Here is a 115,343-nt window from a genome sequence, read left to right as displayed (position 1 = left end):
GTGGTAAACCTCCCTACAGTAATTGTATATATTGTACGGAACTCATCCTTAATTTGCCACAAACTGCGACATACATTTATTCTCCCACACAAGCATACAGAAAAACCTTTCCTACTTTACATAGAGGAAAGGTTTAATTTGCTACTTGCATACTGCTTTTTGCCCTTCGCTCTTATCGTTCGAGACCTGTAGCCTCGCACAGGTTTTAGCACCTATTCACCTGCATTTATCAATACAAGTGAGGTTGCTGGGCTTCATCGGGCCTGTCCCTCCGCCAGCTCGGGATAAGAGAGTATCCGTCCCAACCTATACTAAAGAAATGATATTCATTTGTCAATTAATATTCACATTTTCCTGAAAGTTTTTCTCAATACGCCTGAAATGAAATATTAATAGGGAAATAATGCATTCACACAAACAAAAAGAAATAAATAGTATACATTATTTATATAATTGTGTTATACTCTTGTTGGGGATTACGAGAAATATTTCATTAAATGAAAAGGATGGTATATAAATATGAGTACTGTGAATGTCCAAATTGGTTTACACGAATTATTGAACGGAAGCAATGCACAGATTCAACTAAGTGTTCCGCAATTAGTGGAAAAAGTATTAATGCGAAATGAAGGGAAATTAACTTCTACTGGTGCCGTTTCTGCTTCAACTGGAAAATATACAGGACGTTCTCCTAAAGATAAATTTATTGTGAAAGAAGCATCGGTTGCTGACAAAATTGCTTGGGGAGCTGTGAACCAACCGATTTCTGAAGAACATTTTAATAAATTATATACTAAAGTTTTAGAATACTTAAAAGAAAAAGAAGAGTTATTCGTCTTCAAAGGATTTGCAGGCGCTGACCGCAATTACCGCCTACCAATTCAAGTTATTAATGAATATGCATGGCACAATTTATTTGTACATCAATTATTCATTCGTCCAACTGAAGAAGAATTAACAACTCATGAGTCAGGGTTCACAATTGTTTCTGCACCGAACTTCAAAGCTGATCCAGCTGTTGACGGTACAAACTCTGAAGCATTCATTATGGTTTCATTCGAAAAACGTATTGTACTAATTGGTGGTACAGAATACGCTGGAGAAATGAAAAAATCAATCTTCTCTATTATGAACTTCTTACTACCTGAACAAGATATTCTTTCTATGCATTGCTCTGCAAACGTAGGTGAAGAAGGCGACGTAGCACTATTCTTCGGTTTATCTGGAACAGGTAAAACAACATTATCTGCTGATCCAAACCGTAAATTAATCGGTGATGATGAGCACGGTTGGTCTGATAACGGTGTATTCAATATTGAAGGCGGTTGCTACGCGAAATGTGTAAACCTTTCTCACGAGAAAGAACCACAAATTTTCGATGCAATCACATTTGGATCTGTTTTAGAAAACGTTATCATTAATGACCAAACGCGTATCGCGGACTACAACGATACTACTTTAACAGAAAATACTCGTGCTGCATACCCTATGCATGCGATCGACAATATCGTACTGCCAAGTGTTGCTGGACACCCAAATACAATTATTTTCTTAACTGCTGATGCATCTGGCGTATTGCCTCCAATCAGTAAGTTATCAAAAGAGCAAGCTATGTATCATTTCTTAAGTGGTTACACTAGTAAACTAGCAGGAACAGAGCGCGGCGTTACTTCTCCGCAAGCTACATTCTCAACTTGCTTCGGTTCACCATTCTTACCACTTGATGCATCTCGCTACGCTGAAATGCTTGGTGAAAAAATCGAGAAACATGATGCGAAAGTATTCTTAGTAAACACTGGCTGGACTGGTGGCGAATACGGCGTTGGTAAACGTATGAACTTAGGTTACACTCGTGCAATGATTCAAGCTGCATTAAACGGTGAACTTGCGAAAACTGAAACAGCTAAACATGATATCTTCGGTCTTGAAGTTCCACTTCACGTACCAGGTGTACCTGACGAAGTGTTAATGCCTGAACAAACTTGGGCTGATAAAGCTGCTTACAAAGCAAAAGCAATCGAACTTGCAAATGAATTCAAAGCTAACTTCAAAAAATTCGACAGCGTATCTGAAGACATTATTAACTTAGGCGGTCCAATCGCTTAAATTAAAACTTTCTGTTGGAATAACCCTTTACTCATATGAATAAGTGTCGTGTAACCGTAAAGTTTCGCGTACTCACCGACAAAACCCAATGCGGCTTAACGGTTACACACACTTACATAAAAAAGAAGCTTACGTGAAAACGTAAGCTTCTTTCTATATCTTATATAAAGTGAAACGCTAATCTCTTCATCTGTGACCTAGATTATAAAATTACAGCTTCGAATATATACATTATATCCCTACTCACTACATCTCTCGGGTTTCACATCGTATGGGGCTAAAAAAGGCCCTGACCGCTTCTATTCGTGACTGGATCATCTATTCCATCTAAAAAGAAGTCTTTTATCTTTTTAGCTCTTTGTTAGTTCTTTCTCATCTTTCATGCTATAGTAACCTAAATTCACAACGATTAAGAAATACCCACCCATAATCCCTACTGCAAATGCCCACATAACCATGTGGTGCTCAATTTCGTACATAATAATAGCACCCAAAATGGCAGCTGCAAAACGGTTAAACATACCGAGTGTCGGTGCTTTCGTCTTCTTTACAATACTATCTCCAAGCTTCTCAATTCTTCTGCCTAAAAGCCAAACGCAATACATACTTACAATAAGCCCAATTCCAGCGCCTAAAAAGTGTGCTGAAAACGGTGTTAACATCCAACCTAGTAACAAAATACCTAGTATATAATACGATTGGATTTTAAATGATCTTAGTGACATACTAATCATGCTGTACCTCTCTTCATTCGTTCTTATCTATCCAACAAAAAATTTCTTTCAAATTCATATTCCTTACATTCATTTCATTCAAATTAAAAACAACATAAACAGTATGTTTATGTTGTTTAAATGTTTTTAGAAAATAATATTATACAAGATTTCAAACATCATATTCTCATATTTTGTGACGGTTTTTCAAACTTTTTTCGTCCATTTATGAAAAAAATGATATCAATCTATGAACATACGGATATGATGTAATAAGCACACAAATAAAGGGGGCGTCTAATGATTTATTTTTTAATGGCTCTCATTCACCTCATTATCCCTGCACTTATTGGACTTTCATTGTATTGGTACACGAAAAATCATAGCATTTTTTACGCTGTCCTCGGTGTTCTTCTTCCAGGTATTATTCTTATTACACTCTTCCGTATTCCATTTTTAAACTTAATTCCACTTATTACTGCTATCTTGTTTCTCATCTTCTTACCAAAAATAAAAAAATAGGAAAGCAGATCATAGGTGATCTGTTTTCCTATTTTGATATAGGTTCCTCTGCAATAGAATGAACTTTTACTTTCTCCGATTTCACAAACCATAGACCGACAAAAATGATAATTCCACCGATGATTTGTTGAAACGATACATATTCATTTGCCCAGACAGCTGCAAATAGAACCGCTACAAGCGGCGTTATATACATATATACCATCGTATGTGACGCCCCAATTTTTTGAACACCAACATACCACATTACTAGACCAAATACTGTTACAAAGAAAATAGAATATAGTAAAGCAAATAGTGTCATTCCGTGAGTAATGTGAAATGGCATGACAAACACATGTGGACCACTTAACAATAATAGCGGAATCGCACCCACTAATGCAGACCATGCAGTAACACGTAATGCTGAATATTTTTTAATTAATGGTCCTGCTAAAACAGGATAAAGCCCCCAGCATATTGATGTAATAAGTCCAATTCCATTGCCATAAAAAGAACTAGTAAGTGAATGTCCTGCTACTAAAACTAAGGCTGCACCAACAAAGGCAGTCATAGAACCGATTAACTTTCGAGAAGAAAACTTTTCTTGTTTCAAGAAAATCGCAAATGCAGTTGTAAAAATAGGTGAAATAGAAATGAGTAAAGAGGCATTTGTAGCGGATGTATATTTGACAGTTTCCATAAATAACGTTTGATACAGTACAATACCTACAACGCTAACGATAATTAATCTAGGTATATCCGTTCGCTCCATATAAACCGACTTTTCAATACAAAAGGTAAGGAGTAACAGAAGCGGTGCCGCCGCCATCATACGAAGTGCAGTAAACTCAATTGCTGTAAATTCTAAAAGTCCATACTTCGCAATTGTATAGTTAATCCCCCAAATAATAACAACACTTAAAATTAATAACTCAATTCCCCATCTTCTCATGCGTATCCCCTCCGCAAAGAAGATTATACAGAAAATTCAATCACATGTACATTTCATTATGTGAAAAGATCTTTTTATTATATGAAACGTTTTGGTAAATGAAATTATATCGGCGATTTTCTGAATATATCGGCGCAACTCCATTTATATCGGCGATTTTTTCAATATATCGACTTATCGACAATAATAGCGACTTATAAAATAAAAAAAGTGAGTCCAAAATACATTTTGGACTCATCCTTCCTTTACTATACTCGAACGTGTAATTTCATATTTGGATTATAAAACTGGCTTGGGCTCTTCAACTGAAAAGTTCCTCCACCTTCATGCCAATCAACCGTTAACTTATCGTCCATAAATACAAGCTTTGTACGATCAGCGATAAAGTTCATTGTGCTTGATTCAATATCCACATCGCGCTCATCTTTCTCTGCTACAGCTACTAAATCGATGATTCCGCTCATAACACAACCGCAACCTTCATTATCATAAAATAACTTTATATATTTCGCTTCACTTGGAATCGTATCCATAATCTTTTTATATGCTGCTTCTGTTACAGTAACGTACATATGTTAATCTTCATCCTCTCTTCTCTTATCATTCATATATTGTATCACCATTTTTCTTAAAAGTTATATACAGAAAATTAAGACTAATATACAATGTATGTGATAAAGTTTCAGCAATCGAGCTTTTATGAGTAGTTCATGCAGGAGAAAGGATGTTTACTATCTGTGTTCAAACTACAACGATATCCCATGTTATTAGGTGTATTTAGTAGTTTCTTCATTTCTAGCGGAATGCTATTACAGCATGTACTTCCCTATTCTCCTTCTATTAGCTGGATTCTAGGTTTTATTTGTTTCCTATCCGCTTCTTATTTTGCTACGAAGAATACAAACAACTCATAAAGCAAGAATCATCTTAAGGAGGATTATCAAACATGCCAGCCTTAAAAAAAATAGAGCAATCACTCGATCACTTATTCCAAATTGAAAAATACGGAAAAGATAGTGCCTTTAGTCGATTTATCCCAGCCGTATATGATCCTATCAAATTTCCTTGGCAACAATTTTTCGAAGCAAATTTTGTAGATTTATTTAACGGCCTTATGATGCACGGATCTGAAAATGTAAACAAAGTATTTTTAGCTGTATTCCCTACAGATGACGTTCTTGAAACATTCATTTCACAATCCACACCCGGTGATTTACTCTTTATGCATCATCCCCTTGTAATGGAGTGCGGTGATCCGCTTGGAAGATCAGGCCGCGGTTTCTTACCAATTCCTGAAAAATATTTGCAAGGAATAAAAGAAAAACAACTTTCTATATATACATGTCACGTACCAATGGATTTTCATCAAACACATGGAACGAGTATTTCAATTGCAAAAGCATTAAACGCTACTGTAGTGGACGACTTTGCATATGGAGGTCCAGAACAAGAACCAGTTGGCCTTATTTGTGAAATAGATGAAACATCAACAGAAGCACTCCAAAAACATCTAAAACAACTCTTCCAGATTCCTTACACAGACTTCGAAGGTAAACGACATGATTCCATCAAAAAAATCGCAATTATCGCTGGATGTGGCGATGTTGTATCTTTAATGAAGGAAGCAGAAGAAAAAGGTGCTGAAGCATATATTACAGGAGAAATCCATTGCCATATCGACAATGATTACGGCAGACATAAATACTCGCTCATTATGGATTATGTAAAAGAAACGAATATGTCTCTAATTGGTGTGTCACACTCTGCCTCTGAATATTTAGTGAAAGAGACATTGATGTATGATTGGTTTAAAGAGAATTTTGATGTGGATGTTATTTTACTTCCTCAGGAAAAATGGTGGTTATAAATTTTTAAAGAGATAGCTAATTTAGCTATCTCTTTTTACTAAACTTAAAATTTCATGAGGCGTTTGAAAAATATAATCAGCCTCCTCGAATCCTTTCCTTGTTTTCGCTCCCCACAGGGCTAAACCAAATTTTGCTCCCGCTTGTTTTGCGCATTGTAAGTCATATACTGAATCACCTATGTATATCGCTTCTTGTGCATCTATATTCAATCTTTTTAGACATGTCACAAGTGGCTCTGGATGTGGTTTATGTTTTATTGTATCTTCTACACAAATAGAGTGTTCAAAATATGAATGTAATCCAAATGGCTTGAAATCATTGATAAACTCTTGGCGTGTTTTTGAAGTAACAATACCTGTTCGAATCTTATATGAAGATACTATTTCAATCACTTCCGCAATTCCTTTAAATACTGTAATTTCATTCTTAAAATCTGCCATATTACGTATCCATTTCTCATGAACTGCTTTCATATTTTCCACACCAATTTCTTGTAATGCAGCCATACCAGGAATACCTAATGCAAAATGTAGCTTTTCTAATGAATAATTCATCCCTTCATCTCGCAACGTTCTCTGTAATGAATATAAAACTGCTTTTTCCGTATCTAACATTGTTCCGTCAATATCAAATATAATTCCCTTCATTTTTACGTCCCCCTTTACTTCACTCCAGTGATTAGCTCAATTCCATATTCTTTCACTACTCTTTCTAAATTGCCGGGAATAACACCATTCGTAATAATTGTATCTATTGATTCTAATGACAGCGCCTTAAAGTTTTGACGTTGATTCATTTTTGTCTCATCGGCAAGTAAAAACACTCCATTCGTTTGTTTAACAATTTGACGCTTAAAATGAATATCTTCCTCATACGCATAATAAACACCATCTTCTGTAAGACCGGGTGATCCAATAAAAACTTTATCAAAATGATAATCTTTTAGTTTCTCCATTGCAGAAAAACCCGCCATATAACGTGAGTGTTTATTTAATTCTCCACCCAAAATATGAATATTTACATTCTCCATATCCATTAAATGATTTACTGTATCAATTGAATTTGTAACAACCGTTATGTTACTTGCTGTCAAAAATGAAGCCATACAGTTAACAGTTGTTGAAACATCAAGATAAATAATTTCATTATCTCCTACAAAAGAAGCAGCTTGCTTTCCAATAGATATCTTATATTCAATTTCTTTTTTCTCACGATTTACATAATCCGATATTTTACGGTGGAAAGATGATAAAGCTACACCACCATGAGTTCGTATTATTGTTGTTTCATTTGTTAACTTTACAATATCTCTTCTTGCTGTATCTCTGGAAACTTGAAATAGCTCACACATCATCTTCAAACTCATCGTCCTATGTTCATTCAAATACTCCATTATTTTTATTAAACGTTCCTCTTGATTCATACTCTCACCCATTTTTATTTACTTTTAAGTGTTTTTAAGTTATTTTAAGTATATCACAACAAAATAACTTAAATAAACCTTAAAATAACTTAAAACGGAAGTGAGAAAATGCTACGTACAATTATTTTTGATTTTGATGGCACACTAGCTGATACTTTACCTTTATGTTATTACTCGTTTCAAAACGTTTTTTGGCAATTTGATAATAAAGAAATTACTGAAGCAGAGATTCTTTCTATGTTTGGTCCAAGTGAAGTTGGTATTATTCATGAGAACTTACTTTCTGAAGAAAAAGAAGTAGCAGTTGAAAGATACTATGAATGTTATGAAGAAAAGCATCATGATTACGTAAAGCGAAATCATGAAATAGTAGACCTTTTAATACATTTAAAAAAACAAGGGTTTCAGTTAGCTATCGTAACTGGAAAAGCAAGAAGAAGCCTGGACATTTCTCTAAAAGCATTAGGATTAGTTTCTTTCTTCGACTGTATAGTAGCTGGAGATGATGTAATGAAGCCAAAACCTGACCCTGAAGGTATTCTTTTTGTATTAAATACATTAAATGTAAATGCAAACGAAGCAATTTTTATTGGGGATAGTGATGCTGACATACTTGCTGGAAAACAAGCAGATGTACGAACGATTGGCGTACAATGGTTACCAAACTATCAATCTGCTACATTTACTGTGCAACCAGATGATTTTATTAAGAAAACAGATGATTTTCTCGTCTCATTAAATACTAGATTTTCAAAATAAGTAATAGATATTTTATAACTACTTATTATTCTGTATTTATAGAAAAAAATTCGATATACAATACACTCTCACCCTATTTTTGAAATCTAGACACAAAATACGATCTGCCATACAAAAATATAGAATTCATAATATATATTAGTTATATTTTAAAAACTAGATTTTCAAAATATAGAAAGGAGAACTTATATGTACCACTTAATTGCTTTAGTTGCGACGGCAGACGCAACAGCAGTTCTAACGGAAACACTGGAACTATGGTATTTTCCATTAAACCAACGGATAGCGGAGCAGGACAAATTCAAGTATTTAATCCTACTCCGGCAGTAGGTCCCGCTACTGTAACTTGGACTAGTATTACAACTGGAAACCCAGTTGCAAGAGGAGATGCTATATCCCTTTATATTACCCCTGGAATTACTGCAAGTGCTGTATATTCTATTTTTCTAATTACCGATATATAGCAATTCATTTCATAAAAAAAGACCCGAAATTCGGGTCAACAAATAGAAATATAAATGAACTACAACAAATAACAGACAAAGCCATTATATATTTTTCATAGTAAAACATCCATTATTTTCTTTTTACACTATCAATATATTATTTTTCGTTATCGTCCTCTTTGTTAGAACGTCTACCTAAGAAGAACACAAGAACTAATAATATAATTAACAGTAGTACTCCGCCGATAATGTAATATAGTGTGTAGTCTTTTTTCGCTTCTACCGCTGTATCATTTAACTTATCAGCTGTCTTGCCTTCAATTGTAAATTTTTTCGTCCATTCCCATTTTTGATCGCCATCAGTAGCTTTCACTTCTACTCGGTACGTTCCTGGATCAAATGCTTTGTTTTCCCAGCTAATAGCGTAATCAAAGTTTGAGTTTGGCGCCATTCTTAAATTTTCTTTTTTCGCTTCAAATAAAACGTCCGTACCTTTTTCTTTATATATCTTTGCATCAACACTTAAATTTTTTAACATTGCTGGCTTTACGTTTTGTAAATTTGCAGTAACGACGTTACGCCCGTTAATTTGTGTTGGCTTTACTTCGTTTAATTTCATGTCTGGTTTTACTTCAGCATCTGTTTCTTTTAAAACAACACCAATTGCGTATGCATATTTATTTTCAATTTGCACACCTTCATCTTTTTTCTTTGCATTCTCATCTTCTTTTTCTTTAAAGTATAAACCACCTAGAATAACACCATCAAACGACTCACTTGGCATTTCCAAGTTTATATCAGCTGTCACTATGCTGTTAGCTGGGACTTTCGTTTCTTTTGGCATTTTAGCAATTTTAGAAAACGGATATTTCAAAGTAGAATCCGTTTTCGGTTCTACTGTACTATAATCTGTAATACCATTGCTATTCGTAATTGCTGTATTAGCAAACGATTCTACCACAACTTCTTTATTCGTATCATTTTTCATTTGGACTTGAATTGTTTGCTTTTGTCCAGGTTGCATTTTCAAATCAAAATACGTTTGATTTTTATCAATTTGATTTTCTGGTATAACTGCTGTCACAGCAAATTTCATTTCAGCTGCATATACTGAAAAAGCGTTTATCATGAAGAATGTAATTAATAGTAAGCTAGTAAATAGTTTTTTTACCATCTCTTATGTAGTCCCCTTCATATCCATTTTATAGACAAGAAAGAGATAAGGTTAAAGCCATTCCCTTATCTCTTCTCATTTTCCTCTTTTATCTTAAAATTCCTCTTACCTACATAGGAGCGTCTGTTAGTTCCCAAGTTAGTGAAGTTGTGTATTGTGTTTGTTCTTTTTTCGTTTTACCTGGTACAGATAACTCTACGCTTTGTTTCGCTTCTGTTGCATCTTTACCGAACGTATTTACCCATGTACCCATACCTTGATTTTCTTTTGCATCGATTAAATCAGATGCTGTACCACTTGGATTTAATGTGATAGATTGTTCTGCTGTTGGTGCATCGCTACCTGCATTTGATTTCAAAGCTGAATTTTTTAATGTTAATGCTGCGCCATCCAACGCTTTATCATCTGCAGTTTTGAATTGACCATTTTGTTTTACTGTTAAATGCCATCCTGCATTTGTACCACGGTTATCTGTTACTTGAACGTAGTTTGGCACGTCAATTACAGAACCGTCTACTTTTTTCTTTACTTTATCTAATTCTGCAAAATAGATTTCGTTATTCCCTGATGCTTTTTGTGTTTTAAAGTTGAAGTTAGATACATAATCAATACTTAGTGGACCATCTGTACCTTTTTTATCTGGATCAACTGGATCTACAGTTTCATCTGGATTCTCTGGATTAACAACATCAATTTTATCTGTATTTTTCTCGAATTTAATGAATGCTTTTGAATCTAATTTCCCGCCATCTTTCTCAGCTGCAAATGCAGACGTCCCTACTGATACTGATGATAATGTTACCGCTCCAATTAATGCTAATTTTGCTAGTTTCATAGTTTTATACTCCTTTATTTTTTAAAATTCATTTATTCTTAATTTTCAATCTTATACAACCTTAGTTTGGTGTATCTTCTAAAGTCCAAGTTAGCTCAGCTGAATATTTCGCACCTTTTTCTTTTGCTGTCGTACCTGGCACGAATAAGCTCACACTCTGCTTACCTTGTTCTGCTCCTTTACCGAATGCAGTCGTCCAATCACCCATACCTTTATTCTTTGCGGCAGTAGCAATTTCCACCGCATCTCCACCTGGAGCTAGTGTTACTTTATCTTTAAATGTGGTAGGTGCATATTGTGCATCAGTTACAGAATTTACAGCTGGGTTACTTAAGCTTAAAGCTGCATTTGTTAACTCACTATTACCACTTTTAAATTGTGCATTTTGCTTTACTTTCAATTTCCATCCTGCATTTGTACCACGGTTATCTGTTACAGATACGAAATTAGGTACTTCCACTGTTTTGCTCCCTTGTTTCACTTTGTCCAATTTTGCAAAGTACGTTTGATCATTACCAGAGATAACTTGCTCGCCGAAGTGTAAGTTAGAAACGTAGTTAATACTTAATGGACCTTTTGTTCCTTTTTCATGGTCACCAGGGTTCTCTGGTGTAACTTTTTCATTTGGATTTTCTGGATTATTTGGATCTGTTATGCTTGTATCTTCAATAAACATTACATCTGTTTTAGATTTCATATTTGCTTTTTCTTCCGCAAATGCTGAAGTTCCTACTGCTGCAACTGATGTTAATGATACTGCACCAATTAATGCTAATTTTGCTAGTTTCATATGTACCTTCCCCTTTTCTCTGTTTTCATCTATTTTTTATTTTGAATACACTTGCTTTCCCCTAATTCTTTTGAATACATATAGAGATAAAACAATAGAAAACAATCCTATATATTGTTTGAAGTCCCGTGTCTGGCCTCCTGTTTTCGGTAAATATTTATCTCCATTTTTATTTTTATCAACTGTCTCTTTTTTTGGATTTATCTTTGTCGGATCAGTTGATGTATTTGGTGTATAGCTATTCGAAAATGTAATACCTGCTTTTGAATTCGCACTTGTAGCCGTTACTACATTTGCCATAAGAAACGGCACACATATAAATGTGGAAACGATAATACCAACTATTTTTTTCATTACTCTCTCCTTTCTAAAATTTATATATTTCATATATTTTTAGAGAGGAGCATCGGTTAATGTCCATTCTAGCTGTCCGGAATATTTTGTATTTGCTTTGACATTCGGCCCTGGTTTTACTTGTAAATGAATTCCCTCGTTTTCCTTCCAATTTAGTGAAACCTCCTCGTCGTTTTTAGAAGTATACGAGAATGCTTCTATACTAGAAGTACTTAAAGGTGTATCCTTTCCATTTCGTTTGTAAATCAATGCTCCTGTCAATGTGTCATTTTGTGCTGAAGTTAACGGTGTAATTTCCTTTACATATACACTCCATTTTTGCTTTTTAACACGATCATCGGTTACCTTTAAAGGGTTTGAGATCGCTTTCGGTGCGTATGTCGTTGTTTTCGATGGAATTGTTAAATCTCCAAAGGTAATTTCTTTTGGTACGTCTACTAACTTTAAAGTTCCATCAACAACAGTAACTGGAACTTGAATTTCCGCTTGTACACCTTGCTTCGTTTCAATTACAACCGTTACAGTATGATTCCCTATTATTTTGGTATCCGGAATATTAATTAACTTCACTACTGATATTGGTTTATCTACATCCAAATTCGTATCTACAGATAAATCTGTCACAAATTTAGAAATATCCATTTTTGTTAAATCTGTTCCTTGCACTACTTTTTGTGGGACTGATTTCCCAATTGGAATACCTTTATACCTTATTTTTGCGATTCCATCTCGATTACTATCTTGCCCATTCTTATCGCCATCTAAATAATTTTTAGCTGACACCGGTATTTCAAGATAACCACCTTTGTAATATTTCATTACATCGGCACCTTTTACAGGAGAACCTGTAATTGTCATCTCGTAAATTTTCCCGTTGAATTCTTCTGTTTTTAGCGCATTTTCTTTCGCAACTGCAGTGACTTTATTGTTTTTCCTATTAATATCAAAGAAGCTACTTACATCATCTCCACTCTCCACATCTTGAATGGAAACATCATTCACAGTAAAATCCTTATTCACTTCACTTTCTAATACAAAAGATTTCGCATAGTGAATATCTTTCGATTGAGCAGGCATATTTTGATATACCTTATAAGAAAGTTGACGGGAATTATCTTCCACAATATCTCCTATTACACTTGGAGCTGGAATTTCAATTTGTGCGATCGCTAATTGGTCGTATGCTACATTAACACCTGAAGCATTTAATCTAACTTCTAGCGGTAATTCTGTTAAATTATCAAATGTAATTGTCATATCTGCTTCTGGAGTAGCTACTGGGCCTGCTGTTCCAGAAAACTCTATTTTATTATTCCCTTTATCTTGATACCTAATTGAACTCGTATCATACACGTATAAATTCGTTAAATGACTACCATCATTACGCAACGTAACATTTTTATAACTATTTATCCTTTTAAAATTCCACATTGCCGTTAATGGTACTTTTTTACTTGTTCCGTGCTCATAAAATTCAAAGGAAGCATTATAAGTTTGTCCTGACCTTCCGTTCCCATATAATTGTAAAAAGTTTTTTGCATCACCTTTAGTTATTGGTGTTTTAACATCTACAGATGAAGCTGTCATAGAGTGAATATTAATACGGACATCAATCCATTTCCCTTGATATTCACCAGCTTTTTTTACTAATACGTACTGTTCTCTATTTGAATTTCTAAATGTATATTGACTTTGACCAGTTCTGTCATCGCTACTACCCTTTACCTCATATGTTACTTGTGGGCTCCAAACAAATCTAAAAGCATATTTACCCGAGATAGAAGGCCCTTCACCTGTTCTATTATTTATTACCTTTACATTTGGATATTTAAGAATACTTGTAACAGGACTAGCAGCTAGTAGAGATTGGCTCTTTAATACCTTCTCAGCTTGAATAGCAGGTAATTCCTGATTATTTTCGTTGACCTTATTGCTCTCTTTTAATTCATTTCCCTTTGATACGAGTTCTTCATTAACCTTTTCTTTCGCTAAAGTCTTCGTTTCTTTTGGAATTTCAGCATTAGTAGCATTTATTTCTTGTTTTTTATTTTCTTCCGATACTTTCACTGTTTCACTGATTTCTTTTTTCACAACTTCCTCTGAAACCTTTCGATTTTCATCAGAAATAGCTACATGTAAAGCCTCTTTTTTCTCTACAACATGTAGAGAAGGAGATTCAATTTTCTTTTCATTCCCTTCAAACTTCACTATCGGTTCAAATTTGTACTCTCCAGCTTTTTTCATTTGAATGACTACATATACGTCACCGATAGAATTACTTTGTTCATTCTTTTCAATTTTTACAATGTGATCTTCTGTTACTGAAATGTTTTGAATCGCTTTATTGTTTTCATTCATTTTTTTCGTTTCTGCTTCATTAAACAGCTGCTCATTAGATAATTTCAGCTCGATATTAGCATCTTGTTTATTTGTATTTGTAATCTTTAATACTACATTTTCATCAACTTTTATTTCTTGTTTATCCATATGAACGATAAAACGTCCTTGCTCGTCGTTTGTAACCGCATAAACTTTCGTTGCAGAGTAGTCTAGCACACCAACTTGTGTAAATAATATTCCTCCAGCGAGAAGTATACGCCCAAATTTCCCTATTTGTTTTTGCAATGTACTTCCCTCCCTCGCTTCCTATATACCGAATATTTCGAACATTGAATTTATTTTCCAGCTAAATTTACAATCATAGTGTATATTCCTAGAAAATAAAAAGCCTGGTTGCCTTTTGGATTTTCATACATCACAACATGTGTGAAAATCCAAACTGCAACCAGACTATCATAGTAATTTTCATTACCTTAGACTCTTAGCTTTGCGACCTATCCTTTCGAATAGTGTGCCCATTTATTTTTTCTTTTTGAGACAATAAAAAAATCCGGTTGCCTCTTCGATTTTCATACATACAACTATGTGTGAAAATCCAAACTGCAACCAGACTATCATAGTAATTTTCATTACTTTAGACTCTTAGCTTTGCGACCTATCCTTTCGAATAGTGTGCCAAATATAGGTATTTATTTATCGTGTTTTGAATATACCATTAAAACCCAAAAAAGAAAATAGTTTTTTTAGAAAAAAACTATTAATTTTTATAATCTAAATTTTTCTAGGAAATCCATATTGAAAACTTTCAAAAAACATTTTGATGTTAGAAACACATCATACATTCTTTATCGATAAAATGAGATTTTTACTATACACAAATAGCGAGATAAAATAAAAAACATCACTTCCAAATAAGTGATGTTTTTGTAGTTAATGCAGTGGTAACATAACCTCAACTGTCGTTCCAACCCCAACTTCACTTTCAAAACTCATTTTACCGTTGTGGTCTTTAATAATTTTTTCTGTAACTACTAAACCTAGACCAGTTCCTGTTTCTTTCGTTGTATAAAAGGCTTCATTTAACTTTGGAATTTTATCTTTCGGAATGCCGCATCCCTCATCTTTCACTTGAACGATGATTCCATCTTTTACAGTAACTTTAATCGTAATTGTTCCGCCAACTGACATTGCTTCAATTGCATTTTTGATTAAATTAAAAAAGACCTGTTTTAATCGTTTTTCATCACATATAATTGATGGTAAGTCTTTACTGTAAATACCTTGTATGTAGACTCCTTGTTTTAAAGCTGGCTTTTCCATAACTCGAATAACATAAGAGATAATTTCTTGTATGTTATGAGTTTCTGATTCTAGTGATTTAGATTTCTCAAATCCACTAAGTTCTGTAGCAATTATATGAATCCGATCTACTTCTTGTTTCATAATATCACTATAAATTTTATCCTCTGGATGCTTGTCTGCTTGTTTATTCACAAGTTTTTTTAAGTTTGCTAAAGGTCTTCTAATCTTATAACCAATAACCGTTGCCATCTTTCCAACAGCTGCTAGTTTTTCTGTCTGTTTTATTTCTTTGTCCATCATCTCAAGCGTACGAACGTAAGACTGAACCCTTAAAAATATAATCCAACATATGATAGTAAATACGCTATATAATGCCATTGGGATTAAAACGAGAGAAGATTGAATAATGATTCCTGTAAGAGCATACTTTCCGATAAGTATCGCTGGAACTAACCAGAAATATCTTTTATTCACAAAGATTGGTGCAAACAAAATAAAAAATCCTTCTACTATATTTCCACCGTCAAATTCTGCATCGCTACCATAATAAATCATAATGTTATGGATACAATCTAATACATTATAGCCAATTAGAATAATATACTTTACCGCAAAAGCATTCTTCCATTTCATAAAGTATATTCCAATGCAAAACAATACCACCATCAAAAAGTAAAGCCATAAACCTAAACCATCTTCAAACTCTCCTACACCTTCTTGCTCTCCACCGATTAACGGTACGATAAATTCATAGGCAAGATCATATACGAAAAATATAATAAAAAATAAACTTAAAAATGCTTTCAGCGCCTTTATTTCTTCATTTTTAAATATATAGCCTTTATTCATATGGTAACTCCTAGCTTTTCTTCCACTTGGATTTCAGTATTTCCACACTTCCTTGGGAGAATGATGTCTATTCTCGTTCCAATATCTTTTTCACTTGAAATATGCAACTCACCAAGGTGCTCGGCGACAATTCGATTCGCTACCGTCAGTCCCAGACCAATTTTATCTTGTTTCGTTGTATAAAAGGCCTCTGTAACACGGGGTAAGTTTTCTTGCTTAATACCATGACCATTATCGATCACACTGATCATTACATATTCTTTCCCTTTATTTTCTAATTGTAAATGTAATATGCCACCTTGTCCCATTGCCTCTAAAGCATTTTTTATCGTATATACAAAGACTCCTCTTATTTTTCGTTCATCACATTCAACTTCTATTGTTTTTTCTTCCACATTAGAAATAAACTGAATGTTTAATTCATCTATTTTTTCACGAAGACTTGTTATTACTTGTAATACAATTTTTCCTACATCATGTTTCTTATAAATAGAAGGTTTGCATGTAGCAACTTCCATTAACTCACTTATCATATTATTCATATTTTCTATTTCAAAAATCATACGTTTATAAATAGGATCCTCTTCATGCTTCTCTCGTTGTAATTGCGTAAATCCTTTTAATGAAGCAAGTGGATTTTTAATTTCATGTCCAACCGTCGCTGCCATTTTTCCGATTACTGCTAATTTCTGTGATTCACTAGCAATCGCAATACTTTCCTTTACAGCTGAAAGATATTGTAAAAATCTGTTTAAAATGATATATGCAGCTATTAACATAAGTGTATACATAATAAGGAACATAAATGCTTTTACTTCCTCTAATACAAATAAATAAATTAAATATTTTCCTACAATAGAGGAAAGTAAAAACACATAGAATTTTTTATTTAAAAATATAGGTACAAAGAAAATGAGAATAATTTCTATTATATTTGTCGCATCAAACGCCGCCTTATTATAAAAAACATACGAAAATATATTAGCGAGTTCTATCCCTATGTATGCAAATATCCATGCATATTTAACAAGGTTTGCCTTCTCTTTTTTCATTAAATATATATTCACGCACAGTATTGCTACTCCGCAAATAACTTGCCATATTATATTATATCCCTTATCCATTATTGATTTATCTTCTAATACGATTGCATAGAAAATTTGATATACAATAACAATGACATATAACACCCATAAAAGGATTTTTGCATTTCTTTCTTCTTCTTTATATGATAGAAAACTTTCTTTCACTTCAACACCCCTTCAAAATAATATCTCGAAGAATACCATTTATTATAATAAATGATTTTCATAGACAAACAAAGATAAATCGAACATTTGAGGAAAATCGTACCAAAAACGCAATATATTTAGACTGTATACAGAGCATAAAATCTATGATCATTAATACGTATATTATGGGAGGTGTTTTTTATGGATGGCAAAAAAAATAAAAAGACCGAACAACTCCAATCTTTTACGCGTGAAAACGAAGGAAAGGAAATGACAACAAATACAGGTGTTAAAATTTCAAACAATGAAAACTCTTTAACTGCCAGTGATCGTTTCCGAACGCTTAGGCATAGTGCAGGGAACGCCAAATGGACAGTGGGAAGTAAATGATATTTTCTTAACAAGCTCACCACTCCTTTATGATGGATGATCATTTTCTTAACAAAGTAAGTTCATTTGTCGTAAAATCATATAATCACTTTAAGCCGATTGGCTCCTTCCAAAAGGGCTCTTCTATTATTCAATCTTTAAATATCGAAGGAAAGCCTGGTATTTTAATAGAACAAGACCCTACAAGGCTAGCAAATGAATTTATTAAAGCTATGACAAAACAACGCTTTTGGGATAGAGCATATTCATAAAATAGGGGGAAATTTATGTTTGTTACTGTCGAGAAAGATGTGCATATTTTTGTGCAAGACATTAATCCTGGGCCAGGTAGTAAGACTGTTTTCTTCGTTCACGGATGGCCTTTAAATCATCAAATGTACCAATATCAACTCAATATTTTACCAGAGCATGGCTTTCGCTGTATCGCCATGGATATACGAGGGAATGGACAATCTGATAAGCCATGGACTGGTTACACGTATGATCGATTAGCGGATGATATCGCAATTGTTCTGGAAGCACTTCAAGTAGAGAACGCTACATTAGTCGGTTTCTCAGTTGGTGGTGCTCTTTCTATTCGCTATATGTCTCGCTATAATGGGCGCCGCATTTCTAAGCTCGCATTAATTGACGCTGTCTCCCCCTCTTTCGTTAAAAATCAAGAGTCCCCTTACGGTGTACCGAAAGAACAAGCAGATGCTCTCATTAATCAAATGTATGCTAATTTACCAAAATTTTTAAATGATGTATCTTTATCCTTTTTTAATAGAAACTTAGGGGCTGCAACCCTTGAATGGTTTTCTTATCTCGGTATGCAGTCCGCTTCTTATGCCCTTATAAAAATTTTACAAGCAGCTGCAAATGAAGATGTAACGAAAGATTTAAATAAAATTAACGTCCCAACAAAAATCTTCCACGGCGTTCACGACCAACTAATTCCTTACAAAAGTGCTGAGCTTACGCAACAACGAATTAAAAATTCTCAGTTACATGCTCTTACAAATAGTGGTCATGGTTCACCAATCGATCAAGCGGATGAATTAAATAAAGAACTGATAAAATTTTTACATGCATAACAACTGCAATACAAGAACGAAAGTTAATACAATCGATTTTTCACAAAACATAAAATTCACATATTTCTCACAAATACACAAATAAAACGATTACATTTTCATATATACTAAATGTACAAGTAATACTCCCTAAACCCAGCTTGTCTGGTTACCCCGTTAAATACTATGAAAAAAGAACTTGTATCGTTATACAAGTTCTTTTTGTTTCTTTTATTTAAAGAGGATATCTTTACTATATTGATTTCCAACGAGTAAATCATATTGAAGCATTTTATATTGCTCTAACATTTCTTTTTGTTTCTTTGTTAAATCATTGATTACTTCTCCATTTTTATCAACTTTTAATTCATCTCTAAGCACTGGTATTTCCTTGTAAAGTTCCGATAAAAATTGATAAAATAAGGATTTATTTAATCCTGCATAATCAAAAATAAGATTAGAAAAATGAATTGGGCTTACTAAACCTAAATTATCATTTGGCATATCAAAGTTTGCATACATTAATAGCGGTGTTTGCGCCATCGCTAAACGTTCATTCGGTGTTTTTTCATTCGTTATATACCCATTTTCTTTATAAAAAGATTTATTTGTTCCTAATGATGGAAGATGATCTCCAAAGAATACTAATAATGTAGGTCTATCAAAATTATCTAGTTGCTCTATTAAATATTGAAGAGCCTCATCTGAACGTCTTAATCCTTCTGTATACGTCTCTAATTCTCCCTTTGATTCTTCATTTTCTAGACCACTAATTTCGATTAGGTTTTCACCAAATCGGCCCTCTGTAAATGGAAAATGATTTTGCATCGTAACTGCATGAATAAATGTAGGTTGTTTTTGTTTCTCTAACTCAGCAATTATCTCTTTACTCATCGCTAAATCACTAATATAATCTCCATCAATATCCACATTTTCCATCGTGTCCTCTGCATTAAACTTATCAAACCCTAACACCTTATATACATCATCACGTTTAAAGAATGTGCGACCAAATGAATGAATTGCACTTGTATAATAACCTTCTTTTTTCAACGCTGTAGGAATTGATGGAATTTCTTTCTTATTTGTAATAACCTGCTGATATGGTATAGAACCTGGCTTTAACAAACTCATTGAATAACTTGTTAATGCCTCAAATTCAACGTTCGCCGTATTCCCCCCAAATGTAGGAGAAATAGTTTGTCCACCAGGAAAGTTTTCTATATAATGATGTAAATTTGGTACAGGATCTTCACTAAAAGAAAGGTTAGTTACTTTCGTCGGATCCCAAAACGATTCACTCATTACAAAAATAATATTCGGTTTCTCTTTTTTATTTTGGCTCCCTATATTTCCACTATATTGTTTTTTTATATCGTTTGCTATTTGAAGCATATTTTCTTTAGAATAATTTTTTGGTTTTTCCATAACTGTTGTATCTAAATTGCTAATAAACCCAAGTACAAAACCATTTGAAGCATAGTTCTCATTTTGATTCCACAAAACAAAATCTACACCTGATTTTTGAAATACTTTATTCATAAATGTATTCGCAAAATTACCATACGCATATAGAACAAAAATAGATCCTACTACTAATAAGGCTCTTATTCCTAGATGAATCTTTACATTTTGAATATACCTTCTCATATATATCCCTGCTACAATACAAGCTACGATACTTACGATAATGACAAAAATATAACTCCAACTAAAATAGTCCATCACCATCGGTATAACAGATTGCATATGCGTAATTTGTGTGAAATCAGAAGGATATAACGGATCACCTCTGAAAATAAGCTTCAAATAATTCACAATACATAAAATGACTAACGTACAGCTCGTTAAAACCATACTTAGAAAAACCTTACCTATTAAATTATATACAAGAATATATATTGCATAAATTACTACAAAACTTAATATAAACTGCATATTATAAAAGTAAATCCAATTCATTGCCTCTATGAAACTCATATTAACTTGCATGACAATATAAAATAACGCTACTGTATGAGCTAGCAAAAATAATATAAAATGCACTCGTAGGGATGCTCTAAGTATAGACATCTCTTTTTTATTGAAATGCGTAATATAAAACGTTATGCCCCATACGAAAATCATCATAACACTTAAAACAAGCTTTTGATTTAAATGATCTTTCATCATGTCTAAATTGAAAACCTTTAAAATCATAAACAGCATAGTTATTACTAATAAAGTCACCATACTACTTATAATGCTAGAAATTAATATATTTCTTTTTGGAAGATGAAAAAGTGTAGAACCATACTTCAATTCATTCCCTCGTTTCTATGTCTTAATTTCCCCCGCATCGAAAGAACTATTTCTATTAAAATAACATATATTACATATTTCGTCTGCATACTTGTTTCTATCATAAATGTATTGTCTTAATATTCCCTTAATCAACAGTTAAATTGTGGCATACAAATTACTCATTCTTGAAAAACTTAATTTCAGCATTCCACTTTATGATATAATAACTATGTTTTGGAAATCCTTAATACTATTAAAGATTTCACATAAAAATACGAAAGAATTAATAAAAAAGGAGTTGCTCATTTTTGCTTACTAAGTTTAAGAGTTTGCCTAAAGCGGTATATGTAATTTTGGCGCTTTCTTTCCTGTTGCACGTTTTTTGTTTAGTAAAACAGCCAGGATTAGATGGAGAGTTAGTCAAAGTAACATATGGTGCAAATGATGCCTTTAACTATTCGTTAACAGCTGAACAACTATTAAAACATGGTGTATTTGGTTATGTGTATTTAGAACCTAGTGAAGTTCCAGGAAAAAATGCATATATTACACCAGGTCAGCCATTACTATTAGCTGGCGCTATGATTATTTCTGATATTACATCAATTCCTTACTATTACGTAGCAACTGTTATTAACATGATCATGAACCTTTGCACAGTGCTATTAGTATTCTTAATAGGAAAAGAATTGTTCGAAAAAAACATTTATGGAATTGTTGCAAGTATTTTATATGCTATTTATCCAAGTAACTATACATACTTCCGTACATTGCTAACAGAAGTTCCATCCATATTCTTATTGGCGTTATGTGTATATGTATTTGTTCTCGCATGGAAATACAATAAAGTGAAATTCCATATATGGTTTGGAATTGTCGTTTCAATTTTACTTATGTTCCGTCCAAATCCAGCTCCAATGATGCTCATTCCTGTTCTTGTTGTGTTATTTACATATGGATTTAAAGACTCCATTCGAATCGGATTGTTATGGTTTATCGGACCTTTCTTTATTATTGGCGCATGGGTTGTTCGTAACTACTTAGCACTCAACCAATTTATTTTATTCTCAACCCAAGGTGCAGATCCACTAATTGCCGGTGCAGATCCATTTAATAAAATTGGATATGAAAATATAGTAAATGAAATGAGAGCTAAAGGCTTAGATGACAAAGGTGCATACGCAAAAGAATTAATCAAGAACGGATTTAAGACGGACTTCACTTATTGGTTCTCTTGGTTCACTGTCGGTAAAACAATTGAATTATTCAAAACAGCTCCTGCTGTAGACCAATACCGTATTCACAACTTTATGCAACTATGTCATAGAGTGTTTATCATCGGTACATTCTTGAGCAGCTTCTGCTTCATGCTAAATTCATTTAAACATAAACGCGTTATGATGCTAGTAGCAAGTTCTATTATTTACATTATCTTCTCAAACTTATTCTTAGCAATTAATCGCTATGGATTTTTCATTAATCCTCTTATGTGCTTAATTCTTGCATACGGATTAATTCACATTGTGCAGAAACTTCCATTCTTCCGCACTAACCAAGCATAATAAGAAAGAGGTCGTCCACCGTTGGACGACCTCTTTCTTATTCCCCACACTTTACACACGGCCAATTTGTCCATTCTGTAATTACACTTTAATTCCGTATGTATGTGTTTCTGTATTTGTCAAAATATCTTTCACAACACCACTCACTGTTTTATGTATAAATGCAAGTTTTTTACAACTATTACTATAACGAAAAGAACCCGCCACAAGACAGGTTCTTTTCGTTATTTTATGATAAAAGAGAAGATGATTAGCATGTGTATTATATAAAAGGAAGCAGCCATATTTTCCATACGATACATACGAGTACTGTAACTACAAAATCAAAAAAATCTAATCTCGGGCCTTTTTTTTCATATTCATATGTAGCCACATATGAAACCATTTTATTTTTGTATATTTATGGATGTTTTTCTTTACAAATCGGTAAATAAGCATTTGCATAATAAAAAATCCGGCCACAAAAATAAATAATAAGATGAGAAATCCAATCACAAAATTCCTCCTATTTTTGTAGCGTTTTTTCTACTATCCGATTTTTCAAAACCCACTCTTCAAACTGGGCACTTCCAAATTCCCAACTAAGGTCGCGAGCATGTACAGAAAAAACGTAATAACCGGCATATTCATCCATAAACCTACCTAACTCTACATCGTCTTTCTGAATACCGTATACTCCAAAATTAAAATACACATCCCATACGTCTTCATTCTTCCTCTTATAAGCAATCGATTCCATATCACATTCTGTCCCGAAATAATCAAGATGTAAATGTACGCTATCATCGTATTCGTACTCCATTTTATCACCCCTTATATTTGTACTTCTTTACCTCCAAAAAAATTCCTGCTATCTACACTCACATATGGGCACTTACCTACATATCATGCTTGTAGAGTGACTTCTGGGAGGTGTTATATAGTGAAAAAATTAATCGCGATTTTTTGCATCATATTACTAGCTGTTTTTACTTTTGCTGCTTGTAGTAGTAAAAAAGAAGGTACGAAAGAACAAACTCAAAACATTCGCGTCGGCGAAGTTACCCATTCTCTCTTCTATGCCCCATTATATGTTGGGATTGAAAAAGGATTTTTTAAAGATGAGGGACTAAATATTGACCTACAAACAACAGCTGGTGGCGATAAAACGATGACCGCCCTATTATCTGGCGGAATTGATATTGCTCTCGTCGGTTCTGAAACGTCTATTTACGTTCATCAACAAGGAGCGAAAGACCCTGTCATTAACTTTGCACAGCTTACACAAACAGATGGGACATTTTTAGTTTCACGTAAAAAACTAGACTCTTTTAATTGGAATGACGTAAAAGGTGTTACATTTTTAGGACAGCGTAAAGGCGGCATGCCGCAAATGGTTGGGGAATACGTTTTAAAGAAAAATGGCATTGATCCTCGTAAAGATACGAACTTAATTCAAAATATCGAATTTGCTAATATTGCAAATGCCTTTGCATCTGGTACAGGAGAGTTTGTCCAGCTCTTTGAACCGACTGCAAGCATATTCGAAAAAGAAGGTAAAGGTTATATCGTCGCTTCATTCGGAAATGAATCTGGTACTGTTCCTTATACAACATTCATGGCAAAAGAAAGTTTCTTAAAGAAAGATAAAGCTGCTGCTGAAAAGTTCACACGTGCGCTCTATAAAGCACAGCAATGGGTTGATACACATAGTCCAGAAGAGATTGCTGATGCTGTTTCCCCGCTATTTAAAGACACTTCAAAAGACATTACAGTAAAAGTAATTGAACGGTATAAAAAGCAACATTCTTATGCGACAAATCCACTACTAGATGCGGAAGAATGGAAACAGCTCCAAACGATTATGAAAGACGCTGGTGAATTACAAAAAGAAGTCCCACATGAAGCGCTCGTCAATACAAAAATTGCCGAAAGCGTTATTAAGAAATAGAGGCGAAGTGTATGAGTTTTTTACAAATACGTAACGTTTCTCACTGCTTTTTTGCAAAAGAGAATGCCAAACTTATTCTTGAAGATATGAGCTTACAAGTGGAAGAAGGCGAATTTATTTCTATACTCGGTCCAAGTGGTTGCGGTAAAACAACGCTCCTCTCAATCATTGCTGGACTACTTGATCCAATTGACGGTATCGTCTTTTTAGATGGTGAACCGATTACAACGAAAACATCATCTATGGGATATATGTTGCAACAAGATTACTTATTCCCTTGGAAAACGATTGAAGAAAATATTATGCTTGGACTTCATATTCGAAAGATTTATGATGAGCAGATGAAAGAACATACTTTAAATCTTTTAAAACAAGTCGGTCTTCATGGTGTAGAAGAACAATATCCTCGTGAACTATCCGGCGGTATGCGTCAACGTGCCGCTCTCGTTCGAACATTAGCGACTGATCCGAAAATTTTATTACTAGATGAACCATTCTCCGCACTCGATTATCAAACGAAGTTAAAACTAGAAGAACTCGTTTTCAACTTACTAAATAAATATAAGAAAACATCACTACTTGTTACTCACGATATTGAAGAAGCGATCGCGATGAGTGATCGTATTTATTTACTGCAAGCGAATCCCGGAAAAATCGCAAAAACCTTTATCGTCCCGGAAAGTATCCGTTCTTTATCACCGTTAGAAGCACGCCATCACTACGATTTCCCAGCCCTCTTTCAAGATATATGGAAGGAGCTGGAACGACTTGGATAATATAAAACAACTACATGAACAATTTCGAAAGAACGAACGCAGACGCGCTTGGATTGCTCGCTCGCTACAACTTTTACTACTTATTCTTTTCTTTGCACTATGGGAAATAGCTAGCAAAAAAGAATGGATTGATCCTTTACTCTTTAGCTCTCCTTCGAGTATTTGGGATCTCTTCTTAACGAAATGGATCGACGGTTCACTTTGGGTCCACATATGGACGACATTGCTGGAAACAGGAGTAGGCTTCATTCTCGGAACGGTACTCGGTGCTATTATTGCCACGTTCCTTTGGTGGATGCCACTTCTAGCCCGCGTACTTGATCCTTACCTCGTCGTCCTAAATGCAATGCCAAAAGTTGCACTCGGTCCAATCATCATCGTTATTTTCGGTCCAAACATTTCATCTTCTATCGCAATGGGAGTAATCATTTCCATCATCATTACCATTCTCGTTATTTACAGTGCATTTCAAGAAGTCGATTCTAACTATATAAAAGTGATGGACACATTTGGCGCAAATAAATGGCAATGTTATAAGCAAGTCGTTCTCCCTGCATCCTTTCCAGCAATTATCTCAACGTTAAAAGTAAATGTTGGTTTATCCTGGGTTGGTGTTATTTTCGGAGAACTTCTCGTTTCCAAACAAGGACTTGGCTACTTAATTAGCTACGGATTCCAAGTCTTTAACTTCACACTCGTCTTACTTAGCGTACTACTCACATGTGTTCTTGCAACTCTTATGTATGTATTTGTTGAGGCATTTGAAAAAATTCTAATTGGAAAAAGAAAAAGAAGCTGACTCAAAACAGTGCGCTATAGTCAGCTTCTTTCTTTTACCTTTTATCACACATTTTCGTTTCATTTGTAATGTTTCCATCCGCAACCGTAACTGTATGGAAACAGTCTTTCACACGTACTGTAACGACATTATCTTTTCGATCTATCACATGATAATCATTAAACTTTTCATTCAAAGCACTACGAATTTGCTCCCCTTCAAAAATCGGAAAACCGTGAGACATTACCCAAATGAGACCAGCAACAGCAAGAATCGTTTTCATACGTTTCATTACCTCCTCGAGAGTAAACTTATAGTCCCTACAACACGCGCATTATAATTGTGTCTAAATTGTGACATTTTTATACTAATTCTCTTTTGTGCCTCCAGTTCCTTCTTCTTTTTGATAAAAATACAGAATTTTCAATTTTATCAACATAAGAAAAAACGCAAAGAATTAAAAATTCTTCACGCTTTTCTTTAACGAAACTATATCGAAAGCATAACTCACATTAGTCTCCACTTTGTTGTTCTATCGTTTTCGAAACATCATATAATCCTGACAGCACTTCCGCTCTCATTTTTACAAGCTCAGGGAACTGATAGAAGAAAGCAATTTTCTTATATTTTAACTCTGTTCCTTCTTTCACTTTTTTTGAATCTTGTAAAATGAACGCTGTAAATGTATCTGCGATATCTTCCGTTACATTTGTTGTTCCATATAGCGATACAAAATCATCATGCTTTTCTTTATAAAATTCAATTTGTGCCTCTTCACTTTCTTCTACTTTCTTTTCTGTCCACTCTTGCTCAATTGGTTTCCAAAATTCATTATAAAATTGGTTAATATACGAAGTTTTTCTCGCACATCCATTTTTCAAGAACACCGTTTTACATTTATTTCGATATGATGAAATGTCTTTCTCTTCATCAAACGCCTCTAAATACTTTCTATCCACTGGTACTTGTTTATGTCCAATCGTTAATACGTGAGCCGTTTCATGAATTAATGTTTTCATCACTTCATCTATATTCACCCCAGAATCCAGCACGTCTAAACTAAGCACCCAATCTCTCGGGTCATCTATCCTTGGCATGACATGGGCAACAACGCCATCATAACCATCCGTTATTAGACCAAATCCTGTTATATTCTCACGATATTTCACTGGGACGAGAGTGCGATACATGTCCCATAAGGTTTCATGATACTCTCTATCTTGTCGCTGACTTAACAAATCATCTTTTGCTACTTCGTCATCTGCAAAAACTTTATTCAATCTCTTACGATCCAATTTCTCAAAATAAGGATCTACAATTTCATCATCATCGATATAATAAGAAGCTAAAAAGAAGTAATTGTCATCCTCTTCTTTTTTCTGTTCCGCCTCTTTCATATTCATACTTTCATACTCTTCTATGTCATAATCCTCTACTTTTTCAAGTTCTGAAAGTCCCTCTATCTTTTTATATACTTTTTGTAATGTTTTATCTCCTATTTGCGTGCACTCTTCTTCTGTTTTACAAATTTCTTTTTCTTTTGTAACCTCGATAGCACTATCGCATCCTGCAACTAAACCGCTTGCTATAATACAACACACTAACTTGCCATACAGTTTCTTCATACAATCCCCCATTATTCCATTCTACAAAATATCATAATCATTTTTTTGCGAATATGCGATAATTAATTATAAAAACTGCAAGGAGGCTTCCCATGATTCGTGCAATCCTATTCGACTTAGATGGAACACTATTAGATCGGCGCCAATCTTTAGAACAATTTATTTGTGAGCAATATAATCGCTTCGCCTCACATTTGAAGAGCATAGAGAAATCAGAGTATTGTTCTCGATTTCTTGAACTCGATAATAATGGCTATACGTGGAAGGATAAAGTATATGCTACTCTCCTTTCCGAATACAACATTACTACTTTAACGCAAGAGCAACTACTACACGACTATATTACAAACTTCCAACATCATTGTATTCCTTTCAAAAACACGCATGAACTACTTCAACAGTTAAAACAGCGAAACATTAAAATTGGTATTATCACAAATGGTTTTACTGAATTTCAGATGAGCAACCTTCGAGCACTACATATACATACGTATACAAACACCATTCTCGTTTCAGAAGCTGAAGGAATAAAAAAACCTCACCCTGAAATTTTCGAACGTGCTTTGCAAAGACTAGATGTTAAGGCAGAAGAATGTCTTTATGTTGGAGATCATCCAGAAAACGATGTGCTTGGTTCTGAACAAGTAGGGATTCTTGGTGTTTGGAAAAAAGATTCGTTTTGGGGTGATTTTAAGCATTCACGTATCGTAGATGATTTGTTGGAGGTGCTTTCGTTTTTAGAGGTGGAGGTATCAACACAATAATAACAAATAAATTATATCAGCGATTTTCACAATATATCAATTCACCAACCAAAAGTAACAATAATAAGAGGAGGCGTTTTTCAAAAACGCCTCCTCTTATTATTCATACACTGTAAACTGTGGTTTACTCGGATGATCTTTTACTAGCGCATCATCTGGAAACTTTGAAACTTTTTGATATACGGCAATGTCGCCGATACACCCTGCTGTTAGTAGAATTCCTAAAAATGAGAGTGGCTCCAGATTCATAGCTAATCCCAATACAATTGGCAAAATTCCAGTTGGTAAAAACGGAAGCATTAACACTTTCTTCATTTGCTTTACTGTAACCGCCTGTTTAGAATGAGCATATGCAACACCTAATTTCCAATTAACGCCCCATTTTAGTTCACTCCACGGAACACCTCCGATATAGCGAAAGCCAATTAAATGTATCGCTTCATGAATACAAACGAGAACAATCATTGCGATAATAAAAAGAAACATCGTTAATAATGTAACTTCGACTTGAACCCCACCTGAAAGAAATATATGCAAATAACCAATTCCAAACGACAAAGCAATTATTATAAAAAATAAAGAAAAGTTTAATTTAACCATCGAAACAGTAACAGTCGTTTCTTTTCTTTTATCCATCTTCCCCCTCCTAAAATGTAAATATATCTTTACAAAATTGTATAATATACCCAAAATAATGTAAAGATATATTTACATTTATTCTTACATACAAAAAAAGAAACCGGCTACTTTACTTCGTAAAACAGCCGATTTCTTCTATATGTTTCATCGTACGCGCTAATACGTCATCGCGCATTATAAAGCTAAATTTTCTATTCGTTTTAATGTTGTCAGGAATGTCTTTTAATAAAACAGACCCTTTCGTTTCTTCGTAATGCGTATGTTCTTCTACCGCACTAATTGTTGCAAAATAAATGTTTTTAATGATTATTTTGTCTTTTCCAGATACTTTGTATTGTCCTAAGTAAGTTAAATCAGAAACTATGCCGCCGGTTTCTTCATGAACCTCTCGAACTGCCGCTTCTTCCGGTGTTTCCCCTAGTTCTACTTTACCACCCGGAAATTCAAGACCGCGACGTAAATGATGCGTTAATAACCATTGATCCCCGTACCGGCATACAACCCAAACATGCTTTGGCTCAGGAGAAAATGGATAACGTTCAAACGATAATTGTACAGTGTTGTGGTAATAATCTTTAAATTTGTACATGCCATTACTCCCCTATTGATGGTTACAAGTTTTTCCTACCACAAATTGTAGCATATTCTCGCTTTTCTGCATAATATTATCCAATTACAATCCATTGATTATTCCCATTTGCGCGACTAATTCTTTCGTCTCATGATTTCCTAAATCGTAAATCATTTTATATGCTTTTTGTAGTTGTTCATCATATCGGTCATTATTTGAATCGTGATGATACTCAACAAATGGAACGTGGGAGCGTACAAATGACCCTAAATCTTCTACATATGCTTGATCAAAGTGCTCTCTTAATTCCGTAATTTCCTCATCATTTGCGGAAATCTCAAAATTATACGTATCCGCCGTCTTCACTTGTGAAATTTGACCATTTCCTATTGATATATAATATGTTTTTTTCGTCTCCATGTAACACCCTTCTTTCATCCTTTTAATTTCTATTGTTTTCATCAATTACAAAATTATGTAAAATAAAGAAAAGGAGGGATTTTATGTTCAAAATATTAATTATCGGTATTATCATCGTCCTAATCATCCTCGTACTCTCCATCATGACAATTAATAAAGGCTATGCTTATAAACATTCCGTCGATAAACTAGAAGACAATCCTTATACAAAAAAGAATAAGGAGAATTCCTAATATGCTTCGTATACTTCGCATCATAGTAGCACTCACTGTGATCATTATGTCGGCAATTGGATTATATACAGGTCAAAATAATTTTTTACCTCTTTCACAATTTCTATTAGGGGCTTTAATGTTTCTCATCGCATTTGAACAAATAAAGAAAAAGGAGGCAGCAACTGGATTTATTTGTATTATTGCCGGTGCTTTCATTTGGATTGTTCTCATCATTAGCTATATCAAATAAAAGGAGGTACATGCATGCTAAAAGGAGTACGGATTACTTTATCACTTATTGCTTTATGTATAGCAATCTATGGATTTTTTACTAGTAATAGAGAAATAATGCCGTATATGTTTATCTCTTTAGGAGTTATGGCCCTCACCATAAGTTTAGAGGAAATATTAAAACAGCAAACAGGAGGTAGTGCGCTCGCTCTACTAGCAGGAGCCGCTGCTTTATTTATTGGTTTCACAGAAATATTCCGATAAATGGTCTAAAGGAGGCTATACAATGCTAACTCTAACTATATTACGGAGTTTTTTAGCATTTCTCATGCTTCTCTTACTCATTCTAAGCACTTATATCCATGTTACCGATAATTTTTCACTTCTCCCATACGTACAATTTATTCTCAGTTGTTTCTTTATTCTTCTAGGAATTAATGAATTGAAATCCGGACGAAAATCAATGAGCATCCCGTATTTTTTCGTTTCCAGTCTCATATTCTTCTTTTTAATATCAAACTCTTTCGCTACATGTAGAATAAAATTTCGATCAATTTAGCATTTATAATTATTTTCTCTCAGTAACTATTTCTTTCTACTAGGGGGATTCCATGTAAAAAAACATTCAAATCATAATCGCCACTATCGCTCTTTCTCTCGCCCTATTTAGCTTCTTTGCAAACTTCACTATTCTTTTACCTTACGTGTTTATCCTTTTAAGTATTATGTTTATCCTTTTTGGAATTGATGAAATGAAGAAACGGGAAAAAGCAAAAGCATTTGTTTATTTTCTCGGTTCTGCCTTTGTTTTATATGTTGGAGTATCTAATATATTTTCATAAAAAAGAAGAGTATGTTCGCTCTTAGTACAATAAAAAAACTGCCCTTTCACAGGCAGTTTTCCTTTTTATCCAAACACTTTCTCAAGTTCATCTTTATCTTGGCTTAACCAGAAGTTCATTAAGCGTTGTGCTCCTTCTAAGTCGTGAAGCTTCGCTTGACCACATTGTGTTTCATTTGCAGCTGGAATTTCTGTAATTTGAACCGCATCTTTTAATGTTAGTTCTAATAAATCAATGATTTCTCGTACTGTCGGTGTTCCGCTTACTACAAGATAATATCCTGTTTGGCAGCCCATCGGTGAAATATCGATAATATCAAAATGCGGATAACGATCAATATATTTACGTAAATTAAATGCTAATAAATGCTCTAACGTATGAATAACATCTGGTTTCATTGCTTGTTTATTCGGTTGGCAGAAACGAATATCAAATTTATTTACAATACCGTCACTACCTACATTGTGAACTCCGCAATGTCTTACATAAGGTGCCTTTACAATCGTATGATCTAATTCAAAGCTTTCTACTGATGGCATACAACATCTCTCCCGCTTTTAATTTAATTCCGTTATATCCAATATGATATAACGGAAATTCACATTAGTAAAGTATTATGTACAGTCGTGCTATAATACTTTAAGAATATGCTGAAAAGGAGACCGTTATGAAACAGATTTTTATTGGGATTATACGCTTTTATCAAAAATTCATTTCTCCGATGACACCACCAACATGCCGTTTTTATCCGACTTGTTCTCATTACGGATTAGAGGCGTTTCAAAAACATGGTGCACTCAAAGGTTTTTGGCTTACTTGTAAGCGTATATTAAAATGTCACCCTTTCCACCCGGGAGGATTTGATCCTGTCCCAGATAAAAAGGATGACAAAGTAAATTCTTAATTGTCGTAACCATTCACAACTAAATCTAATTTTCCTGTTTCAGGATCGATAACAAGACCGTGAACAGGTACTTCTTCTGGAAGTAACGGATGGTTGCGAAGTATCGATACGCTATGTTCTACACTTTCTTCTACACTAGAGAACCCTTGTAGGAATCTTTCTAAATCGATTCCAGAATAACGGAGTGTATCTAATTTCTCATTTGTTATACCGCGCTCTTTCATCTTCTCAATTGTACTGCTTGCCTGAATTTTTGCCATACCGCAATCGTGGTGACCAACTACACAAACTTCATCAGCACCAAGTTCATATACAGCAACTAAAATACTACGCATAATACTTCCGAATGGATGTGAGATAACAGCTCCTGCTACCTTAATAATTTTCACATCACCGTTACGCATATTCATTGCTTTTGGTAATAATTCAACAAGTCGTGTATCCATACAAGAAATAATTACCATTTTTTTATTCGGGAATTTTCCTGTTTCATACTCTTCGTATTTTTTCTCTTCAACAAATTTCTCATTGTACTGCAAAATCTCTTCTAATGACTTCATAGTAAGGAACCCTCTTTTCTCTCGTTTACACTACATAAATAGTGTACCAAAATATGAAAAACTCAAAAAGGATATCGCTTTATAGTAAAAATAAGATATTTTCAGATAATCGACATAATTCTTTCAAAATATACACACAGCTTTGTAACAAGTCTCACATACTTTAAACGTATTTTCACTATAAACTGATTGTAGATAATGTAAAAAAGGAGTGAATATTTATTATGTCCGACGTTCTGTTACTGAGTCGTTTTCAATTTGCAATTACTATTTTTTATCACTTTTTATTTGTACCTTTGACAATCGGACTTGTCATTTTAGTAGCATGTATGGAAACTCAATACGCCCGCACATTGAATCCAACATACCGCAAAATGGCAAATTTCTGGGGTAAATTATTTACAATTAACTTCGTAATGGGGATTATAACCGGGATTACGATGGAATTCCAATTTGGAACAAACTGGTCTGAGTACTCCAAATATATGGGAGACATTTTCGGATCACCTCTCGCAATCGAAGCACTTGTTGCCTTCTTCTTAGAATCTACTTTCATGGGAATATGGTTATTCGGTAAAGACAAAATTTCACCAAAGTTCCGTGCCTTCTGCATGTGGATGGTTGCACTTGGAACAAACATTTCTGCCCTTTGGATTATTACAGCAAACGGCTTTATGCAAAACCCTGTTGGCTACGTAGTACGTAACGGCCGCGCTGAATTAAATGATTTCTGGGCACTCGTTACGAATCCATACGCTTGGAATATGTTCTTCCATACTGTAGTTGGTTGTTATATTGTTGGTGCTTTCTTCGTTATGGCAATTAGTGCCTATCACTTATTACGTAAAAATGAAGTTGAATTCTTCAAAAAATCATTTAAGTTCGGCTTAATGTTAGGCTTATTCGCCGCAACAATTACACCGTTTATGGGACATCAATCTGGTGTATCAGCGGCTAAATATCAACCTGCAAAAGGAGCTGCGATGGAAGCAGTTTGGGAAACCGGAAAAGGACAAGGCTTCTCAATTGTTCAAATTCCTGATGTGAAAAACGAGAAGAATTTTGAATTCCTTACGATTCCAAAACTCGGAAGCTTCTTCTATACAAACTCATTTGATGGCGAAATTGTTGGTTTAAAAGATATTCCGAAAGATGAACGTCCAAATGTTAACCTCGTGTATTATAGCTTCCGATTAATGGTTGCACTCGGTATGTTCTTTATGGCATTAACTTGGTATGGCTTCTATTTAAACCGAAAAGGAAAACTAGAAAACTCAAAACGTTATTTAAAAATTACAATATGGTCTGTCTTACTTCCTTATATCGCGATTAACGCAGGATGGATCGTCGCTGAAGTAGGTCGCCAACCATGGACAGTATATAAACTAATGCGTACAGCAGAATCTGTATCGCCTATATCTGTTCCACAAATTTGGTTCTCATTAATTAGTTTAATTTTATTCTACACTTTACTTTTAATCGCAGACGTATATTTAATGCTGAAGTTTGCGAAAAAAGGACCTGCCGCATTAGAAGAACCTGCTACTGAGGGAGGTGTGGCTCATGTCTCATGATATGCTTGCAATCATCTGGTTCGGTTTATGGGGCGTGATTTGGACAGTTTACTTCATTCTTGACGGGTATGCACTTGGTAACGGAATGATTTTTCCCTTCGTTACGAAAGATCGACAAGAACGAAATCAATTACAAGAAGCAATTGGCCCGTTCTGGGGCGGTAATGAAGTATGGTTAATTACAGCTGGTGGCGCAACATTTGCTGCCTTCCCAGTCACGTATGCTAATATGTTTAGTTATTTATATACACCGTTATTCTTAGTATTACTTGCACTATTTGCTCGTGCCGCTGGACTGGAATTCATGCATAAAGATGATTCACCAATTTGGCAAAAAACTTGTAAATGGGCATTTGCAATTGGCAGTTTCCTAATCGCCTTCTTATTCGGTGTTACATTCGCTAACTTGTATTACGGACTACAAATCGGAAAAAATGGCTATGAAGGAAATTTACTTAGCTTACTAAACCATTACGGTATATTAGGTGGTCTTTTCTTCACTGCTATATTTGTCGTATCCGGTGCCCTTTGGGTCATGATTAAAACGACTGGTGAAGTATCTGATCGTGCTTATAAAATCGCAAGACCATTTTCAATGGCAGCTGCTATCATTTTAGCTATTTTCTATGTAGCAACTGCTAATAGAACAAACTTATTCCAAAACTTTACAGAATATCCGGTACTATTCATTCTTCCAGTACTTGCAATGCTAATGAGTGTACTCGCACTAATTATGGTGTACAAACATAAAATCGGCCTTGCGTTCACATTCGTTTGCCTAACAATCGCAATGTTTATGACAACTGGCTTTGCAGGTATGTTCCCAAGAATGTTACCATCTCGTATTAACGATGCATACAGTACAACGTTATACAACGCAGCTGGTAGTCAATTAAACTTAAAAATTATGTTCTTCGTTGCAATGGTCATGGTACCAATCGTTATTGGATATCAGCTTTGGAGCTACAGTATTTTTAAAAATAAAATTCATAAAGACTCTGCTAAAGGATATCACTAAAATAAAAAAGACACTTCATTTGAAGTGTCTTTTTTGTACGTATGATTTTCGATAAGATGTTATATTTCTAATCTAACAACTATACTACAGAAGAATCATTAACAGCTCACAGCTAGATTGTAGCACAGGACAAGTTCATCATTTTATGCAATTTTACATACTGTACTATAAAGTAAACTGTATCCCCTGATCATTCGCATCATTATCCCACACATCAGCTGTACTAATCCCGCTAAACGTTTGTACTTTCATTCCTGTATTTGATGATCCCGATCCATTATAAGCCTTCGTCTTTTCAATCGGCTGTACGTTATATTTGTCACCTACATTAATTGTTCCATTGCAGTTTTCAATAATAACACCTTCCACAACTGCCGGCATTTTGTCACCCACTTTCATTTCTTTACTTTTATTTTATGAAAATCGCCTAGAAAAATAGCATGTTTCAATAAGAAAAAGCACTCAATTTGAGTGCTTTTTCTTTAAGCATAAAGACAAGTTTGGAGACAGTTGACTTCTTCAAAATTTTATTAGGGGTAATATTTTGAAAAAGAAAGCCTTTCATATGTAGGTTAACACCACTGGAATATATAGTAAATTGATAATATTTATACGGAAGATTGCTAATGTTTAGTATAGATAGTTTACACTATGCTAACAGTGAAAACTATCTATACTAACAAAAAAAGATGCCTTCAAAAAAGACACCTTTCAAAAACAGACACTATAAAACAGAATTATTTATTGTTATACGATTGTTAGATACAAAAAGTAGAGGGAAATGTTTGTATTAAATTCTGCTTTATAAAGTCTGTCTACAACTTATATTGTAATCCTCTTCATTTGAAAAAAAATATAATATGCACAATTGCATACAAAAAGAAAAAGCACTCTACTGAGTGCCTTTTCAACCATTTTACTTTTAATATATCGCTTTGAATATATTGTAACATATGTATCCATATATTTTATTGAGAAAATTCAAAATCCTTTTTCTTTCATTTTCACTTATAAAATCATGTAATATAAAAGGTATGTCAAATTCTTATACAAGTTGAGGTGTACTATATTTATGCTGTATTTTGGAATTATTCCTCTTATATTGTTTATTATTTTTCTTATCTCATATTTAAAAGATCCGCGGAAAATAATAAACGGCTTTTTATTTAATTCCTTTGTCTGTTTTTTCCTTCTTTTTTGTGTGATTATATCTGTGAATTCAAGTAGTGATGTCCTACGCTATATTATAATTTTACCTATTTTAGCACTTCTTATTATGCTTCCTTTCGGTATTGTTGCTTTAATGTTTGGGCTATTTCTTAATGCTAGAATTTTAATGAAGCGAGAAGGAAGACGGTTCACTAACTGTTTAACACTCCTTGCTGCTTTAGGGATGTTATTCTTTATGTTACTCCCTATCATAAATCCAGCAAGTTTGGTCTCATCGCATTTAGAGCCTATTTTCGCAGCTATTTCTCTTATAAGCTTCTATTTCTTTATACACTTATCTAACTTCTTAAGCGCTTATTTTTTATACCAATTTAACAGACCAAGACGTAATCAAGATTTCATTATCGTTCTTGGTAGTGGCTTAATTAATGATAAAGTACCACCCTTACTTGCAAGCCGCATTAATAAAGCTATCGACTTCTATTGGAAACAAGCAGCTGTAAATACACCACCGACAATTATTTTCTCTGGTGGTCAAGGTCCAGATGAAGGTCTTCCAGAAGCAGAGGCAATGCAAAATTATGCTGTTGAAAAAGGAATTCCTCTTGAACATACAGTCCAGGAAAATCGCTCTGTAAACACATATCAAAATATGTTGTTCTCTAAAGAAATTATGGATTCTTTAAAACCTGAAGGTAAATATAAAAGTATTTTTACAACAAATAATTTCCACCTTTTCCGCGCTGGTATATACGCTAGACAAGCTGGTCTTAATAGCCAAGGAATCGGGTCAAAAACTGCATTTTATTACTGGCCTAACGCAATGATTCGTGAATATGTTGCGATTGTCGTAATGGGACGTAAGCGTCATATGAAAATATGTGGAACTATTTTAGGTTTCGCTTTATTCATATCAGTACTTAGTTTTATATTTTCTTAATAGCATCCCATCCTTTGAAAGGATGGGATTTCTTATACTGATTTCAAAAATATTTTAAACATAATATGGTGATAATATTCCCTGCATACATCCATTAAAGGAGAATTTTTTCAAATTAAATGTTAAAATGGAATTTAGGTGTGAATGACGTAACAAATAAGAAACTAGTTTGAAACGAGGAAATTATATGGAGAAAATTATCAAAAACAAGCCCAATAAGCTAAAAATTGCTTCAAAAGCTTTGATGATTATTATTGGGGCATTTATCACAGCGTACGGATTAGAAGCGGTATTAATTCCAAATAACGTATCAGACGGTGGTGTGACTGGTTTAAGTATCGTTAGTTCAAGATTATTTGGATTACCATTAGGAGCTCTAATCGCAGTTATTAACATTCCTTTCGTTTGGTTAGGATATAAGCAAATCGGTAAAAGCTTTGCGATTTATTCCATTATCGGGATTGCTTCATTAGCAATAGGTACCGTTGTCATGCACGGAATACCAGCTATTATTGAAGGCGATACATTATTAGTTACAGTTGTTGGTGGTATTATCATCGGTTTTGGTATGGGACTAGCATTACGTAACGGTGGGGCATTAGATGGAATCGATATGCTTGCTGTATTACTTTCTCGTAAGTTACCATTTGGAACGAGTGACCTTATTTTATTCTTAAACATGTTCGTATTTATTTTCGTATCAACGGTATTCGGCCTGCAAGGAGCTATCCTTTCGGCAATTGCTTACTTTATCGCTTCGAAAGTGATTCATATCGTTGAAGTTGGTTTAAGTGGTTCAAAAGCATTTAAAATTATTACAAAAGAGCCTGAATTAATGGTAGAAACAATTCGCGATCGTTTAGGCCGAAGTGCAACATATAACGAAGTATACGGTGGTTATTCAAGAGAGAAGTTTAAAGAAATTTCATGTGTAATTAACCGTTTAGAAGAAAGTAAAATGAAAGAACTTATTAATGAAATCGATCCACATGCCTTTATTACAGTTTATGACGTAGCAGAAGTAAAAGGCGGTAACTTTAAGAAACGTGATATTCATTAATCGTTATGAAAAAGAGGGTGTGCCAAAATTTTGGCACACCCTCTTTTTATTATTAAGTTGCTATCGTTGTCAGTTTTTGTCGGTAAGTCGATATATTTCAATAATCGCTGATATATTTTTACTTCCTCCCTTATGCCTAAATCGTACCACCTGAGAGGAATTAATTCCCATAACAAAAAAGACCAAAAAGCAAATTCCACTTTTCGGTCTCTACACTATCTTCTCTTCGTAATTTTTCCTGAACCACCGACCCTCGTTTTCGGAGGAGATGTATTCCTTGGCGGCGTTTTAATAGATGATTTTGGCTTCACATCTGATCCGCTTGAACCGCCTGGTGTTTTTGTAATTTTACCCTTGCTTCCAGTAGAAGGTGGGGGCGTCGTATTACTTCCTTTTTCAGTAATACTTCCCTTATCACCTACTGATGGTTTCGAATCTACATTATCGCCTCGCTTAATGATAGACCCTTTCCCTTCCTTCGTAATTGGAGGTGGGGTTTTCTTTTCTTCTTTCGTAGGTGGTCTCTCTGGAATAACTGGTTTATGATTTTGTCTGTCATTATATCCTCGATAATCACCGTATGATGATTTTCGTGAACCGAATATATCGTTTAATATGCTACCCATAATATATCCTTGCAAGAAGGACGGTTGGTAATTTTGACGGACAAATTCTTTATTACTTATTTCAATTAACGTATCAGATGGTTTCTCTTTATCCTTTTGCAGGTTATAAATCTTATCAGAATAAACGAGGAACATTTGATTTTCGTCTTCTTTAGATGCTTGCTTCGGTTCTCTTTCGTTAATGAGTTCCTTCGCTACTTCAGGAACTGACCGATTGGCGGCCCTATACACGTAAGATTCTTGTTTACCTTCCTTGGCAACAGATTCAAGTGGATAACGGTCTTGAATCGACTTTGTCTGCCCGCCTTGACAACCTGATAAGGCATAACCAGCAACAACAAGTAATATAACGATAGCAAGTATAGGGATCACAAACGATTTAATCATGGTAAACAATCGGTTTGACATGATTACGCCCCCTTACGTTGCTCTTATAATTTGTACATCAGCAGGAATGATTGCTTCTCCCTCATACATCATTGTGCGACCATTTTGCCATTCAATACGCAATAATTTTCGATTATCTGATTGGAATTCCCATATATACTGTTCTTCTGAAGCTGAGAATGGAGTTTTTCCCATCACAACAACACGTCCGTTATATTGTTCTTCCATATGGTACTCGATATCATCCATTTCAATTGTCGTCGGAATTTCATCAATTGAATCTAAGCGACCATCAATTGGTGTATATAATTTGTAATACGTATTTTCACGATCTTCAATTTTTAAATAACGAATGTCTTTCCCGTCTTGCAGTGTCAAAACAATTTCCTTGCGAGAATGCATACTCGTTTTCCCAGTTAATTCGTACATGACTAATGAAACTTCAATCATATCACCAGGAGCTAACGTTAAAAGACTCTTTTCCGGCTTCGGTGGCTCTGGGCTTTTCATTATATTTTTAATTCGTTTAAATAAACTCATGATCTACCCCTCCTTTTCTCTTTATAAACAAGCACCTAAAATAAGTGCACCAACAATATGTAATGATCCAGCTAACATCGCATGTGCAACGCTGCCTTCTTTCGTACCTTCTTCTAAATCTAAGCCAGACATTTTCTTTAACACAAATTCGATAAACATTTCTACCACTAATAAAATAACGAAAGAAACTGCTGATGCAAGTAGCGCTTGCCATAAATCATTTGCTTTCGTTATCGATTGAGATAAAATGTACCCTTGTGCAAATAATTTCATAATAAAACGAGTTGTTACAGCTGTATTTCCATTTTTGATTTCTTTTAAATCATTGTATTTTGTAAAAATTGAATCAACCCACATAATTGCAAATAAAAGTACTGCACTCGCTCCAGTCCATACAAGCATGGCAACTACATTCATCCATGTCATTGCAAAACCTCCTCTAAAATATAATAGAAAACCGACATGAATATATTTAGACATGTCGGTTCATTTGTCTTTATTCTATATTATTTCTCATACTGCTTCATAATACGAGCTAATTCATCGTCAACAGCAGAATTTTTGCTTAAGCTTGCGAATTCATCATCTAATGACTTTTCTTTCTTATAAACTTCACCGCTTGCTTCCGCTTCAGCCTCTAATTGAAGAGCTTTCTCTTCCATACGGCTTAAACCAGCTTTTGCTGAATTTGAATCAAATCCAGACATCGCCTGATTAATATTCTTTTGTGCTTTCGCCGCATTTACACGCGCTACAAGTGTTTCACGTTTATTTTTCAGCTCATTTAATTGCTTACGCATTTCTTCTAGCTTTAGGCGCAGGTTATCAGCAGCAGCTTTATTTTGCTCGTAGCTTGCTTTATACTCATTCATTTTTTGCTCTGCATTTTGTTTTTCTTCTAATGCACGACGCGCAAGATCTAAGTTATTAGCTTGAACAGCCGTATGAGCCTGCTCTTCACGTTTTTTCACAAGTGCTTCTTGCTCTTCAAATAATATTTTGAATTTCTTCTCAAGTGCGATTTGAGCTGCTACACTTTTCTCAGCCTCTTGTACATCGGCTTGCATATCGCGTAAATATTGATCAGTCATCTTAACTGGATCTTCCGCTTTTTCAATTAACGAATACACATTTGACATTGTTAAATCTCTTAATCGTTTAAATACAGACATCTAAATTCCTCCTATGATATACCTCATATTTCAAATTCACTACTTGGAAAACTGAAAAATCTCCCTTTACAGTAAAGAATATTCATTTTACAGCCTATGTGTTTATTATAACAAAACTAATATGTCCTTACATGTTATTTCCAAAATACATCCATTATAATATGACATTCTATATACAATATTGTATTTCTAATATATTCTCATTATCCCTCTTTGGAATTAACTTACTTTTGTGCATTTTCACTAAATTACATAAGTGTAATGTTACTGTAAGCTAACTCGATAGTTGCATTCCGATATTTCTTATACACTAATACCAGAAGCAACAAACAAGCTTCTTCACATGTAAGCACTAATACAAAAATTGTATTTACTATAAAACATATAAAAGGAGAAATCATCATGAAAAAATTAGTAGGAATCGGATTAGCAGCAGCAATTTCACTTGGAGCATTATCAGGTTGTTCTTTATTAGGAGAGAAAGCGAACGGCTTTGTACTGTACGGATCAGAAGAACAAGTTCAGCAAATTACAGATAAAAACAAAAAAGAAGTGAAAGAAAAAGACTTCTATAAAATGAAAATGACAACATTAGATGGTAAAAAAGTTCTTGTAATGGATAAGAAAACTGGTGAAGAACTAGTGAAAAAAGAGTTACTTAGCAAAGTTGATGAAAAAGACAACACGAAACCACTTGATAAATTACCAGCTGTAACAACAGAACAAGGTGTATTATTTGCAAAAGAAAAAGTAGAAAATGCTGCACTTGATGGGGCAAAATTAAAATATGAAGGCAACACAATTATCGGAAGTGGTCGTGCATATACAGATATGTATGCGATTGTCGATGACGCAACTTACAGCAATGTAAAAGGTGATGAAAAATCTGTAGGTGTATTAAAATTTGATAAAGACCCAAGTAAAGAATTCCCTGGTTACAAAGGCGTAGAAGCTTCTCAACTTGTAAAAATTAAAAAGTAAAACAAAAAAGCTTTGCGAAATTCGCAAAGCTTTTTTCTATTTATTATGAGCAATTTGCTCCATATCCGGGCTACAAGTTTGCGACTGACATGACTTATTTAAAGAACATGCTGCGCATTTTCCTTTTTTACTTCTCTTTACAAAATTAACTAACGTATATGCTGCATAACCAAAAATGATAGCTCCAATTATAATATTGACCATCATCACAATACATCTCCTTCTAGAATCCGAGTAAGGATCCAACTTGGTATATAATGAGCGTTAATACATAAGCAACTACGAGTGGATAAACGACTGAGAAAATCGTCCACTTCGCTGATCCTGTTTCACGTTTAATAACAGCTACCGTCGCTAAACACGGAACATATAATAAAATAAAGAACATAAATGCATAAGCTGATAATGCTGTATAATGTGCTCCCATTACATTTCCAAGCACATCTTCTTTAACTGCATAAATAATTGCCATTGTAGAAACGACAACTTCCTTCGCTAAAAACCCTGTTAAAAGGGATGCTGCAGCTTGCCATGTTCCGAAGCCGAGCGGTGCGAATAGTGGTGCGATAAATCCACCAATCATCGCTAAGTAACTGTCTCCCATATCAACACCAAATCCTGATGGACCTGCATAGTTTAATAACCAAATGACAACCGAACCACCAAAGATGAATGTACCAGCTTTACGAACAAATCCTTTCCCTTTCTCCCATGTGCTTAGCCATAATGTTTTTGCTTGTGGCACACGGTAAGGCGGTAATTCAATTACGAAAATAGACTTTTCCGCTTTCAAAATCGTAAGAGACATAATTTTTGTAACTAATAACGCAAGAACAATCCCTGCAACATATAAAGAAAATACAACAGTCGCCTGACTATGCGGGAAAAATACGCCCGCAAATAATGCATATACAGGTAATCGTGCTGAACAAGACATAAATGGTGTTACTAAAATGGTAAGTAAACGTTCTTTTTCCTGTTCAATCGTTCTCGCAGCCATGATACCTGGAACGTTACATCCAAAACCGATAATCATCGGAATAAAAGCTTTTCCGTTTAAGCCGAAAAACTCCATAATTCTATCCATAACAACTGCAATTCGCGCCATATACCCTGAGTCTTCTAATAATGAAATAAAAAAGAATAGTGCAAAGATTTGTGGTACGAATACTAATACAGCACCAACACCGGCAATAATACCTTCTGTAACGAGCGCTTGAATAAAATCAGAAGCTCCAATACTTGTAAGTCCAGCCGTCACCCAATCCGTAAGCTGGCCACCAAAAAACTCATCTAACATATCCGATAAAGGTGTACCAATCCACGTAAACGTAACCTGAAAAATAAAAAACATAACTGCTAAAAAGATTGGAAGTCCTAAAATTTTATGTGTAATTAATCTATCAATTTTTTCTGAAAAAGGAATTTTTCCTTCTTTCTCATGCTTCATAACATTTGTTTTTAACTTTTCAATATACGCTTCACGAGTTTTGTAAATGTGCTCTTCTAACGTACAATCAAGTTTTCCTTCTAAGCGAGATCGAATGGCTATGAGTTCCTTATAAATTGGTAATGCTTTCATTTCTTTTTCTACTACTTCGTTATTGCTTAAAAATTGAAGTGCTAACCATCTCGGATGCTCGTAATTCGCTGTCTCTAAAAGAGCAATTACTTCTCCAATTCCTTCATCCATTTGTACACCATATGAAATAAGGAATGGCTTTTTCTCTTGTTTGTTATTTTCTTTAAGAGTCGTAAGCAGTTCTTCACAGCCTTTTCCACTTCTTGCAACAACAGGAACGACTGTTACACCTAATAGCTCTGATAATCGTTTTACATCAATGACAATTCCTCTTTGCTTCGCCACATCAACCATGTTTAAACCAATTGAGACTGGCTTACCAAATTCAAGTAACTGCAACGTTAAATGCATATTTCTTTCAAACTGCGAGGAATCTACGATATTTAACATATGATTAAATTCTTCTGTTAATAGAAAGTTTGTTACAACACCTTCATCACGTGAAACTGGATTTAAATCATAAACACCTGGTAAATCAATTAATGTTCCTTGTCTATCTTTTAATTTACCAACCTTCTTTTCTACTGTTACACCGCTCCAGTTTCCTACATACTCATAAGAACCAGTAAGTGCATTAAATAATGATGTCTTCCCTGTATTCGGATTCCCTAGCAAAGCTACCTTATTCACGCTAATTCCACCTTTATCATTTTCGCGTCACAATGACGAATACTAATTAACTGTCCACGACACTCCAATGTACAAGGACCTTTGAACATCGCTTTCTGTTTCAGGCGAAGTTCGCTTCCTTCAGCAAGACCGAAAGCAGCTAGTCTACGCTTTAATAGCTGATCTAAAGACTGAATACTTTTTACTAACACTTTCTCTCCAATTTTAATATCTACTAAGCTCATAACCTTCCCCCTCAGAAGAGAATGATAATTATTTTCAAAAAAATTATACCACACCCAATTTCTCTTGTACTATACCCTTTTGCTTCATATTTATTAACATTTCGCTACAATTCTATTTCAATTATTGTCATACTGTATTCGTTTGCCATTCTCATCCATTTCGCTTACAATAAACAATAGCAAATAAAGAATTTCGTTATCACTGGGGGAGCCATGCCGCTGAGAGGGAACACTTCGTTCCGACCCTTCGAACCTGTTAGTTAATGCTAACGCAGGGATTGTGCAAACGTCCGAAATACATACCTCATTTTTATTTACGTATTTCGTATCCTCCTATGATATCTATTCTTTTTTGTATAACTTGGATTTAGGGGGAAACAACATGCGTAACACCAATTTACAAGCGATGATCGAATCTGCTATTCTTGCAGCCTTCGCCATGATTATCGATATTTTACCATTATCACTTAAACTTCCAACAGGCGGTTCTATCTCATTCGCTATGATTCCTATTTTTATTATTGCTTACCGCTGGGGCTTTAAATCAGCTTTCTTAGGCGGTTTAGTTTGGGGACTATTACAAATTGTCGTGGGAGATGCTTATATTTTAACACCTGTTCAAGCATTCATTGAGTACTTCATTGCCTTTGCTTTTATCGGATTTGCTGGCTTATTCTATCGTCCAATTCAAAAAGCACTTTTAACATCCAATGAAAATAGCTTAGAACAATCAAATTTAGGTAACCGTAAAGACAAACCTTCATCAAAACAAAATCAGGGTAAGAAAGTCCTTGCTTATATTATCCTTGCTACATTTATCGGTAGCTTTGCTCGCTATTTCTGCCACTTTATTGCCGGCATTATTTTCTGGGGACAATATGCACCGAAAGGTCAATCAGCTGTGTTATATTCATTAATCGTAAATGGAAGTACAATGCTTGGTTCTTTTATTTTATGTACCGTTTTACTTATATTTTTATTTATCACTTCACCACGATTATTCAAAAGCATCAGTGCTTATCAAATGAATACACAAAAAAAGGGCGCTTAATGAGCGCTCTTTTTTCATATCGTAATATCAATTAAAAATACAATAAATGCGCAAAAGAAAATAAATACCATTATACTTAGCCAATTGCTATGCACGGTTCATCGACTCCTTACATAACCTCATATTCTAAACAAATTATACTGATTAAAAATAAAGATTAGGTAAAGATAATATGAAAATAAATTAAAAAAGCGTAAATCATATTATTTACGCTTTTTTCGGTAAATAGAAGTAAAATAACACACCATCTTCTGTATTTCCTGCCCCATATTCAGTATCATGTAGTTCTAAAATATTCTTTGAAATGGCAAGCCCAAGTCCCGTCCCACCTTGTGAACGCTGACGAGCTGTATCCACTCGATAAAAACGATCCCAAATTTTATCTAATTGTTCTTCTTCAATGTGAGTACCTTTATTTTCAATGCACACTTTTATACGATCCTTCTCATCTATTGTAGAAATAATAATATCTTCTTTATTTGGTGTATAACGTATGGCATTCGTAATGAAATTCACGATGACTTGTTCAATCCGGCCTTGATTTGCAATCACTTCAAATGAACATATATTTTTATGAACACGAAGCTCTTTTTTCTCTATTTCCACAGATAGATGTTCACATATGTCTTCAATTACTGTATCAATATAAAACGAATCCTTTTTCATTTTATATGTACCAGATTCAAATTTAGCTAACTCAAGCATATCCAAAATTAACGTATCCATTTTGTCTACTTCTCTCTCCATTGCCTGAAAATAATACTCTTTTTTATGTTCAGCTACCCCGTCTTTTAAAATAGAAATACAGCTTTTCATAATACTTAGCGGTGTTTTTAATTCATGTGAAACACCAGAAATGAATTCTTTTCGCGTCTTTTCTAACTTTCTTTCCTTTTCAATATCTTCTTCTAACTGCCCAATATGCGAATGGAGTTTATTTGATAGAACATTAATATTTTTCGATAAATCTCCAATTTCATCTTTTGAAGTAATCGGTATTTTTTCTGTAAAATCTAATTGTGCTATTTTCTTCGTCGTATCATTTATTTTTAGTAATGGTTTTGCAATTTGTTTTGAATAATAAAACGAAGCTAAAAAAATAAGAACGACTACAAATGCAATGATATAGATGTAATAATCTTGCACCATTTGTACAGCTTCATCTACAGGCTGTAAAGAAGCCATCGCATAAATATATGTTACTGATCCATCTTTTTCTTTTATTGGTTTCATTAATAATTTATATTTTATATCATTCTTTTCATAGTCCATTGTCTTTGTTGAATACTCTATTTGATTACTCTCTTTTAGTAATACATCCGTTTGAAATTCTTTTATACTATCCAAAAACAAAGTATTTTTATAAATTGGATTTACGAGGCCTTTTACATCTGGAAACTGTACTTTTGTAACAAACCCACCTATATAAGCATCTGGTTCTTGGGCAGCTTGCTCCTGAACAGCCGGCTTCTTTTCCTTACTTACTTGTTCCTCAGCTGCTTTCTTTTTCTCCTCATCTAATTTACTCATTTTCTCCTTAAATGCTTTTTCTAACGGTTTATTAGATCCACTTAAATTCTGCTTAGATAACGAGAAAGAGAATGGAATAAAACTATCTCCTTTTTTCACTCCAGAAAAATAAATTCCTTGGCCTAGAAACTGATCTGATGATTTATTCTCAATCTCTTCTATATTGACGAGATTGCCTAAAGGAATTTTGAATATTTGTTGTCCAAAGCTCTTTTGTTGCCTACGATCTATCGTTACTTCAAAATAAAAATCATCTGCATGTTTTAAATTCCCGTTCTTATCTAATGTCGTAATCCACGTATTATTTTCTCTTAAAAAGTCTTGCTCTAGTTTTTGAATTTCTTCTGCATTTCCTGCATAATTTAAATAATTCTTCTCAAAGGAATTTAAATTTACTTTAATATCTTCCACTTTTCGATTCGCATAATATTGTTTAAAAAATATCGTTTGTCCAATAAATATCGTCGCTAAAATCAACATACATAATGCTGTTGTAAGAGTAAATAATTTTAGTACAATTCCTTTTCTCATATATTCCCCTCAAATTTATAACCAGTTCGTACTACAGTTGTAATGTACTTTGCTTTCTCTCCTAATTTATTTCTTAAATTACGAATATGACTATTCACCGTTCGATCATCACCAGCAAATTCATATCCCCAAATTCTTGAAATGAGTTGCTCTCGCGTTAAAACGATTCCTTGATTTTTCATGAAATACGCTAATATTTCAAATTCTGTATGCGTTAAATTAATATCGGTTCTATCTACCGTAACAGTGCGAGACGGAAAATGAACGTGAATGCCGTGGATTGATAATGTATCATCTTCATTCTCTAAAAGTTGCTTTGTCACTTTTCTGCTTTCTAACAACCTTTTCGCTCTTGCTAATAAAATTGGCGGACTATACGGCTTCGTCACATAATCATCTGCCCCAAGTTCAAAACCAAGTAACGTATCGTCTTCATCTACACGCGCCGTCAGCATAATAATAGGCACCTCGGACGTCTTTCGAATCCTTCGGCAAACAGACCATCCATCGAGTTCTGGCAACATAATATCTAAAATAACTAAATCAACCTCTTCTTCTTCAAATACAACTAAAGCCTCTTTCCCGTCCCTCGCTTCAAACACTACATATTGCTCACTTAAAAAATAATCTTTTAATATTTCACGTAATATGTCTTCATCTTCAACAATTAAAATGTTTTTTGACATAACTTATTTATCCCCCTCTCGCTTTCAGAAACTATAATTTCACTTTGAATAACTAGCAGTTAACTTCGCCTCGATAATATATCTATCTGGTGCATCCCCTATATAATTAAATGGGTAACAAGTTGTCAGTGTTAATATCGGTTCTTCTTTTTTTATAATAACAGTGCGATCATCCGCATGGGTAATCCACGTCTTTTGAATTTCGTATGTGTACGTTTTATTATCATACTCTAAAATAAGAGTATCCTTTTCTTTCAACTCTCCTAAATCTGTAAATACAGTATCTCGATGTCCACTCAGTACAGTATGTCCCCCTCCAGATGGAGTTGTCGTTAAATCGCTAACGAACATACCCACTCCTTTTTTCAAAGTCGTATCATCTGCTCCCCAATATATAGAAAACTTCTTCTTTATTTTCGGTATGTTTAACATCGCTACCTTTTCTCCTTCTTTATGTTCTGTTTGAGAAGAAGGCACTTGAGAAGTTACAGGTGTTTCATGAGAAAGTTGAGTATCTTGTATATTTTTAAGGCTCTTTATTTCTTCTGCAGTTAATTGCCCGGCAGAGCTTCTTCCTTTATACCATTCCACAGCATAATAGGATCCCATGAATAGCCCTATAGCCATCAATATGATACCGATATAATTGAGTAACTTCATTCTTCATTCCTCCATGCCAAAAATGGTAGGAGTAACCTACCATTTTTAATATATGAAATTATCCCATTCTTTATAGGAAAATATTTTATTTACGCTTTAATCTTATTGCGACGATTCAAACCAAATAATGTACCTACCGCTACAAGACATGCACTTAATCCCATCATTACTACATTATTCGATGCTGTATTTGGTAATTTTTCACCTTGTATAACTGGCTTTGCTACTTCTTTTTTAGCTACTTCATTCTTTTGCTCGGCTTTTATCGCTGCTTCTTTTTTGGCCATATCGTTTTTTAACTGTTCTTGCGCTATTCTCTTTTTCTCTTCTTCACTTTTTTTCTCAGCTTTTATTGCTTCTTCTTTTTTAGCCATATCATTTTTTTCTTGTACTTGTGCCGCTTGCTTTTTCTCTACTTCACTTTTTTGCTGTTCCTTAATTGCTTCTTCTTTTTTAGCTTTATCTTGTTGCACTTGCGCTTCTTCCTTTGTTACTGTTCCAGTATCTGCACTCGCTACTGAAGAATATCCTACTGTTAAAAGTGCCATTGCACAAATTGGTAATAGTCTCTTTTTCATCTTAATTCTCTCCTTATATTTTATTCACATCAACTCGCACCGGATGTATTACTAGAATAAGCAAGAGATATAAATATAAGATGCAGATGAAATATATTTCATTTAAAGATTTCATTGTAGAAAAAGAAAAAAACATCGCAATATGTACGATGTTTTTTCGGGTGTGTGTCTCAATTATTTACATGTTACTTTCGCGTGATTTGGAAGTAGAACGGGCCGGAGCGATAACTAATTGTCTCGGCTCAGTTTTCTTGAAGTGATTTTTGACGTTACACTTACGACGTTGAACAACCCACGCTTTAATAGGGTTTGTTAAAATAATCTTTTGCTCTTCGTTAGGGGCCTCTTCTTCAAACCTACAACTCTCGCTCCATTTATTCCATTTCATTGTAAATTTAGAAGAAGAATGATCATCTTCACGATCAAACAAGTGCAAAAAATCCATTTTTCCATCTAGCATTACGGTGTTACTAGTCGCTAAAAAAGAAAAGGTCGTCCAACGTTTCTCCATGCCCTCCTACTCCTTTTTCACATATAGAGTGCCTAAAACTTAATTTACCTAAAATATGCTTGCCTTTTACCTTACACCCATAGTTTATCCAAAATGCTATTATGCAACTATCGATTTGCCTTACAACTACCTTACATTTTTGTAAGAAACAAAAAAACCTTCACTCGATATAATGAAGGTTTCTTACTTTTTATCTATATGATCTCTCATATCATCAAGTCCAGCTTCTTTTAGCTGCGACATCATACCGTGCGAAATTGCTCCTAACACTAAAGTCATTCCAATTAATGAAATACGAATCGCAGGTACATCAATTACGTAAGCCAACAGGCCAAGAACAATTGTTAAAAGTAATGCTTTTATAAATGTTACACTTGTGTACTGTTTCTTCTTCATCATATTCACCCTTTATGGAAGCGTTTTCTTAATACACTTAGTATATCATATCATCAGATGATTTTGGCGTTATCTTTGTAAAAAATTACTATCTCCTTTGACTTTTTCTATTCTATCCTTTACAGTCGAAATGTTCGCAAGTTTTACACTGTAGGAGGATTACAATGAATATTGAAATAAAAGACACTTTAATTTCTGAAGAACAATTACAAGCAAAAGTGAAAGAATTAGCACTTCAAATCGAACGTGACTTTGAAGGAGAAGAAATCGTAGTTATCGCAGTATTAAAAGGTTCATTCGTATTTGCTGCTGATTTAATTCGTCACATCAAAAATGATGTAACAATTGACTTTATTTCTGCATCTAGCTACGGAAATCAAACAGAAACAACAGGAAAAGTGAAACTACTAAAAGATATCGACGTAAACATTACTGGAAAAAACGTAATTGTTGTAGAAGATATTATCGATTCTGGTTTAACACTTCATTTCCTAAAAGACCACTTCTTTATGCATAAACCAAAAGCACTCAAGTTCTGTACATTACTTGATAAGCCAGAACGCCGTAAAGTGGACTTAAAAGCTGAATATGTTGGCTTCCAAATTCCAGACGAATTTATCGTTGGCTACGGTATCGACTGTGCTGAGAAATATCGTAACTTACCATTTATCGCTTCAGTTGTAACGGAGTAATCGTATAACTTAAAAAATTGATAGTACATAAAATGTATATCGGCGATTTTTTTAATATATCGACTTACCGACAATAACTGACAATGTTAGCATCCAATTAATAGGGAGAAGCTGTTCTAAAATACATGGGAACAGCTCCTTTCTTTCCATTACAAACTACAGGGAGAGATGAAATATGACAAAGACAAAATTTGAAAAAGTACTCCTCATCGTAAATCCGAAAGCTGGTCAAGGTGACTTACATACAAATTTAACAAAAATCGTACCACCTCTTGCCGCAGCTTTTCCTGATCTACATATCCTTCATACGAAAAAACAAGGTGATGCAACAAAATATTGCCAAGAGTTTGCTAGTAAAGTAGATTTAATTATCGTCTTTGGTGGTGATGGAACAGTATTTGAATGCACAAATGGCTTAGCACCTCTCGAAACTAGACCTACACTTGCAATCATTCCAGGTGGAACTTGCAATGACTTCTCTCGCACACTTGGTGTTCCGCAAAACATTGCAGAAGCAGCAAAACTTATCACAAAGGAACACGTAAAACCAGTTGACGTTGCAAAAGCAAATGAACAACATTTCTTAAACTTCTGGGGCATTGGACTCGTATCTGAAGTATCAAACAATATCGATGCAGAAGAAAAAGCAAAGCTTGGTAAAATCGGTTACTATTTAAGCACAATTCGAACTGTAAAAAATGCTGAAACATTCCCGGTAAAAATTACTTATGACGGACAAGTATATGAAGACGAAGCTGTCCTTGTCATGGTTGGAAATGGTGAATATCTTGGTGGTATTCCATCCTTTATTCCGAACGTAAAATGTGATGATGGAACACTTGATATTTTCGTAGTCAAATCAACAGGTATTCAAGCATTTAAAGATTACATCGGAAAGAAACTATTTGAAGACTCAAATGAAAATGACATCTTCCACGTAAAAGCGAAATCCATTCATATTGAAACGAAAGAAGAAAAAGAAGTAGATACAGATGGAGAAAGCTCGCTTCATACACCTTGTCACATTGAATTATTACCAGGACACTTTACGATGATTTATAATCCTGCGGTTGTGTAAAGAAAAAAACGAGTGCTAGCACTCGTTTTTTTCTCTTCTAATCTAGCTATGTCGTTGAATCATTTCTTGTATTTCTTTAACTCTCTCTAAAGTAATTCCATTTCTTTGTTCGATTGCTAAAGGATGCTCGGTTGGCTCTAATTCAACATACGGTGCCGTTCCAACTTCTCTTATATGTACATTTGTTTTTAAATTTAATGTTTCTGGATAAAATGGTATTTCTACAGATAACCAACCAAAATAAGGATCACTATTTTCTCGGCCTCTCTCATCCCACTTTTCTAATACTTCATCATAACTTTCTTTACTAAGTGATACCCAAACAGTCCATATGAAATTTTCGTGGTAGTCAATGATAGGAATCTCTAAACATCCTCTAATAAAATAATGTTCATCATCCATTACACAAAGATCCGATGTTAAATGGATGCGTCCCTCTCTTTCATGGGGCGCTACCTCGTAATAATAATATGGCGCTTCACTTCCGTAGCATAGAGGTAGTGCAAAACGATGCATTTGTACTTTTTCTCCGGATTTTCTTCTTCTTTTCATTTGTTATTCTTTCTCCTATCCTTTTCAGTCACAATCAAACTCTACCCAATTTCTCCAATGCGTATTAGCATTTTCATTCACAATAACACTTGGATCTTTCTTCTCTATTGCAGAGGCTACTGATTGGAAGAATTCATTTTCACTTACTTTTTCGTCTTCAACATGTTTCCATTCTTCCGTTTCATACGCTACTTTCCAGTCGCCTTCTAAACCGAACTCTTCTAAAATTTCTCCTTTATCCCACCACAATAATTTTTGAGCTTCCTCATTAGTAGCAAGCATACGCATGAAGTATGTTGGATAATGCTCTGTCGTTTGTACTTCTATTCCATTATTTATATAATCTTCTTCTGTAAATTCATATTCAAAATGATGCTCGCGAATTTTTAAACTGCCGTTATAAATATTCGGTATAAATTCACCTTCATCATCAAACAACTCATAATCGCCATTATTTAATTGTAAAATGCAATCATCACCCATTGAATGAGTAATTCTATCGCCATATACTTGAATATCATTACATACACCTAATGAACCTACACCAACAATTTGAAACACCATTAGCCAATCCTTAGTATCTTTAAAGAAAAGAGAGAATTTCACTTGTGAAATATCAATATATTCATTATCAAAGGCAGGAAATTCATACTTACTTTGCTTTTTATCTAATAGTTTTAAAATATCTTTTTGCATATGTAGCATCTTCACCCCGATATAAACAAAAATATTTTTTTAATTTCACTAGAGTATAACATAACCATACTTACCTGTGACATTCTAATAACACTACTAAAAAATAGAAGAATGGCTTGTTTGCATACTCTAGTTCTTTTTATGTACAATGAAGGAAAGAAGCACCTTCATATAAGGGAGAGGACAAACTTTTTTCAACCAACAGTTAGTTAATTTACGCATTGATTTTGCATTTAAACAATTGTTTGGTACGAATGGTAGCGAAGATATTCTAATTGCATTTTTAAATGCTATGTTACAAGAGTCTTTAGAGTCGCCCATTGCTTCTCTACAACTAGAAGATCCACATTTACACAGGGAATATGAAGAGGATAAGTTATCTATTTTAGACATTTCAGCAACATTAGACACAGGAACAAAAGTCAATGTAGAAATACAACTCAATAATAATCACGATATGGTTAAACGCAGTTTATATTATTGGGGAAGACTATACACATCTCAACTACAAAAAGGGATGCCCTACAGTGCACTTCACAAAACCATCACCATAAACTTACTAAACTTCGTAATGTTTTCGGAACACCCAGCCTTCCATACAACAAGCATATTATGGAATACACAACAACAAAAACTCCTGAGTGACGACATTGAAATCCACATTATAGAAATTCCAAAGTTAACTGAACAATGGCATGAAGAAAAAGTAAATCCGTGGAAAGATCCATTTGTTCGTTGGCTTTTATTGCTTTCAGCAAATGAGGATGAGCACTTAACTAAACTATTGGAGGATATTGCTATGAACCAAGACCCTATTTTACAAAAAGCAATAAATAAATGGGAACGTATGAGTCAGGATTCTTCTTTCCGACAAGCCTATGACGCAAGGGAGAAAGTTTTAATGGATGAAGCAGCAAAATTCGCCCATGCAGAGACAGAAGGAATAAAAAGAGGAATGGAACAAGGAATTAAAAAAGGGCTTGAAAAAGGCATTGAAAAAGGGCTTGAAAAAGGCATTCAACAGGGGAAAATTCAAATGATTAAAAATATGTATGATCTTGGTATACCACTTGAAACGATTGCTAAGGCAAGTAAATTAAGTTTGCATGAGATTGAGCATATTTTAGGACATAAATAGTGATAAAAAAAGAGCTTGAATAGTTTCAAGCTCTTTTTTTATCAAATTTCCTCAATACTATCCAATTGAGTCTTATAACACTCATCACACTCTGACCTAGTAGGAAGAATCCCTCTTTCATCAGGTAATAAAACCCTCAAAACTTCTCGATCCATCTCTACGAAAGACTTCATAATAATGGGATATCCTTCAATAATATCCGTATACTCAATCCCTTGTTCAAACTTTTTTCCGCTCTTTATTTCTTCTATTATGGTACAAAAAACACTATGCGCGACTTCAGGATCCATATTTAATGCTATTTGTAAATCTTGATGATTAAAGTTATCTCTTAGACCATGCGTATGATAATTAGCATGGATGCCATCAATATCTTCTGCTAATATGCTATGCATGTACCATCCATACTCTTGTAGCATATTTTCTTCCCATTCATCTGTATCCTCTTCTAAATCTTCATCAAACAAATTCGGATCATACCACACGTCCTCGTAATCTCCAGCAATTAAAAATCTCCAACCAGGTGGTAACCCTAAATACTTCTTTATTTCAGGTGCCCATTCATCAATATGTTGAACATGTAAAGGAAGAAAGAAATCTTCTTCTGTCCCCATTTCTTCACCAGCCCAAATGTACCAACCTGTCGTTCCGTTTTCTATAGGCATTCGTAACCCATTAATCGGAACAATACCATCTTTCACATTTTGCGCTATTCCTAATTTCAAGTCATTCGGAGATTCTACATACTCCGCTTTATATTTATCACATATACTCCTCTGTTCTTTTATGTATTTTTCCATCCTTTTAGCACACTCCCCAATTTTTGAAAGATAGATTTCTTTGCCGAAGCACTCTCTAACTTCCATACCCCACACGGATTATAAAATGGATCCTCTTGTTCATAACGATTATCTATATAATGAGATAAGAGATACACTGGAGCATCTTCTGTGAAACTAATTGTATCTCCATCTTTCAAATTAGGTTTTTCCAATATATTATGTAGGTTAAAATCATTCAATAAATCTACAGCTACTTCCGGATCTATCCCTCCGTCTAAAACAACGTCTGGTAGATTAAATGCTTGCATTCCACATGAATAATAACCGTCCTCTTCATCTCCAACTAAAGTTACAAGGTGCGAATACATCGGGAAGATTTCCTTATCCTCTGCAAGCTCTTGCCATTCTTCTTTCAAATAAGCCACACCTGCTGTTTCAACTTTTAAAGCAAGTCCACCTGCATTTAAAAGTTCCATTCCTACATCAATTACTTCTTGTAATCTCTCTGTATCGTCAACTTTTGCAATAATATACACTGTATAAGTATGCTTCTCCAACTCCTGAAGCAATTCTTCATTAAAACGCTCACCACCTGCATAGAAGAAAGCCTCTCTCAAAGAAGGGTCTTGTTCATATATATCAATTTCAAAGCCAATCTCTTTCTCCTTATGGTGCATCACATTTCCCGCTAATATATAGTTACTTTTACTCACAACTTCTTGTATTAATTCTGTTCTATCTTTCCATAAACCAGGTACTCCAATAACGATTTGTGTCTCCATCATATGCACTCCACTTCTCATCTATTTTCAATCTATTCTTTCAATCTTCCAAACTAAATTAGCTGGGATATCTTTCTCTAAAAAGGTTAACATCCATACAGTTTTTCCTTTATCATTCATCAGTAGCACTTTATGATTTAACTTCCAAGCCACTTCACTAACATGATGAAACATCTTATACATATCTTCTTCTCTAATAAGCTTTTCCTTTTTGATTAACCGCCTCGTTCTATACTCTCTTATTTCTAAGTACACGTCAGCATAAGCCACTTCATGCTGACATGTTATATTACATACGTATTTTTTATTCGGACTACTCTTTTTTATATATACGAACTCGTTTCTATAATTCAATTCTAGTATCTTATTCTTCACTTTTTCTAACTCTTCTATATCCCAATCATATTTCACAGCTAAACGCTTCATTTCCGCATGAACGATTTGAAGGGCTAATTCTTTTTTCTCTCTATCTGATAAATATGGAAAATCCTTCACACTCTCATACTCCACAAAAACATTCATATATTCAGGAAAAATTCTATATTTCTTCTCCCACTCATCGAGTAATGAAATATCATCCACACAATGAATCAAAATACCTTTCTCATACTCCATTCTTAACTTTGGCATATGTCGACAATATAAAGAAGTAATACAGCTCGTCTCTTTACCAAAAGAGATATCTTCATCGTAGTTGCTTGTAGATGCTAACTGTAATGTCTCAGTGCTTCTAGTATGCTCTTTTACTTTTAGAAAACTCAATTGTATATCTCTTATAACCGGCATTTGCTCTCTCCTCTTCGCAATACAACTATGAAACATCTTTGTTAATACGCCTTAATCAATTTCAAGCCATCCCATTCCCATAGAAAGAAATAACAGCCCGATTACAAAAAAGAGACCCCCAGTTAAAAAATAGAACGGTGCTCCGTGCAATGGATCACTAAATAACTCTATCAAATTTCCAGCTACTACTTTCCATTTCTCTTTCTTTGAATTTTTTTCTTTTATTTCTTTAACAAATCGATAGATACTTATACTAATCAAAATAATTCCTATTAATAGGCATCCTACTATGATTAAAATCTCCAAATATAACACTCCATGTGTACATTTATATTTATTTTCGTTTACATACTATTGTTATTCATAATCCATTTTAGCTAATAAACAAACGAAAGAGAACTAGGTGGATTAATGTTTACTTAAAAATAAAAAGTCCGAAACTATATAAAGTGATTTCGGACTTTTTATTTTTAAAATATTAAATTACATTTCGAACAAAAAGGAGCTGAATTTCCTCTTCTAATTTTTGTATCACATTTTGGACAATATACATATCGTTCCTCTACCTTTTGTCGTTCTATCATGTGTAAAGATACTATTTTCATACTGCACATAATTCCAATTAAGATAAGGCTAAAAATGAGTAGCACAACGCTCTTCCTCCCTTAACTACTTACCTATATTTTACCATTAAATAAAGATAATTTTATACTTATAATCCTATCTTGTCCTTCATACTGGAAGAAACTTTCTTTACTTCTATTTACTCATCAGTGTGATTCTTTTTTGTCTATATAAATAAAGAATACCTGTAACAATAAAAACAATCACGCCAAAATACAAGCCATACTCTATCGCAACTGCTACAATTCTTTCAATATGTTGTCCAAATAAAGAACCTAGCACAAAGTAAACGAGTGTCCAAAGAAATCCTGTCGTATAAGAATACAAAGCATACGTCTTAAATGACATGTTATTCATTCCAACTAAATACGGTACAACATGTCTTACAACTGGTATGAAGTAACTTGTAACTAATGCATAATGACCATACTTCTCTACCATCTCTTGCGATTTCACAACATACTTTGCTTTTTTCTTTTTCATTAGCTTATCAAGTACTTTTGTACCAAATATTTTCCCTAATATATAGCCTAAAGAAAGTCCGGACACAACGCCTAAATACGTTAATAAAAACGCAGGAATAACATTTAATATACCTAATGAAGATACAAATCCTCCGCTCATAACAATCATTTCATCTGGAATTGGCATACCGATAATACCTAACCATAAACAGAAAAATAATGCCCAATAACCGTACTGCTCAATATAGGATAATAATTCATGTAATTCCATTATGCATACGCTCTCCTTAGCTCTTTTTTACAGCTAAAGACGTACGCTGGTGGGAAATTGAGCCACACTTTCTCTAGTGTAATTTCAGGGAAGAAATGCTGTATAAATCCTTTTTTCACAAGTGAATATTGAAATGTAATAAATTCACCATTCTCATGTATCGCTTCCATTACATTGTTTAAAATACGCTTTGAAACTTCTTCTGGTAAAGAAGTAAAAGGTAATCCCGATAAAACGTAATCCACGCATTCTATATGGAACTCTTCCATATACTTCTTTATATTTTCAGCTGAACCGTGCACAACAATGACGTTCTGCTCATCTTTAAATTTTCTCTTTAGCTCTTTGCAAAACACTTCATTAATTTCAATAAGAAGAAATATTGTTTCCTTCTTCTTTCTCTTCATAATTTCTTTCGTAAAGACTCCTGTACCAGGCCCTAATTCTACAATGCACTGCGCTTTATTAAAATCAATTACTCCTACCATTTTCTTTGCTAATATTTTTGAACTTGGCGCAATTGCACCAGTATGTTTCGGATGTTTCATAAATTCATGTAAGAATGTTATGAGTTGCATGTAAACCTCTCCTCATTCGTTCGATAGTTTTTAACTTGTGTCTAAGTATAACTATCGTTTCTTAATAAAAATTGAGGAAGTTTCTTAAGATTTTATGAAGAATAAAAAAAACAGCTATCGCGTGTAGCGATAGCTGCCCCTTATTACTTCGCACTCACGATCTTATAATAAGAACGAACCGTTAAGAAGTAATATCCAATATAAATCGCGCCGTATACTCCGATACTAATTAGAAGCGGAATCATAATTTCAAATGGTAGTATGTTCCCTAAACCTTTTAATGCAAACAAGCTGTGCAGTATTCCGATCACTAACGGGATTGCAAAGATAAAGCTTACTTGTTTTGCAATAGCTTTTTTCATTTCTTGTTTTGTGACCCCTATTTTGTGAAGTACAACATAACGCTCACGATCAGCATTTGCTTCTGTTAATTGTTTAAAGTAAATGATAGAACCTGTTGCTAGTAAGAATACAAGCCCTAAGAACATTCCAATAAACATCATTAATCCTGTTCCTTCAAGCCCCATATGGAAACCAGTGTAGAAATCTCTAAATGATAACACCATTTCTGATTCACCAGCTGGCATCACTTTTGTTAATTTTTCCGTTAACACTTTACTGTTTTTCTCATCTTTCACATCAATATTTTTTACAATACGTGTTCCAAATGCTTGTTTCGCTTGTTCATACATTTCATCTGAAACGACAACAACTAATTCACCTAAATTTGTAATCGCAACGTCATTTGCACCTTGGATTTTTAATTGCTTCGTTTCGTTCCCAATTTGGAATACTGCTTTGTTTCCTTTATATTGTGGACTAAACTCATGTCCTTCCATATACGAACTATCATATATAAATGCTTCATCAGCAGCTACATTCACTGTTTCTGCGTCGATTTTCTTAGCAAGCTTATTAAATTCAGATTGAGACATAAATTGATATTTCTCTGAGATACTGTAGTTCATATTAAAGATGAAATCAACTTTATCTCCTTCAAACTTCCCTTTTACAGGAACTGTCTCAATTTCAAATTGATCTTTAATCGGATGATCTTTCTTCTCTTCTGCAAAAATCGCATTTACTTTCTTATCAAGCGCTGCATCTTTTTTCTCATAAGAATAGCTATATGGTGCAACTGCTTTTGATTGCGTAAATGTGTTGTAATACATCGTAACAGACGTACCAACCGCTGTTAATGTTACCGCACTTAAAATAGAAATTGTCGCAAGTGATTTTGCATTTCCTTTAATACGATATAGTAGCTGCGACGTCGTTACCATATTCATACCGTTATAAAACGATGATTTATTATTTCTTGCACGTTTCAATACGAATACTGTAAAAAACATAAATAGTAAGTACGTACCTAATACTGTCGCCAATAAAATATAAAGTGCAACTGCCATAAAGTCTGCATATTTAACTGCTTTCATGAATATTAATGCTAAAAAATAACCTGAACCGATTAAGACAACTGAAATTAATGCCATAATAACTGATCCTTTTGGCATTGCTTCTCCTTCACGTTCGGCGCGGAAAAGTTCAATTAGCTTAAATCGATAAATTAAACGATATCCTTGAAGTGATGTATATAAAATAATCACAAAGAAAATAAGTGCTGTATCAATAATGGCAGCCATCGGTACTTCAAAATGAACATTTAAGTTTAATCCCATCATGCTTACTAGCAGTTCAAGGAATAATTTTGAAAGGACACTACCAATCGCAATACCGATAATTAAAGACATTAATCCCATTAACATATTTTCATAAAAGAGCATTTTACCAATTTGTCTTTTACGGATACCTAATAACGAATATAAGCCAACTTCTTTTTTACGTTTACGTGTAAAGAAACCGTTCGAATATATAATAAACACTGCTACGAAAATGATAAGCATGACACTTGAAACTTGGAACGCTCCGCTAATTTTTTTTGAAGCTTCTGCAGCTTTTTCCATTTGTGAATTGTATTGCAATGCTTTAAATGTAAAATAAATAACGATACTAAAAATCATAGATGCAAAATATACAAAGTAGTCTTTAAAGTTCCGCTGTATGTTGCGGAGGGCAATGCTAGATAAGGTCATCAGCCATACCCCCAGAAATAGAAGACATTACATCAACAATTTTTTGGAAGAACTGTTTACGCGTCGATTCACCGCGGTGCAATTCTTTATATAGTTCACCATCTTTAATGAAAATAACTCGTTTACAATAACTTGCTGCAAATGCATCATGCGTTACCATTAAAATTGTTGAGTTATCATATTCGTTTAACGACTTCATACTTTCAAGTAAATCTGTTGCAGATTTAGAATCAAGCGCTCCAGTTGGCTCGTCTCCGAAAATCATACTTGGATTCGTAACAATCGCACGTGATGCTGCGCAGCGCTGCTTCTGTCCTCCAGATACTTGATATGGGAACTGACTTAAAATATGATCAATACCGAATTTCTTTGAGATTTCAAGAACGCGGCGATCAATCTCACTCGCTTTCACCTTTGATAACGCAAGTGGTAAAGCGATATTCTCTTTCACCGTTAACGTATCTAATAAGTTATAATCTTGGAAAATGAAACCTAAATGATCGCGGCGGAATAACGCTAACTTATCGTCATTCATTTTTACGATATCTTTTCCATCAATTAAAATTTCACCGTTCGTCGCATTATCAATTGTAGAAAGAACATTTAGTAGAGTCGTCTTACCAGAACCTGAAGGTCCCATAATTCCAACGAACTCACCTTCTTTTACTTGTAAGTTAATACCTTTTAACGCTGCAAATTTATTACCACCCGTGTCATATACTTTTTCAATATTTTTTGCTTCTAGCACTGTTTTCATCTCGACATCCCTCATTTCATCTATTCTCTATTTTCAACTATATACACTCTCTACTCTTGCCACTATCGATGTTTCTTACACAAACATGACAGTTATGTAAGGCACATAAGTAAAGAAATCAAAAAGTTAACGTAATGAATTAAAGTACTTTGTTACTATAACATTGGGATATCATACCATCCATTCATTCTCCTTACAGGAACATTACAATTTTGTAAGGTAAAAAATGCACCTACAAAGTTGTGCACGAAATGTCGGATGGAGCTATTTCGTTCCTGCTATTCTATGTACAGAGGAGGTCATAATATGGATTCACTTAAAAATATGAATGCTGCAATGCGCTATATTGAAGATAACCTTACGAATGAAATTGATTTTAAAGAAGTTGCGAGGCTAGCTCTTTGTTCTGAGTATCACTTTAAAAGAATGTTTTCGTTTTTAGCAGGTATATCACTATCAGAATATATTCGCTGTAGACGTCTTACTCTCGCTGCCTTTGAACTAAAAAACAGCAATGTAAAAGTCATTGATATCGCTATAAAATATGGATACAACTCACCAGATTCATTCGCTCGTGCATTTCAAAACTTGCACGGTATAACACCTTCAGAAGCCCGAAATAGTAGCCATTCTTTGAAGGCTTATTCACCAATGACCTTCCAATTATCCATTCAAGGAGGAAATGAAATGAACTATCGAATTGAAGAAAAAGAGCCCTTTCGAATTATAGGTATTACAAAACGAGTACCAATCGTTTTTAACGGTGTAAATGAAGAAATTGCTTCTATGTGGAAAAGTTTAAACCCAGAGTCTATTCAAACATTAAAGTCCCTTTCAAACATTGAACCTAATGGAATTATTAGTGCTTCTACTAATTTTTCTGAAGGAAGAATGGAGGAAAAAGGAGAACTTGATCACTATATTGGAGTAGCCACAACAAAGGATTGTCCAGAGCAATTCGCGCAACTTGAAGTCGCAGCTTCAACATGGGCTATATTTGAAGCTGTCGGGCCGTTTCCTGATGCACTACAAAATGTATGGGGACGTATTTATTCTGAATGGTTCCCTTCTTCGAACTATGAACTAGCGGAAGGGCCGGAAATATTGTGGAATGAACAGAAAGACATATCTTCTCCAAACTTTAAAAGTGAAATTTGGATACCGGTTTTGAAGAAGTGATAAAAAAACAAAGCTGCTCTTCCCTAAAAGGAAAAGCAGCTTTATTTACATTTTCAACTCTTCTTTATAAATACTATATGACTTTATTGTTGATACGATAATACATATTAATATGATTCCAATCCCCATAAAAATATTAAATGGATCTGGAAGCAAAGCCCCGGCATATATACAAAGTGAACCTATTACAAATACCCTCGAAGCAAATCTATGTGTTTTTCTCCAAACTACAGGATTTTCTAATGTCCAGTCCATTCGAATGCCTACTAACCCGTTCGGCTTCGTTTGTTGCATGTAATTACCTAGTACAAGAAACAATGTTCCAAGTCCAAAATTAAATGCAATTGAGCCCGATGCAATATAATTAGACGCTGCTAATAGTGCAAATATGTTACATCCAAATCCGATAAAGAGAATGGCATAATTAATCGCTGAAAGAACTTTGGATTGCTGTGTAGACTTATCTTTTATGAATCCAAAAACTAGCCATATCATATAGAGCACTACCATACTACCTATCGAGAATGAACTTGCTTCTATTTTAGAAAAATATCCATCTACTACTCCTGCTGCATTATAATGGCGTGGAATTTGTTCTGGTAAATATGGCCATACAATATACCATCCAATTGCAATGCCACTAATTAAACTCCATGGTAATACGTGTCTTTTCATCCTCTCTCCCCCATAATTTTTTATTAGGCCCCTATTTCTTTTTTATAAGCAATATATGAATATCCCATCGTTAATCCTACTGCACCAATAATAATTCCAACCATTACGAAAGATTTCCACGCCACTGGTGCAAAAACACTTAAAATCATAATGATCCCCAATGCAACAAACACCTTTCCGCTAAAACGATGCGTTTTTCTCCACACTTCTTCGTTACTTAATGTCCACGGTGTTTTTATACCTACAAAGTAGTTTGGTTTACATTGTGGTAAATAGTTTCCGATGACTATAAATAAAATACCCACTAATAATTCCGGCACGCGATTAATGAATAAATTGTATCCTAATCCACTTGTAATAATATCTATATTCCCTACAAATAGTAGCAGTAGTATCCCGTTATTCATCATCATAAAAGCTTTAGAAAACTTCTCGTAGTTTGCTTTCTTTGGATCAATCTTTGGTAACACGTTTAGAAAAATATATAAAACAATCATAATTCCAACCATAGAAAGCATTCCATACAATTTAGAAGAATATCCATCTACTTTACCGCCGCTCCAATGCGTTGCAATTGTATCCGGTAAATGTGGCCAAGCAAACGCCCAAGCTAAACAAGTTATAACAATTAATAAGATTGCAAAAAGATGCTTTTTCATTTCCCCTCTTCCCCCTTATTCGTAAATGTAAACACCCAAGTCAATAAATCTTGAAAGACCGTTGTGTTTAAAGAGTACATAACGAATTGCCCTTTCTTTTCATCTTGAATAAGTTCAGCATTTTTAAGTGCATTTAAGTGGTGTGAAATACTTGGTTTTGTCATATTGAAATGTTCAGCAATCTCACCAGCGGTTAGATCGCCTTCTTTTAATAAGTCTAAAATTTTTCGCCTTGTTGGATCTGCTAATGCTTTGAATGCTTGATTCAATGTCTTTCTTCCTTTCGATAATTAGACATTTAGATATTTATCTAAATATTAAACCAATTACCGTTATTTGTCAATTTCATCCAGCGCCCTTTTTACTTTTCTCACTTTTAACCTATACTGTTTACTAGCTTATCTTTCAACATAATGAAAAGACTTGAAACACATGATACACTATAGCTACAATTGTTTTTTTGAGGAGGAATATACATATGTATAAAATTTTAATCGTTGAAGACGATCCAAATATTTCATCATTACTGCAATCTCACATTCAGAAGTACGGTTATGAGGCTGTGGTAGCGGAGAATTTCGATGATATTATGGAATCGTTTAACGCAGTGAAACCACATCTTGTTTTACTTGATGTAAACTTACCGAAATTCGATGGTTTCTACTGGTGCCGTCAAATTCGTCATGAATCTACTTGTCCAATTATTTTCATTTCAGCGCGTGCTGGTGAGATGGAACAAATTATGGCAATTGAAAGCGGTGCGGATGATTACATTACAAAACCATTCCACTACGACGTTGTAATGGCGAAAATTAAAGGACAATTACGCCGTATTTACGGTGATTATGCACCAAATATTTCTGAACGTATCGTTGAAGTAGAAGGATTAAAACTATTCCCAGAACGTCCAGAAATTCATTTTGGATCTGAACAAGTTCTTTTAACGAAGAAAGAGGCAATTTTAGCAGAAATGTTATTATCTAAATTCCCTCGTACAGCGAGCCGTGAAGATTTATTAGCTGCGCTTTGGGATGACGAAAGTTTCGTTGAGGAAAATACATTAAACGTAAACATTACACGTCTTCGTAAAAAGTTTAATGAGCTTGGCATTGAGAACTCTATTGAAACAGTACGTGGACTTGGATATCGCTTTAACGCAACTTGGAGTGAATAAGCATGAAGCTATTTTTACGTGATCATTTTGCATTTTTTCTACTGTACGTATTAAACTTCGGTATCATTTTCGTTCTTTATGATGCAGTAGACGGATTTCAAAATAATAAATTTTACTTCGTCGTTTTAAGCCTATACTTATTTATTTGTTTCCTCGCTTATCGTTACGTTCGCAATCGTAGAATGTACCATAGATTAAGTGAGCAACCAGAAAAAATGGAAGATGCGTTTATTGAAAGAGCAACTGCTCCGATGCCTCACGGTGTCAATGAACTCGTACGTACGCAGTACCGTCTATTCCAAAAAGAACTACAATCGTATGAAGTAAAACAACAAGAACATCAATTATTCATTAACCATTGGGTACATCAAATGAAGACACCTGTTTCTGTTATGCAGCTTATGGTGCTAGAAATGGAAGACGAGCATTTAATTCCAAAGTTTAAAAAAGAATTAGAGCGTCTAAACCAAGGACTTGATATGGCTTTATACATGGCTAGGTTAAATAACTTCCATGAAGATTTCCATGTCGAGACGATTTCATTAAAAGATACGGTAACAAAAAATATTAACGGATTAAAAGAACTATTCATTCGTAATGGTGTCTTCCCTGTTTTAGAAGTCCATTCTGATTTAAAAGTTGCTTCTGATGCGAAATGGCTAAAATTTATCATCTATCAGTTAATGACAAATGCTGTTCGTTACTCTGGGGAACGCGGAAAGAAAGTATTCTTATCTGCTTACCGAAACGGAAAAGATATTATTTTAGAAGTTCGCGATGAAGGTGTTGGTATTCCGCAAGAAGATATTCGAAGAGTATTTGAACCATTTTACACAGGGAAAAACGGTCGCGCATTCGGAGAATCTACTGGTATGGGACTTTATATTGTAAGTAAAATTTGTGATTATTTAGGTCACTCTGTCAAACTGGATTCTGAAGTTGGTAAAGGAACGACGATTAAAATCATCTTCCACAATGCTGCAAATAATCAAGCAGAACATACGGAGAAGGTGACCGAAGTATGATCGTAACATATGCAAGCAAAATGTATGAGAACTCACTCTCATACATTTTTTGCAATACAACTACTTCTATATCTTCTAGCCGGAGGTATAATCTATGACATTTTGGCAATTTGCATTTAAAAACGTCACGCGCAACTCAAGAGCTTATTTTGCTTACTTTGTAAGTAGCTCCTTTTCCATTGCTGTGTTCTTTTCGTTTGCTGTTTACTTATTCCATCCGAAATTACAAAACTTTGACATGACCTCTGAAATTTCAGGATTAATGATATTTTCAGAAGTAGTAATTGTATTTTTCTCTTTCTTCTTTTTACTATATTCCATTGGTACTTTTTTAAAAGTTAGAAAAAAACAATTTGGTATTTTGACCATTTTAGGAATATCGAGAAAACAATTACATCGTCTTATTTTTATGGAGAATATGTTAATCGGGATTTTATCTATCTTTTTCGGCATGCAGTTTGGAGTTGTTTTTTCTCAATTTTTCTTATTAGTAACAGCCAAACTTACCCATGTTCCAGGAATATATTTATACGGGCCTACTAACGCGTTTATTTTAACAACCATTGTTTTCCTTAGTCTTTTTATCATTGTATCTGCATTCACACCAATGCTTATTCGTACAAAAAAAGCAGTACACCTTTTAAAAACAAATGGTGGAAAACAAAAAGAAAGAAAACCATCCATACTTGTTTCATTATTTGGTGCGATTTGTTTATTTGGTGGTTATGCGTTAGCTGGAAATCCTAAATATTTCGTATCAGTAAGCCCGCAAATCGGTGTTATATATATGGTTTCAAGTATTTTCGTTATCCCAACGCTTGTTACAATTGGAACATATTTCTTCTTTTCACAAATTAGTTTCTTACTTATTTATATTTTAAAGAAAAGAAGGAAGTTTTATATGAAACGGATTAATATGCTTTGGATTTCGGATTTAGCGAGCCGTATTCGAACGAATATTAATATGCTGTTTATTGTAGCGATGCTATCTACAATTGCTTTCACAATGATTACGTTTCTATATGGATTCGGGAAATTTATTAAGCTAGAGGTGAATAGAACTTCTCCTTTTCCAATTTCTTATTTTTCTTATGATGCGAACCCTTTTGTTACAGAACATTTAAATTGGCTTGAGCAACAATTACAAAAAGAGCATTTCCCTTATCAAAAAATAAAAGCTGATATATATGAAACACCACTAAAAGAAGATAAAGATATAGCTATTTATAATGACGTATACGCAATTAAGCAAAGTGACTATAACAAACTTGCAGATTCTTTACGAATGAAACAACTATTTATGGATGATAACGAAGCATATGTGCTAACAGGGACATCTTATATCACCATATTCAACGAATTTGAGCAAAGCTACAAAAGAGATTACATTACACTCTCTAGTACAAATACGAAATTACGAGTAAAAGGTTATGAGCATGTAAACGCAATCCCATCTGACTTTTCATATCAAACGATAGTGTTGCCTGATATTATCGTAAATAACTTACCTAACACCGTAAAACATATATCAGCATACAATTACAAAATTCAAAACTGGGAACAGACATATGAAATTGCTGATAATTTTATAGAAAAAGTGCAAAAAGATCGAAATAAATCCCAGTATGAAGGACCTCTTATTCGTTCCTTTGAATCAGCAGGATCGTTATACAAAATAACATCAGGCAGTGCTGCATTTTTCCTAATTGGGACATTTTTAGGAGTTATTTTCTTCATTGGAGCTGGTAGCGTTCTTTACTTTAGAATGTATACGGATTTGACGAACGAACAAGAGAAATATATAACGATTTCTAAAATCGGTGTAACAGATACAGAGATGAAACGATCTGCAACCATTCAACTTAGTATTTTATTTTTCATTCCGTACATTATGGCATCCATTCATACAATGTTCGCAACAAAAATGCTACAAGATGTAATTGGTTTATCTCTGTTCAAAGAAGTTTCAGCCGTTCTTATTATTTTTGGATTCGTTGAAATCGTATTTTTCTTATTCATTCGTTCACTTTATATGCAAAAATTATCACATTACACGAGTGGACAAAATATTTAAAACAAACTTGATGAAAAGAGTATCTCTCATACTCTTTTCATCTTCACCCTATTAGGAGGTTTAGGTGAATGACATTTTGGCAGTTTGCATTTAAAAACGTGACGCGGAACGCCAGAGCTTATTTCGCCTATTTTGTAAGCAGTGCGTTCTCCATTGCAATCTTTTTCTCATTTGCAGTTTATTTATTTCATCCGAAATTGCATATGACAGACGTTAATTATTATCTGAACATATTAATGACAATTTCAGAGGTTGTCATTGTGTTCTTTTCATTTTTCTTTTTACTGTATTCAATCGGGACGTTTTTAAAAGTACGAAAAAAACAGTTCGGGATTTTAACAGTACTTGGCATATCTCAAAAACAATTAAAACGACTCATATTTATAGAAAATATGTTAATTGGTGTTCTTTCTATATTTTTTGGCATTCAACTTGGAGTTGTCTTTTCACAGTTCTTTTTGTTAGTTACCGCCAAAATTACACACGTACCTGGTTTATATTTATATGGGCCTACAAGTGCTATCGTTTTAACTATCATCATCTTTCTTGGGCTCTTCATTCTCGTATCATCTTTTACACCGATGCTCATTCGTACGAGAAAAGCCGTACGTCTTTTGAAAGAAGGAACACAACAAAAAGAAAGAAAAGCATCCGTGCTCATCTCTCTATTTGGTGCGACGTGTTTAATATGTGGATATGCGTTAGCCGCAAATCCGTTGTATTTTATGTCGCTAGGTGACATCATTGGGCTTTTATATGCCGTCTCTAGTATATTTGTCATCCCATCCCTTATTGCAGCTGGAACATACTATTTCTTTTCACAAATTAGTTTTTTACTTATTCGTATTTTAAAAACGCGAAGAACGTTTTATATGAAACGAATTAATATGCTTTGGATTTCTGATCTAGCATCACGTATTCGGACGAATATTAATATGCTCTTTATTGTAGCGATGCTATCGACGCTCGCTTTTACAATGATTACATTCTTATATGGATTCGGGAAGTTTACAAAGTTTGATGCGATTAGACAAAACCCTTTCCCGTTTACGTATTTATCGCATACTGAAAATACGTTAGCTGATGAACATTTAAACTGGTTAGAGCAGAAATTTAATGAAGAGCATTTTACTTATACGAAATTTAAAACGGATATATATGAAGTATCTTCAGCTGAAGATAACACGCAGCTCTATTACGCAATTAAACAAAGTGACTATAATGTACTTGCTAAGGCTTTAAATTGGGAAACGCTCACAGTAAATAAGAATGAATCTTATATTCTTATGAAAGACTTAGATGATCAAGTTATTGGAACGCTTCATAATAAAGAACAGAAAAATACTCTTACACTTACTCAAAACAATTTACAACTACAAGTGAAAGAATATAAAAGTTATAGCCCATTCCCAAATAGCTTAATATACAAATTACTCATACTATCTGATGAAAATGTAGAAGCCTTATCCACCGTTTCCAAACAAATGAGTGTATATAACTTCAAAGTTACGGATTGGGAAAAAGCACATAATATCGGTTCATCGTTTATAACAAAAATCGATAACGATAATGCAGCAATTCAAGCAGAGCACCCGCCTTTCCATGCAAGTGAAGCGAGCGATTCTCTATACAAAACAAAACTAAATGTCGCTTCATTCTTCTTAATTGGTACTTTCTTAGGTGTTATTTTCTTTATCGGTGCTGGTAGTGTTCTTTACTTCCGAATGTATACAGATTTAACAAATGAGCAAGAAAAATATATAACGATTACGAAAATTGGCTTAACTGAGACTGAAATGAAACGTTCAGCGACAATTCAGCTTGCGATTCTTTTCTTCGTGCCTTACATTATGGCATCAATCCATACGATGTTTGCGACAAAGATGTTACAAGAAATATTACATCTCTCGTTCTTCGCTGAAATTACAGTCGTACTTATGATTTTTGGAACAGTTGAAATTTTATTTTTCCTTTTAATTCGTTCCTTTTATATGCAAAAATTATCACAACACATTAAGTTTTAAAAAGTAGAAAGGTGATTACTATGGAAGAAGTATTACACATAAAAAACGTCTCAAAAGTATATGAGGGAAAAGTCCCTCATACTGCTTTAAAAAATATAAATTTACACGTGGATAAAGGTGAATTCGTTGCCATTATGGGACCATCTGGTAGCGGGAAATCTACATTTTTAAACGTTATCTCTACAATCGATTCTCCGACTTCTGGTGATGTCGTGATTAACGGAAAAAAACCGCACACATTTCGTAGAGAGAAGTTAGCTATTTTCCGCCGCCAAGAGTTAGGATTTGTTTTCCAAAACTTTAACCTACTAGATACACTAACAATCGGTGAAAATATCGTACTACCTTTAACATTAGATAATGTTCCATTAAAAGAAATGGATGAAAAGCTTGATAACATTTCAAAAAAGCTTGGAATTGATCATATTTTGGACAAGCGTATTTTTGAAGTTTCCGGGGGACAAGCACAGCGTACCGCAGTAGCACGTGCTGTCATTCATCATCCTTCACTTCTACTTGCCGATGAACCGACAGGAAACTTAGATTCAAAAGCGGCAATTGACGTAATGGAGCTATTTACGAAATTAAATAAAGAAGAAGATGCAACGATTTTAATGGTTACCCATGATCCGTTTGCAGCAAGTTATTGTAACCGTGTTATTTTCATTAAAGATGGAGAGCTTTACAATGAACTACACCGCGGATTGTACCGTGAGAAATTTTATCAAGAAATATTAGATGTTTTAGCATTATTAGGAGGAAGACGTGGATGACATTTTGGCAATTCGCATTTAAAAATGTCTCACGTAATTCGAAAGCATATTTCGCCTACTTTGTAAGTAGTGCGTTTTCTATCATGGTTTTCTTTTCATTTACTGTATACGCGTATCACCCGCGGTTACAAAGTGTACAAAGTTTCCAAGAACGTGATCCTCTAATGAACTTAGCTAGTACAGCACAGCTTGTGATTGTTATGTTCTCGTTCTTCTTTCTCTTATATTCAATTGGAACATTTTTAAATGTACGGAAGCAGCAATTCGGGATACTCACCATTCTCGGTATCTCACAGAGACAATTAAAGAGACTGTTATTTACTGAAAATATGATAATCGGGATATTGTCTATCTTTATCGGCATTCAAGGTGGACTTGTATTTTCTAACTTTTTCTTATTAGTCACTTCGAAATTAACAAACGCGAAAGGTCTCTATTTATATTGGCCAACAGAAGCGATTATCGTTACAACCGTAACGTTTATCATCTTATTTTTAATCGTTTCTACATTTACACCAATGTTTATTCGTACTCGAAAAACAACGAAGCTTATTAAGGGCGTTAACAAAGAGAAGAGCGAAAAAAAACCATCTATACTGATTTCACTATTTGCTTTAACTTGTTTAGGACTATGCTATTATATTGCTGGTTATCCGCAAGGCTACATAACGGAAAAAAATGCACAAAATGGATCTGTATTCTTAATTATGCTATCTATTTTACCGCTTGTAGTAGTTGGGACGTATTTATTTTTTTCACAAACATTTCTTCTCTTTATCTATATTTTAAAGAAACGAAGAAAGTTTTATTTAAAACAAATAAATATGTTATGGATTTCAGATTTAGTTTCTCGTACACGCAGTAATATTAATGTACTCTTTATTGTTTCTATGCTATCTGCACTTGCATTTACAATTATTATCGGGTTATTTGCTGCAAACAATAATACGAAAGCACCCATACTAGAACGATATCCAATACCATTCACCTATACATCAGAAGGTGTTAATGCATTTGAACAAAAGCATATTACTACGATTGAAACTGAACTTACAAATGCTAATTTTCAATATGATAAATATAAATTTACCGTTTTAAAAGATACAGCTTCAAAAGAATCAATTGCCATTATGAAAATGAGTGATTATAACGCAATAGCACAGCAATTAAACAGACCAAAAATCACTCTCGATTCTTCACAAGTTTATAATATTTCTCGCTATTCACCAGTGTTATTAAATCTCGTGTCTAACCCATTTGCGAAGCAGAACACGATTACACTTGGCTCTAATAAAAAGGAATTTCAAATTAAAGGTTTTATTAATAGAGGAATTGAGCCTCCCTTTGCATTACCTCACTTAATTGTGATGCAAGATGAAGTAATTGAAAATATGATTCCTCATATTGAAACAATTACAGTCTATAACTACTTCGTGGAAAATTGGGAAAATGCAATTGTCCCAACAAAAAATATATTAAAAAGCTTAAATCATGATGCAGAAACCTTGTATGAAGCACATAAAAATGAAGAAGATTTCATTAAACCATTTTATATTTATACAGCTACGGATGAACTCGTTCATAGTAAAGGAAATGCAGTCGCTCAATTCTTTATTTGGGCATTTCTCGGCTTTATTTTCTTTATCGGAGCAGCTAGTGTTTTATATTTCCGTATGTATAATGACTTAACAACTGAAAGACAAAAGTATATTACGATTACAAAGCTTGGCTTAACTGAATCAGAAATGTTTCGCTCTGCAACGATTCAATTAGGAATTTTATTTTTCGTTCCTTATATCGTTGCTGGTGTTCACACATTATTTGCGGTTAAGTTTTTACAAAGCATGTTTTCTTTCTCCTTATTAAAAGAGACATGTATCGTACTCAGCTTTTTCGGGATTATCGAGATCATTTTCTTCTTCTTAATCCGTTCTCTTTACATTAATAAATTATCACAGCATATAAAAATATGAATAAAATAGCCTTGTGCAATATGCACAAGGCTATTTTCAATAGTTTTTAATAATTAGCAGCAATATCCGCCGTAGCCGCCAGCATAACCGCCATAACCACCATAGCCACAACCGCCGCCTCCGCCGAAGCAGCTAGCACCGATGATAATTAATAAAATAAACAATACAATTAGAAGCGCAAAACCGCCTCCGCAACCATGTCTGCGGTTACAATCATCATGTCTGTGTTCACACTTTTCGCTCATTACCCTATTCCTCCTTTAGTATCATTCATAACAAGTTCACCTTGCTCTAAATGAGGGGATTCCATTTATATTATGTTTTCAGGGCGAATAAGAAGCTTGGCTTACCTAAAAACGGGCTTGTTTTAGGAATTGGGCTTTATTAAAAAGCGAATGAGCCTTATCCAGATGTAAGCATAAAACATTTGACATACTCTTAATTTCTTACTAATATTTAATTGAACGACCAATCAATTTTTTGATTATACATTCAAATCATATAAATTAGGAGTTGAATAGCGTGACTGATTCTTTTATTGCAGAGGCTAGGCGTGAACAAATTATTCTTGCATGTATTGATACATTAGAAGAGGTTGGATATAACAACTTAAGCTTAACGAAGGTAGCAAAAAAAGCTAAGATTAGCACCGGACTTATTTCTTATCATTTTAACGATAAGCTTTACCTTATGAATCGCACATTACAATTTTTAGTTACCAAACAACATGAATTTATTAGTAATCGAGTACTATTAGCTCAATCTGAAATAAATAAACTAGAGGCTTTTATTGAAGCACACTTGGCTTATCAAGAAACTCATTACAAAAATAATATTGCCTTAATTGAGATTGTCTTTAATGCAAGAAATGAAGAGAACGTTCCTTATTACAGAATCGAAGACGACGAAGAGGAGGATGCTCTTAGAACGATGTTATTAGATATTTTGAAGACTGGTCAACAAAATGGCGTGTTTTCCGATTCTTTCCAAACCGACACATTAGCTTCATTTATTTTAGGAGCAATCGAAGAAAGAATGCTGAAGGCAAATTCATCTATATCCATAGAAAATTACTCAGATGAGCTCATAAAAATGGTGAAGAAACTCACTGTTTAAATATGCCTTGATTAAAAAAATATATATGAAAGGATGAACTACACATGAAAAAGGCATCTGTCATTGGATTAGGTTTTTTAGAAAAATTACTTGCTATAGTAAGTCCAATCCTTTTAGGCGTTATTGGATATTTTTCACCTAAATTAATAGAGATTATAAAAAAGATTCCTCTCTTTTCTGATTCAAAAATTATAGAACTTTTAAATTTTATTAATCCCTTCTGGCTTCCTATTATCCTCATGCTAATTGGTGTTATTGCAGGAATTTTATTTTCTTTAATTATTTATAGTGAAGCTTTAAAAATGAACATTACTTCGGAAAGCATTCACGTGAATAAGGACGATCAAAAGAAACAAATCACCAGATTAAATGTAAAAGCCGTTTTTGTAGATAAGCGTCAAGTGGTTATCATTGATCAAGAAGACCGAGAATGGTTACGTGAAACATCTGACATTACCCCAAGCAAAATTAAAGATACTTTCTTAATGCACGGCTTCCCCTGGGTGGAACAAGATCCTTATAAACATGAGTATAGCTTATGGAAATTAGAGGATGAGCGATTTAATAAAAGCATAAATACTATTTTGTATGAAAGACGCAATGCCCTTCGAGAAGGAAACTCTAAAAAAAAGAAGCATTTACGCAAAGATTTGAATGAGCTAGGAGTCTTTGTCAAAGACGATGGAGAAGATCAGTATGTCCGTTCTATTAAATAATAGGACAATAGAAAAAAGATATAAAAAGCACCTTGCCCTGTATATTTGTAAGTAACTACGATCAAAAAATAGCAAAACCCACAGAGAAATTGAATTTCTCCTGTGGGTTTTATTAATTAAAATGGACTTTTCTCCCTAAAGAAACATATTCAACACAAGCGCAAAACCAAATGCAATAAATGATAACAATGTCTCGAGTACCGTCCACGTTTTAAACGTTTCCTTCACCGTCAAACCTAAATACTCTTTTACAAGCCAGAACCCTGCATCATTTACGTGAGAAAACATTAATGATCCTGCACCGGTTGCAATAACAAGCAACTCTAAATTCACACCAGACATGTGCTGAATAACTGGTGAAACAATCCCTGCTGCTGTCGTTAATGCTACTGTCGCTGAACCTGTTGCAATTCGAATTAATCCAGCTACCATGAAAGCTAATACAATTGGTGATAACGATATATGTTCTGCCATTTGCGCAATGGCCGTTCCAACGCCACTTTCAATTAATATTTGTTTAAATCCACCGCCTGCACCGATAATTAAAATAATGGAACCGACCGGTAATAAACTTTCGTCTGTTAATTTTTTAATCATCTTTTTATTAATTCCTTGTCTTATTCCAAGTAAATAAAATGCTGCGAAACATGAAATAAGTAAAGCAATTACTGGACTTCCAATAAATGCAAAAAATTCAGTCATCTTTTTCGGTAATGAAATATATGGTGCAACGACCGATAAAATCATCAATACAACTGGTAATAAAATAATAAAGAATGAAACTTTCCGACTCGGTAAATCGGTTGAGACAGTCGTAACTCGAATAAGCTCTGGTTCATTTTCAGGTATCACCCTTTTATGTACCCACTTTGCAAATATCGGTCCTGCGATAATGGCTGTTGGTAACGCGATAATTAATGAATATAAAAGTACCTTTCCTAAGTTCGCGTTATAAATACCGATTGCTGTCATCGCCCCTGGATGCGGAGGCACGAGCCCGTGAACAATAGATAATCCTGCAATGACAGGTAACGCAATTAATAATATATTTTGCTTCGTCGTTTTTCGAATGGAAATAACAAGTGGTAATAAAATGACGATCCCCACTTCAAAAAACACTGGAATCCCTATAACAAATCCTGCAAATAACATAGCCCAAGGTAGTTTCTTTACACCGAAAAATCGAATAAAGAAATCTGCCACTTGCATGCCGGCCCCTGAATCGGACATCATTTTCCCTAAAATTGTTCCGAGAGCTAAAATACCAACTAAATGCCCTAGTACACTACCAACACCAGTTTCATAGGCAGTCACTATTTTCGTTAAGTTCAGTCCAGACATGATAGCTAAAAACAAACTCGCAACTGATAAACTAATAAATGCATGCCATTTCCACCATGATACCCCTAAAATAACAATCGCAATTGCAAGTAACGTGACGATTAATAAGTATATATCCATCTCCCATTCTCCTTACTTTATAAAAAAAGAGGGAAAATCCCCTCTTTTTTATACGTCATAATTCACTACATAATGCTGCATTTCTGTATTGTAGTAGCCTTCGCTATATTCAATTATTTCGCCAACTTCATCGTAAGAATAACGCATGCGTTTTAATAGCGCTGTCCCCTCTTTTTCACCTAGCGCTTCTGCAACGAAAATAGGCGCGAGTCCAACAGCGAATTCATCTCTGAAGTTTTCTAAATGAATACCTCGGTCTTCAACTAAATCATAAAGCGATTGCAAGTCAAAATCCGATAAATCTGAACTTGCCATTCCTGCTGAGAAATAGTGCGTATAATGAATGTATGGTGCATCATTTAACGTATATAAACGTTCAATACGAAAACTCTCCTTACCGAATAATCGAAATAGCACTGTTCCTTCTTCATTCTGCACAATTTCTGCTTTTAGCAATTTCTTCTGTACTTTATATCCTTCTTCCACTAACACTTCAGTAAATTTCTTACCCTTTGACAGTTTTGTCGCAGAAGTATTGCGGATGACTTTCGTTCCTTTACCGCTTTTCTTTTCCAAATATCCTTCTTGAGCGAGTTCTTTAATCGCATTTCGCACTGTAATTTTACTCACTTTGAACTCTTCTTCTAACTGCGGTTCGGAAGGAATATTCGTATGAATCGCATATACACCATGCAATATTCGATCACGAATAATATTTTTTATTTGCAAATATAATGGTCCTTTTTTTCTCGTTACGTTCACCGTTACACCCACTACCTTTCTACATCACCTACTGATGCCGTCATTGCCCGAAGTATATCCTTCTCTGATGACATTGGCGTATCACCGACGATTGTATGTGCTAGCATTCCAGCTGCTGACGCAAATGAAACAGCTTTCTCTGGTGCGAACTCCTTTATCTCGCCATGAATAATTCCGCTCGTATAAGCATCTCCAGCACCTATTCTATCATATACAGAAAACGTAAGTGTTTTTGCAAAAGTGAACGTTCCATCTTTACATATAAACCCGCGAAGCGAATGTGTATTATCACTGTTAATAGAGCGATGAGTACCAGCGATTGTAGCGATATGATACGTTTCAGCTACCTTTGGAATAAGATCAACAAGTTGCGCCTCTCGCTCCGTTTCTTCGGTTTTTATTCCTAAAACAAACATTGCATCTTTTTCGTTCATCATAACGATATCAGCAAGTCCCAGCATTTCTTCATAATGCGGTTTTGCCTGTTCATATCCGTCTTCTCCCCAAAGTGATGGACGATAATTACAATCAAAAACGACGGTTCCTCCGTTTTCTTTAACTGCTCTCGCTAAAGACTTCATATGATGGCGCACCGTATCATTCATCGCAAGTGTAATACCGCAAAAATGAACGATATCAATTTCCTTAGCAATTTCTTCAAATTGGTACATCTCTTCAGACGCCGTATTGAAGCTACTTTCTAGTCGATTCGAATACGTAACGCGGCTTGCACGTGCACCGAATCCATTTTCTAAAAAATACATACCTACATATTTACCGCCTCTTGAAACAAGAGAAGTTTGAATCCCTAACTTTTGAATGTAAGATACAGCTGCATCTCCAACCGAATTTTCCGGTAAAGTTGAAATAAGAAGCCCTTCATGCCCTAAGTGAGAAAGTGCCGCTGCAACGTTCACACCTGTACCTGAAAATGAGTAATTTAACGTGTTAGCTTGCGACAACAATTCATATCCAGGTACTTGCAGGCGCATCATTACTTCGCCGAACGCTGCAATTTTCTTACGCATATTGATCAACTAGCTTCTTCACGACTGCTAATAATTCACGCACATCTTCTACTTTCGTGTTACCAGTTTCTTTATCAATAATAGAAGAGTACACGTGCGGGATAACTTGCTCTACATTTGCTTCAAGCGCAATACGTACAATTGTTTCGAAGTTTTCTTTATCAATTCCGCCTGTTGGCTCTAATGCGAATCCTTCTTCCGCACAAGCTTTCGCAACTGCGCGATATTCTTCTTCGTGAGCTAGCCCTTTCATTGGGAAGTACTTCAATGAATTTCCGCCCATATCACGTACAAGTGCGATCGCTGTTTTAATTGGAACGATTGCTTTTTCTTCTCCAGCCGCACTAATTGGGCCAGTAGAAATATTTACGTAACCTACTTTTCCTGTTGGCGATACTAAACTATTAATCCAGCTATCTTTTTCGCCAAGATTTGCACGTGTCGCTCCAACTGAAGGGAACACTTGGTTAATATGACTGCCAGGATAATGCTTCGCAATTTCAGCGACAACTGCCGCTTGGCGATTATCTCCTGCACCTAGTCCGATTGATACAGCGTCATCAATTTCTTTTCCGTATGCTTTCATCGCTGTAACAGCTTCTTCTACAGTTGCATAATCTTTTGATAAAACACCTACTACTACATATCCTTCTGCTGCTTCAAAAATATCTTTCGCATTTTGGATATTGTTTGCCAATACATTTAATGCTACGCGGTCTTTATAAAAACGTTTTTGAATGTTTGTCATTTTAGTTTCCCCCTACAATTTCTCTCAATTTTTCTTCAATCACATATATGTCATCACCTTGAAGTGGACGTGGATCAATATCAAAGAATCCTTGTCTTACTCCGTAATCACGTGTATAAATGGCAATTTCCCCTTCGCGTAATGCAGTCACAACATCTTTTGCTGATTTATTTAATTCTTTCTCGTTAATATGAATACGAGCTCGAAAGATTGCTCTTCCAGCTTCATCTTGAACGATCGTTACATTTACACCATTTAATTCTTTTAGCGGCATAAGTATTTGTAGCAATTCTTTTTCTTGCTCGCTCTTATCTTCTTTTACTCCGTACTCATCAAGTGCTTGAAGTAAACCAAAAGTTGTTTCTTTCCCAACTTTCATGCTTCTTCCAATGCAATGTAATTGCACTTTCAGCCATTCAATATACTTTCTTTTACCGCCCACAATACCAGAAGTAGGTCCTTCAATTGCCTTTGAACCGCTATAAATAGCAAGATCTGAATACTTCACATATTTTTGAATGTCTTCTTCAGCTGCTGCATCCACGATAAGCGGTACTTTATTTCGCTGCGCAACTTCCCATGCTTCTTCAACAGAAATCATATTTTTTTGCACTGCATGATGTGATTTCACATACAGAATCGCTGCTGTATTTTCACCAATTGCATCTTCAATATGCTCTGCTTTCCCTTCATTTGCATAGCCAACTTCTACAAGTTTACCGCCGCCTAAGTAAATCATCGTTTCAACAGGAGCACCGTATTGAACGTTATGACCTTTTAACATAATCACTTCGTTTTTCACGATTACTTCTTGATGAAGTCTTTCACTTTTACGGCGATTTCCTTCTGTAACGATACCAGCGATAGAAAGCGCAATTCCACTCGATGCTGAGTTCACAACGACCGCTGCCTCTGAATCTAGAATTCTCGCAATATGGTCTCCCGCTTTATCTACTAAATCAGCAATTTCCACATAATTTTGTCCCCCATGTTTCATCGCATCCATTACTGTATCTGTAGGAGCAGATACACCTAAAATACTCATTCTACCGCTCGCATTAATTACTCTTTTTAATCCGTACTTAGCATTCAATGAATGACCCATTAATTACAACCCCTTTCGTATCAATCCTTCTTTCAGCAATGCGCTGATCCCCTTCTGAATCAATTAACGTAACCTTCTCATCTTTCACCGTAAATAAAGTTAAGTTTGCAATATCTCCTTCTTGAATGCGGCCAAGCTCTGGTTTTTTCAGCCACTCTGCTGCATTTTTCGTAACCGCGTCAATTACTTCTTCTAGCGGATAACCTAAGTAAAGGAATTTCGAAAGAACGTGAGCCATACTATACACGGGACCATGCACGCGATTCTTCCGGTAAATATCTGTACTAATCGTATTAAAAGCAATACCGTGATGCTTCGCCGCCTCTGCTACTTTAAAAGAAAAACTAGCATTACCGTGACCAACATCTAAATGAACACCACGATTCACTGCATCTAGTAATACAGGTAGCGGTTTCCCTTCTTCATCAAATAAATTATTTTCTTTCCCGTTTAAGTAATGTGTAATGACATCATCTTTTTCTAAAAGAGGTACAACTTCCTCTATACGGGGAGGCGCTGAACCGATATGTACCATAATCGGTAATGATGTTTCTCGAGATAAAGCGCGCGCTACATGCAGCGGTTCAATTCCACTATCACAAACGACACTTTTACTCATTCTCGCCTTTAACCCAACGATTACATCTTTATACTTTTCTACTGCTTCTATCGCTTTCTCTTTATCTATCCATTCCATATTGGATAATTCATCAATTCGTTTCAAACCGATGCGAGAAATATTTAAAAAGGCAAATAAATTTGTCTTTGCCTGCTCTCTACTTTTTACTAAATCTGCAATACGATCAGCTCCGCAGCTACCCGCATCAACAATTGTCGTTACCCCTTGCTTAACGCCAATTTCATCCACCTCATCGCCATACGGATCAAACTCTGGAAAAGCATGAACGTGTAAATCAATCCAACCACTCGATACGTAAGTACCAGAGTAATCAAGAACCTTTCCACCCTCGCCAGCACCAGCTTTCGTCACCTGTGCGATTTTATTATTTTCAATTACAATGTCAATCTCTTCCCCGTTCACACGTTTCACATTACGTAGTACGAATCGTTCTGTCATTGTATTTCCACCCTTTTCTATAAGAAGCCATAAGAATACGCTTACATTAAAGTTTCATTTTATATCTCTTTCACACGTTTAGCGTAACACAAAAAAAGGGAGAAGTAAATATAACGTTATAATGTTTAAAAGCAAATAAAAAGATGCTCCTCCAAAATGCTAATAGTATAGGAAATTATATCAACGATTTTTTGAATATATCTATCATAACTTACAATATATCAACGATTTTTCAATTATATCTACCGTAACTCACAATATATCAACGATTCGACAAAGAATATCGATTTACCGACAAAAAACATCAATCCCTTTCTTATATATACGAAGAGGTTGCTCCAAACGGAACAACCTCTTTCTCTATTCCTGAACCGTCACAATAACCCCATCCATATTGTTCCCGGAAATTTCATACTGCTTGTTTGCTGGAACGTTCACTTTCATATTCTCAGAAACTTTATAATAAGAAACAGTATATTTCTTACCTTCTACTTCAGTTGAAATCTCTTTTTCCTCTTTTAAAAACTCTAAATATTCCTCTAGTGTGAAATTCTTTTTTTGCATAATTGCGCTATGAGGTAAGCCTACATAACGTATATGCCATGGCTCATATTGAATGCCTGTAATGTTACTTTTATTTTTCGGATAACGTAATACAAAGCCATGCTTCCATACGTTCTCTTCAATCCATTTTCCTTCAGGCGCTTTCTCCATTTTCTTTTGAGTAGACCCAATGTCCAGTGATAATCCTAAGTTATGTTCACTGTATCCTGCTGGAAGTGCATAATCAGATCCCATTTTTTCATATAGCTGTTTTTGCTCTTGGAAATCTCTATAGCCACTACTAATCAAAAAATGGTTAACACTTTCTTTTCCAGCCGCATCGACAACGTTCAAAAACTTTTTCACAACATCCTTTGATAAACGAAGATTTCTATCAAATATTACATAGCCTCTCACTAATTCACTATTATGATTTACATTTATAATATCAGACCTAATACTATCTTTTTTTACTGGGTAATCCCTGTTAACTAATAATAAATCGCCCTTATAAATTTGTTCCTTCGTAATCTCTTTCCCATCGGTGTTTGCCGCCTTTACTAGCTCATCTTTCCCGACAATTTTAACGTCGATTTCCTTTTGAAATAACGGTGATATATAAACGCCTACACATACTGTGCATACTATAAAAAAAGAAATAAATACCCACTTTTTCATTTCTAGTTCCTCCTTAACGTAACTTACGTATAGAATAGAAAAAACTATTAAAATAAAAAGTGGGGTAAAGTTTAAATTTTTATTAAATTGTTACATTCTCGTCTTTTGGCAATCGTACTTCAAATATCGTTCTAACTACATTGCTCTCAGCAGAAATCGTACCGTTATGTTGCTCGACAATATTTTTCGCAATAAATAGTCCAAGGCCTGTCCCGCCACGGTTCTCAGTTCTTGCTTTATCACCTGTATAGAACATATCAAAAAGATACGGTAAATCTTCTTCCGGGATGCTATCTCCGTAATTCATAATTTGTACGACAACTTCTCCATTATCAACATACCCATTCATATCAACAAATTGTCCATCATAGCCGTAACGAACGGCATTTGTTAACAAGTTTTCAAATACTCTAGCTAACAATTTTCCATCACCGTGCATCGGTAAATGAGGAGCCACATTCAATCTAGCTTCTAAATGATGTTTTTCTAATAACGGATACAATTCCTCCTCTAACTGTATAAGCAACTCACTTATATCAATCGGCTTTTTATCCAGCTTTAGCATGCCATAATTCATACGTGTAATTTCAAATAGCTCATCAATTAAGCTTTCCAGTCTTTGCGATTTCGTATATGCAATTGTGGAGAAATGTTTAATTTGTTCTTTTGTTAAATTTTCATCTTTAAGAATTAAATCTAAATATCCTAACACGGATGTTAATGGTGTTCTTAAATCATGAGCTAAATTCACAACGAGCTGACTTTTACTACTTTCAGCAAAATCTCCTCTTTCAACAGCTTCTTTTAACTTTTCACTTGCAACATTTATTTCACGCGCGATATTTCCAAACTCATCATTTGATGAAACTTGAACTTTATTCGTAAAGTTACCGTTCGCAAGATGATGAATCCCATTAGAAATTTCATCAAAGTATTTTAAATACGGTTTTGTCAAAAAGAAGAAAAAGATAATAGATAACGGAATAAAGAAAATTAAAAAGAAATTAATGTCTCCAAATTCCCTTACCATTGACCTAAATTGTGCTAAAGGCTCTTCGTAGCGAACCATCGTTTTATAATACAGCTGCAATCCTTTATAAATTATATAAGTTACAGTTGCTGCAAGCACCATACTTAACGCAAATAAGGCAATCATTTTAAATCGAAAACTTTTCATCATATTAGCCATTAAAAGTATAACCTACTCCCCACACTGTTTTTATTAATTTATCCTTTCTTTTATCTTCTCCAAGTTTCTTACGCAACGTACGAATATGTACCATTACTGTATTTCCACCTTCATAATAATCGTCTGCCCATACGTGCTGAAAAATATTTTCCACATTGTACACTTTCTTCGGATGACTCGCTAATAAATATAAAATATCAAACTCTTTCGGCGTTAATTCAATTTGCTCACCATATACATCAACCGTCCTACGCTCGGGATTAATTACGACTCCGCCTATTTCTAAAGCAGATTTACTCTCCGCTACTTTCGGTTGATTTAACGTAAAAAACCTACGCAGTTGTGCATTTACACGTGCAACTAATTCAATCGGTGTGAAAGGCTTCGTCATATAATCATCCGCGCCTAGTACAAGACCTGTCACCTTATCAAAGTCCGAAGTTTTCGCGCTTAAAAAAATAATCGGCATATGATGTTTCGTGCGAATTTGACGCGTCACCTCATACCCATCCATTTTCGGCATCATAATATCTAAAATTACCAAGTCGATTGGCTGCGTTTCAATAATATGAACCGCCTCTTCCCCATCCGCTGCCTTCACAACATGGTACCCTTCTTTTTCTAAATGTATCTCAATTAAATCAGCAATTTCTGCCTCGTCATCCGCTATTAAAATTGAAATGCGCTTCATTTTACTCCCCCTTTTTCATTCCATTTTTATACGCTCGATTGTAAACTAGTCTATCCAATTTGTACAATACAAAAAGGCTACTCGTTAGAGTAACCTTGGTAAATAAAATTATATCAGCGATTTTCTAATTATATCGAACACAACTTGAATTATATCAGCGATTTTCCAATTATATCGACCGTAACTCAAATTATATCAGCAATTATTGAAATATATCGACTTACCGACAATGAACGACAAAATCCTCTCGCTATTTGCGGGCATCCTAATGAAACTTCCATTTACCGCTCAAACACAATCCGCTGCTTCGTAATTTCTTCCAATCTTCCGCGATCTACTTCATACTCAGCATCAACGCTTTGCGGCACCATCACTTTCCCGCCCTCAAGCGTCACTTCCGGCCAAATAATATCCTGCTCCCAATGTCTACTAGAAGCAGATATATCTCCTGGAATCGTAAAGTTAGGCAATGACGCAAGAGCAACATTTTGCGCTCGTGAAATCCCCATTTCTACCATACCACCGCACCAAACGGGTACGTTATGCTCCATACAATAATTATGGATCTGAACCGATTCTGTTAATCCGCCCACTCGCCCTGGTTTAATGTTCACAATTTGGCAGCTGCCAAGCGTAATCGCAACGCGTGCATCTTCTAAACTATGAATACTTTCATCTAAACAAATCGGCGTTTCAATTTTCTTTTGCAATTCCGCGTGATCAAGAAAATCGTAATCCGCTAACGGTTGTTCAATCATCATTAATTGGAATTCATCTAGTCGTTTCAGCCTCTCCGTATCCCCTAATGTATATGCTGAATTTGCATCAGCCATTAACGGGATATGCGGAAACTCTTTACGAATTTCTTTCAATAACTCATAATCATGCCCCGGTTTTATTTTTACTTTAAAACGCTCGTATCCTTCTTCCGCGTACTTCTCGATTTGTTTTAACATAACTGGAATCGTATTAAGGCCAATTACAACGCCGACTTCAATTTCAGACTTCGTTCCGCCAAGCAATGTCGCTAACGACTTCTTTTGACGCTTCGCATATAAATCCCAAACAGCCCCCTCTATTCCGGCTTTTGCCATTCGGTTTCTTTTTATATGTTGAAATAGACCCGGTACCTCATTCGGATGAGAAATTTCAGCCTTTAATAAATCAGGTATTAAAAAGTCTTGCAGTATATGCAGCGCTGTCTTCACCGTTTCTTCCGTATACCACGGTTCAGAGAATGCAACGACTTCCCCAAATCCAATGTACCCGTCCGTATCCTCTAATTCAATAACGATACTCTCACGCTTTTCGTAAGTCCCGTAGCTTGCAGCAAACGGGATTACGAGTGGCATTTCCGTTATATACAGTGTCGCTTTTTTTATTTCCACCTACATCTCCTCCACTAATTGTCTTAACTCTCGTCTTAACAATTTTTTCGAAGCGTTACGTGGTAATTCCTCTAAGAAACATGCTTTCTTCGGCACTTTATATTTCGCTAATTTCTCCTCGCAAAAATGAAGAATTTCTTCTTCTGTTACCGCCCCGCTTTTCACAACAAAAGCAGCTGGTACTTGTCCCCATTTATCGTCAGCCATGCCGACAACACCAGCTTCCGCTACTGCCGGATGGGAGAGTAACACTTCTTCAATTTGAGCTGGGTATATATTCTCTCCGCCAGAAATAATTAAATCACTGCGGCGATCTAATACGTATAAAAACCCTTCTTTGTCTAAATAACCGAGGTCGCCAGTATGAAGCCATCCATTTTGAATAGTCTCTCGCGTCGCATCTTCACGGTTAAAGTAACCGCCTGTTACGTTCGGTCCTTTTACTACGATTTCACCTTCCGCATGTGGCGGCACTACTACGCCGTCCTTTTCGATACGAAGCTGGCACTGAAATAGTGGTTTTCCAGCTGATCCTACTTTCGTTAACATGTAATCAGCTGATAACGTACAAATTTGCGAAGACGTTTCTGTCATACCATACGTTTGATACACAGGAATTCCTTTATCTACACACGTTTCTAATAACGGTTTCGGCGCTGGTCCTCCGCCAAGTAACATACATCGTAAAGAAGATGGATATGTCTCTGCCCCAAGTCTCTCTAATAAATCAGTTAACATTTTAGAAACGACAGAAATAATCGTTACGCCTCTCGTTTGAAGTGCTTTATGAATAAAATCCGCATCATATTTCGGAACGAGTAAAATGCGCATGCCATACATAATATTTTTCATTAAAAGAGATAGTCCGCCAACGTGGAACATCGGCATACAAGCTAACCAGCAATCATCATCACGAAGCCCTAAGTTAAGCGAAGAGCCGACCGCACTTGCCCAATGATTACCGTACGTTAAAATAACGCCTTTCGGTTTTCCTGTCGTCCCAGACGTATAAATGATTGTCATCGCTTCTTCTAAAGAAAACTCTTCTTGTATAGAGGCTTCCTCTTTTGGTCCATTCATCACTTCGGCGAATGAATAAACAGGAACATCTTTAGCATCAAAATCTTGATCCGTTACTAAACAAACAACTTCAGCATCATCCATTTGCCAAAGTAGCTCTTCTCTTGAAAGACGCGTATTTAAAAGCACAGCTACTGCCCCTACGTACGATAGGGCGTGAATAACTGTAATCATCTCCATACCATTTTTCATCAGAACAGCCACCTTTTGCCCTCGCTCCACTCCAACATGCGTGAGGTGTTCACAAACAGATACTACTTTTTCATGCAGCTCCATAAAAGTAACTTTCTCTTCCTCTATTTCAATTGCAGTGCGATCTGGTGTTAAAAATGCACGTTGCATTAACCAATTTGGCATCGTCTCCATCATTCATTCTCCTTTCATGAAAGAAAGAGACTTGATATGATATCAAGTCTCTTAGTTGTTTTGTTTCCGGTTTGACCTTTTCGTTGCGTCTCACTTTATTGGCAAGCCGCTTCCGCTTTTGGTTTGATCACGGGAAACGAGGGAATTGACCGAAGTCCGGACTGCGTTTTTCTTTGAATGCGTCGCGGCCTTCTTTTGCTTCGTCAGTTGTGTAGTACAATAACGTTGCATCTCCAGCTAGTTGTTGAATACCAGCTAGACCGTCTGTGTCTGCGTTGAATGCAGCTTTTAGGAAACGAAGTGCCATTGGGCTGTTTGCTAAAATTTCTTGTGCCCATTGTACTGTTTCTGCTTCAAGCTCTTCTAATGGTACTACAGTGTTTACTAAGCCCATATCAAGCGCTTCTTGAGCACTATATTGACGGCATAGGTACCAAATTTCGCGAGCTTTCTTGTGGCCTACCATACGAGCTAAGTAACCAGCTCCGTATCCACCGTCAAAGCTTCCTACTTTAGGACCTGTTTGTCCGAATACAGCGTTGTCTGCAGCGATTGTTAAGTCACATACGATATGAAGTACGTGTCCACCACCGATTGCATAACCTGCTACCATTGCGATAACTGGTTTAGGAATTGCGCGAATTAGACGTTGTAAGTCTAATACGTTTAAACGAGGGATTTGGTCGTCACCTACATATCCACCATGACCGCGAACTTTTTGGTCGCCGCCAGAACAGAATGCACGTCCCCCTTCACCTGTTAAAATGATAACGCCAACATTTGCATCATCACGAGCTTGTGCAAAAGCGTCGATTAACTCCATTACCGTTTTTGGACGGAATGCGTTATGTACTTCAGGACGGTTAATCGAAATTTTTGCGATACCATTGTATGTTGAATAAATAATATCTTCGTAATTGCCTTCTTTTACCCATTCAATAGCCATTACAACTACCTCCTTGTATATTTCTGATTTCACCTATAAGCGTGGCTTCCTTCTTACTGAAAAAAGTATCACTGCATAGTTTTTAGAAATCCCTTTACTATTGTATCAAACTTTTCCGGTTGTTCCACATGAATTGCATGGCCAGCACCATGAATTTTGACAAATTTCGCGTCAGAGACGCATTTTTCGATGTTTTTTAATATGCGGAAGAACTTTTCATCATATTCTCCGTTCATTAAAAGAACAGGTATTTTTAAGTTTTTCAGCTCATCCCACCAGGAAGGCTGAGCCCCAGTTCCCATGCCGCGCAAGCTATTTGCGAGCCCTTTTGGGTTGTTAGCAAGTCGTTCTTTTCGCACCGCTTCTTGTACGTTTTTTGCTAAACGTTTTTGCGTTGCAAAAAGCGGAATATCTTCCCACATCGATACAAAACTTTCTATGCCTTCTCGCTCAATTTTATCGGCAAGTCGATCATCTTTTTCACGACGTTCTTTTCTATCCGCTTCGTCTTCGAGCCCAGCTGTACAATTTTCTAATAAAAGAGAGTGTACATAATCTGGATATAGACATGCCATCGTAATCGCCAGTCTTCCTCCCATTGAGTAGCCAAGTATATGTACTTTTTCAATATGAAGGTAATCTAGTAGTTCTTTCATTTGCAATGCCACATTTCGGATATCATAATGCGCAACATCTTCAGGACTCTCCGTCTTTCCGTGCCCAACAAGATCAACTACAATAACTTGAAACTGCTCACTCCATGAAGAGATAAAAGAACGCCACGTTTCCATGCTTCCCGTAAAACCATGAAGAAGTAGAAGTGGTTCCCCGCTTCCGACTACTTCATATTCATACGATACACCTTGCAGCGTTACTTTCATTTTGATTCACCTTGTAAAGATGTAGTAATTACGTCCTGTGTTTTTGCCCATAACGTACGGTGCAATGTTAAGTTTTCATCACGGTTCGTACAAATTTCCACAACGTGTAAACCTTCTGTCGTCGTTCCTTTTCGAACTTCTTCTCGGAATTGCTCCCAACCATTTACACGGCTAAATGAACCGCCGTACATTTTGACAACATGCTCATAATCAAGTCCAATTGGTGTTCCAAATAATGATTCAAAATGTTCCTTTTTCTCATACTGTGGTAAGAATGAGAAAATACCCCCACCATCATTATTTACAACGACAATTGTTATGTTTAATTCATGTAATTTCGCTGCTAACAGCCCGTTTAAATCGTGATAAAATGATAAATCACCAATTACTAATACAAGTGGATCGCAAATAATGCTTGCTCCTAGAGCTGTCGAAATGATTCCATCAATACCATTTACACCACGGTTTGCCATCACATGGATGTTTTTATCCGATGTGAAGAAGAATGAGTCTGTATCACGAATTGGCATACTATTGCTCGCAAATAACGTTGCGTCTTCTGGTAATACGCGCACAATATCTGTAATAACCTTTCCTTCAAATGCAGTTTCATATGTTTCCATTTCACGAAGCGTTTCCTTCGTTTTTTCGTTTATATGTTGCCACATTAGGGACCAATCATTCTTTTTCATAACTGGCATTTTTTCTATTAATGCCTTGCAGAATTCAATGTCACTTGCTTGCACAACTTCTGTCGCAACAAGAGCTGGATCTCTCCATTGTCCTGATTCATCGACAACGATATGAACTGCTTTTGTTTGTTTTTTTATGAACTGCGTTAATGATTTAGAAACAGGCATACCACCAAAGCGAATTAAAACGTCCGGTTTCCATGTTTCTTTTAACTTTTCATTTCGTAAAAATGTATCATAACAGTCAATTACCATCGTTTTATCGTGGTGTCCGCTACGAATATTAGAAAGTGGGTCTGCTAATATAGGATAGCCAGTTTTTTCAGCTAGTTGCGTTGCAAACATTGCGATTTCTGCATGACTATCATCTCCACAAATAATAAGCCCCTTTTCCATATGTGAAAGGCGCCCTACAAGAGAATCTACATATTCACTCGGCATCACCGCGTTTCCTTGCTGAACTACTCCTGTATATTCACTACGTCCTTTATCCCATAAGCTTTCTAGTGAGAAATCAGGGATAAGTGGCTCGCGAACTGGAAAATTAAGATGAACAGGACCCTGCGGTGCTAAACAAGCATTTGCTACTATACGCTGCGTCGTCATACGAGCGTAATGATACATCGCTTCACTTGCTTCTGGCAGTGCCATCTCTGTAAATTGTTTCACAAAAGTACCGTATAAATTAAATTGATTCATTGCTTGTGGTGCACCCACATCTCTTAATTCATGCGGTCTATCCGCTGTTAAGACGATAAGTGGGACCCTTGAATGAAAAGCTTCACATACAGCTGGATAATAGTTCGCTGCTGCTGTTCCTGACGTACATAATAATGCTACTGGGCGTTTTTTTGCTTTCGCAATACCGAGCGCGAAAAATCCTGCTGATCTTTCATCCACATGTAAATATGTGTTCATTCCTTCGTGTTGTTCCATTAGTAAAGCAATCGGCGTTGACCGTGAGCCTGGACTAATGACAACATCACATACATCTAGACGCGTCAGTTCATCCACGAACGCGCCTAAATAATATGATAATGCTTCTATATGATTGTTCATTTCATTAATTCCTCCAAAGCACCAAGCATCGGTCTAAACTTCAAACTTGTTTCTTCATATTCAAGCTGCGGGATTGAATCAATTACAATACCACAACCGGCAAATAAGGATGCTTTCTCGCCGTTTAATAATCCGCAGCGCAGCGCAACCGCAAATTCACCATTTCCTTCATCATCTATCCAGCCAATCGGTGCACCATACAACCCTCTGTCTAACAATTCAACATCACGGATCAGTTTCATCGCTTCCAAACGAGGTGTCCCGCCAAGAGCTGGTGTTGGATGTAATTCTTCTACCATTGTTAAAAGACTCGCATCGCCTTTTGCTTCTACAGGCGTATATAAGTGAATTAAGTTTTTCGTTGTTAATAAACCTGGGCTTTCCGGAATATTAACGTATTCGCAATGTTCATTTAGTACCGAGCGGATCATGTTAACAACATACCCATGTTCAGCTAAATTCTTTTCATCATGAAGAAGCGCATTACTATTTCGCTTACTTTCTTCTATAGAATGACCATGACCGATTGAACCCGCAAGACACATCGATGTAAATTTCTCATCTTCTTTGCGAATTAATCTCTCAGGCGTCGCTCCTAAGAAGCATGCTCCTTTATAATCAAAAGAAAATACGTAACAATCCGGTTGACCAATGCGAAGTGCTTCTAAAACAAGAGCAGAATCAATCGAATGGTTTATCTCTACTTTTAGTTCCCTCGCCAATACAACCTTCTGCACGTTACCCTGCTTCATCTCATCTTGTACTTTTTCAATTGCTTTCATCCAGCCTTTCGGATCCACTTCTACTTTAGAAATAACAGTTAATTTCGATCCGTTTAGCGCACATTTACTCTCCTCAAAAATTTTCTCTTCTAAAGAAATCATTTCATTATAAAGAGTTTCTGCACAATCTGTTGCTGCAACAAATGTATTCATCGTTAACCATGCTTTTTCATTTTTTACAGTTAATAAAAATGCTGGTAGTGAAAATGTCGTATCTTTAAATTCTTTCCATAGGTCCGTTTTCTCTTTTTCTGGATCAAATGAAAAACCACCAAATAAAAGCGGACCCGTTCCAAATTCATATTCATCTCTTTGGACAAATGCATTCTCTTTTACTTTCTCCCACTCGTCACGAGCGGTTTGAAAGCGCTTATGAGAAGAATTTGCTATAGTGAAAACAGAGCCAATTCCTGCAAATATTACATGCTGAGCCGGGTCTGCAAAATAACATCTATTTTCGAATGAAATCCTTTTTCCTGCTGCATAGAACAGAAGCGGATCCACCCAGTCTATTTGTTTTACAAAACTAACCAATGTTTTTTCGTTAGTTGCACGCTTGATAGCTGCAATAAGAACTTCTTGCAAGCCTTTTTGTTTCGTTTGAATCACAATTGTCTCCCCCCTATGGGCGAAAAATAGTCATAATTACGCTTGATTTTAAGATACACCTCAAACGAAAGGCCTGTCAACGTTTAGCATTTCTGAGAAATTCACCTTCTCTTCCTAGAAAATAAACGTTGACACTAAATGATGCTTTTTCTACACTTAGTTGTGTACAATATGTGACCAAAGGAGGATTCAACATGGAAATGAACGTCAAAACGAATTCCTCTCCTACGGCGCCAAAGCCAAGTAAGCAAACAGGCTGGCGCATCTGGTGGAGTTTACTACGTCCCCATACATTAACAGCCGCTTTCGTACCTGTTTTCATCGGAACAGCATATTCGATGCAGGTCGGAGGTATAAATCAAATACATCTTCCTCTTTTCCTTATGATGCTTCTTGCTTGTCTTCTCATTCAAGCAGCAACAAACATGTTTAATGAATACTTTGATTATAAAAGAGGACTCGATCACGAAGGTTCAGTTGGTATCGGCGGCGCTATCGTTCGCGATGGCATTCAGCCAAAAACAGTGCTTAACTTAGCATTTGGATTTTTCGGCATCGCAATACTACTAGGTGTTTATATTTGTATGAATTCTAGCTGGTGGCTTGCTGCAATCGGTCTTGTTTGTATGGCCGTTGCTTACCTTTATACAGGTGGCCCACTTCCAATTGCATATACACCATTTGGAGAGTTGACAGCCGGATTATTTATGGGTGTCATTATTATTGGGATTTCATTCTTTATTCAAACTGGAACTGTAACATCAGAAGTCATTTTACTATCTATCCCAAGCTCCATTTTAATTGGCGCCATTTTACTAGCTAATAATATTCGTGACTTGGATGGCGATAAAGAAAACGGTCGTAAAACGTTAGCAATTCTCGTTGGGCGCGAGCGAGCGGTTGGTGTACTTGCTTCGATGTTCATCGTTTCCTACATTTGGACAATTGCTTTAATTATCGTGGGCATCGTATCACCATGGATGCTTATCGTATTTTTAAGTGCACCGAAAGCATTTAAAGCGACGAAAGGCTTTATCGGCAAAAGCATTCCAATAGAAATGGTACCTGCGATGATTGCAACAGCAAAAACAAATACAATCTTCGGTTTCCTAATGGGAATCGGATTATTACTTGGATACTTTCTATAAAAGGAGCTGCTTATGCGGCTCCTTTTTCATATCTAAAATTCATCTCATAATTCCTACTCTCAACGCTCATACTATGTAAAGAAACTGAATTGTAGGAAGGTGGACGACTATGTTAACTCCACAACAAGTAGGTCAATTTAAATCCATTTTAGAAAAACAAAAACAAGAACTAGAGCAAACGATACAAACTCATGAAAATACAGATCGTGCTTCTGAACGTGACTCAGTAGGAGAACTGTCTAGCTATGACAACCATCCAGGTGATATGGCTACAGAGCTATATGAACGGGAAAAAGACTTCGGGCTTATTGAACTTTGGCATAAACAGCTTGAGGACACGAAACATGCCTTGCAAAAAATAGAAGCGGGTACGTACGGCATTTGCGAAGTGTCTGGCGAAGAGATTCCATTTGAAAGATTGGAAGCAATGCCAACCGCTACAACATGCATCCAGCACGCGACAAATAAGTTAAATATGAATACACGACCAGTTGAAGAAGAAGTGTTGTCTCCTTCTTTCCACAAGCATGATGAGGACAATTCTGTTGAGTACGATGCGGAAGATGCGTGGCAAGATGTCGCAAATTACGGAACATCTGAAACGCCGTCTGATTTAGAAAGACAAGATTCAAAAAACTATAATGGCATGTATGTAAATAGTGAAGAAAACGTAGGCTACGTGGAGGATTTTGAAAACTTTATCGGTACGGATATGTACGGGAAAAACCCACAAGTTTTCGCTACAGAAGAGCATGAAGAATATGAACAAATGCTTGATGATTTTGAAGAACGTACCTTCAAAGGTGAATTATCTTCAAATGAATCTAGTTCCAAAGAATAAAAAAAAGCATTCCGAAAATCGGAATGCTTTTTATCGCTAGCTAATTAGTTTTTTGTAACGTTAGCAGCTTGTGGTCCACGGTTACCTTCAACGATTTCGAAAGAAACTTCTTGACCTTCTTCTAAAGTTTTGAATCCGTCACCTTGGATAGCTGAGAAGTGAACGAATACATCGTCTCCACCTTCAACTTCGATGAAACCGAAACCTTTTTCGCTGTTGAACCATTTAACTTTACCTGTTTGCATGTCATGTACCTCCTAAATAAAAATGAAACTATGAATCCACATGAAAAGGTGGATATAAAGGACATGAATGTATAACAAGCTTACAGCCTTTAATTCAACGTGCTTTATTTCCGTACCACATTATGTAGCTCAATAGTGATTTCACTATATCACGCTATATCCAAAACGTCAAATGAGAACACTTTCATTCCACCATTTTTTTATAATTTTAATATAATGTTGAATTTCCATATTCATATATTATCCCGCCATTTGCGGACAGCTTGATTAGCGGGAGCTGATAATCAGTTTTGGTTGGTTCCACTTTATTTGAAAATTAACAAAACTAAAGTATTCTAATCCTATTAAATTCTGTACAATATAAGTATCTATTACATACGAGGTGAAAAAAATGAGAGCACACGAAATCGAGTATAAGTTATATGGCGATGATATGCAGTTTGTTGAAATTGAGTTAGATCCAGAAGAGAGCGTGATCGCAGAAGCTGGCGCAATGATGATGATGGAAGATTACATAGAAATGGAAACAATCTTCGGTGATGGTTCTGGCCCATCTGGAGGTTTATTCGGAAAATTAATGGGCGCTGGTAAACGTCTCGTTACAGGCGAAAGTATGTTTATGACTGTATTTACAAATACAGGTCACGGCAAGCGCCACGTCTCATTTGCTGCTCCTTATCCTGGTAAAATTATTCCTGTAGATTTAACAGAGTATCAAGGAAAAGTAGTTTGTCAAAAAGATGCCTTTCTTTGTGCCGCAAAAGGTGTTTCTATCGGAATTGAATTTACGAAAAAAATAGGAACTGGTTTCTTCGGTGGTGAAGGTTTCATCATGCAGAAACTTGAAGGTGATGGCCTTGCTTTCATGCACGCAGGTGGAACTGTATATAAACGTGAATTAAAACCTGGTGAGAAACTTCGTATTGATACAGGTTGTCTCGTTGCTATGACAAAAGACATTAACTATGATGTCGAGTTCGTTGGTAAAGTAAAAACAGCTCTATTTGGCGGCGAGGGTTTATTCTTCGCAACATTAGAAGGTCCTGGAACAGTTTGGATTCAGTCCTTAACACTTAGCCGCTTAGCAGCACGCCTTACAAGCCCAGCAGCGCAAAGTACTGGCGAAGGTAGTGTATTAGGTGGACTTGGTCGTTTATTAGATGGGAAAGAGTAAACTGTGCCCTTATGTAGGCATGGCCATCAACTAATAAAATAATAAAATTAAAACACCCTTGCTTGCAGTAATGTAGTGAAAGGGTGTTTTAATTTACGTCTACAAACGAGAAAAAGCAGTTAAAATAAAGTAATAAGGTTTACTTCAGGAAAATAAGGTATATTATATTTGTTGAATAGATTCTCTTTAGAGACAAGAAAAGTAGGTGAACAAAGTGGGAAAATATCAATTGGATTCCAAAAGTCAGGTAGCTGTGGCAAAGTTCCATGAAAAACAGAAACCTGCCAAATTTGATAAAAAGCAGCAACTTGAAAAATTGCGTACGGAATATTTGAAAAAGAAGCAAAAACAAACAGATAAATAATACGTTTTTTTTTTCAAATTTTTCTGTATATAGTGTAAACAAACACAAGAAAATAGGTAAGTTATTCATCGTTCAAATATATACAGGCTATTTTTTCAAACCTCTTACTTATGCAACTAACGCATGCGTCAGTTCATTAAGAATAACTAAAAAAGTCGATTCCTTGAGATGAAAAAGAGTAAACAGTGCCCTTATCAGGCACTGTTTTATTTTGACCTTATAATTTCCTCCACCGATTTAGATAAGCGATACAAGCTATTCCCCACCTCCAAAAGAATGAATCAAGTTCCTCACCGCATATATTAAACTATACCTTTTCTTAAGGAGGGCTACCTTAATGCGTACTCCTTTATCCTTTGATAAAGACACTGCCATACTGTTAGCTTCTTGTTGTGAGTTAACGTATGAACAATATAAACAAAATGGCATTTTCGAGATACCAGATGGTTTTCAATATGTACAAGGGTTTCAAGGAAAGGCCATTCAAACAACAGAATGGTTCGGATTTATATTAGAATCTGAGGATACAATTATTGTTGCCTTCAGAGGCACTCAAACAGACCCCGATTGGATTATTGATTCTCTCGTCAATCAAAAACCTTATCCTTATGCTTTAAATGGCGGAAATGTCCATAACGGTTTTCTCTCTATTTATGAGTCTTGTCGTGATTCTATTATGGATATGCTCGTATCATTGCCAGCACATAAAAAACTGCTAGCTACTGGGCATAGTCTAGGTGGCGCGCTTGCCACATTACACATATTAGATGCACGTATAAATACTGCCTTCGCACAGTATGGACTTTATACATTCGCTTCTCCAAAAGTAGGAGATATCGCTTTTCGAAATTATTATAAACTACAAGTAGCTAGTAGCTTTCGTTTCGTCAACTTGTTCGATGTCGTCCCACTTCTCCCTCCCCGAAACATAAATTTTAATGATCATGATTGGGAGTATGCACACGTCCATCACAACATGACATTTACAAAAAACACAAAATCCATTACAAATAATCATTCCATTACAACATACAAAACATGTCTGACTTCTCATTTTTAACCAGTAAACAATTGGAAATAAAATATTCGTATACTATAATAATGTATGAAGTTATTTTTGGATGAGGGGACCTTACATGTTAAAATTTATCTTCGCACTTTTTCTTATTGTAATTTTTACGGTTACAGGTTTCTTTACATTTTCATACTTTGCGACAGGAGAGTATGATGGGGCAGGTATCATATATACCACTGTTCCATTTCTTTCTTAAGCAAAATAAATAAAACGAGCTTAATTTTATTAAGCCCGTTTTATTTATTAATATCCATTTCGGTTGGTAAATCGATAATATATCTCCCAATATAGCAACCTCTTTAAAACTGTTTAACTGCATTACCAATACCCCAAATTTCATTACTGTACTGCAAAATTGTTCGATCGCTCGCAAAATGACCAGACTGTGCAATATTTAAAATCGACATTTCTAGCCACTTCGTTCGGTTCTCATAAGCTCTACCGACAGCCTCTTGTCTTTCAGCATATGGACCAAAATCTCGCAGAACGAAATATTCATCGTTTTGAATAACGAGAGAATCGTAAATCGCTTCAAATTCAGCTCCCGATTGTGCAAAGAAACCATTTGTTAATTGATCAACTACTTTTTTAATGTGTCTATTGTGGTGATAATAATCACTTGCACGATAGCCACCATTTTGATAGTAATGAAGAACTTCTTCGGCCGTTAAACCGAAAATAAAACAGTTATCATCACCGACCCGGTCTTTTATTTCAACGTTAGCACCGTCTAGCGTTCCGAGTGTAATCGCACCATTCATCATAAATTTCATATTACCTGTTCCCGATGCTTCTTTACTCGCCGTTGAAATTTGTTCACTTACATCCGCCGCTGGGAATATATCTTCCGCTAAAGAAACTCGATAGTTTTCTAGAAAGATAACTTTCATATATTGACTGACATACGGGTCATTATTTACTTTTCTTGCGAGTTCATTTATTAATTTAATAATTTTTTTCGCGTAATAATAGCCAGGTGATGCTTTCGCTCCAAAAATAAAAGTACGCGGATAAAATGTAAAACTAGCATCCTCTTTCAAACGGTTATATAAATATAAAATATGAAGAACATTTAATAATTGTCGTTTATAAGCATGTAATCTTTTCACTTGCACATCAAAAATAGAATTTGGATCAATGGTAATCCCCATTGTATTATGAATACGCTCTGCTAAAATCTCTTTACGCTCTTGTTTTACCTCTGCAAATTTCTCTTGGAAACTCGCATCATATTGAACTAATTGTAGCTCTTGAAGCTTAATCGGTTCTTTCTTCCACTCCGTTCCAATCGCCTCTGAAATGAGATTTGTTAACTGTGGATTTGCTTTCATAAGCCAGCGCCTATGAGCAATTCCATTCGTCTTATTATTAAACTTATCTGGATAAAATTCATAAAACAATCGCATTTCCCGCTGCTTTAATATTTCCGTATGAATTTTTGCTACACCGTTTACGCTATGGCTACCGACAATCGCTAAATGAGCCATTTTCACAAGGTCATGTGCAATAATCGCCATTGCTTCAATACGATCCCACTCATACGGATACTGTTCCCACAGTTCATGACAGAAACGTTCATTAATCTCTTCAATAATCATATAAATTCTCGGTAATAACGGTTTAAAAATGTGAATTGGCCACTTTTCGAGCGCTTCTGATAACGTCGTATGATTCGTATAAGAAATCGTCTGCGTCGTTATGTGCCAAGCTTCTTCCCATGCTAACTTTTCTTCGTCTAGTAAAATACGCATCAGTTCCGGAATTGCTAAAACCGGATGTGTATCGTTAATGTGGATCGCAATTTTTTCATGTAGTTGACGAAGGTCACCATATCTTTCTCTATGCATTCGAACGATATTTTGCAAACTTGCTGATACGAGGAAATACTGTTGTTTTAAACGAAGTATTTTTCCCTCATCATGCGTATCATCTGGATATAAAAACTCCGATACAGCCTCTGTTTCACGCTTATATTTCAAAATATCTTTGCAGTTTTGCGGGAAAGGAACTGGTTCAGCATTCCAAAGTCTAAGTGTATTTACAGTACTCGTCTCATAGCCAACTACCGGCACATCATATGGCACGGCCATAATGACTTCTGCATTTGTATGCCTAAACTCTAAACGCCCGTCAATTTCTAGCGGTTCAACACTGCCGAAATAACTTACTTCTACAGCTTGATCATACCTTCTTACTTCCCATACGTTTTCATGAAGAAGCCACTGTTCTGGAAATTCAACTTGATAACCATCAACAATTTTCTGATCAAACAAACCATGTTTATAACGAATTCCACAGCCGTGTCCTGGTAAGTTTAAAGATGCGAGTGAATCGAGAAAACAGGCTGCTAAGCGTCCAAGCCCACCATTACCAAGGCCTGCATCTGCTTCCACTTCTTCTAACTCTTGTAACGAAATCCCTAGTTCAGATAACCCCTGCTCGCATACATCTCGAATACCTAAATTCAAGATGTTACTTCCAAGCAAACGTCCAAGCAAAAACTCAATAGACAAGTAATACATTTGCTTTTGCTCTCCGGATCGATAACTCTCGTTCGTTGCAATCCATTGACTATTCATATACTCACGTACCATATGGCCGAGCGTATTATATTGATCACGAGTTGTAGAATCTTTAAAACTTTTACCATACATCGTCTCTAACTTTTCTAGAAAAGTTGATTTAAAACTTTCAACATGAGTAAACATTTTTTCACCACCTACATGTTATTCCATGAGACTTTTATACAATTCCTTATAAGCAAGAGCCGATTGCTCCCAGCTATAATCTTCATTCATCGCTTGTTTTACAAGCTGCTCCCACACTGGTTTATCGTGATAGAATTCAATTGCACGATGAATCGTATGTAGCATGTCATGTGCATTAAAATTCGTGAAACTGAAACCATTTCCTTCGCCTGTTTCTTCATCATAAGAATGTACCGTGTCGTTTAACCCACCTGTTTCTCTTACAATTGGAATTGTACCGTATGCTAATGCGATAAGTTGTCCAAGTCCACACGGTTCAAACAGCGATGGCATTAAAAACAAATCGCTTCCCGCATACACTTGGTGAGCTAATTCTTCATTAAATCCGATATAAACTTTTACCTTCTCCGGATACTCATATGCCATCCACTCAAAGAATTGCTCATATTCCGAATCACCTGAACCTAAAATAATACATTGTACATCTTCTTCCATTATTTCGCGGAATACAGTACGTACTAAATCAAGACCTTTTTGCTTCGTTAATCTCGTTACCATTGAAATAATTGGTGTATCCTCTTTTTCTGGCAAACCAAAATAACGCTGCAAGGCGCGTTTATTTTCACTCTTTTCATATAATGACTCTGCATCATACTGGGCCTTAATATACGAATCCGTTTCTGGATTATATACGCTCGTATCAATACCATTTACAATGCCGCTAAGCTTATCATTATATTTTCGCAGTAATCCATCTAACTTCTCACCGAAAAATTTATATTGAATTTCTTCTTTATACGTCGGGCTCACCGCTGTAATTTGATCCGAAGCGATAATACCGCCTTTCATAAAGTTTACGTTTCCATAAAACTCTAGCTGCTCACTATGAAAATATTCATCACCAAGCTCTAACAAGTCGTACATCACTTCAGGAGGAAATACACCTTGGAACTGCAAGTTATGAATCGTATATACCGTTTTAATACGCTCATATAACGGATTATCTTGATACTTTTCACGAAGTAAGAAATTAACCATAGCCGTATGCCAATCATGGCTATGAAGAACATCCACTTCAAAATCAAGGTGCGGAATACACTCTAACACTGCTTTTGAGAAATAAGAAAAACGCTCTCCGTCATCGTAATGCCCATACAGAGAATCTCTCTTAAAATAATATTCATTATCTATTAAGTAATACGTAATTCCGTCTTGCTCACCTTTTAAAATTCCACAATATTGATTTCTCCACCCAAGAGGGACGTTAATTACTTTATGTAACGTACATCCATCTCTTAACTTTTGCGGAATGAGACTATAATTCGGAAGTATAATACGAACGTCCACTCCTAATTTTTTTAGCTCTTTTGGGAGTGCACCCGCTACATCAGCTAATCCTCCCGATTTCACAAACGGTACACATTCTGATACTGCAAATAAAATATTCACTTGTTGTCCCACTGCGCGAAAAGTTTTTATTACTCCTCTTGCAGCTTCCTCCCTTCGAGTTTTCATTTAAATTAAAACTTTAATCAGTGGAGGAAAAAGCCCCCACTGATTCTTTAGGAATAACTATTAATCGTACTGTTTTGTACGCTTCCTTTTTCTACAACATACGGCTCATCGGCGCTTCCTTTTAATACGACACCGTCGCCAATTTTCACGTCTTTATCAATAATAACACCGTCTATTATACAGTTATCTCCAATTTGGCTCTTTTGCATAATAATACTGTTACGAATACTTGAACCTTTTCCAATTTTAACTGAACGGGAAACAACACTGTTTTCGACTTCCCCTTCAATAATACTGCCATTTGCAATCATTGTATTTTTCACGACTGCACCCTTTAAATAACGAGTTGGTGGCTCATCTTTTACTTTCGTAAAGATCGGTGCTTCTTTCTTAAATAATTGCTTCCAAATAGCAGGTTGCAAAATTTCTAAGCTATGTTTATAGTAACTTTCAATCGAGTCAATAATTGCTACATATCCAGTATGTTCATATGTAGCAATGTGTAATGATTTCCCGCGCTTTTCTCTCACTACATCAAATAAACTGTATTGTTCCACACCTTTATATGACTCAAATAAGTCTAACAATAATTGTTTCTTTAACACGTATGTTTGAAGCGAAACCCCTTCATGGCAAACTTCTGTAATATCAGCTGCCGTATGTATATGTCGCTCTAACACCGCTTGAAAATTTAATGCTGTTACGAGATGGCTATTCGTAATAACAACGTACTCTTCTCTGCTTCTTAGAAAATAATCAATATGTCTTCTAAAGTGTGCAAAAGACCCAAATTCATCTTGGTCACATTGGCAGTTTGGCGGGAATAAAAATAGTCCGTCTCGTTTTCTATCTAAATCCCACTGTTTTCCTGAACCAACATGGTCCATTAACGAACGATTTTTATGGCTTGTAAAAATTGCCACACTATGAATACTAGAATTCACCATATTTGAAAGCATGAAATCAATGAGTCGATAACGGCCCCCAAACGGTAACGCCGCTAGTGAACGATGCCCTGTTACTTTCTTTAAGGAAGGAAAACTTCCCGTTGCATTAATAATTCCTAACATTTTTTCTCCCATTCATTTCATCCCCCTTTTCTATTTCCCTTCAGCAATTAATACTACATCGTCAACATTCTTTTCTGGACGAATGATTGTTCCATCTTCGATAACCATTTCTGATCCAACAATCGCTCTTTCAATCACAACATTTTTACCAATCTTAGCCCCTGGCATAACGACAGAATCAATCACCATACTTCCTTCTTCCACCGTCACTCCTTGGAATAACACAGAATGCTTCACGTCCCCTTCAATGATGCATCCTTCGTTAATAAGCGATTCTTCTACTTTCGCCTTTTCAGCAATATATTGAGGCGGTTCGTTTGGATTGACAGAGTAAATACGCCAATTACGATCGTTTAAATTCAGTGATGTTTCATCGCGAAGCAAATCCATATTCGCTTCCCATAAGCTCTTCACCGTTCCAACATCTTTCCAATATCCTTCAAACGGATACGCCATTAACTTCTTCCCTTCATCCAATAAAAGCGGAAGTACGTCTTTTCCGAAATCGTTACTAGATTCAGGGTTTCTTGCATCCATCTCTAAATACTCTTTCAAAATTGACCAATTAAAAATATAGATTCCCATTGATGCAAGATTACTTCTTGGAAATTGTGGTTTCTCTTCAAACTCAACAATCTCCATTTCTTCATTTGTATTCATAATGCCAAAGCGACTCGCTTCATCCCAAGGTACTTCAATAACAGAAATGGATACGTCCGATTCTTTCTCAATATGGTAATCTAGCATCTTACTGTAATCCATTTTATAAATATGGTCGCCTGATAAAATAAGAACATACTCTGGTTCATATTGACTTAAATAGTTTAAGTTTTGATAAATGGCACTTGCCGTACCTGTGTACCACTTCACACCTGAAGACTCCGCATAAGGAGGTAATACTGTGACTCCACCGCTTACTCGGTCTAAATCCCATGCATTGCCGATTCCGATATAATTATGAAGTTCTAGTGGTTGATATTGCGTTAAAATCCCAACCGTTTCAATACCAGAATTTGCGCAGTTACTTAGCGTAAAATCAATAATGCGATATTTACCACCAAATGGAACAGCTGGCTTGGCTAAATTTTTTGTTAATGCACTTAATCGACTACCTTTTCCCCCTGCTAGTAACATTGCTACGCACTTTTGTTTTTGAGCCATCTTGTTTTTTGCTCCCCTTTCTCGTCTTCACTGGTCGTAATATGGATACGCCAAATGGTGGAATTGTAATCTCTACATGTGCTGCTTGATTATGGTACGGTTCTAGAATCGTCTTAAGACGTTTCTTATTCACTTGCCCCGAACCGCCATATTGCTGTGCATCACTGTTTAAAATCTCGTTATAATACTCGAAATCTGGTACACCTACTTTATAGTTTTCATATGTAGCTTTCGTAAAATTACATACGATAACTAACGCATCCTCTTGTTTATCCCCTTGGCGGATAAACGAGAAAATACTTTGCTCGTTATTATTAGCATCAATCCACTGAAAACCTTCAGGCGAATGATCAAGCTGCCAAAGTGGTTTTGAGCGCTTATACAATGCTATGAGCTCTTTAAAGTAATCATGCATATAACGATGCATTTCAAAATCATGTAAATTCCAATCTAAATCTTCAAGGTCTTTCCACTCATCAAACTGTCCGAATTCCCCTCCCATGAAAAGTAATTTCTTTCCTGGGTGAGTAAAGAAATATCCATATAATAAACGAAGCTGAGCAAACTTATCCCAGTAATCACCTGGCATTTTATTTAATAACGACTTTTTCCCATGAACGACTTCATCATGAGAAAGCGGTAATATGAAGTTTTCAGAGTACGCATATAGCAAAGAAAACGTCATTTTCTCATGAATGTGTTTCCTATATTCAGGCGCACACTCCATATATTTCAGCACGTCATTCATCCAGCCCATGTTCCATTTGTAATTGAACCCAAGCCCACCTTCATACGTTGGAGTTGTTACAAGTGGCCAAGCTGTTGAATCTTCTGCCGTCATAAGAAAATCTTCATCCTCTGCAAACACTGCTTCATTCAACTCTCTTAAAAATGAAACAGCATGCTCATTACTTTGCTCTTGTCCTTCTTTATTCCAGTACAACATGTTCGCAACTGCATCTACTCTGAAACCATCAATATGGAAATATCTCATCCAAAATAACGCATTTGAAATTAAGAAATTACGTACCTCTCTCTTTCCTAAATCAAAATTGACAGTTCCCCATACTGGATTTTCTTGTACATCTTTATCTTTATATTCATAGGTCGGTGTGCCATCAAACAAATATAAACCGTGAGCATCTTTACAAAAATGCCCCGGCACCCAATCTAAAATGACACCGATTCCATATTTATGACATTCGTCGACAAAATACATTAAATCATGCGGTGTACCAAATCTACTCGTCGCTGCATAATATCCCGTTCCTTGATATCCCCAAGAACGATCATATGGATGCTCAACAAGCGGCATAATTTCAATATGTGTAAATTGATGTTCCACCACATATGGAATGAGTTCTTCTACCATTTCCCTGTAAGAATACAGTGTTCCATCTTCTTTCTTTTTCCAAGAACCAAAATGCAATTCATAAACTGTCATCGCTTCTTTATAAATCGATTTTTTCTTTTTCTTACGAGTCCAGTTTTTATCATTCCATTCATATCCCTTTATATCAAAAACTACAGATGCCGTATTCGGTCTTACTTCTGCATATACAGCATACGGATCTGCCTTTAAAATGACGTCACCAGCCAACGTTTCAATCGCATATTTATATATTTCTCCTTCTTCAATATGCGGTATAAACAAGGACCAAATGCCTTCTTCTGTCACTTGTAGCATTTTATGTTGCTCATAATCCCACTCATTAAAATCTCCAACAACACTCATTGCTTTCGCATGAGGAGCCCACACTGTAAATCGTACCCCTTGAATCTCACCTTCCGTCACAACATGTGCGCCAAAGATGTTATAACTTTCATAGTACTTTTCTGTATGAAACTCATCTCGTTTCACTTCTTCACAATTTATTACACTCAATATGCTCACCTCACTTAGATGACAGAATTTTTTATACTTTAACTATTTCTGCGAAAAACTGCAATATCCTTGTTAATTTATAAAAAACATTCGTTTTTTTCTTAAAAATGTTAGTTTTCCTTCACATTTCCGTGTAAAATATCGAATTTTGACGAATATTCATTGAAAACGCTTTATTATTTTTCTATATTTTTACCAATTATTTTTTCTCAACCTTTATTTTATTATGTTTATCCTATTTTTCATGCTATTTTCCACTTAAAATCAAAACAAAATAATCTGTCATAAAAAAATGTTTCTCAATATTTTTTGTCACAATTTTATTGAAATGCGAAATTCATAAGCATATACTTGTTCTCAATAAAGAACATCGATCTTTCGTAACTACAATTCATAGCGGACTACTATGTTTACTTATTTATCCTTGTTGCGAACGGTTGCTATACAAATTTAACTAGGAGGCTTTCTTATGTCATTAAAACAAAAAGTAGGAATGGGAGTTATCACCGCTTCACTTGGCTTATCCCTTACATTCGGCGGTGTATTCGCCTATTTCAGTGATTCAGAAACATCAAGTAACTCATTTCAAGCTGGAACACTAGATCTTTCTATTAATCCAAGTGTAATCGTTAATGTGAAAGATTTAAAACCAGGTGATTTTATTGAAAGGAACTTCAAGCTTGAAAATAAAGGTACATTGGATATCGCAAAAGTAGCACTTGAAACATCATATGAAGTTACAGATGCAAAGCAAAATAATGACGGTGAAGATTTAGGTGATCACATTATCGTCAAGTTTCTAGTAAATGATGGACAGCCATCTAATCCAAACGATGATCATGAGATTTTGTGGGAAACAAAACTATCACAATTAAAAACTATGAAACCTGAAGATGTCGCTACGTCTCTAGAACGTCATAACTTAATAGATGGTATTAAATCTGGTGAAACAGATTACTTACACGTCCTCTTCTCATTTGAAGATAACAACCAAGATCAAAATAAATTTCAAGGTGATTCCATGCAGCTAAACTGGACATTCCATGCTGAGCAAACAGCAGGCGTGGAGAAATAATTTTTAAAAATATAAATTACCGGAGGCCTATACATGAAAAAGAAAAATCGTTTTGTTACCGGAATTGTAACGGCTGGCGTTCTATTTTCAACTGCCCTTCCGTTCAATGTACTTGCTGAAAGTCCTATTAACCAAATTGAATCTTCAAATGCTCATTCTATATTCTCTAAGCTTTCTAAAGAACAACGCCTGGCATTACAAACAGTAGATGCCAACCCTGGTTTTACAATTTCACCAGATATTAATACGAGTAGTTCTGAGCCTGTAAATATCATCGTAGAATTTCAAACTGCTCCAGTAAAGATTAATGAATTAAAACAAAAAGAAAAAGGATTACAGTCTGCTCCTGAAAATATAAAAGCACGTATTGATCAAGAACATGAAGAATTCGAAAAAGGACTAAAACGTCTTTATCAATTCAGCCCATCAGTAAAATCAGGAAACTTCCAGTCTGTACAAATTAAACGTTCTTATAAGCATGCGATAAATGGTGTTGCGATGACATTACCAGCAAATACAGTTGAAGAGTTGTTACGGATTGGCGTTGTAAAACGCATTTGGAAAGATTACGAAGTGAAATTAAATTTACCAAAACAAGCTGAGCAAAAAGCGCCTCAAAAACTAACAGATAGCATCCCGCAAATTGGAGTAGATAAGTTACATAGTGAGGGCATTACCGGAAAAGGAATTAAAGTTGGTGTATTAGATACAGGTATTGATTACAATCATCCTGACTTAAAAGACGTATATAAAGGCTATCGCGCGAAACCTGGTGAGGACTCTAGCAAAGTAGACCCAAACTCAGTAAAGGGTTGGGACTTTATTAATAACGATGCAGATCCAATGGAAACTACTTATTCAGAATGGCAACAATCTGGTGCTCCTGAATTTGATAGCCGTGGTTCTTCCTTCTACACCGCCCACGGTACTCACGTAGCAGGTATCGTTTCTGCTCAAAAGAAAAATACATCAGATTCCGCAGTAAAAGGCGTTGCACCTGGCATTGAACTGTATAACTATCGTGTACTCGGTCCATACGGAAGCGGAGATAGTTCTGGTATTATTGCTGCAATCGATAAATCTATTTCTGACGGTATGAATGTTATTAACTTATCATTAGGTGACGATAGCAACAATCCACTCGATCCAACATCTATCGCTGTCAATAACGCGATGCTTTCCGGTGTTGTTACAGTCGTTGCTGCTGGTAACTCTGGTCCAAATCCATCAACACTCGGTTCACCAGGTGCTTCTCCATTTGCAATTACGGTTGGAGCAAGTGATAGCTCTATTTCCTTACCGAAACTATCAGGCCATGCTGGACAATTACAATTTCCTAACTTAATTTTATTCGGCAAAAATTTCACTGATAAAATAGAGGATTTCAAAGGACAATCTCTATCTATTGAATCTATAGGAATCGGTACGCCTGACGAGTTTAGTAAAAAAGATGTAAAAGGAAAAATCGCTCTCGTTGCACGTGGTACACTGTCATTTGATGAAAAAATTGCTAACGCAAAACAAGCTGGCGCAAAGGCCGTTATTATTTATAACAATGTGGACGGAGAAATTCCTTTCTACGTTGGCGAAAGCACAAAATACATTCCAGCATTCCGCCTAACGAAAGAAGACGGTGAAAAACTAAAAGCTCAAATCGAACAAGGTAATACATCCTTTACTTTTGACGAACTTAGTTATATTCAAACAGAAGGCGATCATCTTGCAGACTTTAGCTCACGCGGTCCTGTTACATCAAATGATGATATTAAACCAGATATTACAGCGCCTGGTGTTGCTGTACTTTCAACAGTACCTGAATATATTAATGACCCACAAGAGGGCGAAAACTATGACGTTTCCTATGAGCGTATGCAAGGAACATCTATGGCTTCTCCTCATATCGCGGGCGTTGCTGCTCTTATTTTACAAGAACACCCAGAATACTCTCCATTCGATGTAAAGGCGTCTCTTATGAACACAGCTGATGATTTAAAAGAAAAGTATTCCGTATATGAAGTTGGAGCTGGACGAGTAGATGCATACAACTCCGTTCATACGGAAACAAGTTTTAAAGTGCTAGATACAACAAAAACAGTTGTAAATGATGAAGGAATTGAAGTACCAGAAGAAACCGGATCCATTGCATTCGGGAAGTTCTATCAAAAAGACGGTGAAGCTCTTGAACAAAAACGAAATATAAAAGTGGAAAACCATAATAAACAAGAAAAAAAAGAATTTAAAACAGAAATTTCTTATACACCAGCTTCTCCTTCTATTAACGACGCTACCGCAAATGGTGTAAAAGTTTCTACCCGAGAAACAATTACTGTTGATGCTGGAAAATCAGATGAGGTTGAAGCAAAAATTAATATTCCAGCTGGCGTGAAGCAAGGCCGATATGAAGGATATATTCATATTACAAATACGAAAAATAAAGAAGAAACGTATCAAATACCATTCTCTATTCGTGTATCAGAGCCTGGTATTGAAAATGCTTTTTTATCAAGAAAAGCCATTTCAACTGATACATCTAAATTCAATCCATATCGTGAATCGTATTTACACGGAGCATTCCAATTAAATAGCGACCTTGAGACGTTAGACCTTATCGTGAAGGATTCAAAAACAAATAAAGCGCTTGGCTTCATTGGAACATTAAACACAAGCGGACTAAAAACGGATGTGTATTACTACTTAGATTCATTCTTTAACGGCAGAGTATATCCTTTCACAAATGATCCTGCAAAACCAATTGGTGATGAGAAAATCGACTTACCAGAAGGCGATTACACAATTGAATTTGTTGGTTATGATAAGGCTGGGAAAGCACGTGTGAAAGGTGATTATGTCGTAATTGATAATACACCGCCAGAAGTAAAACTAACTGGATTAAAACCTGGTATTTATGAATTAAATGAAGAAAACTATACAGTAGAAGACGGTAAAAAGGCATTATGGATTAAAGGAAATGTGTATGATTCGAATGTTGACTACTTAAAAGGAAAAGGATTAAACATTACGCAAGAAGCAAACGGAGTGATGTATTATGACTATTCTCCATACTTGCATAAGTTTTTACCTATTAATGCAAACGGTGACTTTAAAGTTGGCATTACTCCTGAATCCTTTAAAGTGGAAGGTCCAATGAACACAGGGGTATATATTTTCGATTATGCAACTGCAGGAGCTGACTATCCAAGCGGTGTAAATAACTATTGGTTTATCCCGCAAGGAGCTCAATATGCGAAAGCTAGCTATAATAAAAAAGAAGTATATAAAGGTGATGAATTCACTGTAACGCTAAACGCCAAACATGTGAAACAGTTTGTTGCTGGGGAATTTAACGTAAAATTCCTAGAAAAGAACTTCAAATTTGCAAATGCGAAATTGAATCCTGCTTTTGAAAAACTCCTTTCTGAAAAAGGGGTAACAGCAAAAGTAAATGAACCGAAGCTAGAAGCAGGCTCTGTTACAGTTGGCGGTGCTATCGATGACAAAAACTTCGCTGGATTAGATGGTGATTTCCCGTTCATTGATGTAACGTTCAAAGTAGAAAACGATGAGTTTTATGAAGCAAATGCTCAATTAGAGTTACCAGTGTTTGTATACTGGAAACCAGGAGAAACAGAGCCAAATAGAATGCGTGTCCTTCAAGATCAATCATTCTCAGTAATGTCCTTAAACTCATTAGTAGAAGGAAATATTAAGCTTGGTGCATTCTTAAATGAACGTGGATATTTAGATGAAAAGTTCGATTATACAAAGCTTGGCGTAAAAGTATATGCGACTGATTCTTATCGTCATAAGTTTGAAGGCTCACTAGATAAATACGGATACTTCAAACTAAATGGACTTCCAGTTAATAAACGCGACTATAACTTATATGTAGAGGTGCCAGGACATTTAACAAGCCGCCTAACAACGAAACTTGGTACTGAAAAAGACGGTAAGCTGCTTGGCCAATATTATTATGCAAGACCTGACGAAAACCTTGCCGGCGATGTAAATGCTGATAAAGTAATCGATATTAGAGATGCTGAAATTATCGCTAGCAACTATGGCAAAAAAGGACTAACTGTAAAAGACGGAGACCTTAATAAAGATGGGATTGTCGATGAAAAAGATATTCGCTTCGTCGAAAAGAACTTCTTGAAAAAAGGTCCAGATGCATCTAAATCACAAACACCTGTAGAAAAATCCAAAAGCGGTACACTGGCAGATATTTTAAAGAAATTAGGATTAACGCCTAAAAAATGATAAAGTGAAACTTTAATCAGTGTGGGGGGGGTTCATCGCCCACTGATTATTAGTTGAACCAATCGGGCTTTTACGGGCAGTTGATCACCAAACTAACTTCTTTGCTTTCGCTGCATTTTGAGGTGGGGATCTTACTGCCCGTTAATGCGGGATAATAAAAAGCACTCTACTTAAAGTAGAGTGCTTTTTTCTATAAACGACCCTGATCCAGCAAAAGGGGTATATTGGGGATATACAAGGGAAACCGGAAAAGGAATTTATATTAAATTATATGAATTTAGAGGTAGGAAGCAGTGTCCCGCCCCTGAATGATTTAGCAATTATTATAGTACTGGTGCCATTGTTTCTTTTAATACTTTTACAGAATGAGCGAACTTCGCTTTTTCTTCTTCATTTAACTCAAGCTCTACGATTTCACGTACACCTTCGCGGTTAATTACAGCTGGAACACCTACGTAAGCATCTTTCTCACCGTATTGGCCTTCAAGGTATGCAGATACAGTTAATACGCTGTTCTCGTTGTTTAAGATTGCTTTAGTTACACGAAGTAGTGACATACCGATTCCGTAGTAAGTTGCACCTTTACGCTCGATGATATGGTAAGCTGCATCACGTACATTTTCGAAGATTTTATCTAAGTCTTCTTGTTTGTACTGTTCGTTGTTAGCTAAGATTGTTTCTAGTTTTTGTACACCGATAGTAGCGTGGCTCCATACTGGAAGTTCAGTGTCACCGTGTTCACCAACGATGTAAGCATGAACGTTACGTGGATCTACATCTAAGTAGTCACCTAACATGTAACGGAAACGAGCAGAGTCTAAAGTAGTACCAGAACCGATTACGCGCTCTTTCGGTAAACCAGATTCTTTCCAAGTTACGTAAGTTAAAATATCAACTGGGTTAGTTGCGATTAAGAAGATTCCATCGAATCCACTATCCATAATGCCGCGAACGATTTGTTTAAAGATCTTTGTATTTTTCTCAACTAAGTCTAAACGAGTTTCACCTGGCTTTTGTGGTAACCCAGCAGTGATAACAACTAAATCTGCATCTTTACAATCTGCATAGCTACCGCTCCAAACTTTTGTTGGTGATGGAGAGAATGGTACCGCATGGCTTAAGTCCATTGCTTCCCCTTCTGCTTTTGCTTCATTAACATCTACTAATACGAATTCTTCAGCTACACCTTGGTTGATCATTGAGTAAGCGTAACTACAACCTACAGCTCCTGTTCCTACTAATACTACACGATTGATACCTTTTTTCATGGTAATTTCCCCTCTCTATTGTTCACATATATTTTTTTATGATTGTTTAAGTAATTAATTAAAATACTAATTTAATGTTGTTTAACTTCTTTACATTCATATTGTAGCACGTATTATTGTGAATTACTTCACAAATTATGACCTATTTGTGAACTTTTTCACATAGAGTGTAAAGTTATTGGAATAGGTGTGGAATCCATTTCAATGGAGGCGTTTTCTTTAGATTGTGAAAGGGTTTTTCTTGTGGTTTTCATCGGTAAGTGAAATTATATCGGCGATTTTTAGAATATATCGACCGTAACTCCAAATATATCAGCGATTATTAAAATTTATCGATCGTAACTCAAATTATATCAGCGATTTTTGCAATATATCGACTTACCGACAAAACTCGACAATAATGACAACATAAAAAAGCTGTCTCCAGTAGGTCACCCTATTGAGAGGCAGCTTCTTCTATATATTATTTATTTTCCACAGTAGCTCCCGGATGTATTTTCATCGTTTTCTCCAAGTGTAGGAGGCTACAGCCATACAGCTGGGGTAAAAGTTCAAGTTGAAGTTGCAACAGCGAATACTTCATATTTCTTCTATTGCATAAAAAAGCAGACTATTCAAAGTCCACTTTTACACAACAAAAAAGAGATAGCAGATTATGCTATCTCTTTTAGTATGACCCGTACGGGATTCGAACCCGTGTTACCGCCGTGAAAGGGCGGTGTCTTAACCACTTGACCAACGGGCCAGTTCTGGCAGAGAAGAAGGGATTCGAACCCTCGCACCGCGTTCGCGATCTACTCCCTTAGCAGGGGAGCCCCTTGAGCCACTTGGGTACTTCTCTATAAATATGGCTCCGCAGGTAGGACTCGAACCTACGACCGATCGGTTAACAGCCGATAGCTCTACCACTGAGCTACTGCGGAACAATTATGGTGGGCCTAAATGGACTCGAACCATCGACCTCACGCTTATCAGGCGTGCGCTCTAACCAGCTGAGCTATAGGCCCATAATTGAAAAGCGGGTGAAGAGAATCGAACTCTCGACCAGAGCTTGGAAGGCTCTTGTTTTACCACTAAACTACACCCGCATTAAATTGTAAATGGTGAGCCATGAAGGACTCGAACCTTCGACCCTCTGATTAAAAGTCAGATGCTCTACCAACTGAGCTAATGGCTCATTTTGAAAGTGGTGCCGACTAGAGGACTTGAACCCCCAACCTACTGATTACAAGTCAGTTGCTCTACCAATTGAGCTAAGTCGGCTTGCGACTTCAAAATGGTGGCTCGGGACGGAATCGAACCGCCGACACGAGGATTTTCAGTCCTCTGCTCTACCGACTGAGCTACCGAGCCTTTATGTAAAAATGGCGGTCCCGACCGGGGTCGAACCGGCGATCTCCTGCGTGACAGGCAGGCATGTTAACCACTACACCACGGGACCATTTGGTTGCGGGGACAGGATTTGAACCTGCGACCTTCGGGTTATGAGCCCGACGAGCTACCGTGCTGCTCCACCCCGCGATGGTAAAATATTTACTTTAGAAAAAATGGAGGAGGTAGAGGGATTCGAACCCCCGCGCGACTCTCGCCGCCTGTCGGTTTTCAAGACCGATCCCTTCAGCCGAACTTGGGTATACCTCCGAGATATATACGTCTAATGGTGGACCTTGTAGGACTCGAACCTACGACCGGACGGTTATGAGCCGTCTGCTCTAACCAGCTGAGCTAAAGGTCCTTTATGGTAGCGGCGGAGGGGATCGAACCCCCGACCTCACGGGTATGAACCGTACGCTCTAGCCAGCTGAGCTACACCGCCATAAATGATATTAATATAAGTGGAGCCTAGCGGGATCGAACCGCTGACCTCCTGCGTGCAAGGCAGGCGCTCTCCCAGCTGAGCTAAGGCCCCATGTTTTTTAGGAATATCGGGAAGACAGGATTTGAACCTGCGACCCCCTGGTCCCAAACCAGGTGCTCTACCAAGCTGAGCCACTTCCCGTTAATAAAAGCGCGCCCGAGAGGAGTCGAACCCCTAACCTCTTGATCCGTAGTCAAACGCTCTATCCAATTGAGCTACGGGCGCATATGGTGCCGAGGGCGGGGGTCGAACCCGCACGGTGGTCACCCACCGCAGGATTTTAAGTCCTGTGCGTCTGCCTGTTCCGCCACCCCGGCATGTCATATTGAAAATTGGAGCGGAAGACGGGATTCGAACCCGCGACCCCAACCTTGGCAAGGTTGTATTCTACCACTGAACTACTTCCGCAAGACATGTATGAGTTATTTAATTAAAAGTGCGGGTGAAGGGAGTCGAACCCCCACGCCAAAGGCGCCAGATCCTAAGTCTGGTGCGTCTGCCAATTCCGCCACACCCGCATATTAATTTATTTAAGAAAAATGGGGCGACTGATGGGAATCGAACCCACGAATGCCGGAGCCACAATCCGGTGCGTTAACCACTTCGCCACAACCGCCATGATTTCTGGTGCCGACTAGAGGACTTGAACCCCCAACCTACTGATTACAAGTCAGTTGCTCTACCAATTGAGCTAAGTCGGCTAAATGGTGGAGGATGACGGGATCGAACCGCCGACCCCCTGCTTGTAAGGCAGGTGCTCTCCCAGCTGAGCTAATCCTCCATTTGCCTGGCAACGTCCTACTCTCACAGGGACAAGGTCCCAACTACCATCGGCGCTAGAGAGCTTAACTTCCGTGTTCGGTATGGGAACGGGTGTGACCTCTCTGCCATCA

General features: G+C 35.6%; 114 protein-coding genes, 22 tRNA genes, 1 rRNA gene, 4 pseudogenes and 4 riboswitches. Of the genes and pseudogenes, 44 read left to right on the top strand and 97 right to left on the bottom strand.

What is annotated here, in order from left to right:
• Positions 1-169: 169 nt before the first annotated feature.
• Positions 170-291: riboswitch (SAM riboswitch) on the bottom strand.
• A 228-nt stretch (positions 292-519) separates the two neighbouring features.
• Positions 520-2,106 (top strand): phosphoenolpyruvate carboxykinase (ATP), encoded by a 1,587-nt coding sequence (gene pckA, locus ACTFRU_RS27595; protein WP_000108815.1) that lies wholly within the window; start codon positions 520-522, stop codon positions 2,104-2,106.
• A gap of 350 nt (positions 2,107-2,456) precedes the next feature.
• Here pckA and ACTFRU_RS27590 read toward each other — a convergent pair whose 3' ends face one another.
• A complete protein-coding gene (locus ACTFRU_RS27590; protein WP_000624926.1) occupies positions 2,457-2,840 on the bottom strand; it encodes an ATP synthase subunit I in 384 nt (127 codons plus the stop codon).
• 279 nt (positions 2,841-3,119) lie between these two features.
• Between ACTFRU_RS27590 and ACTFRU_RS27585 the strand changes: the two genes are divergently transcribed.
• On the top strand, positions 3,120-3,341 hold the full coding sequence (locus ACTFRU_RS27585) for a hypothetical protein (RefSeq protein WP_000639042.1): 222 nt from the start codon (positions 3,120-3,122) through the stop codon (positions 3,339-3,341).
• Between the two features lie 28 nt (positions 3,342-3,369).
• Here the strand turns inward: ACTFRU_RS27585 and ACTFRU_RS27580 are convergent, their stop codons facing one another.
• A complete protein-coding gene (locus ACTFRU_RS27580) occupies positions 3,370-4,275 on the bottom strand; it encodes a DMT family transporter (protein WP_001255410.1) in 906 nt (301 codons plus the stop codon).
• 248 nt (positions 4,276-4,523) lie between these two features.
• Entirely contained in the window at positions 4,524-4,847 is a 324-nt protein-coding gene (locus tag ACTFRU_RS27575; RefSeq protein WP_000289570.1) for an iron-sulfur cluster biosynthesis family protein, read from the bottom strand.
• Positions 4,848-5,221: 374 nt separating this feature from the next.
• Here ACTFRU_RS27575 and ACTFRU_RS27570 point away from each other — a divergent pair, with 374 nt between their 5' ends.
• Positions 5,222-6,142 (top strand): Nif3-like dinuclear metal center hexameric protein, encoded by a 921-nt coding sequence (locus ACTFRU_RS27570; RefSeq protein WP_001111125.1) that lies wholly within the window; start codon positions 5,222-5,224, stop codon positions 6,140-6,142.
• A 21-nt stretch (positions 6,143-6,163) separates the two neighbouring features.
• On the opposite strand, the gene ACTFRU_RS27565 is transcribed toward ACTFRU_RS27570, so the two are convergent.
• Both ACTFRU_RS27565 and ACTFRU_RS27560 read right to left on the bottom strand, forming a co-directional pair.
• A complete protein-coding gene (locus ACTFRU_RS27565) occupies positions 6,164-6,790 on the bottom strand; it encodes an HAD family hydrolase (RefSeq protein ID WP_000676032.1) in 627 nt (208 codons plus the stop codon).
• Positions 6,791-6,804: 14 nt separating this feature from the next.
• Positions 6,805-7,566 carry a DeoR/GlpR family DNA-binding transcription regulator gene (locus tag ACTFRU_RS27560; protein WP_025710012.1) on the bottom strand — a complete coding sequence of 254 codons (762 nt, stop codon included), beginning with the start codon at positions 7,564-7,566 and terminating at the stop codon, positions 6,805-6,807.
• A 108-nt stretch (positions 7,567-7,674) separates the two neighbouring features.
• Here ACTFRU_RS27560 and ACTFRU_RS27555 point away from each other — a divergent pair, with 108 nt between their 5' ends.
• Together ACTFRU_RS27555 and ACTFRU_RS27550 are read left to right on the top strand one after the other, a co-directional pair.
• Complete coding sequence (locus tag ACTFRU_RS27555; protein ID WP_000946544.1) at positions 7,675-8,325, top strand: HAD family hydrolase; 651 nt, start codon at positions 7,675-7,677, stop codon at positions 8,323-8,325.
• Between the two features lie 245 nt (positions 8,326-8,570).
• Positions 8,571-8,789 (top strand): annotated as a pseudogene (locus tag ACTFRU_RS27550) (collagen-like protein); the annotation flags it as partial.
• Positions 8,790-8,928: 139 nt separating this feature from the next.
• On the opposite strand, the gene ACTFRU_RS27545 reads toward ACTFRU_RS27550, so the two are convergent.
• From ACTFRU_RS27545 to ACTFRU_RS27515, 7 genes are all read right to left on the bottom strand, one after another.
• Entirely contained in the window at positions 8,929-9,945 is a 1,017-nt protein-coding gene (locus ACTFRU_RS27545; protein WP_025710011.1) for a DUF916 and DUF3324 domain-containing protein, read from the bottom strand.
• Between the two features lie 109 nt (positions 9,946-10,054).
• Positions 10,055-10,780: a WxL domain-containing protein gene (locus ACTFRU_RS27540; protein WP_025710010.1), complete on the bottom strand. Its 726-nt coding sequence runs from the start codon at positions 10,778-10,780 to the stop codon at positions 10,055-10,057.
• Positions 10,781-10,841: 61 nt separating this feature from the next.
• Complete coding sequence (locus tag ACTFRU_RS27535; protein WP_025710009.1) at positions 10,842-11,570, bottom strand: WxL domain-containing protein; 729 nt, start codon at positions 11,568-11,570, stop codon at positions 10,842-10,844.
• A gap of 36 nt (positions 11,571-11,606) precedes the next feature.
• Positions 11,607-11,924: a hypothetical protein gene (locus ACTFRU_RS27530; protein ID WP_025710008.1), complete on the bottom strand. Its 318-nt coding sequence runs from the start codon at positions 11,922-11,924 to the stop codon at positions 11,607-11,609.
• Positions 11,925-11,963: 39 nt separating this feature from the next.
• Complete coding sequence (locus tag ACTFRU_RS27525) at positions 11,964-14,549, bottom strand: WxL domain-containing protein (RefSeq protein WP_025710007.1); 2,586 nt, start codon at positions 14,547-14,549, stop codon at positions 11,964-11,966.
• A gap of 152 nt (positions 14,550-14,701) precedes the next feature.
• A riboswitch (cyclic di-GMP riboswitch) is annotated at positions 14,702-14,790 on the bottom strand.
• A 72-nt stretch (positions 14,791-14,862) separates the two neighbouring features.
• Positions 14,863-14,951: riboswitch (cyclic di-GMP riboswitch) on the bottom strand.
• Positions 14,952-15,194: 243 nt separating this feature from the next.
• Positions 15,195-16,415 (bottom strand): ATP-binding protein, encoded by a 1,221-nt coding sequence (locus tag ACTFRU_RS27520; RefSeq protein ID WP_001032627.1) that lies wholly within the window; start codon positions 16,413-16,415, stop codon positions 15,195-15,197.
• The gene (locus tag ACTFRU_RS27515; protein WP_025710006.1) at positions 16,412-17,665 is read right to left on the bottom strand and encodes an ATP-binding protein; all 1,254 of its coding nucleotides are present in this window, start codon (positions 17,663-17,665) and stop codon (positions 16,412-16,414) included. Before ACTFRU_RS27515 ends, ACTFRU_RS27520 begins: the two co-directional genes overlap by 4 nt.
• 183 nt (positions 17,666-17,848) lie before the next feature.
• Here ACTFRU_RS27515 and ACTFRU_RS27510 point away from each other — a divergent pair, with 183 nt between their 5' ends.
• The 3 genes and pseudogenes from ACTFRU_RS27510 (at position 17,849) to ACTFRU_RS27500 (ending at position 19,113) form a co-directional block, all read left to right on the top strand.
• Positions 17,849-18,037, top strand: a complete 189-nt coding sequence (locus ACTFRU_RS27510; protein ID WP_025710005.1) for a hypothetical protein — start codon at positions 17,849-17,851, stop codon at positions 18,035-18,037.
• Positions 17,970-18,288 (top strand): annotated as a pseudogene (locus tag ACTFRU_RS27505) (catalase); the annotation flags it as partial. The gene ACTFRU_RS27510 and the pseudogene ACTFRU_RS27505, both read left to right, overlap by 68 nt.
• A 15-nt stretch (positions 18,289-18,303) precedes the next feature.
• The gene (locus ACTFRU_RS27500) at positions 18,304-19,113 is read left to right on the top strand and encodes an alpha/beta fold hydrolase (RefSeq protein ID WP_025710004.1); all 810 of its coding nucleotides are present in this window, start codon (positions 18,304-18,306) and stop codon (positions 19,111-19,113) included.
• A gap of 210 nt (positions 19,114-19,323) precedes the next feature.
• On the opposite strand, the gene ACTFRU_RS27495 is transcribed toward ACTFRU_RS27500, so the two are convergent.
• Positions 19,324-21,393, bottom strand: coding sequence for an LTA synthase family protein (locus tag ACTFRU_RS27495; RefSeq protein WP_000873636.1), 2,070 nt, complete (start codon positions 21,391-21,393; stop codon positions 19,324-19,326).
• A 290-nt stretch (positions 21,394-21,683) separates the two neighbouring features.
• On the opposite strand from ACTFRU_RS27495, the gene ACTFRU_RS27490 reads away from it, so the two are divergent.
• Positions 21,684-22,937: a glycosyltransferase family 39 protein gene (locus ACTFRU_RS27490; protein ID WP_000956221.1), complete on the top strand. Its 1,254-nt coding sequence runs from the start codon at positions 21,684-21,686 to the stop codon at positions 22,935-22,937.
• Between the two features lie 81 nt (positions 22,938-23,018).
• Here the strand turns inward: ACTFRU_RS27490 and ACTFRU_RS27485 are convergent.
• The 3 genes and pseudogenes from ACTFRU_RS27485 to ACTFRU_RS27475 form a co-directional block, all read right to left on the bottom strand.
• A pseudogene (locus ACTFRU_RS27485) lies at positions 23,019-23,090 on the bottom strand (DUF2196 domain-containing protein); the annotation flags it as partial.
• 109 nt (positions 23,091-23,199) lie between these two features.
• Positions 23,200-23,432 (bottom strand): annotated as a pseudogene (locus tag ACTFRU_RS27480) (hypothetical protein).
• 10 nt (positions 23,433-23,442) lie between these two features.
• Positions 23,443-23,739 carry a DUF3986 family protein gene (locus ACTFRU_RS27475; protein WP_000455580.1) on the bottom strand — a complete coding sequence of 99 codons (297 nt, stop codon included), beginning with the start codon at positions 23,737-23,739 and terminating at the stop codon, positions 23,443-23,445.
• Between the two features lie 120 nt (positions 23,740-23,859).
• Here ACTFRU_RS27475 and ACTFRU_RS27470 point away from each other — a divergent pair, with 120 nt between their 5' ends.
• The 3 genes from ACTFRU_RS27470 to ACTFRU_RS27460 are packed head-to-tail and all read left to right on the top strand — an operon-like array spanning position 23,860 to position 26,442.
• On the top strand, positions 23,860-24,867 hold the full coding sequence (locus ACTFRU_RS27470) for an ABC transporter substrate-binding protein (protein WP_025710002.1): 1,008 nt from the start codon (positions 23,860-23,862) through the stop codon (positions 24,865-24,867).
• An 11-nt stretch (positions 24,868-24,878) separates the two neighbouring features.
• Positions 24,879-25,643, top strand: coding sequence for an ABC transporter ATP-binding protein (locus tag ACTFRU_RS27465; RefSeq protein WP_000009022.1), 765 nt, complete (start codon positions 24,879-24,881; stop codon positions 25,641-25,643).
• Positions 25,636-26,442, top strand: coding sequence for an ABC transporter permease (locus tag ACTFRU_RS27460; RefSeq protein ID WP_000368798.1), 807 nt, complete (start codon positions 25,636-25,638; stop codon positions 26,440-26,442). Before ACTFRU_RS27465 ends, ACTFRU_RS27460 begins: the two co-directional genes overlap by 8 nt.
• A gap of 34 nt (positions 26,443-26,476) precedes the next feature.
• Here ACTFRU_RS27460 and ACTFRU_RS27455 read toward each other — a convergent pair whose 3' ends face one another.
• Together ACTFRU_RS27455 and ACTFRU_RS27450 are read right to left on the bottom strand one after the other, a co-directional pair.
• Positions 26,477-26,704, bottom strand: a complete 228-nt coding sequence (locus ACTFRU_RS27455) for a hypothetical protein (RefSeq protein WP_000849112.1) — start codon at positions 26,702-26,704, stop codon at positions 26,477-26,479.
• A gap of 229 nt (positions 26,705-26,933) precedes the next feature.
• Positions 26,934-28,046: a hypothetical protein gene (locus ACTFRU_RS27450; protein WP_025710001.1), complete on the bottom strand. Its 1,113-nt coding sequence runs from the start codon at positions 28,044-28,046 to the stop codon at positions 26,934-26,936.
• A gap of 92 nt (positions 28,047-28,138) precedes the next feature.
• Between ACTFRU_RS27450 and ACTFRU_RS27445 the strand changes: the two genes are divergently transcribed.
• Positions 28,139-28,810 (top strand): HAD family hydrolase, encoded by a 672-nt coding sequence (locus tag ACTFRU_RS27445; RefSeq protein ID WP_000617250.1) that lies wholly within the window; start codon positions 28,139-28,141, stop codon positions 28,808-28,810.
• A 99-nt stretch (positions 28,811-28,909) separates the two neighbouring features.
• Here ACTFRU_RS27445 and ACTFRU_RS27440 read toward each other — a convergent pair whose 3' ends face one another.
• The 3 genes from ACTFRU_RS27440 to ACTFRU_RS27430 all read right to left on the bottom strand — a co-directional run bounded on the left by ACTFRU_RS27440 (position 28,910) and on the right by ACTFRU_RS27430 (position 30,440).
• Entirely contained in the window at positions 28,910-29,446 is a 537-nt protein-coding gene (locus ACTFRU_RS27440) for a DUF3267 domain-containing protein (RefSeq protein WP_000361288.1), read from the bottom strand.
• Positions 29,447-29,558: 112 nt separating this feature from the next.
• Positions 29,559-30,038, bottom strand: a complete 480-nt coding sequence (gene mutTA / locus ACTFRU_RS27435; protein WP_000276385.1) for an antimutator 8-oxo-(dGTP/GTP)ase — start codon at positions 30,036-30,038, stop codon at positions 29,559-29,561.
• An 84-nt stretch (positions 30,039-30,122) separates the two neighbouring features.
• Positions 30,123-30,440: a hypothetical protein gene (locus tag ACTFRU_RS27430; protein ID WP_000448409.1), complete on the bottom strand. Its 318-nt coding sequence runs from the start codon at positions 30,438-30,440 to the stop codon at positions 30,123-30,125.
• Between the two features lie 83 nt (positions 30,441-30,523).
• Between ACTFRU_RS27430 and ytzI the strand changes: the two genes are divergently transcribed.
• From ytzI to ACTFRU_RS27410, 4 genes are all read left to right on the top strand, one after another.
• Positions 30,524-30,673, top strand: coding sequence for a YtzI protein (gene ytzI / locus ACTFRU_RS27425; protein ID WP_000472791.1), 150 nt, complete (start codon positions 30,524-30,526; stop codon positions 30,671-30,673).
• A gap of 1 nt (position 30,674) precedes the next feature.
• Positions 30,675-30,905: a DUF3953 domain-containing protein gene (locus tag ACTFRU_RS27420; protein WP_000944453.1), complete on the top strand. Its 231-nt coding sequence runs from the start codon at positions 30,675-30,677 to the stop codon at positions 30,903-30,905.
• A 14-nt stretch (positions 30,906-30,919) separates the two neighbouring features.
• Positions 30,920-31,150 (top strand): DUF3953 domain-containing protein, encoded by a 231-nt coding sequence (locus ACTFRU_RS27415; RefSeq protein ID WP_025710000.1) that lies wholly within the window; start codon positions 30,920-30,922, stop codon positions 31,148-31,150.
• A gap of 359 nt (positions 31,151-31,509) precedes the next feature.
• Positions 31,510-31,728: a YczI family protein gene (locus ACTFRU_RS27410; RefSeq protein ID WP_232481219.1), complete on the top strand. Its 219-nt coding sequence runs from the start codon at positions 31,510-31,512 to the stop codon at positions 31,726-31,728.
• 65 nt (positions 31,729-31,793) lie between these two features.
• Here the strand turns inward: ACTFRU_RS27410 and luxS are convergent, their stop codons facing one another.
• Positions 31,794-32,267, bottom strand: a complete 474-nt coding sequence (gene luxS / locus ACTFRU_RS27405) for an S-ribosylhomocysteine lyase LuxS (RefSeq protein ID WP_001141371.1) — start codon at positions 32,265-32,267, stop codon at positions 31,794-31,796.
• A gap of 128 nt (positions 32,268-32,395) precedes the next feature.
• Here luxS and yidD point away from each other — a divergent pair, with 128 nt between their 5' ends.
• Complete coding sequence (gene yidD, locus ACTFRU_RS27400; RefSeq protein WP_000809334.1) at positions 32,396-32,632, top strand: membrane protein insertion efficiency factor YidD; 237 nt, start codon at positions 32,396-32,398, stop codon at positions 32,630-32,632.
• Here yidD and ACTFRU_RS27395 read toward each other — a convergent pair.
• On the bottom strand, positions 32,629-33,192 hold the full coding sequence (locus ACTFRU_RS27395; protein ID WP_000838169.1) for a beta-class carbonic anhydrase: 564 nt from the start codon (positions 33,190-33,192) through the stop codon (positions 32,629-32,631). The genes yidD and ACTFRU_RS27395 overlap by 4 nt on opposite strands.
• Positions 33,193-33,416: 224 nt before the next feature.
• Between ACTFRU_RS27395 and cydA the strand changes: the two genes are divergently transcribed.
• Together cydA and cydB are read left to right on the top strand one after the other, a co-directional pair.
• Entirely contained in the window at positions 33,417-34,766 is a 1,350-nt protein-coding gene (cydA, locus tag ACTFRU_RS27390) for a cytochrome ubiquinol oxidase subunit I (protein ID WP_001286188.1), read from the top strand.
• Positions 34,756-35,784: a cytochrome d ubiquinol oxidase subunit II gene (gene cydB / locus ACTFRU_RS27385; protein WP_000017662.1), complete on the top strand. Its 1,029-nt coding sequence runs from the start codon at positions 34,756-34,758 to the stop codon at positions 35,782-35,784. The genes cydA and cydB overlap by 11 nt, the downstream gene beginning before the upstream one ends.
• 165 nt (positions 35,785-35,949) lie before the next feature.
• Here cydB and ACTFRU_RS27380 read toward each other — a convergent pair whose 3' ends face one another.
• Positions 35,950-36,183: a spore germination protein gene (locus ACTFRU_RS27380; RefSeq protein ID WP_002001299.1), complete on the bottom strand. Its 234-nt coding sequence runs from the start codon at positions 36,181-36,183 to the stop codon at positions 35,950-35,952.
• A 673-nt stretch (positions 36,184-36,856) separates the two neighbouring features.
• Between ACTFRU_RS27380 and ACTFRU_RS27375 the strand changes: the two genes are divergently transcribed.
• Positions 36,857-37,894, top strand: coding sequence for a YdcF family protein (locus ACTFRU_RS27375; protein WP_000965218.1), 1,038 nt, complete (start codon positions 36,857-36,859; stop codon positions 37,892-37,894).
• 187 nt (positions 37,895-38,081) lie between these two features.
• Positions 38,082-38,954, top strand: coding sequence for a YitT family protein (locus ACTFRU_RS27370; RefSeq protein ID WP_000411240.1), 873 nt, complete (start codon positions 38,082-38,084; stop codon positions 38,952-38,954).
• A gap of 215 nt (positions 38,955-39,169) precedes the next feature.
• On the opposite strand, the gene ACTFRU_RS27365 is transcribed toward ACTFRU_RS27370, so the two are convergent.
• The 4 genes from ACTFRU_RS27365 to ACTFRU_RS27350 form a co-directional block, all read right to left on the bottom strand.
• The gene (locus tag ACTFRU_RS27365) at positions 39,170-39,988 is read right to left on the bottom strand and encodes a DUF4247 domain-containing protein (RefSeq protein ID WP_000071190.1); all 819 of its coding nucleotides are present in this window, start codon (positions 39,986-39,988) and stop codon (positions 39,170-39,172) included.
• A gap of 12 nt (positions 39,989-40,000) precedes the next feature.
• Complete coding sequence (locus tag ACTFRU_RS27360; protein WP_006920701.1) at positions 40,001-40,507, bottom strand: DUF4178 domain-containing protein; 507 nt, start codon at positions 40,505-40,507, stop codon at positions 40,001-40,003.
• Between the two features lie 21 nt (positions 40,508-40,528).
• A complete protein-coding gene (locus tag ACTFRU_RS27355; protein WP_000220087.1) occupies positions 40,529-40,933 on the bottom strand; it encodes a DUF350 domain-containing protein in 405 nt (134 codons plus the stop codon).
• Positions 40,934-41,013: 80 nt separating this feature from the next.
• Positions 41,014-41,679, bottom strand: coding sequence for a PspA/IM30 family protein (locus ACTFRU_RS27350; protein WP_000110291.1), 666 nt, complete (start codon positions 41,677-41,679; stop codon positions 41,014-41,016).
• Positions 41,680-42,081: 402 nt separating this feature from the next.
• On the opposite strand from ACTFRU_RS27350, the gene ACTFRU_RS27345 reads away from it, so the two are divergent.
• Positions 42,082-42,660, top strand: coding sequence for a lipoprotein BA_5634 family protein (locus ACTFRU_RS27345; RefSeq protein ID WP_000737501.1), 579 nt, complete (start codon positions 42,082-42,084; stop codon positions 42,658-42,660).
• A 36-nt stretch (positions 42,661-42,696) separates the two neighbouring features.
• Here the strand turns inward: ACTFRU_RS27345 and ACTFRU_RS27340 are convergent, their stop codons facing one another.
• The 3 genes from ACTFRU_RS27340 to ACTFRU_RS27330 are packed head-to-tail and all read right to left on the bottom strand — an operon-like array spanning position 42,697 to position 45,096.
• Positions 42,697-42,867, bottom strand: coding sequence for a FeoB-associated Cys-rich membrane protein (locus ACTFRU_RS27340; RefSeq protein ID WP_000989598.1), 171 nt, complete (start codon positions 42,865-42,867; stop codon positions 42,697-42,699).
• Positions 42,868-42,883: 16 nt separating this feature from the next.
• Complete coding sequence (gene feoB, locus ACTFRU_RS27335) at positions 42,884-44,872, bottom strand: ferrous iron transport protein B (protein ID WP_001044848.1); 1,989 nt, start codon at positions 44,870-44,872, stop codon at positions 42,884-42,886.
• Positions 44,869-45,096, bottom strand: a complete 228-nt coding sequence (locus ACTFRU_RS27330) for a FeoA family protein (RefSeq protein WP_000060512.1) — start codon at positions 45,094-45,096, stop codon at positions 44,869-44,871. Before ACTFRU_RS27330 ends, feoB begins: the two co-directional genes overlap by 4 nt.
• A gap of 194 nt (positions 45,097-45,290) precedes the next feature.
• A riboswitch (TPP riboswitch) is annotated at positions 45,291-45,392 on the top strand.
• 86 nt (positions 45,393-45,478) lie between these two features.
• On the opposite strand from ACTFRU_RS27330, the gene thiT reads away from it, so the two are divergent.
• Positions 45,479-46,147 carry an energy-coupled thiamine transporter ThiT gene (gene thiT / locus ACTFRU_RS27325; protein WP_001246588.1) on the top strand — a complete coding sequence of 223 codons (669 nt, stop codon included), beginning with the start codon at positions 45,479-45,481 and terminating at the stop codon, positions 46,145-46,147.
• Positions 46,148-46,354: 207 nt separating this feature from the next.
• Here thiT and ACTFRU_RS27320 read toward each other — a convergent pair whose 3' ends face one another.
• The 6 genes from ACTFRU_RS27320 to ACTFRU_RS27295 form a co-directional block, all read right to left on the bottom strand.
• The gene (locus ACTFRU_RS27320; RefSeq protein ID WP_001225341.1) at positions 46,355-48,208 is read right to left on the bottom strand and encodes a sensor histidine kinase; all 1,854 of its coding nucleotides are present in this window, start codon (positions 48,206-48,208) and stop codon (positions 46,355-46,357) included.
• Positions 48,205-48,894: a response regulator transcription factor gene (locus ACTFRU_RS27315; RefSeq protein ID WP_000041856.1), complete on the bottom strand. Its 690-nt coding sequence runs from the start codon at positions 48,892-48,894 to the stop codon at positions 48,205-48,207. Before ACTFRU_RS27315 ends, ACTFRU_RS27320 begins: the two co-directional genes overlap by 4 nt.
• A gap of 39 nt (positions 48,895-48,933) precedes the next feature.
• A complete protein-coding gene (locus ACTFRU_RS27310; RefSeq protein ID WP_000771592.1) occupies positions 48,934-49,554 on the bottom strand; it encodes a class D sortase in 621 nt (206 codons plus the stop codon).
• Positions 49,555-49,643: 89 nt separating this feature from the next.
• Positions 49,644-50,132: an LPXTG cell wall anchor domain-containing protein gene (locus ACTFRU_RS27305; protein ID WP_025709998.1), complete on the bottom strand. Its 489-nt coding sequence runs from the start codon at positions 50,130-50,132 to the stop codon at positions 49,644-49,646.
• Positions 50,133-50,310: 178 nt separating this feature from the next.
• The gene (locus ACTFRU_RS27300) at positions 50,311-50,643 is read right to left on the bottom strand and encodes a hypothetical protein (RefSeq protein WP_000415613.1); all 333 of its coding nucleotides are present in this window, start codon (positions 50,641-50,643) and stop codon (positions 50,311-50,313) included.
• Positions 50,644-50,826: 183 nt separating this feature from the next.
• On the bottom strand, positions 50,827-51,042 hold the full coding sequence (locus ACTFRU_RS27295) for a hypothetical protein (protein WP_002001286.1): 216 nt from the start codon (positions 51,040-51,042) through the stop codon (positions 50,827-50,829).
• Positions 51,043-51,203: 161 nt separating this feature from the next.
• Between ACTFRU_RS27295 and hpt the strand changes: the two genes are divergently transcribed.
• On the top strand, positions 51,204-51,731 hold the full coding sequence (gene hpt, locus ACTFRU_RS27290) for a hypoxanthine phosphoribosyltransferase (protein WP_001019294.1): 528 nt from the start codon (positions 51,204-51,206) through the stop codon (positions 51,729-51,731).
• A gap of 175 nt (positions 51,732-51,906) precedes the next feature.
• Entirely contained in the window at positions 51,907-52,809 is a 903-nt protein-coding gene (locus ACTFRU_RS27285; protein WP_000167902.1) for a diacylglycerol/lipid kinase family protein, read from the top strand.
• 42 nt (positions 52,810-52,851) lie between these two features.
• Here the strand turns inward: ACTFRU_RS27285 and ACTFRU_RS27280 are convergent, their stop codons facing one another.
• Both ACTFRU_RS27280 and ACTFRU_RS27275 read right to left on the bottom strand, forming a co-directional pair.
• A complete protein-coding gene (locus ACTFRU_RS27280; RefSeq protein ID WP_025709997.1) occupies positions 52,852-53,361 on the bottom strand; it encodes a DUF2199 domain-containing protein in 510 nt (169 codons plus the stop codon).
• Positions 53,362-53,385: 24 nt separating this feature from the next.
• Entirely contained in the window at positions 53,386-54,057 is a 672-nt protein-coding gene (locus ACTFRU_RS27275) for a DUF7003 family protein (protein WP_025709996.1), read from the bottom strand.
• Between the two features lie 220 nt (positions 54,058-54,277).
• On the opposite strand from ACTFRU_RS27275, the gene ACTFRU_RS27270 reads away from it, so the two are divergent.
• Positions 54,278-55,195 (top strand): Rpn family recombination-promoting nuclease/putative transposase, encoded by a 918-nt coding sequence (locus ACTFRU_RS27270; protein ID WP_033695230.1) that lies wholly within the window; start codon positions 54,278-54,280, stop codon positions 55,193-55,195.
• 41 nt (positions 55,196-55,236) lie between these two features.
• On the opposite strand, the gene ACTFRU_RS27265 is transcribed toward ACTFRU_RS27270, so the two are convergent.
• The 9 genes from ACTFRU_RS27265 to ACTFRU_RS27225 all read right to left on the bottom strand — a co-directional run bounded on the left by ACTFRU_RS27265 (position 55,237) and on the right by ACTFRU_RS27225 (position 62,332).
• Positions 55,237-55,995, bottom strand: a complete 759-nt coding sequence (locus tag ACTFRU_RS27265) for a DUF4262 domain-containing protein (RefSeq protein WP_000417366.1) — start codon at positions 55,993-55,995, stop codon at positions 55,237-55,239.
• Positions 55,980-56,759 carry a DUF4261 domain-containing protein gene (locus tag ACTFRU_RS27260; protein WP_048534978.1) on the bottom strand — a complete coding sequence of 260 codons (780 nt, stop codon included), beginning with the start codon at positions 56,757-56,759 and terminating at the stop codon, positions 55,980-55,982. Before ACTFRU_RS27260 ends, ACTFRU_RS27265 begins: the two co-directional genes overlap by 16 nt.
• Positions 56,760-56,786: 27 nt before the next feature.
• Positions 56,787-57,545 carry a hypothetical protein gene (locus ACTFRU_RS27255; protein WP_025709993.1) on the bottom strand — a complete coding sequence of 253 codons (759 nt, stop codon included), beginning with the start codon at positions 57,543-57,545 and terminating at the stop codon, positions 56,787-56,789.
• Between the two features lie 51 nt (positions 57,546-57,596).
• Positions 57,597-57,851 (bottom strand): hypothetical protein, encoded by a 255-nt coding sequence (locus ACTFRU_RS27250; RefSeq protein ID WP_000404319.1) that lies wholly within the window; start codon positions 57,849-57,851, stop codon positions 57,597-57,599.
• 164 nt (positions 57,852-58,015) lie between these two features.
• Positions 58,016-58,195 (bottom strand): hypothetical protein, encoded by a 180-nt coding sequence (locus ACTFRU_RS27245; RefSeq protein ID WP_001986677.1) that lies wholly within the window; start codon positions 58,193-58,195, stop codon positions 58,016-58,018.
• A 109-nt stretch (positions 58,196-58,304) separates the two neighbouring features.
• Positions 58,305-58,904, bottom strand: a complete 600-nt coding sequence (locus ACTFRU_RS27240) for a DedA family protein (protein WP_025709992.1) — start codon at positions 58,902-58,904, stop codon at positions 58,305-58,307.
• On the bottom strand, positions 58,904-59,482 hold the full coding sequence (locus tag ACTFRU_RS27235) for a class I SAM-dependent methyltransferase (protein WP_100618327.1): 579 nt from the start codon (positions 59,480-59,482) through the stop codon (positions 58,904-58,906). Before ACTFRU_RS27235 ends, ACTFRU_RS27240 begins: the two co-directional genes overlap by 1 nt.
• 143 nt (positions 59,483-59,625) lie before the next feature.
• Positions 59,626-61,575, bottom strand: coding sequence for an ABC transporter permease (locus ACTFRU_RS27230; RefSeq protein WP_100618326.1), 1,950 nt, complete (start codon positions 61,573-61,575; stop codon positions 59,626-59,628).
• The gene (locus ACTFRU_RS27225; protein ID WP_000859655.1) at positions 61,562-62,332 is read right to left on the bottom strand and encodes an ABC transporter ATP-binding protein; all 771 of its coding nucleotides are present in this window, start codon (positions 62,330-62,332) and stop codon (positions 61,562-61,564) included. Before ACTFRU_RS27225 ends, ACTFRU_RS27230 begins: the two co-directional genes overlap by 14 nt.
• Before the next feature lie 306 nt (positions 62,333-62,638).
• Between ACTFRU_RS27225 and ACTFRU_RS27220 the strand changes: the two genes are divergently transcribed.
• Positions 62,639-63,511 carry an AraC family transcriptional regulator gene (locus tag ACTFRU_RS27220; RefSeq protein WP_440037978.1) on the top strand — a complete coding sequence of 291 codons (873 nt, stop codon included), beginning with the start codon at positions 62,639-62,641 and terminating at the stop codon, positions 63,509-63,511.
• 45 nt (positions 63,512-63,556) lie between these two features.
• Here ACTFRU_RS27220 and ACTFRU_RS27215 read toward each other — a convergent pair whose 3' ends face one another.
• The 3 genes from ACTFRU_RS27215 to ACTFRU_RS27205 are packed head-to-tail and all read right to left on the bottom strand — an operon-like array spanning position 63,557 to position 65,114.
• Complete coding sequence (locus tag ACTFRU_RS27215) at positions 63,557-64,186, bottom strand: SdpI family protein (RefSeq protein ID WP_000820681.1); 630 nt, start codon at positions 64,184-64,186, stop codon at positions 63,557-63,559.
• Positions 64,187-64,209: 23 nt separating this feature from the next.
• The gene (locus ACTFRU_RS27210) at positions 64,210-64,845 is read right to left on the bottom strand and encodes an SdpI family protein (protein WP_000716355.1); all 636 of its coding nucleotides are present in this window, start codon (positions 64,843-64,845) and stop codon (positions 64,210-64,212) included.
• Positions 64,842-65,114: an autorepressor SdpR family transcription factor gene (locus tag ACTFRU_RS27205; RefSeq protein WP_001070523.1), complete on the bottom strand. Its 273-nt coding sequence runs from the start codon at positions 65,112-65,114 to the stop codon at positions 64,842-64,844. The genes ACTFRU_RS27210 and ACTFRU_RS27205 overlap by 4 nt, the downstream gene beginning before the upstream one ends.
• A gap of 209 nt (positions 65,115-65,323) precedes the next feature.
• Here ACTFRU_RS27205 and ACTFRU_RS27200 point away from each other — a divergent pair, with 209 nt between their 5' ends.
• The 6 genes from ACTFRU_RS27200 to ACTFRU_RS27175 all read left to right on the top strand — a co-directional run bounded on the left by ACTFRU_RS27200 (position 65,324) and on the right by ACTFRU_RS27175 (position 73,888).
• The gene (locus ACTFRU_RS27200) at positions 65,324-66,019 is read left to right on the top strand and encodes a response regulator transcription factor (RefSeq protein WP_000276738.1); all 696 of its coding nucleotides are present in this window, start codon (positions 65,324-65,326) and stop codon (positions 66,017-66,019) included.
• A gap of 2 nt (positions 66,020-66,021) precedes the next feature.
• Entirely contained in the window at positions 66,022-67,044 is a 1,023-nt protein-coding gene (locus ACTFRU_RS27195) for a sensor histidine kinase (RefSeq protein ID WP_000765342.1), read from the top strand.
• Positions 67,045-67,138: 94 nt separating this feature from the next.
• Positions 67,139-69,118, top strand: a complete 1,980-nt coding sequence (locus ACTFRU_RS27190) for an ABC transporter permease (RefSeq protein WP_006929207.1) — start codon at positions 67,139-67,141, stop codon at positions 69,116-69,118.
• Between the two features lie 68 nt (positions 69,119-69,186).
• Entirely contained in the window at positions 69,187-71,142 is a 1,956-nt protein-coding gene (locus ACTFRU_RS27185; protein WP_440037977.1) for an FtsX-like permease family protein, read from the top strand.
• 20 nt (positions 71,143-71,162) lie between these two features.
• On the top strand, positions 71,163-71,915 hold the full coding sequence (locus ACTFRU_RS27180) for an ABC transporter ATP-binding protein (protein ID WP_000393250.1): 753 nt from the start codon (positions 71,163-71,165) through the stop codon (positions 71,913-71,915).
• Positions 71,912-73,888: an FtsX-like permease family protein gene (locus ACTFRU_RS27175; protein WP_100618321.1), complete on the top strand. Its 1,977-nt coding sequence runs from the start codon at positions 71,912-71,914 to the stop codon at positions 73,886-73,888. The genes ACTFRU_RS27180 and ACTFRU_RS27175 overlap by 4 nt, the downstream gene beginning before the upstream one ends.
• A gap of 53 nt (positions 73,889-73,941) precedes the next feature.
• On the opposite strand, the gene ACTFRU_RS27170 is transcribed toward ACTFRU_RS27175, so the two are convergent.
• On the bottom strand, positions 73,942-74,133 hold the full coding sequence (locus ACTFRU_RS27170; RefSeq protein ID WP_001290392.1) for a YjcZ family sporulation protein: 192 nt from the start codon (positions 74,131-74,133) through the stop codon (positions 73,942-73,944).
• Positions 74,134-74,410: 277 nt separating this feature from the next.
• Here ACTFRU_RS27170 and ACTFRU_RS27165 point away from each other — a divergent pair, with 277 nt between their 5' ends.
• On the top strand, positions 74,411-75,004 hold the full coding sequence (locus tag ACTFRU_RS27165; protein ID WP_000132257.1) for a TetR/AcrR family transcriptional regulator: 594 nt from the start codon (positions 74,411-74,413) through the stop codon (positions 75,002-75,004).
• Positions 75,005-75,048: 44 nt separating this feature from the next.
• Positions 75,049-75,720: a YqeB family protein gene (locus ACTFRU_RS27160; protein ID WP_000710354.1), complete on the top strand. Its 672-nt coding sequence runs from the start codon at positions 75,049-75,051 to the stop codon at positions 75,718-75,720.
• A gap of 135 nt (positions 75,721-75,855) precedes the next feature.
• Here ACTFRU_RS27160 and gntP read toward each other — a convergent pair whose 3' ends face one another.
• From gntP to ACTFRU_RS27085, 15 genes are all read right to left on the bottom strand, one after another.
• Positions 75,856-77,181, bottom strand: a complete 1,326-nt coding sequence (gene gntP, locus ACTFRU_RS27155; protein ID WP_440037976.1) for a gluconate permease GntP — start codon at positions 77,179-77,181, stop codon at positions 75,856-75,858.
• A gap of 48 nt (positions 77,182-77,229) precedes the next feature.
• Positions 77,230-77,955 carry a GntR family transcriptional regulator gene (locus tag ACTFRU_RS27150; protein ID WP_440037975.1) on the bottom strand — a complete coding sequence of 242 codons (726 nt, stop codon included), beginning with the start codon at positions 77,953-77,955 and terminating at the stop codon, positions 77,230-77,232.
• Positions 77,955-78,971 carry a sugar kinase gene (locus ACTFRU_RS27145; RefSeq protein WP_006915669.1) on the bottom strand — a complete coding sequence of 339 codons (1,017 nt, stop codon included), beginning with the start codon at positions 78,969-78,971 and terminating at the stop codon, positions 77,955-77,957. The genes ACTFRU_RS27150 and ACTFRU_RS27145 overlap by 1 nt, the downstream gene beginning before the upstream one ends.
• Complete coding sequence (gene dagF, locus ACTFRU_RS27140; protein WP_000181896.1) at positions 78,964-79,719, bottom strand: 2-dehydro-3-deoxy-phosphogluconate aldolase; 756 nt, start codon at positions 79,717-79,719, stop codon at positions 78,964-78,966. Before dagF ends, ACTFRU_RS27145 begins: the two co-directional genes overlap by 8 nt.
• Position 79,720: 1 nt before the next feature.
• On the bottom strand, positions 79,721-80,824 hold the full coding sequence (locus tag ACTFRU_RS27135) for a DgaE family pyridoxal phosphate-dependent ammonia lyase (protein ID WP_440037974.1): 1,104 nt from the start codon (positions 80,822-80,824) through the stop codon (positions 79,721-79,723).
• Positions 80,802-81,902 carry an amidohydrolase/deacetylase family metallohydrolase gene (locus tag ACTFRU_RS27130; protein WP_336456868.1) on the bottom strand — a complete coding sequence of 367 codons (1,101 nt, stop codon included), beginning with the start codon at positions 81,900-81,902 and terminating at the stop codon, positions 80,802-80,804. The genes ACTFRU_RS27135 and ACTFRU_RS27130 overlap by 23 nt, the downstream gene beginning before the upstream one ends.
• A gap of 360 nt (positions 81,903-82,262) precedes the next feature.
• On the bottom strand, positions 82,263-83,123 hold the full coding sequence (locus ACTFRU_RS27125) for a D-Ala-D-Ala carboxypeptidase VanY (protein WP_000759406.1): 861 nt from the start codon (positions 83,121-83,123) through the stop codon (positions 82,263-82,265).
• A gap of 82 nt (positions 83,124-83,205) precedes the next feature.
• A complete protein-coding gene (locus ACTFRU_RS27120; RefSeq protein WP_025709983.1) occupies positions 83,206-84,312 on the bottom strand; it encodes a sensor histidine kinase in 1,107 nt (368 codons plus the stop codon).
• Entirely contained in the window at positions 84,305-85,003 is a 699-nt protein-coding gene (locus tag ACTFRU_RS27115) for a response regulator transcription factor (protein ID WP_000822509.1), read from the bottom strand. The genes ACTFRU_RS27120 and ACTFRU_RS27115 overlap by 8 nt, the downstream gene beginning before the upstream one ends.
• A gap of 281 nt (positions 85,004-85,284) precedes the next feature.
• On the bottom strand, positions 85,285-86,391 hold the full coding sequence (gene menC / locus ACTFRU_RS27110) for an o-succinylbenzoate synthase (protein WP_025709982.1): 1,107 nt from the start codon (positions 86,389-86,391) through the stop codon (positions 85,285-85,287).
• Positions 86,392-87,837, bottom strand: coding sequence for an o-succinylbenzoate--CoA ligase (locus tag ACTFRU_RS27105; protein WP_440037973.1), 1,446 nt, complete (start codon positions 87,835-87,837; stop codon positions 86,392-86,394).
• A 127-nt stretch (positions 87,838-87,964) separates the two neighbouring features.
• Positions 87,965-88,783 carry a 1,4-dihydroxy-2-naphthoyl-CoA synthase gene (gene menB / locus ACTFRU_RS27100; protein ID WP_000963885.1) on the bottom strand — a complete coding sequence of 273 codons (819 nt, stop codon included), beginning with the start codon at positions 88,781-88,783 and terminating at the stop codon, positions 87,965-87,967.
• Between the two features lie 68 nt (positions 88,784-88,851).
• On the bottom strand, positions 88,852-89,664 hold the full coding sequence (gene menH / locus ACTFRU_RS27095) for a 2-succinyl-6-hydroxy-2,4-cyclohexadiene-1-carboxylate synthase (RefSeq protein WP_016123511.1): 813 nt from the start codon (positions 89,662-89,664) through the stop codon (positions 88,852-88,854).
• A complete protein-coding gene (gene menD / locus ACTFRU_RS27090) occupies positions 89,661-91,415 on the bottom strand; it encodes a 2-succinyl-5-enolpyruvyl-6-hydroxy-3-cyclohexene-1-carboxylic-acid synthase (RefSeq protein WP_001059192.1) in 1,755 nt (584 codons plus the stop codon). Before menD ends, menH begins: the two co-directional genes overlap by 4 nt.
• Positions 91,412-92,806 carry an isochorismate synthase gene (locus tag ACTFRU_RS27085; protein WP_000616736.1) on the bottom strand — a complete coding sequence of 465 codons (1,395 nt, stop codon included), beginning with the start codon at positions 92,804-92,806 and terminating at the stop codon, positions 91,412-91,414. The genes menD and ACTFRU_RS27085 overlap by 4 nt, the downstream gene beginning before the upstream one ends.
• Before the next feature lie 194 nt (positions 92,807-93,000).
• Between ACTFRU_RS27085 and ACTFRU_RS27080 the strand changes: the two genes are divergently transcribed.
• Together ACTFRU_RS27080 and ACTFRU_RS27075 are read left to right on the top strand one after the other, a co-directional pair.
• Positions 93,001-93,954, top strand: coding sequence for a 1,4-dihydroxy-2-naphthoate polyprenyltransferase (locus ACTFRU_RS27080; protein ID WP_000425769.1), 954 nt, complete (start codon positions 93,001-93,003; stop codon positions 93,952-93,954).
• A 109-nt stretch (positions 93,955-94,063) separates the two neighbouring features.
• Positions 94,064-94,795: a yteA family sporulation protein gene (locus tag ACTFRU_RS27075; RefSeq protein ID WP_000957396.1), complete on the top strand. Its 732-nt coding sequence runs from the start codon at positions 94,064-94,066 to the stop codon at positions 94,793-94,795.
• Positions 94,796-94,839: 44 nt separating this feature from the next.
• Here ACTFRU_RS27075 and cspD read toward each other — a convergent pair whose 3' ends face one another.
• A complete protein-coding gene (cspD, locus tag ACTFRU_RS27070; protein WP_001193054.1) occupies positions 94,840-95,040 on the bottom strand; it encodes a cold-shock protein CspD in 201 nt (66 codons plus the stop codon).
• Positions 95,041-95,431: 391 nt separating this feature from the next.
• Between cspD and ACTFRU_RS27065 the strand changes: the two genes are divergently transcribed.
• From ACTFRU_RS27065 to ACTFRU_RS27050, 4 genes are all read left to right on the top strand, one after another.
• Complete coding sequence (locus ACTFRU_RS27065; RefSeq protein ID WP_001201257.1) at positions 95,432-96,214, top strand: TIGR00266 family protein; 783 nt, start codon at positions 95,432-95,434, stop codon at positions 96,212-96,214.
• 214 nt (positions 96,215-96,428) lie between these two features.
• Positions 96,429-96,578, top strand: a complete 150-nt coding sequence (locus tag ACTFRU_RS27060; protein WP_000521639.1) for a hypothetical protein — start codon at positions 96,429-96,431, stop codon at positions 96,576-96,578.
• Between the two features lie 337 nt (positions 96,579-96,915).
• Positions 96,916-97,638: a lipase family protein gene (locus tag ACTFRU_RS27055; RefSeq protein ID WP_001260111.1), complete on the top strand. Its 723-nt coding sequence runs from the start codon at positions 96,916-96,918 to the stop codon at positions 97,636-97,638.
• A 76-nt stretch (positions 97,639-97,714) separates the two neighbouring features.
• Complete coding sequence (locus tag ACTFRU_RS27050; RefSeq protein ID WP_000911075.1) at positions 97,715-97,849, top strand: hypothetical protein; 135 nt, start codon at positions 97,715-97,717, stop codon at positions 97,847-97,849.
• A gap of 103 nt (positions 97,850-97,952) precedes the next feature.
• Here the strand turns inward: ACTFRU_RS27050 and glgP are convergent, their stop codons facing one another.
• The 5 genes from glgP to glgB all read right to left on the bottom strand — a co-directional run bounded on the left by glgP (position 97,953) and on the right by glgB (position 105,992).
• The gene (glgP, locus tag ACTFRU_RS27045) at positions 97,953-100,361 is read right to left on the bottom strand and encodes a glycogen phosphorylase (protein WP_000494108.1); all 2,409 of its coding nucleotides are present in this window, start codon (positions 100,359-100,361) and stop codon (positions 97,953-97,955) included.
• An 18-nt stretch (positions 100,362-100,379) separates the two neighbouring features.
• On the bottom strand, positions 100,380-101,810 hold the full coding sequence (gene glgA, locus ACTFRU_RS27040; protein WP_033691681.1) for a glycogen synthase GlgA: 1,431 nt from the start codon (positions 101,808-101,810) through the stop codon (positions 100,380-100,382).
• A 113-nt stretch (positions 101,811-101,923) separates the two neighbouring features.
• Complete coding sequence (gene glgD / locus ACTFRU_RS27035; RefSeq protein ID WP_440037972.1) at positions 101,924-102,958, bottom strand: glucose-1-phosphate adenylyltransferase subunit GlgD; 1,035 nt, start codon at positions 102,956-102,958, stop codon at positions 101,924-101,926.
• A gap of 18 nt (positions 102,959-102,976) precedes the next feature.
• On the bottom strand, positions 102,977-104,107 hold the full coding sequence (gene glgC, locus ACTFRU_RS27030) for a glucose-1-phosphate adenylyltransferase (RefSeq protein ID WP_000057618.1): 1,131 nt from the start codon (positions 104,105-104,107) through the stop codon (positions 102,977-102,979).
• Positions 104,055-105,992 (bottom strand): 1,4-alpha-glucan branching protein GlgB, encoded by a 1,938-nt coding sequence (glgB, locus tag ACTFRU_RS27025; protein ID WP_017656851.1) that lies wholly within the window; start codon positions 105,990-105,992, stop codon positions 104,055-104,057. The genes glgC and glgB overlap by 53 nt, the downstream gene beginning before the upstream one ends.
• A 469-nt stretch (positions 105,993-106,461) precedes the next feature.
• Here glgB and ACTFRU_RS27020 point away from each other — a divergent pair, with 469 nt between their 5' ends.
• Positions 106,462-107,067, top strand: coding sequence for a TasA family protein (locus ACTFRU_RS27020; protein WP_440037971.1), 606 nt, complete (start codon positions 106,462-106,464; stop codon positions 107,065-107,067).
• Positions 107,068-107,100: 33 nt separating this feature from the next.
• On the top strand, positions 107,101-111,324 hold the full coding sequence (locus ACTFRU_RS27015; RefSeq protein ID WP_440037970.1) for a S8 family serine peptidase: 4,224 nt from the start codon (positions 107,101-107,103) through the stop codon (positions 111,322-111,324).
• 323 nt (positions 111,325-111,647) lie between these two features.
• On the opposite strand, the gene ACTFRU_RS27010 is transcribed toward ACTFRU_RS27015, so the two are convergent.
• The 24 genes from ACTFRU_RS27010 to rrf all read right to left on the bottom strand — a co-directional run.
• On the bottom strand, positions 111,648-112,592 hold the full coding sequence (locus ACTFRU_RS27010) for an L-lactate dehydrogenase (RefSeq protein ID WP_000715339.1): 945 nt from the start codon (positions 112,590-112,592) through the stop codon (positions 111,648-111,650).
• 673 nt (positions 112,593-113,265) lie between these two features.
• Positions 113,266-113,337, bottom strand: a tRNA-Glu gene (locus tag ACTFRU_RS27005).
• A gap of 5 nt (positions 113,338-113,342) precedes the next feature.
• Positions 113,343-113,433, bottom strand: a tRNA-Ser gene (locus tag ACTFRU_RS27000).
• Positions 113,434-113,440: 7 nt separating this feature from the next.
• A tRNA-Asn gene (locus ACTFRU_RS26995) sits at positions 113,441-113,515 on the bottom strand.
• Between the two features lie 7 nt (positions 113,516-113,522).
• Positions 113,523-113,599 (bottom strand) — tRNA-Ile (locus ACTFRU_RS26990).
• 10 nt (positions 113,600-113,609) lie between these two features.
• Positions 113,610-113,680, bottom strand: a tRNA-Gly gene (locus ACTFRU_RS26985).
• 13 nt (positions 113,681-113,693) lie between these two features.
• A tRNA-Lys gene (locus ACTFRU_RS26980) sits at positions 113,694-113,769 on the bottom strand.
• A gap of 10 nt (positions 113,770-113,779) precedes the next feature.
• Positions 113,780-113,855: transfer RNA gene (locus ACTFRU_RS26975), tRNA-Thr, on the bottom strand.
• 14 nt (positions 113,856-113,869) lie between these two features.
• Positions 113,870-113,945: transfer RNA gene (locus ACTFRU_RS26970), tRNA-Phe, on the bottom strand.
• Between the two features lie 12 nt (positions 113,946-113,957).
• Positions 113,958-114,033, bottom strand: a tRNA-Asp gene (locus tag ACTFRU_RS26965).
• A gap of 3 nt (positions 114,034-114,036) precedes the next feature.
• Positions 114,037-114,113: transfer RNA gene (locus tag ACTFRU_RS26960), tRNA-Met, on the bottom strand.
• 27 nt (positions 114,114-114,140) lie between these two features.
• Positions 114,141-114,233: transfer RNA gene (locus ACTFRU_RS26955), tRNA-Ser, on the bottom strand.
• Between the two features lie 17 nt (positions 114,234-114,250).
• Positions 114,251-114,327 (bottom strand) — tRNA-Ile (locus ACTFRU_RS26950).
• Positions 114,328-114,331: 4 nt separating this feature from the next.
• Positions 114,332-114,408 (bottom strand) — tRNA-Met (locus ACTFRU_RS26945).
• A 20-nt stretch (positions 114,409-114,428) separates the two neighbouring features.
• Positions 114,429-114,501, bottom strand: a tRNA-Ala gene (locus tag ACTFRU_RS26940).
• A 16-nt stretch (positions 114,502-114,517) separates the two neighbouring features.
• A tRNA-Pro gene (locus tag ACTFRU_RS26935) sits at positions 114,518-114,591 on the bottom strand.
• A gap of 10 nt (positions 114,592-114,601) precedes the next feature.
• A tRNA-Arg gene (locus ACTFRU_RS26930) sits at positions 114,602-114,675 on the bottom strand.
• A 3-nt stretch (positions 114,676-114,678) separates the two neighbouring features.
• A tRNA-Leu gene (locus ACTFRU_RS26925) sits at positions 114,679-114,767 on the bottom strand.
• A gap of 16 nt (positions 114,768-114,783) precedes the next feature.
• Positions 114,784-114,858, bottom strand: a tRNA-Gly gene (locus tag ACTFRU_RS26920).
• A gap of 29 nt (positions 114,859-114,887) precedes the next feature.
• Positions 114,888-114,968, bottom strand: a tRNA-Leu gene (locus ACTFRU_RS26915).
• Between the two features lie 22 nt (positions 114,969-114,990).
• Positions 114,991-115,066: transfer RNA gene (locus ACTFRU_RS26910), tRNA-His, on the bottom strand.
• Between the two features lie 9 nt (positions 115,067-115,075).
• Positions 115,076-115,151, bottom strand: a tRNA-Thr gene (locus ACTFRU_RS26905).
• A gap of 4 nt (positions 115,152-115,155) precedes the next feature.
• Positions 115,156-115,231: transfer RNA gene (locus ACTFRU_RS26900), tRNA-Val, on the bottom strand.
• Between the two features lie 4 nt (positions 115,232-115,235).
• Positions 115,236-115,343: ribosomal RNA gene (gene rrf, locus ACTFRU_RS26895) — 5S ribosomal RNA — on the bottom strand; the annotation flags it as partial.

It is taken from the genome of Bacillus cereus group sp. MYBK220-1 (assembly GCF_051916445.1).
Taxonomy (GTDB): Bacteria; Bacillota; Bacilli; order Bacillales; family Bacillaceae_G; genus Bacillus_A; species Bacillus_A cereus.
This window is presented reverse-complemented; position numbering and strand designations above follow the sequence as displayed.

Bases quoted from the DNA above. Each gene is read 5' to 3' on its own strand.
- pckA (WP_000108815.1), top strand. From the start codon at position 520: ATGAGTACTGTGAATGTCCAAATTGGTTTACACGAATTATTGAACGGA.
- ACTFRU_RS27590 (WP_000624926.1), bottom strand. From the start codon at position 2,840: ATGATTAGTATGTCACTAAGATCATTTAAAATCCAATCGTATTATATA.
- ACTFRU_RS27585 (WP_000639042.1), top strand. From the start codon at position 3,120: ATGATTTATTTTTTAATGGCTCTCATTCACCTCATTATCCCTGCACTT.
- ACTFRU_RS27580 (WP_001255410.1), bottom strand. From the start codon at position 4,275: ATGAGAAGATGGGGAATTGAGTTATTAATTTTAAGTGTTGTTATTATT.
- ACTFRU_RS27575 (WP_000289570.1), bottom strand. From the start codon at position 4,847: ATGTACGTTACTGTAACAGAAGCAGCATATAAAAAGATTATGGATACG.
- ACTFRU_RS27570 (WP_001111125.1), top strand. From the start codon at position 5,222: ATGCCAGCCTTAAAAAAAATAGAGCAATCACTCGATCACTTATTCCAA.
- ACTFRU_RS27565 (WP_000676032.1), bottom strand. From the start codon at position 6,790: ATGAAGGGAATTATATTTGATATTGACGGAACAATGTTAGATACGGAA.
- ACTFRU_RS27560 (WP_025710012.1), bottom strand. From the start codon at position 7,566: ATGAATCAAGAGGAACGTTTAATAAAAATAATGGAGTATTTGAATGAA.
- ACTFRU_RS27555 (WP_000946544.1), top strand. From the start codon at position 7,675: ATGCTACGTACAATTATTTTTGATTTTGATGGCACACTAGCTGATACT.
- ACTFRU_RS27545 (WP_025710011.1), bottom strand. From the start codon at position 9,945: ATGGTAAAAAAACTATTTACTAGCTTACTATTAATTACATTCTTCATG.
- ACTFRU_RS27540 (WP_025710010.1), bottom strand. From the start codon at position 10,780: ATGAAACTAGCAAAATTAGCATTAATTGGAGCGGTAACATTATCATCA.
- ACTFRU_RS27535 (WP_025710009.1), bottom strand. From the start codon at position 11,570: ATGAAACTAGCAAAATTAGCATTAATTGGTGCAGTATCATTAACATCA.
- ACTFRU_RS27530 (WP_025710008.1), bottom strand. From the start codon at position 11,924: ATGAAAAAAATAGTTGGTATTATCGTTTCCACATTTATATGTGTGCCG.
- ACTFRU_RS27520 (WP_001032627.1), bottom strand. From the start codon at position 16,415: ATGAATAAAGGCTATATATTTAAAAATGAAGAAATAAAGGCGCTGAAA.
- ACTFRU_RS27510 (WP_025710005.1), top strand. From the start codon at position 17,849: ATGGATGGCAAAAAAAATAAAAAGACCGAACAACTCCAATCTTTTACG.
- ACTFRU_RS27500 (WP_025710004.1), top strand. From the start codon at position 18,304: ATGTTTGTTACTGTCGAGAAAGATGTGCATATTTTTGTGCAAGACATT.
- ACTFRU_RS27475 (WP_000455580.1), bottom strand. From the start codon at position 23,739: ATGGAGTACGAATACGATGATAGCGTACATTTACATCTTGATTATTTC.
- ACTFRU_RS27465 (WP_000009022.1), top strand. From the start codon at position 24,879: ATGAGTTTTTTACAAATACGTAACGTTTCTCACTGCTTTTTTGCAAAA.
- ACTFRU_RS27455 (WP_000849112.1), bottom strand. From the start codon at position 26,704: ATGAAAACGATTCTTGCTGTTGCTGGTCTCATTTGGGTAATGTCTCAC.
- ACTFRU_RS27450 (WP_025710001.1), bottom strand. From the start codon at position 28,046: ATGAAGAAACTGTATGGCAAGTTAGTGTGTTGTATTATAGCAAGCGGT.
- ACTFRU_RS27445 (WP_000617250.1), top strand. From the start codon at position 28,139: ATGATTCGTGCAATCCTATTCGACTTAGATGGAACACTATTAGATCGG.
- ACTFRU_RS27440 (WP_000361288.1), bottom strand. From the start codon at position 29,446: ATGGATAAAAGAAAAGAAACGACTGTTACTGTTTCGATGGTTAAATTA.
- mutTA (WP_000276385.1), bottom strand. From the start codon at position 30,038: ATGTACAAATTTAAAGATTATTACCACAACACTGTACAATTATCGTTT.
- ACTFRU_RS27430 (WP_000448409.1), bottom strand. From the start codon at position 30,440: ATGGAGACGAAAAAAACATATTATATATCAATAGGAAATGGTCAAATT.
- ytzI (WP_000472791.1), top strand. From the start codon at position 30,524: ATGTTCAAAATATTAATTATCGGTATTATCATCGTCCTAATCATCCTC.
- ACTFRU_RS27420 (WP_000944453.1), top strand. From the start codon at position 30,675: ATGCTTCGTATACTTCGCATCATAGTAGCACTCACTGTGATCATTATG.
- ACTFRU_RS27415 (WP_025710000.1), top strand. From the start codon at position 30,920: ATGCTAAAAGGAGTACGGATTACTTTATCACTTATTGCTTTATGTATA.
- luxS (WP_001141371.1), bottom strand. From the start codon at position 32,267: ATGCCATCAGTAGAAAGCTTTGAATTAGATCATACGATTGTAAAGGCA.
- yidD (WP_000809334.1), top strand. From the start codon at position 32,396: ATGAAACAGATTTTTATTGGGATTATACGCTTTTATCAAAAATTCATT.
- ACTFRU_RS27395 (WP_000838169.1), bottom strand. From the start codon at position 33,192: ATGAAGTCATTAGAAGAGATTTTGCAGTACAATGAGAAATTTGTTGAA.
- cydA (WP_001286188.1), top strand. From the start codon at position 33,417: ATGTCCGACGTTCTGTTACTGAGTCGTTTTCAATTTGCAATTACTATT.
- cydB (WP_000017662.1), top strand. From the start codon at position 34,756: ATGTCTCATGATATGCTTGCAATCATCTGGTTCGGTTTATGGGGCGTG.
- ACTFRU_RS27380 (WP_002001299.1), bottom strand. From the start codon at position 36,183: ATGAAAGTGGGTGACAAAATGCCGGCAGTTGTGGAAGGTGTTATTATT.
- ACTFRU_RS27375 (WP_000965218.1), top strand. From the start codon at position 36,857: ATGCTGTATTTTGGAATTATTCCTCTTATATTGTTTATTATTTTTCTT.
- ACTFRU_RS27370 (WP_000411240.1), top strand. From the start codon at position 38,082: ATGGAGAAAATTATCAAAAACAAGCCCAATAAGCTAAAAATTGCTTCA.
- ACTFRU_RS27365 (WP_000071190.1), bottom strand. From the start codon at position 39,988: ATGTCAAACCGATTGTTTACCATGATTAAATCGTTTGTGATCCCTATA.
- ACTFRU_RS27360 (WP_006920701.1), bottom strand. From the start codon at position 40,507: ATGAGTTTATTTAAACGAATTAAAAATATAATGAAAAGCCCAGAGCCA.
- ACTFRU_RS27355 (WP_000220087.1), bottom strand. From the start codon at position 40,933: ATGACATGGATGAATGTAGTTGCCATGCTTGTATGGACTGGAGCGAGT.
- ACTFRU_RS27350 (WP_000110291.1), bottom strand. From the start codon at position 41,679: ATGTCTGTATTTAAACGATTAAGAGATTTAACAATGTCAAATGTGTAT.
- ACTFRU_RS27345 (WP_000737501.1), top strand. From the start codon at position 42,082: ATGAAAAAATTAGTAGGAATCGGATTAGCAGCAGCAATTTCACTTGGA.
- ACTFRU_RS27340 (WP_000989598.1), bottom strand. From the start codon at position 42,867: ATGATGGTCAATATTATAATTGGAGCTATCATTTTTGGTTATGCAGCA.
- ACTFRU_RS27330 (WP_000060512.1), bottom strand. From the start codon at position 45,096: ATGAGCTTAGTAGATATTAAAATTGGAGAGAAAGTGTTAGTAAAAAGT.
- thiT (WP_001246588.1), top strand. From the start codon at position 45,479: ATGCGTAACACCAATTTACAAGCGATGATCGAATCTGCTATTCTTGCA.
- ACTFRU_RS27320 (WP_001225341.1), bottom strand. From the start codon at position 48,208: ATGAGAAAAGGAATTGTACTAAAATTATTTACTCTTACAACAGCATTA.
- ACTFRU_RS27315 (WP_000041856.1), bottom strand. From the start codon at position 48,894: ATGTCAAAAAACATTTTAATTGTTGAAGATGAAGACATATTACGTGAA.
- ACTFRU_RS27310 (WP_000771592.1), bottom strand. From the start codon at position 49,554: ATGAAGTTACTCAATTATATCGGTATCATATTGATGGCTATAGGGCTA.
- ACTFRU_RS27305 (WP_025709998.1), bottom strand. From the start codon at position 50,132: ATGAAAAAGAGACTATTACCAATTTGTGCAATGGCACTTTTAACAGTA.
- ACTFRU_RS27300 (WP_000415613.1), bottom strand. From the start codon at position 50,643: ATGGAGAAACGTTGGACGACCTTTTCTTTTTTAGCGACTAGTAACACC.
- ACTFRU_RS27295 (WP_002001286.1), bottom strand. From the start codon at position 51,042: ATGATGAAGAAGAAACAGTACACAAGTGTAACATTTATAAAAGCATTA.
- hpt (WP_001019294.1), top strand. From the start codon at position 51,204: ATGAATATTGAAATAAAAGACACTTTAATTTCTGAAGAACAATTACAA.
- ACTFRU_RS27285 (WP_000167902.1), top strand. From the start codon at position 51,907: ATGACAAAGACAAAATTTGAAAAAGTACTCCTCATCGTAAATCCGAAA.
- ACTFRU_RS27280 (WP_025709997.1), bottom strand. From the start codon at position 53,361: ATGAAAAGAAGAAGAAAATCCGGAGAAAAAGTACAAATGCATCGTTTT.
- ACTFRU_RS27275 (WP_025709996.1), bottom strand. From the start codon at position 54,057: ATGCAAAAAGATATTTTAAAACTATTAGATAAAAAGCAAAGTAAGTAT.
- ACTFRU_RS27265 (WP_000417366.1), bottom strand. From the start codon at position 55,995: ATGGAAAAATACATAAAAGAACAGAGGAGTATATGTGATAAATATAAA.
- ACTFRU_RS27260 (WP_048534978.1), bottom strand. From the start codon at position 56,759: ATGGAGACACAAATCGTTATTGGAGTACCTGGTTTATGGAAAGATAGA.
- ACTFRU_RS27255 (WP_025709993.1), bottom strand. From the start codon at position 57,545: ATGCCGGTTATAAGAGATATACAATTGAGTTTTCTAAAAGTAAAAGAG.
- ACTFRU_RS27240 (WP_025709992.1), bottom strand. From the start codon at position 58,904: ATGGAATTACATGAATTATTATCCTATATTGAGCAGTACGGTTATTGG.
- ACTFRU_RS27235 (WP_100618327.1), bottom strand. From the start codon at position 59,482: ATGCAACTCATAACATTCTTACATGAATTTATGAAACATCCGAAACAT.
- ACTFRU_RS27230 (WP_100618326.1), bottom strand. From the start codon at position 61,575: ATGACCTTATCTAGCATTGCCCTCCGCAACATACAGCGGAACTTTAAA.
- ACTFRU_RS27225 (WP_000859655.1), bottom strand. From the start codon at position 62,332: ATGAAAACAGTGCTAGAAGCAAAAAATATTGAAAAAGTATATGACACG.
- ACTFRU_RS27220 (WP_440037978.1), top strand. From the start codon at position 62,639: ATGGATTCACTTAAAAATATGAATGCTGCAATGCGCTATATTGAAGAT.
- ACTFRU_RS27215 (WP_000820681.1), bottom strand. From the start codon at position 64,186: ATGAAAAGACACGTATTACCATGGAGTTTAATTAGTGGCATTGCAATT.
- ACTFRU_RS27210 (WP_000716355.1), bottom strand. From the start codon at position 64,845: ATGAAAAAGCATCTTTTTGCAATCTTATTAATTGTTATAACTTGTTTA.
- ACTFRU_RS27200 (WP_000276738.1), top strand. From the start codon at position 65,324: ATGTATAAAATTTTAATCGTTGAAGACGATCCAAATATTTCATCATTA.
- ACTFRU_RS27195 (WP_000765342.1), top strand. From the start codon at position 66,022: ATGAAGCTATTTTTACGTGATCATTTTGCATTTTTTCTACTGTACGTA.
- ACTFRU_RS27190 (WP_006929207.1), top strand. From the start codon at position 67,139: ATGACATTTTGGCAATTTGCATTTAAAAACGTCACGCGCAACTCAAGA.
- ACTFRU_RS27185 (WP_440037977.1), top strand. From the start codon at position 69,187: ATGACATTTTGGCAGTTTGCATTTAAAAACGTGACGCGGAACGCCAGA.
- ACTFRU_RS27180 (WP_000393250.1), top strand. From the start codon at position 71,163: ATGGAAGAAGTATTACACATAAAAAACGTCTCAAAAGTATATGAGGGA.
- ACTFRU_RS27175 (WP_100618321.1), top strand. From the start codon at position 71,912: ATGACATTTTGGCAATTCGCATTTAAAAATGTCTCACGTAATTCGAAA.
- ACTFRU_RS27170 (WP_001290392.1), bottom strand. From the start codon at position 74,133: ATGAGCGAAAAGTGTGAACACAGACATGATGATTGTAACCGCAGACAT.
- ACTFRU_RS27160 (WP_000710354.1), top strand. From the start codon at position 75,049: ATGAAAAAGGCATCTGTCATTGGATTAGGTTTTTTAGAAAAATTACTT.
- gntP (WP_440037976.1), bottom strand. From the start codon at position 77,181: ATGGATATATACTTATTAATCGTCACGTTACTTGCAATTGCGATTGTT.
- ACTFRU_RS27145 (WP_006915669.1), bottom strand. From the start codon at position 78,971: ATGCGTAAGAAAATTGCAGCGTTCGGCGAAGTAATGATGCGCCTGCAA.
- dagF (WP_000181896.1), bottom strand. From the start codon at position 79,719: ATGACAAACATTCAAAAACGTTTTTATAAAGACCGCGTAGCATTAAAT.
- ACTFRU_RS27135 (WP_440037974.1), bottom strand. From the start codon at position 80,824: ATGGGTCATTCATTGAATGCTAAGTACGGATTAAAAAGAGTAATTAAT.
- ACTFRU_RS27130 (WP_336456868.1), bottom strand. From the start codon at position 81,902: ATGACAGAACGATTCGTACTACGTAATGTGAAACGTGTGAACGGGGAA.
- ACTFRU_RS27125 (WP_000759406.1), bottom strand. From the start codon at position 83,123: ATGAAAAAGTGGGTATTTATTTCTTTTTTTATAGTATGCACAGTATGT.
- ACTFRU_RS27120 (WP_025709983.1), bottom strand. From the start codon at position 84,312: ATGGCTAATATGATGAAAAGTTTTCGATTTAAAATGATTGCCTTATTT.
- ACTFRU_RS27115 (WP_000822509.1), bottom strand. From the start codon at position 85,003: ATGAAGCGCATTTCAATTTTAATAGCGGATGACGAGGCAGAAATTGCT.
- ACTFRU_RS27105 (WP_440037973.1), bottom strand. From the start codon at position 87,837: ATGGAGACGATGCCAAATTGGTTAATGCAACGTGCATTTTTAACACCA.
- menB (WP_000963885.1), bottom strand. From the start codon at position 88,783: ATGGCTATTGAATGGGTAAAAGAAGGCAATTACGAAGATATTATTTAT.
- menH (WP_016123511.1), bottom strand. From the start codon at position 89,664: ATGAAAGTAACGCTGCAAGGTGTATCGTATGAATATGAAGTAGTCGGA.
- menD (WP_001059192.1), bottom strand. From the start codon at position 91,415: ATGAACAATCATATAGAAGCATTATCATATTATTTAGGCGCGTTCGTG.
- ACTFRU_RS27080 (WP_000425769.1), top strand. From the start codon at position 93,001: ATGGAAATGAACGTCAAAACGAATTCCTCTCCTACGGCGCCAAAGCCA.
- ACTFRU_RS27075 (WP_000957396.1), top strand. From the start codon at position 94,064: ATGTTAACTCCACAACAAGTAGGTCAATTTAAATCCATTTTAGAAAAA.
- cspD (WP_001193054.1), bottom strand. From the start codon at position 95,040: ATGCAAACAGGTAAAGTTAAATGGTTCAACAGCGAAAAAGGTTTCGGT.
- ACTFRU_RS27065 (WP_001201257.1), top strand. From the start codon at position 95,432: ATGAGAGCACACGAAATCGAGTATAAGTTATATGGCGATGATATGCAG.
- ACTFRU_RS27055 (WP_001260111.1), top strand. From the start codon at position 96,916: ATGCGTACTCCTTTATCCTTTGATAAAGACACTGCCATACTGTTAGCT.
- ACTFRU_RS27050 (WP_000911075.1), top strand. From the start codon at position 97,715: ATGTTAAAATTTATCTTCGCACTTTTTCTTATTGTAATTTTTACGGTT.
- glgP (WP_000494108.1), bottom strand. From the start codon at position 100,361: ATGTTTACTCATGTTGAAAGTTTTAAATCAACTTTTCTAGAAAAGTTA.
- glgD (WP_440037972.1), bottom strand. From the start codon at position 102,958: ATGGGAGAAAAAATGTTAGGAATTATTAATGCAACGGGAAGTTTTCCT.
- glgC (WP_000057618.1), bottom strand. From the start codon at position 104,107: ATGGCTCAAAAACAAAAGTGCGTAGCAATGTTACTAGCAGGGGGAAAA.
- ACTFRU_RS27020 (WP_440037971.1), top strand. From the start codon at position 106,462: ATGTCATTAAAACAAAAAGTAGGAATGGGAGTTATCACCGCTTCACTT.
- ACTFRU_RS27015 (WP_440037970.1), top strand. From the start codon at position 107,101: ATGAAAAAGAAAAATCGTTTTGTTACCGGAATTGTAACGGCTGGCGTT.
- ACTFRU_RS27010 (WP_000715339.1), bottom strand. From the start codon at position 112,592: ATGAAAAAAGGTATCAATCGTGTAGTATTAGTAGGAACAGGAGCTGTA.